This is a genomic window from uncultured Rothia sp. (genome assembly GCF_963555405.1).
Lineage (GTDB): Bacteria > Actinomycetota > Actinomycetes > Actinomycetales > Micrococcaceae > Rothia.
Window position 1 is genome coordinate 57,672 of record NZ_CAUVVO010000005.1, and the last position, 84,184, is coordinate 141,855.

The window sequence follows — 84,184 nt, forward strand, 5'->3', positions numbered from 1 at the left end:
GTTACCGTCATTGTCGAACTTCTTACGGAAGTCCGGGTGGCTTTCGTGAATGGGCGCCAGGCCAGCAGCCGCAACCTCTGCACAGTTCGCGAAGCGAGTGCTCTCAGCCGAAGCGGTCACCTGCTCGGTAGCGGAGGTAGAATCACCCAGCTGATCCTTCGCCTCGTTCGCAACGGATACGCTCTGCTCAGTAGTGGCCGAAGCGGAAGCCGATGCGGAAGCAGAAGCCGAAGCAGACGGAGTCGCAACCGCAGAAGCGGAAGCCGACGCGGTAGCCGAGGGGCTCACCGAGGTTGCCGGGCGGTCCTTAATCTCAGCATCCACGGAGGCAACAACCTCATCAGCGGCAGTAGCCGATGCCGAGGGAGTAGCGGAGGGCGCAACAGAAGCGGAGGGGGTAGCCACCACGGAAGCCGATGCGCTCGCGGTCGCCGAAGGGCTCACCGAAGCGGTAGCGGAGGGGGTGGACTCCTGAACGGAACGAGCCTCAATCTTCACGGTCGCAGCCTTGCCGCCGCGAGCGGTGTCATTGTCCTTCAGGGAGCCGGAGAGCAGGTAGACGTCCACGGAGATGCGGTTCTCCAGGTCGTCCTGCCAGGGAATGGAGACGGAGAAGTTGCCCTTCTCGTCAGCCTTAACTTCCAGGTAGTCCTTGCCGTCAATCTTGACGGTGCCCTTGTTCAGCTTAATGGCGATAACGGAGCCGGAGGTGCCGTCCTGAGTCAGGAAGCCTTCACCGGCAATCTTCAGGGTTTCACCCTTGTACCAGACCTCAGAAATGTGGGAAGTAGCCTTGTCGGAGTAGACGTGAGTGACGGACTCTTCACCGTTCTGAGCGAAAGTTGCGGGGATTGCGGTGACCACCAGGCCGCAGCCAATCAGGGCGGTGGCACCGAAGCGAGTGATAGTGTGTCGAATGTCCATCCCATCATTTTATCCCCGCGCTCTGGGTGTATCCGCCTGTCCAGGGGCTATTTGCAATGACTTGCAACACAAAATAGCACTTTCGTGCAGTTAACGACGGGCCAGCTACGGGTCAGTGCACACGCGACAAAATTCGCCGGGTGCCAGTGCTACCTAGTCGTGCCAGCGCTACCTAGTCGTCAATCTCGTCAAGCATGAGCTCAAGCGCCTCACCCACGCCGCTGCGCCACAGGTAGGTCGCCTTCGCATCCGCACGGCCCGGACCACCGTTAATGACGGCAACCGGTTTGCCGGCGCGCAGAGCCTCCAACACAATCTTGTAGCTGCTCATCACCGCCACCGAAGAGCCGACCACCAGCAGCGCCGAGCACTCGGCGAGCATGGCGTCCTTGCGCGCCTTACGCTCGGCGGGCACGGATTCGCCAAAGTACACCACGTCCGGCTTGAGGCGGGTCGAACCGCAATTCAAGCAGGGCACCATCTGAAAGTCGCGGATGTAGCGGTCGTCCAGTTCCACGTCACCGTCGGGGTTCACGCGCAGGTCACGGCCTTCCAAGCGGTCCAGGTAGCCGGGGTTCGCGGCATCCAGGCGCGCATCCAAGCTCTCGCGGCCCTCATCTCGCCCGCAGTCCAGGCAGACGATGCGCGATAGGTCGCCATGCAGGGCCAGCAGATTAGAACTCCCGGCGCGGGCGTGCAGGCCGTCCACGTTCTGCGTGATGACGCCACTGATAGCACCCAACTGCTCCAGCTCAGCGAGCGCATAGTGGGCGCGGTTCGGTTCGGCGCGGCGCATGCGGCGCCAACCTACGTAGGAGCGCGCCCAGTAGCGTTGGCGGGCGGCGTCATCGTAGCGGAATTCCTGGTATGTCATGGGTCGGTGATCGTGCAGGGATCCGCCGGGGCCACGGTAGTCGGGGATGCCGGATTCGGTGCTCACGCCGGCACCGGTGAGCACGAGAACCTTACCCGCCTTGAGCAGGCGCGCGATACCTTCGGCAGCGTACTCCTCATCGTGCGGGGTGGCGTTCTCGGAGACAACTCGCTGAATGGAGCGAATCGCGGCACGGTGCACGGAGGCGATTTCTTCGCGCTGTTCACCGGCTGCGGCGAAGTTCTGTTGATCAGTCCAGCGGTCCATTCTTCTCCTCAATGCTCTGTGCTCTCGTACGTTGTTCTCGTACGTTAAAGGGCTGTGGAGCACCCCCATTTCGAGGGTACCCCACAGCCTATTTCTTATGGTTTCGAACTGGCAAACTCAGCCACAGGCTAAGTCCGCCCAGCAAGCCGGTTTAGTCCTCAGCCTTCTGCTCACGCTCGGAGGTCACCGACAGGCCGTCGCTGGCAACGTCCGGGTTCACATCCACGGTCACGGTGTCGCCGTCGTGGATGGCACCGGAGAGGATGCCGCGAGCCAGGCGGTCGCCAATCTCGCGCTGAACCAGGCGGCGCAGCGGGCGGGCACCGAATGCCGGGTCGTAGCCGGTCTTGCCCAGCCACTCCAGGGCTGCCTCGGTGACGTTCAGGGTGAGGCGGCGGTCCTCCAGGCGCTTAGCCATGCTCTTGACCTGCAGGCCCACAATCTGGCCCAGGTTCTCAGCCGACAGGGGCTGGAACATGATGATGTCGTCCAGACGGTTGAGGAACTCGGGGCGGAATGCCTGGTGCACAACCTCCATAGCCTTCTCGGAGCGCTCCTCGAAGGGCAGGTCCTGGTTGACCAGGTACTGCGAGCCGAGGTTCGAGGTCAGAATCAGGATGACGTTGCGGAAGTCCACGGTGCGGCCCTGACCGTCGGTCAGGCGGCCGTCATCGAGCACCTGCAACAGGATGTCGAAGACCTCGGGGTGTGCCTTCTCGACCTCGTCGAGCAGGACCACCGAGTAGGGGCGACGGCGTACAGCCTCGGTCAGCTGACCGCCCTCTTCGTGGCCGACGTATCCGGGAGGAGCACCGACCAGGCGAGAAACGGTGTGCTTCTCGGAGTACTCGCTCATGTCGATACGCACCAGGGCGCGCTCGTCATCAAACTGGAACTCAGCCAGTGCCTTAGCCAGCTCGGTCTTACCAACACCGGTCGGGCCCAGGAACAGGAAGGAACCAATCGGGCGGTTCGGGTCGGAAATACCGGCGCGAGCACGGCGCACAGCGTCAGCGACAGCTACCACTGCGTCTTCCTGACCGATGAGGCGGGCACCGATGCGCTTCTCCATTTCGAGCAGCTTCTCAGACTCACCCTGCATCATGCGGCCTGCGGGAATGCCGGTCCAGGAGGAAATCACCTCGGCGATATCGTCCGCAGTGACCTCTTCGGAAACCATGGACTCGCTCTTAGCGGTGTCCTCGGCGCGCTGTGCTTCCTCCAGCTCAGCCTGCTTTGCCGGAATCTCACCGTACAGCAGGCGGGATGCCTCGGCGAGGTTACCCTCGCGCTGTGCAACCTCTGCGCGGGAACGCAGCTCATCAATCTGGGTCTTGATGTCACCCACGCGGTTCAGGCTAGCCTTCTCAGCCTCCCAACGGGCGTTGAGGGCGTCGAGCTCTTCCTTCTTGTCCGCCATATCCTTGCGCAAGGCCTCCAGACGCTCAACCGATGCGGGATCGGTCTCGTCGGCAAGAGCCAGCTCCTCCATGGTGAGGCGGTCCACGGCGCGGCGCAGCTGGTCAATTTCCTCCGGGGCGGAGTCAATTTCCATGCGCAGGCGGGATGCTGCCTCATCGATCAGGTCAATTGCCTTGTCCGGCAGCTGACGGGAAGGAATGTAGCGGTTGGACAGGGTTGCTGCGGCAACCAGTGCGGAGTCAGCAATCTGCACCTTGTGGTGTGCCTCGTAACGCTCCTTCAGGCCACGCAGAATACCGATGGTGTCCTCGACGCTGGGCTCGCCCACGTACACCTGCTGGAAGCGGCGCTCCAGGGCGGGATCCTTCTCGATGTTCTCGCGGTACTCATCCAGGGTGGTGGCACCAATCAGGCGCAACTCACCACGGGCAAGCATGGGCTTGAGCATGTTGCCAGCATCCATGGAACCCTCGGATGCACCAGCACCAACAACGGTGTGAATCTCGTCGATGAAGGTCACAATCTGACCCTCGGACTTCTTGATTTCTTCGAGGACTGCCTTCAGGCGCTCCTCGAACTCGCCGCGGTACTTAGCACCTGCGACCATGGAGCCCAGGTCCAGGCTAATCAGGGTCTTGCCGCGCAGGGATTCGGGCACGTCGCCGGAAACCATACGCTGTGCCAGGCCCTCAACCACGGCGGTCTTACCGACGCCGGGCTCACCAATCAGCACGGGGTTGTTCTTGGTGCGGCGGGAGAGCACCTGCACCACGCGGCGGATCTCGGAGTCACGGCCGATGACCGGGTCAAGCTTGCCCGCACGGGCAATGGCGGTCAGGTCGGTGCCGTACTTCTCGAGGGCCTGGAAGGTGCCTTCGGGGTCGGGGGTATCCACGGTGCGGTCTCCTCGGACGTTGGGGATGGTCTGTGCGATGAGGTCTGCGGTAGCACCGAGCTTGTGCATGGCGGTCGCAGTGCTATCGGTTCCGCTGGCGATGCCCAGCAGAATCATTTCGGTGGAGACGTAGGTGTCTCCGAAGCCCTGAGCGCGGGTCTGCGCAGCCTGCAGGGCGGAGAGTGCGGAACGGCTGAAAGAGGCGTTCTGCACGGAGGCGCCGGACGCCTTGGGCAGCTTCTTGATTTCTGCGGAAGCCGCCTCTGAGATGGCATCTACATCCAGGCCTGCGGCCTTGAGCACGGAGACTGCGATGCCTTCGCGCTGGTCCATGAGGGCCTTGAGGATGTGTGCGGTTTCAATAGTGGGGTTACCCGCCGTTTGCGCATTGGTGTTAGCGGCGGAGATAACTTCTTGACTCTTGGTCGTGAACTTAATATCCATGATGTCCTTTCGTATCGTGCTTTCAGGGGCCTATCCTACGTCCCCTCGCATTACATAACTTGAGTCTACTCCACTCAACTATGTTTCGCAAGGGGTTTTCAAAAAATTTTGTCCACTTTTTCGTTTTTCACCCCGCACTGCTCTGAGCCCTAGCCAAAACCCCACTTGAAAAAGCCTCAACCGAAAGCCCCCAGTCGAAACCGCATTGTTATACTGACCGAATTGGACGCTTGCATGCTCCCACAACAACTACAGCCCAAGTTGGGAGCTCACATGAAAATACTGGTTCTCGGCGCAACCGGCCGCACCGGTCACCTCTTCACCCAAAAAGCCCTAGATGAGGGGCACGTGGTCACCGCCTACGTGCGCAACCCCGATAAGGCGCGCATACTTTTGGGAACCCACCCGAACCTCACCATCACCCCCGGTACCTTGGACGATGCCGAGCAGCTCGCCGCAGCATCCTCCGGGCAGGACGTCATGGTCAGCATCCTGGGACAGAAAGCCTCGATTCGAGAGTTCCTTCACAGCACGTTCCTGCAGGAGCGCCTGCCGCTCATCATGCAGACGGTCACGGGCGCAGGCGTGAAGCACTGCATTCTGCTGAGCGCCTACGGCGTGGGTGATACGGTACGGACCGCGTCCCTGCCCATGCGACTGGTCTGCAAGGTCATCATGCGCGGCATTTTTACCGACAAGGTTAAGGCGGACGCCCTGGTCGCCGAATATCAGCCGTATATTTCGCGTGCTCATCCGGGCAGGCTGACCGATAAGCCCGGTAAGGGCGGGGTGAAGGTATTTGACATGGCGAGCGTCGAGCGAACTCCGGGCATCCCCACGATTGCCCGTGAAGACGTTGCCGATGCACTGCTCACTATCGCCAAGAACCCTCAGAATGCGGGCACAGATTTTTTGGTGACGACTGGGGACGTTGCCCTACACTCGCCCCAGAAATAAACCGGTAGGCTTAATGACATGACGACTACGAACACCTTCCCCGCCGCCATTCTCTTCGACCACGACGGAACCCTCGTCGATACTGAACCCGTATGGGCTGCCGCAAAGGTTGCTCTCACCGCAGAATTTGGCGGCACCTGGACCGAGCAGGACACCCTCGATTGCCTGGGCCTGTCCATGCAGTTCACCCTGGATCGTCTGCGCGAGCGCGGCGTGAACCTGCCGGACGAGGAGATTAACGATCGACTGGTGGCGAAGGTGCGCGAGGCCCTGGCGCAGCAGCCGGTCGAGTTCCTTCCCGGCATTGAGCGTTTCCTCTCGGAGGTTCACGATGCACAGATTCCGGCCGCCATCGTCACGAACGCCACCACCTCCGTGGCTCGCCGCACCGCGACCGCGGCACCCGAGGGCACGTTCTCGGTGGTTATTGGCAACGATGAGACCACTAACCCCAAGCCGGACCCGCAGCCCTATCTTTTGGCGGCGGAGCGTCTTGGTGTTGATCCGACTCAGTGCGTGGCTCTTGAGGATTCCCCTTCGGGCGTGCGCAGCGCAACCGCGGCGGGCATGCGTGTCATTGTTGTGCCGGGCGAGCTGGAGGTTCCGGCGGAGCTGGGCACCGTGCGCCTCAAACATGAGGAGCTGACTCTGGAGGCGGTTCGCGCGCTGGCGTAACCGCGTAGTTTGCGGATTGAAAGCTCTATAGAAAACTGAATACGCTTCACCAATAAAGGGTGGGATGCACGAGATGAGATACCGCGCATCCCACCCTTTGTGCATGCCTGGATAGGGAGCTATGCGGGCTTTTGGGCGCGGCGCGACACGCAGATGACAATTTATTAAGAATTACTCAGAATAACCTTGACACTGGTTCCTTAAAATGATTTACTCATAATAACGATTCGGTGGGGCACACAAACCCCACCGAACCAAAAACATCACAGCATCAAGAAGGAGACCATCATGGCATTCGCAAACTACACCGCACCCGGCCTGACCCTCGAAGAAGGCAAGGGCATTTCTGAGGTTCTCCAGGCACGTCTGCACGACCTGAACGACCTGCACCTGCTGCTGAAGCACGCTCACTGGAACGTGACCGGCCCCGGCTTCATCGCCGTTCACGAAATGATTGACCCCCAGGTCGACACCGTTCGCGAGTTCGTCGACGCTATCGCAGAGCGTATGGCAACCCTGGGTGCAACCCCCAACGGTCTGGCTGGCGCACTGGTCGCACAGCGCACCGTCGAGGACTACCCCGTCGGCCGCGCACGCGTTGCCGACCACCTGCAGGCTCTGAACGACGTGTACACCCGCGTGATCGAGGATCACCGCAAGGCTATTGCTTTTGCCGGTGAGTCCGACCCCATCACCGAGGATCTGCTGATTGGCCAGACCGCTGAGCTGGAGAAGTTCCAGTGGTTCATCCGCGCGTTCCTGGAGAACGGCGAAGGCAACATCTAAGCCGCAACTATCTAAGTCGTAGCATCTAAACTGCTGCCCACTCGGGCGGCAAGCCGTATAGACGCTAGATTTTAGAGTCACGAACCGGGCGGGTGCACTCTCCTTTACGGAGGGTGCACCCGCCCGGCTTTTTATGCGCCAAATCTACCTCTACCCACGCACCGCTCAATCTTTTACTCCTCGTCCGCTCGGCATCACAAAGTACGTTGAGGCGAACTTTAACACCGGGTTAGGCCGTCCTAGATTTTCTGTCCGGAGTGCTCTAGAGTGGTTCACTGGTCAACACAGAACACGCAGATCGAACGCATGATTGAGCGCCCGGGAGCTGCCCGGAGCGCCCCGCACCAGCGGAAAGAGAGATATGAGCACGCACGCACCCTACGAGCACAGCGAAGAGACCGAGATGCTCCAAGGCGAGCACCAGCCGACCCGCCACAGCGCGGTCACCGACCCTACACCCGCGCAGATTAAGCGTTGGCGCCGCTACCTGGCTGATGAAGAGTCGGAGGCGCGTATCTACCGCTACCTGGCGCGCCGCGCCGAGGGCACCGACCGCGAGATTCTGCTGCAGGTTGCGGAGGCGGAGAAGCGCCACCAGCAGCACTGGCGCGATATGCTCGGTGAGCATGCTGACGTGCACGTGCGACCCTCTCTGCAGTCCCTGCTTCTGCAGTTCTTGGCGAAGAACTTCGGTTCGGTGTTTATTCTGGCGATGGCACAGCGCGCGGAGTCCCGCTCCCCTTACGCTGAGGACCCCGACGCAACCGAGGAAATGGCGGCTGACGAGGCGATTCACGAGGAGATTATTCGCGCCCTGGCGACCAGCGGCCGCGAGAAGCTCTCGGGCAACTTCCGCGCGGCGGTCTTCGGCGCTAACGACGGCCTGGTCTCGAACCTGGCGCTGATTATGGGTATTACCGCCTCGGGCGCGTCCAGCTCGATGGTTCTGCTGTCGGGTATTGCGGGCCTGCTGGCTGGTGCGCTGTCGATGGCTGCGGGTGAGTTCGTGTCGGTGCGTTCTCAGCGTGAGCTGCTGGATGCGTCCCAGCCGACTCAGGTGACCCTGCGTGTTGCCCACGATTTGGATTTGGATTCGAACGAGCTGGAGCTCATTTACCGTGCCCGCGGCATGGATCCGGAGGCGGCGCATCACCGTGCGATGGAGCGTTTCGGCTACCTGGATTGTGACTGTGACCCGTCGCTATCGCATCGTGCGGATGAGGAGCGTGAGGAGAACGTGGCTTTGGGTACCGATATTGGTGCCGCGGCAGCGTCGTTTGCGTTCTTTGCTTCGGGTGCGCTGATTCCGATTCTGCCTTATATTTTTGGCTTCTCGGGTGTGTTCGCGATGGTGCTGTCCCTGCTGTTCGTGGGTGCGGCTCTGGGCTTCACCGGCGGTGTGGTGGGTCTGCTCTCGGGTGCGTCCCCGCTCAAGCGCGGTATCCGTCAGATTCTGATTGGCTTCGGTGCGGCGTTCGTGACCTACCTGCTGGGTCTGGCGTTCGGCACGACGGTCGGCTAGCCGTAACCCATAAATAAGCTTTAGACAAGCGTATATAGCCGCTTAGGTATGCCCCGCACTCCCCCTATGAGTGCCGTATCCCGAGCATACGGAAAACCCCGGCAGATGAGTTGAACTCATCCGCCGGGGGTTTCTGTATGCCTTTACTCGAAGCTCTTACGGGTTAGCCCGATTACGGGTTAATCTGCGCGGTGGTTGCCTGACCGCTGACGCTTTCCGAACCGCTTGCGCCGTTGCCCGAGTAGGTCAGGTTAGCAACCTGCACGGTCGAGGTCTGCTTGTACGAGACCCAGCCGTCATTTGCGGGGAAGCGCAGCTGCGCCGGCATGAAGTTGGTCTGGCTGTAGTACTTGGTGCCGGACTGCTTCATGGTGTACGCCTTGCTGGTGGTGTAGACGATACGACCCTTGAAGGTGTAGGTGCCGTCAGAGTTCTGGGTGATGGTCGGAACCTCTGCGGTCCAGGTGCCGGCGGTCTGTGCGACGGACAGGTACTTTGCCTGGCCTGCGGAGGCGACCAGTTCGGTGGTCTTACCGGTCAGCTTGCGACCGGAGGGGGCCCATGCCTGGCCGTTGATCTTACCGAGCTTAAGGAGCGACTGGGCGCTGGCGGAGACGGTGTACTCAACCTCGGTCACGAAGGTTGCGCCCGCCGCGAGGGTGACGCTGCTTCCGGGGATGTAGCCGGTGCCGGTTGCGGTGTCCTTGGTCGGCACGGACCACCAGAAGCCGCTGGAGGACATGTACGCGCCGTTTGCGCCGGTCTGGGAGTTGGTGACGGGGGTGAACTTACCTTCGCCGTTGACGTAGGTTGCGCTCTTGGGCTTGGAGGTTGCGTCGTCCCAGTTGATGTCGGAGTCCGGAACGGTGGAGGCGGTGAAGTGCGCCTCGGGGGTTGCCGGGTTGATGGTACCGGTGTTATTGGAGGAGGCGTAGCCGACGTAGCCGCCGTTGTTCTGCACGCTGACGTACACGCCGTACTGCACGCCGGGGGTTTCCTTGGATGCGGCGTAGGCGGGTACTGCTGCGGAGGCTGCAACGACGGGTGCGGACCAGACGCCTGCCTTGGCGACGGCGCGGCGAGAGATGGGCTGGGTCATGAGTGTGGTGATCTCCTGTGAGTGTTTGGTGTTTCTTGGAGCCGCTCAGAATGATTCTGACTAGGCTCAATGTCCTCCAGTATACAAAGGTTCTGGTCGTACTTACATCTTTTTGTGGCACTATGTGCACAATCTTACTTTCTAGTGCAATATTTGCGGGCGGTAGCGGGGCGTTAAAAGCACAGATGCCGGTAGTCTCAATGACTACCGGCATCTGCCGCGTTTTTATGCTGTTTACTTCGCTGCGAAGATTTCGCGCATCAGGTTTGCAGCCTCGGAGGGGGTCTTACCGACCTTCACGCCTGCTGCTTCCAGAGCTTCCTTCTTCGCCTGAGCGGTACCGGAAGAACCGGAGACAATAGCGCCTGCGTGGCCCATGGTCTTACCCTCAGGAGCGGTGAAGCCTGCAATGTAACCGACGACGGGCTTAGTCACGTTTGCCTTGATGTACTCAGCGGCACGCTCCTCAGCGTCACCACCAATCTCACCAATCATGACGATTGCCTCGGTCTCGGGGTCAGCCTCGAAGGCTTCCAGAGCGTCGATGTGGGTGGTGCCGATAATGGGGTCGCCACCAATACCAATAGCGGTGGTGAAACCAATGTCGGACAGTTCGTACATCAGCTGGTAGGTCAGGGTACCGGACTTGGAAACCAGACCGATCTTGCCCTTGCCGGTGATGTTCGCCGGGATAATGCCGACCAGGCACTCCTCGGGGGAGATAATGCCGGGGCAGTTGGGGCCGATGATGCGGGTGATCTGCTTGCCGTTCTCGTCCACGGATGCCTTAGCAGCTGCCCAGAACTCTGCGGAGTCCTGAACCGGAACGCCCTCGGTGATGACGACGACGAGGCCGATCTTAGCCTCGATAGCCTCGAGAACTGCTGCCTTGGTGAAGGCCGGGGGAACGAAGACGATGGAGACGTTCGCGCCGGTCTTCTCCATAGCCTCAGCTACGGAACCGTACACGTTCAGCTCGATGTCCGAGCCGTCCTTCGCCTTGTGGGTGACGGTGGTGCCAGCCTTGCGAGCGTTCACGCCGCCCACAATGTTGGTGCCTGCTGCGAGCATGCGTGCGGTGTGCTTGGTACCCTCGCCACCGGTGATGCCCTGAACGATGACCTTGGAGTCCTTGTTCACAAAGATAGACATATTACTTCCTTGAAATCCTTTGCTGGCGATTACGCCTTGTGAGCGAGCTCTGCTGCCTTGTCAGCGCCGGAGTCCATGGTCTCAGCCAGAACAACCAGCGGGTGGTTCGCCTCGGAGAGGATGCGGCGACCCTCAGCAACATTGTTGCCGTCCAGGCGCACAACCAGGGGCTTGGTTGCTGCGTCGCCCAGAATCTCCAGAGCCTTCACAATACCGTCTGCCACTGCGTCACATGCGGTGATGCCGCCGAAGACGTTCACGAAAACGCTCTTGACCTGCTCGTCGCCCAGAATGATTTCCAGGCCAGCAGCCATAACCTCAGCGGACGCGCCGCCACCAATATCAAGGAAGTTTGCGGGCTTGACGTTGCCGTGGTTCTCACCAGCGTATGCAACGACGTCCAGGGTGGACATAACCAGACCTGCACCGTTACCAACGATGCCGACCTCGCCGTCCAGCTTCACGTAGTTCAGGTCGAACTGCTTTGCCTTAGCTTCCAGCGGGTTCTCAGCGGACTTGTCCACGAGAGCCTCGTGCTCGGGCTGGCGGAATTCTGCATTGTCGTCCAGGGAGACCTTGCCGTCCAGGGCGAGGATGGTGCCCTCGGGGGTCAGAACGAGGGGGTTAACCTCAACCAGGGTTGCGTCTTCCTTGGTGTAGACTTCGCCCAGCTTGACGAGAACGGGAACAACCTTCTCCTGCAGTTCTGCGGAGAAACCTGCTGCCTTAGCAATTTCTTCAGCCTTAGCCTGGTCCAGGCCGACCAGCGGGTCAACCTCGATCTTTGCCAGTGCCTCGGGGCGCTCAGCAGCGAGCTGCTCAATTTCCATACCGCCTTCTACCGAGCACATTGCCAGGTAGGAGCGGTTTGCACGGTCCAGCAGGAGGGAGAAGTAGTATTCTTCGGCGATGTCTGCGCCGTCAGCGACCAGCACGCGGTGAACGGTGTGGCCCTTGATGTCCATGCCGAGAATTGCCTTAGCGTGCTCGTAAGCTTCTTCGGGGGACTTTGCGAGCTTAACGCCGCCAGCCTTACCGCGGCCGCCGGTCTTAACCTGAGCCTTGATGACGGTCAGGCCGCCAATTTCCTCAGCTGCTGCCTTTGCTTCTTCAGGGGTGGTCGCAACAATGCCCTTGAGCACGGGTACGCCGTGCTTTGCGAAGAGATCGCGCGCCTGGTATTCGAAAAGGTCCACAGGTGTCCTTCTTCTTCGAAGTGGTGCCGAGTACTGGTGCACTCGGCCTGGTCATTAGAGGAGGTTCCCCCATGCGGCCGGTACGGTGCGATAGGGGTCTCTCGCACCCGGCGCACACGCATCATTGACGCGGGGAATTTCTCTCGTCTCTACTCTATCGGATTCGGCGTGAGCTCGCACTCACAGAGCCCCAAATCTGAGATTTTAGCGACTCAGCTCACACATATTTTGGGTACGTTTTACCCAAAGGTTGCGTACCGGGTAACTAACCCGAGCACGCGGCGCCCCATCCGCCGCGAAATACCGGCGAAAATGCGGCGTTTACCGCCGTGCTCTGCAAAGCCCCGGCCACCTTCTCAGCAGGCGGACAACACGCCCGATACAGCACATAAAAGAGGGGCGGGTACCCTCAGGTACCCGCCCCTCCATCGGCGTTATTAGGTTCTCACGCCTGACGTGTTAGCTCACCTTCTCCAGCGGCGCGTAACGCAGCAGCAGACGCTTCTCTTCCGAACCGAAGCGAACCTTCGCCACGGTCTTATCGCCGCGACCCTCAACGGCGAGCACGCGACCCTCACCGAACTTGGTGTGGCGCACGGTATCGCCAACCGCCAGAGTCGGGATTTCCTTGCTCTGGTGCACGCGGGAACGGTTCGTCACCTTCGAGGTGGCCGCCGCCAGCCCGTAGCTTGCCGAGCCGTTAATATCCGCGGTGGACGGCTCGGAGCGGCGTGCGGGGCGAGACTCGTAGGGGTCGTATGAGCCGCGCGAGCCACCGGAACTGTACCCGCTCGAGCCATAACCACCCGAGCCATAGCCGCCCGAGTAGCCGCCGGAACCGTAGCCGGAACGAGAACCGCCCGAATAGCCGCCACCGTACGAGTTCCCGTATAAGCTGCCGCCATAGGAACTGCCGCGAGCGCCATACGCACCCATACCGGAGGCACCAAAGCCCGAAAAACCGGCGGTGCGCTTCCACTCGATGAGCTCCTCCGGAATCTCCTCCAGGAAGGGCGAGGGCGGGTTGAACTGGCTCTTACCCCACATGGTGCGGGTTTCCGAGCGGGTCAGGTACAGGCGCTCCATGGCGCGGGTCAGACCCACGTACGCCAGGCGGCGTTCCTCGCTCATTTCCTTCTCGTCGGTCAGGGCACGCTGATGCGGGAACAGGCCGTGCTCCATGCCGGTCAGGAACACCACGGGGAACTCCAGGCCCTTGGCGGTGTGCAGGGTCATGAGGGTGACCATGCCCTGCGCCTTCGCCTCGGCGGCTTCGGCGGCAATCTGTGCGGCGGAGGCGTTCTCACCCTCCGCACTGGCGGGGCGGTTCGGGATTGAGTCGGCATCAGCGACCAGAGCCACGTGTTCAAGGAACTGCTCCAGGTCGGCGCCGGGGTTCTCGGTCTCGAACTCGACCATGGCGTCAAGCAGCTCGGAGAGGTTCTCCACGCGCGATTCGTCCTGAATGTCCTTGGAGGCGCGCAGAGCCGCCAGGTACCCGGTCTGCTCCAGGACCGCTTCCAGGCAGGTTGCGGCGGGTTCGGTGCGGGCAATCTGCGCCAGGTCGTCCATGAGGCGCACGAACTCGGCGTACTTCTTGACCGCAGCGGCCCCCAGGCCGGGGATGTAGGCTGCCTGGCGTGCGGCGGCGTAGAAGGAGATGCGGTTCGCACTCGCGTACTCCGCCACCACGGACTCAGACTTGGCACCGATACCGCGCTTGGGTTCGTTGAGGATACGGCGCACGTTCACGTCGTCATCGGGGTTGCTCAGGGCGCGCAGGTACGCCAGGGCGTCCTTGATTTCCTTACGCTCGTAGAAGCGGGTACCGCCGACCACGCGGTAGGGCAGGCCGGCACGCATGAGCATGTCCTCGAGGGTTCGGGACTGCGCGTTGGTGCGGTAGAAGATTGCGACGTCACCGGGCTGCACGCCGTGCTCATCGGCAAGACGGTCAATTTCGCGGGTGATGTAGCGTGCCTCGGCGTGCTCGGATTCGGCGACGTAACCGATGATCTTCGCACCCGCACCGGAGGCGGTCCACAGCTTCTTGGGGCGACGGTCGGGGTTGCGTTCGATGACCGCGTTCGCCGCGGAGAGGATGTTCTGTGTGGAACGGTAGTTCTGCTCCAGCAGGATCGTGTGGGCGTTCGGGTAGTCCTTCTCAAAGTCTGTAATATTGCGGATATCCGCGCCGCGGAAGGCGTAGATGGACTGGTCGGAGTCACCCACCACGGTCAGCTCGGCGGGGGGCACGGCGTCCGGGTAGGGGCCGCGGTCCGCCGGTGCCTTCGTGTGGGCGCCGACCAGTTCACGCACCAGCTGGTACTGGGCGTGGTTGGTGTCCTGGTACTCGTCCACGAGGATGTGGCGGAACTTGCGGCGGTAGTAGTTGGCGATTTCGGGGAACTTCTTGAGCAAGAAGACGGTGCGGCCAATCAGGTCGTCAAAGTCGAGGGAGTTGGCGGCGCGCAGACGCTGCGTGTAGACGGTGTAAATCTGCGAGATGGTCTTCTCGTACGGGTTATCGCTCGCCACGCGGGATGCGTACGCTTCGGCGCTGACCAGTTCGTTCTTCAGCGCGGAGATACGGTTGCCCACGGCCTTGGCGGTGAACTTCTTGGTGTCCAGGTTGAGCTCTTTGATGATGAGGCTCAGCAGGCGCTGCGAGTCGGTCGAATCGTAGATGGTGAAGGTGGACTTCAGACCCAGGGCGGCGGCCTCACGGCGCAGCACGCGCACGCAGAAGCTGTGGAAGGTCGAGATCCACATGTGCTTGGCGCGCGGGCCAACCAGCGCCTCGATACGTTCACGCATTTCGGTGGCAGCCTTGTTGGTGAAGGTGATGGCGAGAATCTGGCCGGGGGTCGCGCGGTGGGTTGCGAGCAGGTAGGCGATGCGGTGGGTAAGCACGCGGGTCTTGCCGGAGCCGGCGCCCGCGACGATGAGCAGGGGCGAGCCGGAGTGCAGCACGGCTTCTTCCTGGCGTTCATTGAGCCCTGCGGTGAGGGAGGCGGGGTCTACGGTGCTCAGGCTGTAGGTGCGTTCGCCGTAGGGATCGGCGGGGTCGAAGTCCTCGCCGTAGCCGCCGACGCGGTAGGCGGGCGGCATAAAGTCGCCGAGCGGATCGGCGGCGGTGAAGGCTGCAGGTGCGTCGGGTTCAGAAACGGGTGCGCTGGCAGCAGGGGCGCCGTACGCGGGCATGCCGGTGGGCAGGGCGGCGGGTGTGCCCATCACGGGTGCGTCCATCACTGCGGCGTCCATGGGAGGGGCGTAGTAGTCGTCCTCGGCAGGGGGTACGTCGTAGTAGGGGTCGAAGGGTGGCTCGTCCACCGGAGCAGGGTCGATTAGCGCAGAGTCAATCAGCGCGGGGTCTACCGGTGCTGCGGGGGTGACGAGTTCGGCGGCGAACAGGCCGTCCTGTTCGGTGAAGGGCTGCTTCTGCTGTTCGGGCTTGTCGCTCATCATCTACCTCGCTGCCTAGAATACACGTTCGATATTCCATGCTACCGCATTTACTCCGCGGCTCCCACCCGTTCGGTCAATCAGCCTCACAACCTAAATCGGCAACGGCACACCGGTGGCGCAGAATAGTCATGCTAGGATGACCGCATGACCCAGACCTTACCTCCGAGCCTCTCAATAGCCCTATGGTGCAATGGCTCAGCCGATGAAGCCGCACGGTTCTATACCAGGGTTTTTCGCGATGCTTCCATCATTGAACAGGTGCCCGGATTCACGACGATTCTAAACATCCACGGTTTCCAGCTCTCGCTCATTAATGGTGATGACCGGTACGTCCCGAACCAGTCCATCAGTTGCATCCTAAACTTTGACCCGCTCCTCTTCGGTGGTGAGGCGCAAGCGCGAGCATACCTCGATGAACTCTACGAAGAGCTAAGTACCGGCGGTGTGCTGATGGAACTGGGTGAGTATCCTTTCTCCCCACGCTACGCCTGGGTGCGTGATCGTTTTGGTATGACCTGGCAGCTGATGCTTACCAATCCTGCAGGCGACCCGCGACCCTTCGTCGTGCCTTCTTTCATGTTTGGCGGCACGAATCACGGCAATGCAGAAGAAGCCACCAACGGCTGGATTTCCATGTTTGATGATGCCCGCCGCGGCACCCTGTACCACTATCCGGAAGGTAGCCCCTTTGAGGCAGATGCGGTCATGTTTACCGACTTCAACCTGCACGGCACCTGGATGGCGGCTGCTGATTCCGGCACTTTCCACGATTTCACATTCACGCCGGGGGTTTCGGTAGTTCTTTCGTGCCGTACTCAGGAGGAGGTTGATTACTATTGGGAGCAGCTCTCGGCTATACCTGAGGCGGAGCGTTGCGGCTGGTGTGTAGATCGCTGGGGTATTTCTTGGCAGGTTGTCCCGCATAATATTGCTGAGCTGATGACGGATAAGGCCGCTCGCGAGAAGATCCTGCTGATGGGCAAGATTGACCTGTCTCAGCTATAACGTATTTTCTTGAGTACTCGTTACGTGCAGAAACAGAGAAACCGCCCGCGCCTGCTACTGCAAGCGACGGGCGGTTTTCTCGTACCGGCGTAAATACCGGTTCTGTGTGCCCCCGAGACGATTCGAACGTCCGACACCTTCTTTAGGAGAGAAGTGCTCTATCCCCTGAGCTACGAGGGCGTACCTATCCAGTATAAAGCACCCCGCACCGCGAGTCCGCACAGCCCTTGTCCACCGCCCTGTGTTCACCGCCCGAAGACACCCGCACCCGGCGGCAGAACCGCTCCTACAATATACGAATGAGCATCTACATTGACCCACCCACCTGGCCCGCGCACGGCACCGTCTTCTCACACCTCATCTCCGATGTGTCCCTGGCGGAACTGCACGAGTTCGCCGCAGCGGCGGGCATCAGTGAGCGTGCCTTCGACCGCGACCACTATGATGTTCCGGCGCACCTCTACGATGAGCTGGTTCGGGCGGGCGCAAAGGAGCTCAGCGGTGCACAGCTGACTCGCACGCTCATTGCCAGCGGTCTACGGATTCCCCTGCAGGAACGCCCGGAAAAGATTCGCCCGCGTCTGCTTCGCGCCTGGGAGGCGGCGTTTGCGCCCCGCCTTAATACACCCCGCCTCAAGCATGTGGAGGCCCCTGCCGTGAACCAAGCTCAACTCACGGCGCAGGTGGCGGAACTGGGTGAGAACCTGCTGCAGGCGTGGGAGCATCCGCACCGCGCCTACCACCACAGCGGGCACCTTTCGCAGATGCTCACCGATTTGGACCGCCTCTACGCACACCGCACGCAGGGTTCTACTCCCCTGGCATTGGTTCTGGCGGCGTGGTTCCACGATGCGGTCTATGAGGGCGCGCCGGGTGAGGATGAGCGCCGTAGCGAGCAGCTGGCGAACACCTCCCTGGAGCCGCTGGTTACCGCAGGCCTACTCAGCGGTGACGAGCTGCAGATGGTGAGCCTTCTGGTGCGCGCCACGGCAACCCACGAGCTGCCCGAGCCTGCCGACCTACCGGCGGGCTATGAGCCGGCGGATATTCAGTTTTTCCTCGATGCCGATATGGCTATCCTGGCGGCTGATTCGGCACGCTATCGCCGCTACCTGCGCGGGGTGCGTAGCGAGTATTCCCATTTTGACGATGAGGCGTTCCGTGCCGGTCGTACGACCTTCCTGCGTTCAATCCTAGGGCGTAAGCGCATCTTCCTCTCCGAACAGGCTCTGCATCTCTGGGAGGAGCCCGCGCGGGCCAATCTGCAGGCAGAGCTCAGCGAGTGGGCGCAGGACCCGCAGGGGCTTCTGCAGGCTCTCGCATCCTAGCCGCATACACTTAAAACACATACCGCCGAGAATGCACCCGTACTAAGGCGCATTCTCGGCGGTATTTTCATAGAATCTCTCGGGTACGCAAAAGGCGCCTACCCCGTGCGGGGTGGGCGCCTTTTGAGAAGTATGTTGGGGCTAGACCCAGCTTCTATGCGCTAAGGCTTAGAGAGCGGTGTAGTAGCCGTCAACGGACATCCAGGAGGTGGGGTGCACCAGGGTACCGTTGGTGGGGTTCAGAGCGGAGATCATCTTGCCGTCGCCCAGGTAGATACCAACGTGGCTGTAGCCGTTCTGGAAGACGATGTCGCCGGGCTGGGGGTTAGAGGTCGGGCGCAGCTCGTTCTTCATTGCGTAGGTGAAAGCGGTCAGCTTGATGCCGTGCTGAGCGAAAACCCAAGAGGTGAAGCCGGAGCAGTCCCATGCACCGAAGGTCTTGCCGCCCCAAACGTATGCGCCACCCAGGCCGCTCATTGCGGTTGCAACGATTGCGTCGCGGGATGCGTTACCGGTGGAAGCTGCGGGAGCAGCGGGTGCCTGAGTTGCAACGGGTGCAACGTAAGCCTGCTGTGCCTCAGCCTGGGGTGCTACGTAGGAGGTCTCAACTGCGGGAGCAGCGGGTGCCTCGGTTGCTGCGGGAGCAACGTAGGTCTGCTGTGCCTGAGCCTGGGGTGCAACGTAGGTGGTTGCGGGGGTGTTGTAGCTGGTGTAGTCGAACTCGTAGTTGGTGTAGTCGTAGGACAGATCAGCAGCAGCGGGGATCTGTGCAAATGCGTTCGCGGGAACGGTCGAGCCGAGCAGAACTGCGCCTGCTGCGAGGGTTGCACCTGCGGTACGTACGATCTTGTTAGCCATTGGTAATTCCTCCATTGCCTGACGAGGTGAGCTGTCGGGCTCGAGCATGGATTCGCTCGGCCACCGAAGTGACTTAGCCCCGAGGCTTCTCGATTGAGAAGCCGTATCCCAGCTTGGGGATTGGGTCCCCCGCTTCTGCCATATTGGGTAGACGTACATCGAAGCGCTGGCAGAACTCAGCGGAACCGCTTCGACGGCGCCCTCTTACGATTAGGATTTGGGCACAGAAAAGAGAATACACAGAAAACTCCCAGTTGTCACCTCTTTCAGCCTTAAATTCCGGGCTTTCACCCCCGGCGGAACAGAGCGGATTGGGCTGACTAGACCCCCGTTTATTTGTGGGAGCTTAAGCAACTTAAGGCTCTTGACTAGGCATTTCACAAGGATGCACATTCGCTTTTAAGACACCACCACCCCTTAAGGACAGGGTTCAAAACTCTTAAAAATGAGCCTCGTCTCTTAAGTGTCCACTCTCAGAGATTGCTCAGATGCCGGCGTTTCCCTCAGTTTCAACCTCAGATTTAAGCGAAAAACACGAAAAATGCACTCGAGCGCAGTTGCTAAAACTTTGAGAGAGGAGTATATGCGCCCGCACACGCGACCAAACTCTGAAACGCCCCGCCCGCTAGGCACCTCAACCCGAATCCCAGCGTAAGACCATATAAACCGCCGCAGACACAAAAACGGTGGCACCGCCTCCACCAAGGGAGGCGATACCACCGTTTAAAGCGTGAGCTGGGTTAGCGGACTCTCAGAACTAGACCTTAGAGGTTGCCGCCGCGCTTGACCACAATCGCGTTTGCCACGTCCATATCCAGGGAGAGGGTGTCCTCTTCACCGTCGGCGTGAACAATCACGTCATCGTTCTGACCAGCAACCACGGACACCGAAGCGCCGTAGACAATGCCTGCGTCCGCCAGCAGCTTCAGCAGCTCAACATCAGTCTGAATGGACTCGGGGAAGCGAGAAATGGTGAAGCGGTCCTCGGGGCCGGAGTCGCGCGCAGCCAGGGACATGGGTACGGTGCGCTCGTCGTTCTTCTCGCTGGTGTGACCCAGATCTTCCAGGCCGGGGATTGCGTTGCCGTACGGGGAGAACTTGGGGTCCTTGAGCATCTCCAGGATGCGCTTCTCCACCTTGTCGCTCATGACGTGCTCCCAGCGGCATGCCTCTTCGTGCACGTACTCGAGTTCCAGACCGATAATGTCGGAGAGCAGGCGCTCAGCCAGGCGGTGCTTACGCATCACCTCAACCGCCTTGTGGCGGCCTTCCTCGGTCAGTTCGAGGTGGCGGTCCGGCTCAACAGTGAGCAGGCCGTGCTTCTCCATGCGTGCCACGGTCTGGGAGACGGTCGGGCCGGAGTGCTCGAGTCGTTCAGCGATGCGCGCACGCATGGGGACGATGCCCTCTTCCTCCAGTTCGAGGATGGTGCGCAAATACATCTCTGTGGTATCGATGAGGTCTGTCATGTATCTCTCCCAGCTATCACCGCAACAGTACTTAGATAGCACTGCCTAAGTCGTTACTTAATTCAATAATCTATTATGTACTTTTTTAGCGGCTTTTGCCACGGCTTAAGTCATTGAGTCGCCCAATGAAAACTCATTGGACGACTCAATAACACCTTATATATACGCTTTTGCTAGCCCGCCCCTTATTAAGAGGAGTAGGCGGCAGGCTTACTCTGCAGACTCAGCCTCGGCAGTTTCTTCTGCAGCAGATTCGTTCTCAGCGGACTCGACAGACTCACCAGACTCAGCAGATTCCTCTACCTCAGTATCCTCAGCAGAGTCTGCGTTCTCCTCCACGGCGTTCTCCTGCAGGTCCTCGGGGCGAACGCGGTCAGCCCACGGCACCCAATCCGGCGCAATCAGTGCGTCGTCACCGGGCAGCAGACCAACCTCGCAAATTGTTGCCACTCGGGAGCGAGGCGCACGCGAGAGGGTCGCAAACCAGAACCAGCCGCGGTAACCGGGCAGGGTGCACTCGAAGAGGTGAGTGCTCAGGCGTTCCTCCTCGGCGCGCACGTGGTGCACTAGGCCGATAGCGTGTGCCGGGGCGATCTCCTGAACGCCCTGCAGCGCCACGTCCTTGGCGGCGGCAAGAATCTCATCCACCTTGGAGGTGCGGCGCAACTTGTGCGGAACACCCAGGGAGGGGGCACCCACCTCTTCATCCAGCGGGGTGAAGGGGTCGGGGGTGGAGTCTTCGGTCTTCTCCGCGTTCTCTGCCGGCGCTTCTTCAGCGGCCGCAGGTTCCTCGGCGTTCACGGAGGGCTGAGTCTCAGCAGGTACAGCGCTACCCTCGTTAGTGCTCTCAGGCGCGGCAGAAGGCGCAACGGACTCTGCGGGCGCGTCAGTAGCGGGCGTAGTTTCGGGGAGCAGTTCAATAACCTGTTCAGACATACCCCTATTAAAGCATCTCGCGTGCACAAACAGTGCGGTCGCTCCCCTAAGCTTCACATACGCTGTGAATTTGGGTCTCAAACCGCTAAATCTGGGGCTTCGCCCACGAACAGCTGTGTGTGAGCTGATACCGTTAAATTCATGAGTAATGAACCCGTACAGGACACGCGCAGCACCGCAGACCAGGCGCCCGCGCCCCTTCCCTACGCCGGAGCCATCCGTTGGCTCGGCGCGGCAGGTGCGCTTCTCGCCCTGATTTGCCTGCTCACCGGAGTCGCTATGCTCGTGATGAAGTGGGTTGGGGCAGCGCCGCCCGCCCTCATGAGCCAGATTCCGCTGGTCCTCCTCCCCGTCGCCTTTATTGCCCTCATGGCCGCGCTCATTCTGTCGGTCATGCGCCGCAACAAGGCATAAAGATTTGAGCCGCAAGCTCACACACACATCATTCACTTATCAAGTACAGCCTGCCATTCAGAGAGAAAGATAGAGTATGTCTGCTGAAGCAAAACTCCTAGTCGTCGATGACGAGTTCAACATTCTTGAACTGCTCGCCACCTCCCTGCGTTTCGCCGGTTTTGAAGTAGTCACCGCCGGCAACGGCCGCGAAGCCCTCGAAAAGGCACACGCCGAAAACCCCGACCTCATCGTCCTGGACGTCATGATGCCCGGCATGGACGGCTTCGAGGTGACCCGCCGCCTGCGTGAAAACGGCACCACCACCCCCGTGCTCTTCCTGACCGCAAAGGACGCCACCGAAGACAAGGTCACCGGTCTGGGTGCCGGCGGCGACGACTACGTCACCAAGCCCTTCTCCCTCGACGAGGTGATCGCCCGCATCCGCGCTATTCTGCGCCGTAGCCGTAGCATCCAGGAAGAGGACGACGCCGTACTGCGCGTTGACGCCCTCACCCTGAACGTGGACACCCACGAAGTGTTCCTCGGTGATGAAGAGATCGATCTCTCCCCCACCGAGTTCAACCTGCTGCACTACCTGATGCTCAACGCGAACCGCGTGCTGTCCAAGGCGCAGATTCTCGACCACGTGTGGGAGTACGACTTCAACGGCGACTCCTCCATCGTTGAGTCCTACATTTCGTACCTGCGCCGCAAGATCGACAACAACCGCGAAAACCACGAGCCGCTCATCCACACCAAGCGCGGTGTGGGCTACATGATTCGCGGTTCTCGAGGCTAACGTGGCGCTCAAACCCCTCGACCGGATCCCCCAATCTCTCTCCCTTCGCACCCAGCTGGTGCTCATCACCTCCATGCTCATCGCCCTCTCCATTGCGGTGACGAGCCTGGTGGCGATTTCCGCTCTGCGCGCCCAGATGGTGCACCAGCTGGACGAAGAGATGAAGAGTAGTGCCCCCTCGCTCGTGCAGCTGGCGACCGTGCGCCCCTCCGGCAATCAGGAGCAGTCCCTGAGCACCTACCGCCTGTACCTGCTCGATAAGGACGGCAACGTACTGTACTCGCTCAAGTCCGAGGACAGTGAACAGTTCAGCGAGCCGGCGCTGCAAGGCTGGACCGAAGAGAAGGTTCGCAAGCAAAACGAGGAGGCGGTCACCGTCAATTCGGTGGGTAGTTCCTCCGATTGGCGTGTGCTCGCCGTGCCTATTGAGTCGAATGATTCCTCCGGGCTGACGGAGGCGTCTTCCCTGATTATTGCGATGCCGCTGAAACAAACGAACCAGGTGGTCGCCCTCGTGGGCGTGCTGACCTTCGCGTTTGGTTTGGCGACTCTTGCCTCCGCGATTGCGATGACCTGGGTGATTGTGACCCGCACCTTCGAGCCGCTGGCTCGCGTGGAGCAGACCGCCGCTAAGATTGCGGCTGGCGACCTCTCACAGCGTATCGAGGACTACAACCCCAGCAACGAGATTGGTAACCTTGCGGTCTCGCTGAACACGATGCTCGCCCAGATTGAGGTGCTCTTCAAAGCCCGCGAGAAGAGCGAAGCGAAAATGCGCCGCTTCGTGGGTGACGCTTCGCATGAGCTGCGTACCCCGCTGGTCAGTATTCGAGGCTACTCGGAGCTGTACCGTCAGGGTGCTCTGCCCACTGATGAGGCTGTCGCAACCGCGATGAGCCGCATCGAGTCAGAGTCCAAGCGTATGGGCCAGCTCGTGGAAGACCTGCTGACCCTGGCACGTATTGATGAGCGCCGCGAATCCAAACTGGCGCCCTTCGACCTGTTCAACCTCGCGGTGGACGCTAGTAACGACGCCTACGCCACGGCACCCGATCGTGAGGTGTCCCTGGTGGGTCTGAACGAAGAGGTCGCGCCGACCTCCGCAACCGTGCTCGGCGATGAATCGCGCCTGCGTCAGGTCGTGGCGAACCTGCTGACCAACGCCATGCGCTACACCCCCGACGGCTCTCCCCTAGAGATTGCGGTGGGCGTGCGCGAAGAGGTTCCCGGCTTCCCGCTCTCCGTGCTGGAGGTGCGCGATCACGGCCCCGGTATTCACGGTGAGGACCGCGAGCGCGTCTTCGAACGCTTCTACCGCACCGACACCTCGCGTTCGCGTGAGACCGGCGGTACGGGCCTGGGTCTGTCCATTGTGGCTGCGATTATTGAGCAACACGAGGGCAGGATTCACATTGAAGAGACCGACGGTGGCGGTGCTACCTTCGTGATTTCTTTGCCGTTCTACCCGCCGCCCGTCTCGGACGATCAGCTGATGAAGTAACGCTGCAACGCTGGATAACGCACAAGCCCCCGGGCTGTAGAACTTAAGTGTTCTGCGGTTCGGGGGCTTTGCTGTGCGCGTCATGGGTACGTCATTTTCGGGTGGGTTTTCGATTTTTTCGAGATGGTGGAGCCAATCTGGCGGGTTTATCCACAGATTTATCAATTCATCATTTTTCAGCTCATTTGATGCATTTTGAAAGATATAGTGATAACAAGCTTCCGGTCAGGAACTCACCCCTTCCAGAGATCCAAACCCCAAGCGCCACCCGGGGCAACCGCCCCACCCCACCTATCTCAAATATCTCAAAGGAGAAAAACCATGGCACAGTTCAATGTCGATTCCGAAGTCATCGCAGCCAAGAGCGCACAGGCACGATCCTACGTCGCATCCATCACCGCAGACGTCAACGGTATGACCGCATCCCTGCACGACCTGCAGAGCTCCTGGACCGGCTCCGCATCCGCGAACTTCCAGGGCGTGCTGGACCAGTGGCACGCAACCCAGCGCCAGGTCGAAGCATCCATCACCCAGATCAACGAGGCGCTCACCCGCGCTGGTGTGAACTACGCAGACACCGAGCAGGCTAACGCCTCCATGTTCGTCGGCTAAGGGGTCAGGGCAGCAAGCTCAGAACCCCACCCGCAGGCAGGCGGCAGACCGGGCGGTTTAAAGGTCCCGGCCGCACGGCATACCGCCCGCCAGATTCGCCAGAAGGCGGCGAACATCTATTGAGAAAACCCCGCCGCATCCTCGAGATTGAGGATGCGGCGGGGTTTTATTGCGCGGAAATTTTGAGAGCTCAGAAGCCCGTGCCCTAAGAGTCTGAACTTTAGGAGGCTGGGATTTAGGAGGCTGGGGTCTCCTGGCGGAAACGCAGACGCCACAGACCGCGCTCAGCGTCGTAATGCCAGATGCTCGAACGGCTCACGCGGCCACGCGCGGTCGCAACCGCCGCCATGACCAGCACGCTGGAAGAATCCAGCACCTGCACGCCCTGCTTGAGCGGGGCGCCCTGCTGGGTGAAGGCGCGTTCGCGGTACTGCAGCACCGAGGAGCGGGACACCGACTTGCCGGTAGCGGTCACCCACACCAGACGCTCGTGCAACATAGCCTCCAGCTGAGCCGCCTCCATGACGGAGCCGCGGCTTTCGAGCAGCTGCTCAGCGGCGGCGGCTTCCTCGGGGTTCAGGGAAGGTGCCGTGGGAGCAGACGGGGTAGCGGCTGCGGGTTCAGCGGGCTGAGTAGGTGCCGCAACGGGCTGAGCCGGGGCAGGCTGTGCGGGTGCAGAAGTAGTTGCGGGCGCTTCTTCTGCCTGCTCTTCTGCGTGTTCTTCCGTCTCGCCCAGCAGTTCAGCCGGGTCAACATCGTTCGGATCCAAGCCGGCGAACTCTTCAAGACCGGTCAGGTCATCCTCTTCCTCCGCCTGCGCGGCGCTAGATGCCTGCTGAGCGGCAGTTTCTTGCTGGCGCGCCAACACCTGCGCGTCACGCTCGGCGGCGCGTTCTGCCGCGAGCGCCAGCTGCTCCTTGCGGGTGCGGACCGCCTCCGGGTCGGGGGCGTTCACCGCGGAGGCGGGTCGCAACAGACCGGACAGTCGCAGGCTCTCAACGCCGCGCTGGGCATTCTCGATCTCGGCGGCGGTAAATTCCTGCACGGGCAGGTGGGCGTCCACGGAAGACTCGGAAAGCGCGGGTTCAGCCGCGGGAGCGTTCACAATAGATTCTTCAACAGCCGGAGCCTCAACAGTCTCAGCGCTAGCCTCAGCAGACGCACCGAAGCCGGGACCGTGCGCGGGCTCGCGGCCCTCCTGGTAGGCGCGCGCTGCACCATTCGCCAGGGAGTCAGCCTTCTCGTTGAGCTCGTGGCCCGCGTGGCCCTTCACCCAAATAAACTCGTAGTCACGGCCTGCCAAGGCGGCATCCAGCGCCTCCAGAAGGTCGCGGTTGAGCACAGGCTTGCCGTCGGACTTCTTCCAGCCCTTCTTCTTCCAGCCGGGCATCCACTTGGTCAGCGAGTTAATGACGTACTGGCTATCGCAGTACACGCGCAGCTTCGCCTCCGGACGGGATGCGGTCGCCTCGAACAGGTCCAGGACAGCCTTCAGCTCGCCCATGTTATTGGTGCCGTGCGCCCAGCCGCCGCTCGCCCAGTGATCGTCGTCGATATACCATGCCCAGCCCGCCGGTCCGGGGTTGCCCAGCGCCGAGCCGTCTGCGGCGGCAATAATCTCTTGCGTGCTGTTCACGGTACCTTCTTTCTGCGCCGCCGCCTCTAGCGGGCGGCAGTCCGTAATGATGTCTGTGATGACTTTACCGCACCGGCGGCGAGGGTGCGTAGCGCGCGGTCAGGAGTGTGGAAAACCTAAAGTAGCCTGACCTCGCATATTGCCGTAATGCCGGGCGGGTACACTAAACCTATGAGCTATTCTGCCCCCGAAACACCCAGCGCACAGCGCCCGGAGCACCCTACCGCCAGCCCGAGCGAGCGCGTGCAGATTTTCGCTCTTCCCACCCGCACCATGTACGGTTCCCTGCGTTTTAGCTGGCTCAGCTACCTGGGTCTTGCCGAGCAGCAGCATGCGGCGCAGTTGCCGACCTCCACGGCGGCGGTCAGCTACCTGAGCACTCAGGCGCTTATGCGCGCCATGGCGGCGGCTCGTCTGGATGTACCTTCCAGTGCCGCTTCTGAGATTGAGGTGGATCGCTCCTGCACCCTGTGCACCAGCGGCAAGAAGCACGGCAAGCCGCGTATTGCGGGCGTGAACTTCAATATGTCGCAAGTAAACCCGCTGGTCGTGGGCGCTTTTAGCCGTAATCCCTCGGCGGTGCTCGGCGTGGATGTTGAGACTCTGGACGCGCGTCTGTTCTCTGGTTTTGCGCGCCTGGCGCTCTCCAATGAAGAACGTACGTTCTACGAGCGGGTGGCGCAGGAACGCCCCGCACCCGTACTGCACCTGCTCTCGGTGGCGCTGTGGACCGCTAAGGAGGCGGTGCTCAAAGCGACCGGCCACGGCCTGAGCGTGGTGCCCTCCCTGGTTCGGGTGCAACTCACCGATGCCCTGCTGGACGCGCTTGAGCTTGCCATGAACGAGGAGATTCCGGGTGACCTTCTGGACAACAGCGCCCCCGAGTCTAGCACCCTGCGCGTACTGACTCAGGACAGCTTGACCACCAGCGCGACCTTTAGCGCACCCGTATCTCAGGGCGGCGAGAGCGTTGAACGTAGCTTTAGCCTGCAGTGGGTACCCGTGGCGCTACCCGACGCTGAGAACCCCGAGCAGGCGCAGAAGATGCTCATCGCCCTGGCTGTGGAGAACCCTGCCGAGGGTGAGCCCGCGCAGGTTGAGGCTCAGCTTCTGCCGGTGGCTACTCCCCTGGAACTCAAGCGCCTGCTCACCGATTAGCCACGCTCAATCCTCTAACAGCTCATACAACGACTGAACGCGCCCGCCATAACGGCGAGCGCGTTCAGTCGTTTTATTCTGCCTCGTCAAGGCGTTCGTGGCAGAGCCTAAGGGGTATCCTCGCCCAGGGTATCGACGCCCAGGGCACGGCCAAAGCTGCCGAGCTTCGTACCGGTCTCGGTGTGCTCCAGCTCGGGATCGGACTCAGCCACAATGCCCGCACCCGCGTACAGGACAGCCTCATCCGGGCTGACCTGGGCACAACGCAGAACCAGCGCCCACTCGCCGTTACCCTCAGCGTCCATGTAGCCGACCAGGCCGCCAAAGTAGCGGCGCTCAAAAGACTCCAGCTGACGAATCAGCTCCAGCGCCTTCTCGGTGGGTGCGCCGCAGATTGCGGGGGTCGGGTGAATCGCGCGGGCACCGTCCAGGCAGGTCAGCCCCTCCTTCAGCACGCCGTCGATGGGGGTCGCCAGGTGCCACAGTTGCGGGGTCTTCAGCAGCGAGGGCACCTGCGGCACGTTCAGCTCCTCGGCGATGGGTGCCAGACGCTCCGCAATATCATTGATGACGTAGGCGTGCTCGCCGCGATCCTTCGGCGAGGCAAACAGGCGGTCGCGAATCGCGTAGTCTTCGGCGCTACCGGGCTCAGCAATGCGCGGGGCGCTACCGGCAAGCGGGTGAGTCTTGAAGGCGCGGCCCTCGGTGCGGAACACCAGCTCCGGGGAGGCGCCCATCAGGTAGCTTCCGGTCATGCCGCGCTCGCCGTCGGGCAGGCGCACCGCAAAGTTGAATGCGGAACGCTGCTGGGCGCGCAGGTTGCTGTACAGCGCCTCCAGGTTGAGGGCGCCGGGTGCGTAGCGGGCGGTGAGCACGCGCGAGAGCACAATCTTGCTCAGCTCGCCCGCCTTCATACGTTCCACGGCGGTGGCCACGGCGGTGCGGAACGAGTCGTTCTGGCGGCCGGTCACCGATACCGGTTCGGCAAGTTCCACGGTCTGCTCGGGGACCGGCACCTGCTGCTCCTCCAGGCGTTCGGGCACGAAGAGGTAGGCGGGCATATCCGGGTCAAAAGGAATCAGACCCACGACGGCGCTACCGGCGCGTTTTGCCTCGTCCAGGGCGTTATCAAAGGTGACAGGGGTCATCGCACCGGCCGCGCGGAGCACGCGGGTGCCGGTGGCAAAGATAAAGTCAGGAAGGTTCGTCATCGTACTTCTATCAGTGGTGTGTAGGTTCGCGCCGGGTATTCACAGGCCGGGCGCGGGATGCCGTTAGAGGGTGGCGCCGCCGTCGGCGACAATCTCCTGCATGGTGATGTGGCGGGAAGCCTCAGAAATGAGGAAAGCATTCACTGCAGCAATGTCGGCGGGGTCAGCAATACGGCGCAGCGGAATGCCCAGGCGGAACGTTTCAGGGTTACCGGCAACCGGCAGGGCGGAGCGGTCCTCCCCCTCCCAGGCGTCAGTCACCATGGGGGTGCGGGTGGTGCCGGGGCAGACCGAATTCACGCGAATACCGTGCGCGGCAAGCTGCAGACCGAAGCTGGAACTCACGCGCGCCGCCGAAGCCTTGGACGCACCGTAAGCGCCGAACTCCGCGCGGGGCACACGCGCCGCGTTGGAGGCGACCGTCACCAGGGAGCGGCTGTTGGTCGGGTCGGACTCCTGCTGGTCAATCATGATGCGCGCGAATTCGCGCAGGCACAGGAACACGCCGTCGGAGTTGACCGCGTGCAGGCGCTTCCAGGTGTCGAAGCTGGTCTCCAGTAGCGGCTGGCTGTGGGCGATACCCGCGGCGAGCACCGCGCCGGTGATGGGTTCGTCGAGCGCTGCCACGGCGTTAGCGAGGGCGGTGACGGATTCTTCGCTGGTCACGTCCACGGAACGGTAGCGGAAGATAGCGTCCCCGTAGGTGCCGAAGGAGGCAATGGGCTGTTCCACCAGGTCAGCCGCAAATACCGAATAACCGTTCTTAATCAGCTGGTGAACCGTAGCCTCACCAATACCACCGTTCGCGCCGGTCACGATCACCCAGCTCATGCGCGCGCCTCCTCAGCAGCCTCAACCGTTTCAGCACCTTCTGCAGCATGCAGGTCTGCGAGCACATCGGCAGTGTTGAGCACGCGGGCGCAACGACCCGAAGCATACTCGCACGCCATACGGTGCTCCTCCTCCGAGAAGTCGGCGAGCGCATCCGCAACCATGAACGGCTGAATGTCACGCATGAACGCCTCCAGGGCGGTGGTCAGGCAGCCAATGTGCGCGTACACGCCGCCGATAATGAGCTGGTCGCGACCGGACTCCTTGAGCAGGTCCTCGAAGGGGCTGCGCACGAACGCGGAGTAACGCCACTTGGTCAGCACGGTGTCACGGTCGGTGGGTGCCAGTTCGTCGAGCACGCGGGCGGACTCGTCGTTCTGCAGGCCGTCGCCCCAGAAATCAATGAGCAGGCGGCGATCCTCGGGGTTCTGGCGCGGCGGCTGCGCGGTGTAGTAGACGGGGATTCCTGCGTCGTGGGCGGCGTCAATGAGGCGGCGCAGGTTCTTGATGGCGACGTTAATCTGGGCGTCCGGGTTACCGTTGCCCTCTCCCAGATTGGCGCCTTCGAAAGCCTGGACGAAGTGTACCTGCATGTCGTGAACGAGCAGTACGGCTCGGCTGGGGTCTACGGGCCAGCTCACGCGGTTGCTGTGCTCACGGTCAATGTAGGTGTAGGGCTTGATTTTGGGCAGTGCCATGATTCTCCCGGTTCGTGCCTATGATGTTCGGTTGTATGCGTGGCGCAGGTGGCGCACTGTGGTGGGCGCAGTGGTGAGTGAGGCTCTCCTCCGAGCCCCTCGCACTAACCACTCGGTCAGTGAGCTTGCGCTTATCTCATAACAATCTTAGGGCATGCTTAGCTATAGGGTATATCTGTGCCTTAACAAAAATGCTTCCCCACCCGCACCCCCGTTGACAGCACAACGGGCGGAACGGGCAGGGAAGCACTCAGACAAGCAGAAACGCTACATGCACCGCGAATCCGGACGCGATTCTAATTCAGCTAGTTCACGGGCACCGCGACGGCAAGAATCTCATTCAGACCCTCAGTAATCGAGGGGTGAGTGTAAATCTCATCGCGCAGCTGCGAAGCAGTAATGCCGTGGCGCATCGCCAGCGCCACCAGGTTAATAACCTCCATGGACTCGATTACCAGCAGCTGGGCACCCAGAATCTGGTCGGTCTGCGCATCGATCACGAACTTCATGATGCCGCGCGGGTTCTCCTGGGTCTTCGCGCGCGGCATAGCGGCAACCGCGGCAACCGGCTTCGAAGCGACCTTGACCTTGTGGCCAGCCTCGATTGCCTCACGCTCGGTCATACCAACCGAAGACAGCGGCGGGTTCATGTAGATGGTCGAAGCCACAGCCTTGCGGTCCTTGGTGGAGCGGGAACCGTCACCGACCAGCTGGGAAAGCACCACGCGGTAGTCATCCATGGAGATGTAGGTGAACTGCGGGCCGCCGTTCACGTCACCGAGCGCGAAAATGTTCGGCACGGTGGTGCGCAGGTGCTCGTCCACGACAATTGCGCCGCGGTCGTTGGTTTCGATGCTGGTGTTCTCCAGGCCCAGGCCCTCGGTGGCGGGCTTGCGGCCGGTCGCAACCATTACGTAGTCCACCTCCAGCTGCTGGGTAGCACCCTCAGAGTCAAGGTAGGTCACGGTCACCGAGTCAGCGCCGTCCTTGAAGGACTGCACGCGCACGCCGGTATGAGCGGTAATGTCCTGGTCGGCAATAATCTCGCGGGCAACCTGGGCAACGTCCTCGTCGTAGCGGCCGAAGAGGGCGGGTGCGCCGTCCAGAATGGTCACCTCGGTACCGTAGGAGGAGAAAATACCGGCAAACTCAACACCGATGGGGCCGCCACCGATAATGCCCAGGCGCTTGGGGCGCGGGGTGAGCTTCTGTAGCTCGGTGGAGGTGAGCACACGCTCAGATTCGCGGATGCCCTCAATCGGCGGGATGACCGACACGGCGCCGGTGTTGACGATGAAGTAGTCGGCGGTAACGCGCAGGGTGTCCTCGCCCGCGGTGACCTCAACCTCGGTATCGGAGATGAAGCGTGCGTGACCGTCAATGAGCTTAGCGGTCTCGTTGGACAGCAGGATTTCGCGGTTCTTGGCGCGCATCGCACCGGTCAGCTTGTCACGGAAAACCACGGCGGACTCGTAGGCGGCGTTTGCTTCTTCAAGGGTGCGCTCGCCGCTGGCGCGGAACTCGTCGGCGCGGTGAACCAGCGCCTTGGTGGGCACGCAACCGATGTTGATGCAGGTGCCGCCGTACATGCCGGTGGACTGTTCGATGAGGGCAACGTTCTTACCGGTCTTGGCGTATGCGCCGGCGAGGGTCTTGCCGCCCTTACCGAAACCGATGATGACCATGTCAAAGTGCAGCTGAGCGGGGGTGGTCATAATATCTCCTGTGGAATTTAGATGATGATGTCTTCGCAGAGTTCAACGGGAAGAAATGAGTATTATTCCCGAGCGCCACATTTTTTCTTTCAAACCGACTCTTTCAAACCGACTCTTTCAAACCGACTCTTTCAAACCGACTCTTTCAAGGCGACTCTTTCAAGGCGACTCTTTCAAGGCAGCGAACACTCGGGCGTAGACTGAAACTAACCGGCTCCCTGCGAGGAGCCAGCATCTTCAGGAGGATTCCATGAAAACCCACGACATTCTGCGCGACGCCGCCAGCCGCCCCGGCATCGAAGCCGCCGTGGCAGTCAAGGGGCTGTCAGCCGAGGCTTTGAACGCCCACCCGGGCGGGCACCCGAACTCTATCGCCTGGCTGCTCTGGCACGCCGGACGGCAGATGGATATGCAGCTTTCCGCCCTGAACGGTCAGCCGCAGGTCTGGGAGACTCAGGGCTTCAGGGAGCGTTTCAACCTGGGCGAGCTCGGCGACACCATGGGTTACGGCCACACCACCGAGCAGGCACACTCCATCATGGTTGAGGATTCGGCTCTTCTGGTGGAGTATCTAGTGGCGACCGGCGAGGCGCTCGCGGCCTACGCGGCGACGCTGAGTGAGGCTGATTTGAGTGAGATTATTGACCGTTCGTGGACTCCGGCGGTGACTCGCGGTGTGCGCCTGATCAGCATGATTGACGATGCGGCGCAGCACGTGGGTCAGGCGGCGTACGCGGCGGGTATTCTCGCGGCGCAGGGCTAGGAGCGGCGAGCTAAACCTCGCCCCAACACTAAACATGAAGGAGCGGTGGCGCCTCGGATGATTATTTCCGAGGCGCCACCGCTCTTTTTACGTAACCCCTCTAAAAGGCCAGGCTATATTTGAACGACTTTTCCACCTGAGGTCAGATATCTCGTTACTTTTCCTTTTGAAGAACCCTTACAAGAACCTTCTCGGTTCTTGACGAGTAAAGATACTTCCTAAGGGCATCGCTTCCACGCTTTAACGAGTACAACAGTTCAAGCTTTTTATATATGTCATTAGCCAAGATAGAGGACTCATGTTTACGCTCCTCTTCAAACATTTCTTTATTAATATCATGCGGCAATTCAGTCATCGCAGATATATAATCTTCAACTCCAGAACGCGTATAAAATAACCAATGAACTTTCTTGGAATCCTTTAGCGACAACAGGTTCCAATAGAGCTCCAACAGATTGTAATCCCTACGAGCAAGCATCCTAGAATATCTGCGCAATTTATCACTTAATAATTCATTGACAATTCGAGTAAAATCATCAGCCTCAGACAGCTCAATAAATTGAAAATTATTAATTTTATTCATTCCATAAATAGGGACATATACCAGTGAAAAGTAGTTAGGAACCCGTTTCTCCATCCTCATTGAGACAATTGAATTCTGAACCCCCACAACATAATCATAATTATTTGATATGTCGTACAAATTTTTATCAATCCACAGCATCAATTTTTCATACAACAATACTGATTCTTCTAGATGCTTATTTCTTTCTTTATCAATAATCTTTCGAACGTCGCGTTTCTGACTATAAAAATAGAAGAAGAAGACTGTTGGCGCCAAGGCTAGCAACGTAGCAACCAGCGGCAACTTCGAGACTAAATCCACGATGTCAACCCTAATGTTCAATAATTGAAGCATCAAGTCTTGAATCCTATCCACCGACAGATTAGAAAAACTAAAAATACGCAACGAGATACAAGAAAGAGCGAAAGAAACGACCACAGGGACACTAATTAGAAATTTAAATATTGCAAATATAGCGTGCGAGAATGGTGCCTTATTTAAACCTTTCCAAACCATATTTTCATTTGGATACCCGTATGTCACCTGCCCCAAATTTAGAAATCTGTAAACCCTGGTCACCAGGTAATTAAATCGCACCATAAGGAGGGCACGACCTATATTCTCATTGTATACCGAGCGCTCACCTATATCTTCCAACTTTAAAGAAGTAGATAACCACAATTTCCTCAGGATAATTTCATACAATAATAAGTATATAATTAATATTATTAGATAATAGATAGCGAATTCTAGAATGCTTGCCAAGTCCCCCTGAGCCTCTACCCCAGAGAAAAATTTCCTGACATCTTTGAGGGGCAAAATTATCGCAATAGCAACAAATGGAATCAGGGCAATTATTTGCCTAGCAATTTTAGAAAATAACATATATTTAAGTCACTCCCGAAACTCAGAATACCGATTCTTAAGATATTTAATATTCCACAGTAAAAAATCCTACTGCCTCTGCAGCAACACCATGACCTCATAGTGGTCCGTATGCGGGAACATATCCAGCACACGGCCCTGCACCGGCGCATACGACGGCATGCGCGCCAGGTCCTTCGCCAGAGTCACCGCGTTACAGCTCGAATACACCACGCGGTCAATACCCGAACCCTCAATCCACGCGCACAGGCTCTCACCAATACCGCGACGCGGCGGGTTCACCACCAGCATCTGCGGCACCGTGCCCGAAGACACCGCGAACTCCGGCGCGTCCTGTGCCGAAAAGTCCACGCCCTCCAGCCCGTACTCGGCCACCGTACGCTGCGCCGAAGCGACCGCCTCCGCACTGATCTCAATACCCGTTACCGAGCCGCCATCCATCACCGAGGCCGCATGCAGGGCAAAACCACCCACGCCGCAGTACAGGTCCCACAGCGAGCGCGGAGCCACCTCACGCACCCACTCGCGACCCTGCGCGTACATCGCCTCAGCAACCTTCGTGTTCGTCTGGAAGAAGCTCTGCGGGCGCAGGTGCAGGGTCAGGTCATTCACCTGCATCGGCAGGGTCTGACGCTTCGACAGGATAATCTCCTCGTCACCCTCAACACGTGCTACCGGCTCACGCAGCAGGTTCACCGACAGCACCGCCAGGTTCGGCAGCCGCTCATTCAGCCAGTCCATTTGGCGGCGAATCGGCACCAGAAGCTTCTTCGAACGCAACACAAAACGCACCATCAGCTCGCCCGCCGCCGAAGCGGTCACCAGAATATTCTTCAGCTCACCGCGACGATTCGGAATGTCATAGGGCGTCAAATCTGCGCGCTGAATCAGTTCACGCAGCACCGGAATAGCCGCCTGAATCGGCTCCATATAGAGCAGGCATTCTCCAAGATCAGTGGATGCGCCCGTACGGTAATCCACAATGCCGAGGGTTGGGTTCTTCGCCGAACCGCCCACCACAAGCTTCGCCTTGTTGCGGAAGCCCCCCTCCGCGCTGGTCACCGGGTCCAGCCACTGCAGCTGCGGGTACGCGGCAAGCAGGGCGCGGGCATGCTCCTGCTTCGCCTGCACCTGGGCGGTGTAGGCGGTTTCAATGCTGGGGCAGGAGGAGCAGAGGTCATCACGAAAATAGGCACATTCCATAGGGGCACCATTTTACCGCCTCCACGAGCCGGCACGCCGCCGGCCCGTCAAAGACGCAGGATGCGCGGGCGCCAAGAAACAGGCACACAAAAGCGGGGGCGGCCACCCATCGTGGGTAGCCGCCCCCGCCTCATACGGATGCGTGTGATTATGCCGGGTTAGCTTCCAGCGGCATCTCACCACCGAAGGTCACTTCGTGCCCTTCGGATTCCATAACTTTTTGCCCCATCAGGGACAAAAAGTTATTACATCATTCCAGCCATGCCGTCTGCACCGGGAGCAGCCGCACCAGCGGGCTCCGGCTTGTTCGCAACAACAGCCTCGGTGGTCAGGAACAGACCGGCAATCGACGCAGCGTTCTGCAGAGCCGAACGGGTCACCTTCACCGGGTCAGCAATACCGGCAGCCATCAGGTCCTCGTACTCACCGGTTGCGGCGTTCAGGCCGGTACCAGCAGGCAGGGAGCGAACACGGTCAACCACAACACCCGGCTCCAGGCCAGCGTTAGAAGCAATCTGCTTCAGCGGTGCGTCAATAGCCACGCGCACAATGTTCGCGCCGGTAGCCTCGTCACCGGTCAGCTCCAGCTTGTCGAAGACCTTCACGCCAGCCTGAATCAGAGCAACGCCACCACCGGGGACGATACCCTCCTCAACAGCAGCCTTAGCGTTACGCACAGCATCCTCAATGCGGTGCTTGCGTTCCTTCAGCTCAACCTCAGTTGCGGCGCCAGCCTTCAGCACAGCAACACCACCGGCGAGCTTAGCCAGGCGCTCCTGCAACTTCTCACGGTCGTAGTCGGAGTCGGAGTTAGCAATCTCTGCACGGATCTGAGCAACGCGACCCTCGATAGCTGCTGCGTCGCCCGCACCCTCGATGATGGTGGTCTCGTCCTTGGTCACAACGACCTTGCGAGCGGAACCGAGCATGTCCAGGGTTGCTGCGTCCAGGGACAGGCCAACCTCTTCGGTAATGACCTGGCCGCCGGTCAGGATAGCGATATCAGCCATCTGAGCCTTACGGCGGTCACCGAAGCCCGGAGCCTTCACAGCCACAGACTTGATGGAGCCGCGCATCTTGTTCAGCACCAGCAGAGCCAGAGCCTCACCCTCAACGTCCTCAGCAACGATCAGCAGCGGCTTGCCGGACTGCATGACCTTCTCCAGGACGGGAACGAGGTCCTTAACGTTCGAAATCTTCTGGTTCACAACCAGGATGTAGGGGTCCTCCAGGACTGCTTCCTGACGCTCCGGGTCGGTCACAAAGTAACCGGACAGGAAGCCCTTGTCGAAGCGCATACCCTCAGTCAGTTCAAGGTGCAGACCGAAAGTGTTGGAGTCCTCAACAGTGATGACGCCTTCCTTGCCGACCTTCTCCATTGCCTCAGCAATGAGCTTGCCGATCTCGGCGTCGCCAGCGGAAATCGAAGCGGTTGCGGCGATCTCTTCCTCGGTCTCAACTTCCTTAGCGGAGGAGAGCAGAGCCTCGGTCACAGCCTCAACAGCCTTCTCGATGCCGCGCTTGAGGCTCAGCGGGTCAGCGCCAGCAGCCACGTTGCGCAGGCCCTCGCGGACCAGTGCCTGAGCCAGAACGGTAGCGGTGGTGGTACCGTCACCAGCAATGTCGTCAGTCTTCTTGGCAACTTCCTTGACGAGCTCCGCACCAATCTTCTCGTACGGATCCTCCAGCTCGATTTCCTTCGCGATCGAGACACCGTCGTTGGTGATGGTGGGGGCGCCCCACGCCTTCTCCAGCACAACGTTGCGGCCGCGGGGGCCGAGGGTCACCTTCACTGCATCGGCGAGGGTGTTCAGACCGCGCTCCAGGCCGCGGCGTGCCTCTTCGTCAAAAGCAATGAGCTTTGCCATAAGTGTCCTCCTGAACGATAGGATGTTCTCCTGCATCCCGCTGGGATGCAGTACGTCTAAAATCGGGTCGCTATCCCTCCCCCGCGCACCCGTGACGACAACCGTGACAGAGGGTGCGGGCAGAGTAGGGCGCAGAACGCCCGAATGCTACATCAATTGTGGCACCCGCACCGGCGTGGAGCAAACGTTTAAGCCCAAGGTTGAAGGGTTAATCGCCCAGTGCTTAATCTGCGCTCATCAAGCCCACCAAAAGGGGCGTTAAAAGCATCAACCCCACCCGGTGCACGATTGGAATTGCACGGGTGGGGTTGAAAGAAAACTTGTAATTACAGAAGCGACGCGGGCTAGGTTTTAGCCGGTGTAATCCGACGCCAGAACCACAATCACCTCGTGGTTACCCATCTCAACGCTAGCGGTCGCCTGGCGTACCTGCGAAATATCCAGCTTCGAGGCGATGCTCTGCGCCTGCGACTGGTAGCCCTCAGCATAGTAGACCACGCTGGTTGCAGGTGCCGCGCCGGTGTAGTTCGCGGTCTCGCTGATGGTGTATCCGGTCAGCAGAGCCGCCGCACTGGAGGCGCTACCCGCCGGAGCAGAGGCATTGTAGACCGCCACCGAGATGGACTCAGCCAGGCCGGTCTTCGTGGGGCTCGCCGAAGCGGAGGCGGTAGCCGGCGCAGAAGACGCCGATGCGCTTGCGGGAGCAGAGCTGCTCTTCGCGGTGGACGCCGAGTACTGCGGGGATGCAGTGCGCGGCGCGTACACGTACATTGCGCCGCCAATCAGCAAGCCAACCACGCCGGCGGCGACCAGGGGGATAGCACCCTTGGGGCTTTTTGCCGGGTCGACGTTGACCGCGCGGTAGGTTCCGCGGCGGGCGGTGTTCTCGTCTACCTCGTCAAATTCGTCGCGGGGGTAGCTCATTTATCCTCATTTCACGGGTCTCTGTTTACCGGCGGGTACCGCGCCATCCTGCATGGTGCGCGGGCACGGCAGATAAAGGTGCGGTCTTGGTGTTCTAGTACCTAGAGTACCGTCTCAATTAGCGGGAACCAACGCGAACGCCCCGCAACCGGCCGTGAAAGAGACGGACACCGCACAGTGTTCAATCTCTGGTTGAACTTGAGGTGCACAGGGCTAAAAGCAGGAATTGGAGAGCTCGTACAGCTCCCCCGATTGGGTCCCTAGTCAGCGTCTCGTCGGGCGCGCAGAACGTCAATAATCTGCGGAGCGGCGGCACGCACCCGCTCATCATCCAGCATCACGTTCAGGCGCTGATAGTAGGCAATCGGGGTGAACCCTGTGGCAATAATTGCCTTCTCTTTGGAGCCCTGGTGCTTGAAGCGGCGGCGTTCCACTTCAAGGATGCGCCGCTCGACCGGGGTCAGACCGCCGGGTTGGGTCTCTGCCTCCGCATGAGCCCCTGCCTCTGCCTGAGCCTCCACCTCCGCTTGGGTTTCAGCGGTTTCAGCGCGTTCTTGTTCTAGCACGTTGCCTCCTCGTTCTGTCTGTAGCTCGCCTGCCGCGGCTGGCGTCTCCTAGCGTGCGTATTCGTCATCCCCTAGTCTAGAAGAGAACCTCAGTCTAGAAGAGAACTCCAGTCTAGAAGAGAAGTAACCGTAGCGTGCCCGGCACCGTAACCGCCGGAGCCGCATCAGCCCGAGGATATTCCCGAGGAGATTCATGAACCAGCCCCTCAGCAGCATTATGAGCGAGGATTGGGCGGCAGCCCTCGCCCCGGTCGAAGAGCAGATTCACGCCATGGGCGCTTTCCTGCGTGAGGAGCACGCGGCGGGTTACCGTACGTTCCCGCCTGCCGCCGATATTTTCAATGCGTTTCGCCGCCCGATGAGCCAGGTGAAGGTACTCATTATTGGTCAGGATCCTTACCCGACCCCCGGCAATGCGATGGGCCTGTCGTTCTCGGTGCACCGCGGCATGCCACTGCCTCGTTCGCTGAACAATATTTACAAGGAACTTGAGGACGATTTGGGTATCGCTCCGGCTGATCACGGCGATCTGTCCTGCTGGGCGGATGAGGGCGTCATGCTACTCAACAGGGTGCTGACCGTGCGCGAGTCGGATGCAGGCTCGCATCGCGGCAAGGGCTGGGAGGAAATCACTGAGTGCGCTATCCGTGCCCTGGTGGCGCGCAATCAGCCGCTGGTTGGTCTGCTGTGGGGTGCGGATGCGCGCAAGTGCGCACCCATGCTACAGCCGTACCCGAGCGTGGAGTCGGCGCATCCTTCGCCGCTGTCTGCGCATCGTGGTTTCTTTGGTTCGCGCCCGTTCTCGACCGTGAATTCTCTGCTGGTGCAGCAGGGTGCGGAGCCGGTGGACTGGACGGTGCGCTAGGCACAATACGAGAGCCTGCACAAGACCCAGCACAAGGGCATAGTGAAGGGGCGGTAGCCGCGAGTTGAACTCGTAAGCTACCGCCCCTTACCTGCATAAAATATATGCAATATTGGCTATATACCCTTGAAAAGAAGCCTAAGACTCCACCGGTTCCACATTCCGCGGAGTCGTAAAATGCTGCAGCGCATACTGCATCGTGTAATTACCCAACGCAACACCCGACGCCATCGCCACCACAATCGAAACCGCCGTAATCATATTCTGCATACCCAGAATCACGTCCGTCTCAACCGTCAGCAGATACATGCCGCGGAAGAACGACAGACCCGGCAGCAAGAACGTAATCGCAGGAATCGAGAAAATCGCCTGAGGCACATGCAGACGGTACGCAAAATACGTGCTCAACGCACCAATCACAACCGCCGCACACGCCGTCGGACCGCGGCCCGTACTCGGACCGGCAAGCAGCTCATAGCTGTAATACGCCGCCAGTCCGCAGCCCGTAATCAGCATCAGCCAGCCGACCTTCACCAGCTTCGTCTGCAGGGTAATCGCAAAGGTGGCAATCGCCACCAGGAAGAAGAACGACGCTACCAACGGGGTCGTCGGCTCAAAACGCAGCTGCTCAATATCCAGGGTCGGGCCGTTGAAAATATTAATCGCGCTCACCGCGGTCGCGATACCAACCACCAGGCCCAAGAAACTCATGCCCGTGGACACAAAACGACCGGCAGCCGTCACCGGGAAGCCATTAATCGCATCCTGCACGGCGCCCACCAGACGCGGGGTCGGCAAGAACATAATCATGCCCGCCGCCACCACCAGGGGCGCAGAAATCGCCTCCCCCTGACGCTGAAGAACCGACAGAATGGACCCTTCACCGCCCAGCCAAATCGCCAAGAAGGTCATCAGACCCGCACTAGCAGCCATGCGGAAGAACGCCGGAATACCAATCGAACTCAGCCACTGAATCAGCAGGTACACGGGAATAAAGATAATCGCCGCGCTCAACGCCGTCGCAAAGCTCGCACCCAGCGCCGCCGTCAGGGTTCCGGCACACACCAGGTTCGCCAGCCACACCACCAAAGGCGGGAACGGCTTGGGGCGGTGCGTAATCTGGTTCAGCTTCAGGTCAGCCATTTCCAGGGTCATGCCGCCGCGCGTGATCTTGTAGATTAGGCCGTACACCTCAGAGAGCGCCTCATAGTTTTCCGTGGAGGAACGCACCACACGCACCAGGGTGTGGGTGAAGCGCTCATCAGCGTTCGCGTTACGCTTGGCGATGCGGGACTCCATGTAAATATCGGGGTCCGAGGTGTAGTTGATGGTCACCGACTGGTTCGTAATATCGACTTCCACCGAATCCAGCCCGTACGCCGAAGACACCGCAATAATCGCCGAGTCCACGTCCATTGCGTCCGCGCCGTAGTGGAACATCGCCTCCGCCAGACGCAGGGTGAAGTTCAGCGTATCGCGGGCGTACTCCTTCTCACGGCGGAACGCCTCACGACGCTCATGCTCCTCAGAGCGAATAGTCGGCACGAACTGGCGCTGAGCAATGCGCTGGGCACCGCGCGGGGCGGCGGGTGCCGCCTCCTCAGTACGCACAAAAGAGCGGAGGCGACGCGAACCCCAGCGGCCGCCACTACCGCGCCCCGAGAGGCCTTGCGAGCCTCCACCGACCAGCGGCACGGAGGTGGTGGGCATCGAAACTGGCCCGGTCTTCGGTGTAGCAGTAGGATCCGCACCGTATCGTCGGGCTGCGTGAGAGTTGGGCACCTGCGGAATCATGCCGGTCATGGGCACCGGCTGGGAGGGGCGGGTCAACGCCGCCTCGGTCACCAGGTTGCTGGAGGTGACGGGGTTCGGTTCCTCGCGGTATGCGTCTAGGTCGTCGTCAGGTACGAGGGAGGGGTCAATGACGGTGCGCGCAGCGTGGCCGTTAGGGATCGGCTCGGGATCGCTGGCGGGATCTACCTCCTGCGCGGTGATGCCCATATCCGCTGCGGCTTCCTGCAGTACCTCGCTGACAGCTTCAGCGGCTACGGTACCTTCCGAGCTCTTCGTGGAGGCGGTCTGCTGCGCCAGTACGCGGCGTAGGTGCTCGTCGGTGACCTGGTCTAGCGAAACCAGGGGAAAACCGCGCTTACCGGCAATGTAGCCTGCGGTGGTATTCTGCTCGCTTCCTTCCGTTGCGGCAGTATTTGCCTCGCCTGCATGCGAAGCTTCCCGCGGTTTGGATTCCGCGGGGGTGTTCCTCGATTCTGCCAATGTCCCTCCCAGATAGACAGTGCCTATTTAGTCTAACAAGGGCACGATTCTGCGGTAGCACTGGGGCGCAGAAATATCACTTTTCTGCCGCGTGGTCTGCTGGGGGTTTTGTGAGCAAAAAGTACTCTACGGCACCTACGGCAGATAGCTTCATTGATATGAAGAGAAATTTGGGTCACTGCTGTACAGAAGATATTTTGGGAGATATTTTTAGAGCTATTTCCGAGGGAAAATAAAGGTTATATATACATTAAGATTTAGCGGGGAAATATTCCCCCGTGCCACACTTACAACTCAATAAAAAATGAATTATTCATAATAAAAAATATCCCGCCACCGAAGTGACGGGATATTCACGCTTTAAGGCTGTAGCCTTCACAGCATCTGAAGCGCACCGCTCGCGGTCACCTCAGAGGCGAAAGTCAATTACTCAGCGTCGTGGTCGGTCTCGAGGATCTTAACCAGCGAGTCCAGAGCCTCTTCAGCACCTTCGCCCTCAGCGCGCAGGACAACAACGTCGCCGTGCTTTGCACCCAGGGACATCAGGGACAGAATCGATGCAGCGTCCATAGCCTCATCTGCGGGCTCGCCCTTAGCTGCGATGGTGACCTCGACGGGGAGGTCGCCAGCTGCCTCAGCGAAGATAGCTGCCGGACGTGCGTGCAGGCCAACACGGCTTGCAATAGTGGCTTCGCGCTCTGCCATTATGTTTCTCCTTTGATCAAGGAACCGAAATATATCAGTACCTATTCTAAATGAACGGGGCGCTTCAGGACCCGCCCTTACTCTATAAATTGTACCGTTCAGCCATACGCTAACAAGTACAAAAAATGCCGGATGCAGAAATAAAACTCCGCACCCGGCATTTTTATGGACCCGAGCACCGCCTAGCGCCCCTGCTGAGGGGCGGCAGGCAGAACCCGGAATCGTTTTAAGGCTTAGAGGCCCAGCTCGTCCAGAATCGGCAGAGCCTTGCGTGCGCTCTCCTTCGCCTCAGCAGAAGAAATCTGCTGCAGGGCGATAGCCGCAATCTGCTGTGCCTTCTCCTTAGTCACGGACTTCAGAACCGCAGCCACAGCGGGGATAGCGCCAGCGTTCATGGACAGGGTGTCAACGCCCAGACCAATCAGAACAACAGCCAGAGCCGGATCAGCAGCAGCCTCACCACAGACGCTCACGTACTTCTTCTTACCCGCGGTGACCGATGCACGCTGAGCACCCTCAACGGTCATCTTGATCATCTTCAGCACTGCAGGCTGCCAGGGGTTGTTCAGGTGCGCCAGGTCGCCCAGCAGGCGGTCAGCCGCCATGGTGTACTGGGTCAGGTCGTTGGTGCCGATGGACACAAAGTCGACCTCACCCAGGATAGCCTCAGCGTTCATCACAGCTGCGGGGGTCTCAACCATCACACCGTGAACGGGCAGGCCAATCTCCTTGAGCATGTTCGCGAAGTTGCGAGCCTCGGAGGTGGTCGAAATCATCGGAGCCATAACCCAGATGTCAGCGTCGGAATCCTCAGACGCAAGCTTAATAGCCTCCAGCTGGCGGGTCAGAACGCCCGGAACGGTCCAGTCAGTACGGAAACCACGAACACCCAGTGCGGGGTTCTCTTCGGGGTTCACGTTCAGGAACGGCAGGGGCTTATCAGCGCCAGCGTCCAGGGTACGAACCACGATGTGCTTGCCGGGGAATGCGTCAAACACGGACTTGTAGGTCTTAGCCTGAGTCTCAATGGAAGGCTCAGCGTCGTGGCCCAGGAAGCCGAACTCGGTGCGGAGCAGGCCAACACCCTCAGCCTTCAGGCTTGCAGCCTTCTCAGCGGACTTGCCGTCACCAACGTTTGCGTACAGCTCAACGCGGGTGCCATCAGCCAGCACGCCCTTGCCGTCGAAGTCAGCGACAGGCTTGCGGTTTGCATACTTGATAGCCGCCTCGCGGTCAGCGTCGGTGGGCTCAGTGTCAACGATGCCCTCGTTGGAGTCAATGTACACGATGGTGCCGTCAGCAATGTCGGTCACGCCCTTAGCCGCCACAATAGCGGGCAGGCCCAGGCCGCGAGCCAGAATAGCGGTGTGTGCCTGGGGGCCACCGTCAGAGGTAATCAGGGCGATAACCTTCTCGGGGTCCAGGGTCGCGGTATCAGCCGGTGCCAGGTCAATAGCAGCCAGGATGAACGGCTCATCAGAGACCGGGATGCCGGGAGCCTGCTGGCCGGTCAGCTCAGCAACGATGCGGGCACGCACGTCGTGGATGTCGGTCACGCGCTCAGCCATGTAGCCACCCAGAGCAGCCATCTGGTCAGCGAAGGAGGTTGCAGCCTCCCAGATTGCGCGCTCAGGAGCCATCTCCTGAGTCTCAACCAGCTTGATAGCGCTCTTGATGAGTGCACGGTCAGTAGCCATCTGAGAGGTGGACTTCAGAACAGCCTTGCCATCACGGCTTGCATTCTCTGCGCGAGCAAGCAGGTCTTCCTTAACGCGGACCGAAGCGTCCTTGATGCGCTGTGCAGCTGCCTCAGCGGTCTCGCCGTTCAGACGCAGACCGTCCTTGGGTTCCTCGATGGGCTTAGGCATCTGAAGAACGGGGCCAATAACGCGGCCGGCGTATACGCCGACGCCCTTGTAGGTAGTCATAAATTCATGTCCTATCTGTGGTTTGTCTACAGTGTAACGTGTTTTTTCACGCTCACGCCTGCAAACAGACGATCAAATGAAGGTGAGGTTATACGGCCTTTAAGCGGATGCCTTAGAACGGGCACCCACAGACTTCAGCACCACGTACACGAGTGCCGAAACAACGGTACCGGCAACAACAGCCACCAGGAACATCAGCGGGTTCTGTGCCAGACCGATAATCCAAATACCACCGTGCGGAGCCGGGGAAGCAACGTGAGCGCTCATCGAAATAGCGCCAGCAAGAGCACCACCAACAATGGTCGAAGGAATCACGCGAGCCGGATCAGCCGAAGCGAAGGGAATAGCACCCTCAGAGATGAAGGATGCACCCAGCAGCCACGCAGCCTTACCGTTCTCACGCTCGTTCTCGTTGAACAGCTTGGGGCGCAGAGTGGTCGCCAGAGCCATAGCCAGCGGCGGAACCATACCGGAAATAATGACGGCAGCCATGATCTCCTGGTTCACGGTCGCACCCGAAGACAGGCCAGCGGTTGCGAAGAGGTAAGCAGCCTTGTTGATGGGACCACCCAGGTCAGAAGCCATCATGGCGCCCAGGATCAGACCCAGCACCAGGGCAGAACCGCCAGACATGGAGGTCAGCCAATCCTGCAGGGTGGTCATAACCCAAGCCAGGGGCGCACCGAGCAGCAGGTACATGAGCAGACCGGCAACCAGCGAAGTCACCAGCGGGGTAACGACCACGGGCATCATCGAGCCGAGCCAGCGGGGCAGCTTCAAGGTGCCCAGAGCGTAGGCAATCAGACCGGCGAGAATACCACCAACAATACCGCCGAGGAAGCCCGCGTTCACGGCAAGAGCCACCGAACCAGCGATGAAGCCCGGAGCAATACCGGGACGCTGAGCCAAACCGTACGCAATGTACGCGGCAAGAGCCGGAACCATCAGGCTCAGACCGAAACCACCAATGGTCTGCAGAACAGCACCCAGGTACAGGGTCCAGTGCACATCACCGAGGTTGAACAGGGTTGCCGATTCGAGAATCGCCTTGGTGTTCACATCGCCGAGGTTCGGCATGGTGATTGCCTCGAACACGAAGCCCAGGGCGACCAGAATACCGCCGGCAGCAACGAACGGAATCATGTAAGAGATACCGGTCATCACGGCCTTGTAGATGCGGGAGCCCCAAGTGCCTTCGGTAGCGCCTGCGCTGTCCTCACCGCTGGATGCAGCAGCGGCAACGCGCGCACCGTTGGGGTTCTCAGCCTCAGCCAGAGCCTCCGCAATCATTTCCTTCGGCTCGTCGATACCGCGCTTAACGGGGGACTCTACGAAGGGCTTGCCCGCGAAGCGGTTACGCTCACGCACGTTCACCGACACCGCGAAAATCACGGCGTCTGCGGCATCAATATCAGCCTGGGTCAGCTTCTCATTACCCGAGGAACCCTGGGTCTCAACCTTCAGGTCGTAGCCGAGCTCTTCAGCCGCGTACTTGAGGGCGTCCGCAGCCATATAGGTGTGAGCAATGCCGGTGGGGCATGCGGTCACAGCAACAAGCTTCTTCACCGGAGCAGAAGCGGCGGGGGCTTCCTTCTCAGCAGCAGGTGCGGCGGCGGGCGCAGCCTCGGCAGGCTTAGCCTCTGCCTTCTTCTCGCCCACGCCGAGCGCACCGTTGACCAGCTCAACAATCTCTTCAGCCGAGGAGGCATCGCGCAGGGACGCGGTGAAGCTCTTCTTCATCAGGGAGCGTGCCAGAGTGGACAGCAGCTTCAGGTGTGCCTGGTCAGCGCCATCGGGTGCAGCAATGAAGAAAATCAGGTCGGCGGGGCCGTCCTTAGCACCGAAGGAAACTGCCGGGTTAGGGCGTGCCATTGCCAGGGTCGGCTCGGTCACGGCGGCACTACGGCAGTGCGGAATCGCAATACCACCGGGGATGCCGGTGTCGGTCTTGGATTCGCGTGCCTCGGCAGCCGCGTAGAGCTGCTCGAAGTCGGTAGCGCGTCCGGCATTTACGACTGCCTGGGCGAGCTTGGCAATTACGTCGAATCGGGTCTCGCCGAGGTTCTCGTCCAGCAGGACGAGATCTGCGGTGATCAGATCAGACATATTCCCTCCTCGGGTATGTGTTGGGGCGGGGATTCGCTCAGCGGTGCCGAGCTTCTCCCCTATATGAGTTCAAAGTGTGTGCAACCTGTGTGTGTTGTGTTCGTATATGCGTGTGGGTGTTGAGGTAACACCCCTGCATACATTCCTTTTTGTGAATATATGCAGGTCAGTGCCACAAACCCAGCTTTAGAGCTGCAGCTGACGAACGGTGACCTTCTCAGGAGTGGTCTGCTCCAGCGAAGGCATACGGGTACCCGGCAGAGCAGCAGCAGCCGAACCGTGAGCTACCGCCTGAACCAGGCAACCGGGGGCACCCTCACCGCGAGTGTGAGCAATCAAGAAACCGGACAGCGACGAGTCACCGGCACCCACAGTGCTACGAACCTGAATCGGCTCGTGCACAGCATGCCAGATACCCTGCTCGGTCACGAGCACGGCGCCGCCGCCGCCGAGGGTTGCAAGCACGTACTCGATGCCGTCGCCGAGCAGCTTCTGGGCGGTGCGGGCGGTCAGCTCGGGGCTAGCCTCCAGCTCCTCCCAGTTGTCGCTACCGGTCAGCTGAGCCAGCTCTTCCGAATTGGGCTTAATCAGGGTGGGCTTGTGCTCACCGGCGACGGTCGCAATCAGCGGCGCCTCAGAAGTGTCAATCGCGATCTTGCCCTCGTAACCGGAGGTGCGCAGTGCCGCCACCAGCTCGGAGTAGTAGGTCGGCTCCAGACCCGGAGGCAGAGAGCCAGCCAAAACCACCCAGTCGGCACCCTTCGAGCGCTCAACCACCAGCTCGTCCAACTTCTGACGCAGCTCAGCATCAAAAACGGTGCCGGGGGCGTTCAACTTGGTGGTGGTGCCGTCCGGGTCAACCACGGTGATGTTCGAGCGGATCGGCTCGCCGGTGGGCAGGTTAGCGAACTCGACGTCCACAGCCTGCAGTGCGGTCAGCACCGGGTCGGTGGCTTCACCGGGCACAATGGCGAGGGTCGGCACGCCGGAGACCTGCAGTGCGCGGGAAATATTCACGCCCTTACCGCCGGGGTCCTGCACAGCGCCAACAGCACGCTGCACGGCGCCGTGTGCCAGGGGTGCACCGAGTTCAATGGTGCGGTCCAGGCTGGGGTTTGCGGTCAGAGTAATAATCATTAGGCAATCACAATCTCGACATTTGCGGCCTCGAGTGCCTGACGAAGGGCACCTTCGGGCTCGCGATCGGTAATGAGGGTGTCAATATCCTCAAATCCTGCGAAGCGGACCAGGGATTCCTGACCGAACTTCGCGGAGTCACAGAGCAAGACCACGCGGCGGGCTGCCTTGCAAATTGCGGTCTTGACAATGGCTTCGTTCATGCCGGGGGTGGAGATGCCGAAGTGGGCTTCAATGCCGTTGGCACCAATGAAAGCAATATCGGGACGCATGGTGCCGAAGTGCTCGGCAGCGCGGGCACCAACAGCAGCCCAGGTCATCTTGCGCAGCTGACCACCGACCAGCTCGAGGGTCACGCCCTCGGCTTCCGCGAGCTTGACTGCAATGTGCAGTGCGTGGGTGATGATGATGCGGTCGTTGCCGGTCTTGAGGCTGAAGTTCTCGGCGCCAATGTGGTCGGCGAGAATTTCGATGGTGGAGCCTGCGTCCAGGACGATGGAGCCCGCCTCGGAGTCACGCAGCATCTGGTACGCCTTGGTGGCGATGCGGCGCTTCTCGGGGGTGTTCATGCCCTGTCGGGAGGAGATGGAGGACTCCAGGGAGGTGGACTGCTCAATGGTGACAGCGCCACCGTGGACGCGGCGGAGCTTACCTGCTTCTTCCAGTGCGGCGAGGTCGCGGCGCACGGTCTCCATGGTCACATCGTAACGACGCGCAAGGTCAGCGCCGTTGACACGACGTGCGGAGGCAACAAGCTTTGCAATTTCGGCACGGCGTTCTTCTGCGAACATAAATCGGTGTTCCTTTGGGCTAGTGGGGAGGAAATCTGTGTGTTCTCGTCTGCATTCTGCGTGGCTAGAGAGCCGTGAAAGACATGGTTTCAGCGAACCGACAGAACGCTTTAGGGTAATACTTGATTTTATGTGGGTTTTTGTGGGCAAGTCAATATAAAACGCTGTATTTGCCGGAATATTACCCGAATGTTCCCTACAGAAACCACACCTATTTGCGAGCTGTTGCCTGTTTATGTCTGTTTGACCTAATGAACTGTTGGGTTTTGCTTCTCCCCGCCACCTACGGTGTTGATAGACCCCGCCAGCGCACTCGCAGCAGGGTAAAAACACAAGGCGCCGGCCCCGAGAAACCCTCGGAGCCGGCGCCTCCAACAGGCACAGATCCTTACTTACCCTTGCGTTCGCGACGCACGCGACGCCAACGATGCACACCCAGAGCACCCGCCGCGCCCAGCAGAGCACCCGAACCGTTCATCAGTACATCCACCGGGTCGCCCGTACGATCCGGCATGAAACTCTGGATTGTCTCAATGCAGGCGCTAACAAGGAACCCCGCGTACAGCACGTGCGGGCGAGCCTTCGGTTTGAGCAGCAGGGCGAAGAGAAAACCGCCCGGCATGAACATGATGACGTTCGAAAGCTGCTCAATACTCGAATAGGTGATGAAGGCGGGCAGCCAGCCCTCGGCGTGGCCGGTGTCCAGTAGCTGCGCAAGGCGGCCACCCATCTCGTTATCGTCCACGTGCACGGGCGCGAACACGATGCTCGCCACCACGGCACAGTACAGCGCCGTGACGGGCCAGAGAATCAGCCGCCACACGCGAGCGCCAGACTGACCGCTACCGGGTTGTCCTTTACCAAACAAGGCGGCCCGCCTCGTCAAACTGCTTGGTTGAGTCCCAGGCGAACAGGCCCGGCACGTCAATCGTGAGCGGTTCGGCGTTCGGCACGGTCACGGTCCATTCTTCACCGGCTGCGGCGGAGAGAGCGCGGCGGATAAAGCTGCCGTGGCTGACGGCGATAATCTTCTGGTCGCCCGAAGCTTCAGAGAGCTCACGCACGATATTGCGCAGGGTGCGCACCGCACGAATGTACACGTCACGCTCAGATTCCACGTTCGGGTAGTAGCGTTCCGGGGCGCGGCGCTCGGGGGCGGGAATGTCCAGGCCCTCACCGGCACCGTAGGCGCGCTCGACCAGCTCGGGGTAGGTCTTGTGTACCTGCAGGTCGAAGTGTTCACCGACCAGCTGCGCCGTCTCGTGGGCGCGGGAGAGCGGCGAAGACACCAGCACGGTGAATTCCAGGCCCATGTCGGCGAGCTTCTTGCCGGTGGTGCGTGCCTGTTCGCGGCCGGTGTCGTTGAGCGGAATGTCGGTGATGCCCTGCATCAGGTTCGCCTTGTTCCAGTCGGTCTGGCCGTGACGGATCAGGGTGAGGGTCGTGTTCTCGGCGCCCGCCGGGACCTCTTCGGGGCCCAGCTCGGGCTCGAGGTGCTGCACGACCAGGCGGTCGATCGCGTTGTCCAGGTACTGCAGGGGCACCTCGGTCAAGGAGGCGTTCACCGGGATCGGGTAGATGCCGTCCTCGTTGAGCAGTTCGGGGTGGCGCTCAGCGACCAGGGCGGTCATGCTCAGGGCAATCAGCATGCCGTGCGCGGCGACCACGACGGTCTGACCCTCGTATTCGCGGCGGACGCGGTTCAGCGCCGCGAGGGAGCGGGCGAGGAAGTCCTTCTTGGGTTCCACGTTGTATGCGTTGTTGGACTGGCGGGAGGCGAGAATCAGCTCGCGGGTCGCAATCTGCCCCTCCAGGTCGCCGAAGGAGCGTTCCTGGAAGCCGTCAAAGGCGCCGCGGTAGGGTACGCCCATGCCTTCGGCAATGATTTTGGCGCTTTCTACTGCGCGGGACAGGGGCGAGGAGACGATAGCGTCCACGGTGGTGCCGTCGGCTTCTGCCTGCTTCAGGGCGCCGATGGCGGTGCGTACCTGCTCGCGGCCGGTGTCGTTCAGCGGGATGTCGGTGCCGCCCTGGAATCGGTGGTCGATGTTCCAGTCGGTCTGGCCGTGGCGCAGGAAGATGATGCGGGTTCCTGCTTCGGGGTCGGGTACCGGAGTGATGATGGGGGTGTTCTGTGCGTCGGTCATCCTTCTAGTATGGCACTGCCCCCGCGCAGTTCAAGGGGGTGGGCGGCGTATTCTCGCGTGAGGCTCGCTCATACCGCGGTATGAGCTGCGGGACGATTGAGCACCCGGTGGGGCGAATTTTTTCAGGGTTTTCCCATATTTTTCAGCCCCCAGACGGAGGGTTGAGCCGTCGAGAAGCTGAGATGATAGAAGTGTACTTCCGTTAGTTCATACCCAATGAAGGTTGTCATGACGCAGAATCCTCAATCTCAGAACCCGCAGTTCCAGGCTCAGAACCCGTACTCAATGACCCCTCCGCAGGCGGCGCAGCCTGCCGGTCAGTATTCCGGTCAGCCTAACCAGCAGAGCCAGGCGGGCTACTATCAGGGTCAGCCGCAGGGCTACCCCGCGCAGGCACCTCAGCAAATGCAGCAGGCGCCCTTCGCACGCGGCGCGATTATTTCTGCCCGTAACCTGCACAAGTCGTACGGCAATAACCCGGTGTTGCGCAACGTGAGCCTGGATATTTTCCCCGGCGAGTCCGTGGCGATTATGGGTCCTTCCGGTTCGGGTAAGACCACCTTGTTGCACGCGCTCTCGGGCATTATCAAGCTCGATGCCGGTTCCGTGCTGTTCAATGGCCCCACCGGTCAGGTGGCGGTGGAGTCCCTCAGCGAGCGTGAGCGTACCTCCCTGCGCGCTAACTCGTTTGGTTTCGTGTTCCAGCAGGGTCTGCTGGTTCCCGAGCTGACCGCGGAGGAGAACGTTTCCCTCGCCGCGATGATTGCCGGTGTTCCCCGCCAGCAGGCGCGTTCCATTTCGGCTGATCTGCTGAACCGTCTGGGTTTGGGTCAGATGCTGGACCGCCGTATGGGTGAGATGTCCGGTGGTCAGGCTCAGCGTGTGGCGATTGCCCGCTCCCAGGTGAACGGTGCCCCCGTGACTTTCGCGGATGAGCCGACCGGCGCACTGGATTCGAAGACCGCGCGTGAGGTGATGGCTCTGTTGCTGACTATGATTCCGCAGCAGGGTAAGACTCTGCTGGTGGTTACTCACGACCCGAACGTGGCGGCGGCGTGCTCCCGCGTGGTGTACCTGCAGGACGGTCAGATTGTGAGCGATCAGCGCAATAACCAGGGCGGTGTTCCCGCTTCCCAGAACCACGCTCAGAGCTTCGGCGCTCAGTCTCAGGCAGGTGCATAATGCAAATCTATGCTCTACTCGCCAAGCGAACCCTATGGAGTTCGCAGGCGATTCTTCCCGTGCTGGCTTTTGCCGCCTCCTCGGCACTGTTTTTGACGGTTGCCGGTGGTGTTCAGGCGCTGAGCACCTGGCTTGACCACGCCACCAACGTTGACCACGAACTGGTGAACCTGATGGGCATTCAGAAGCTCTACATGGGTTTGGCGTGGGTTGCCGCTCTGGTGCTGGTTGTTCCGCTCTTTACCCTGGGCGCTTCGGCGGCTCGTTTGAGTGCCCGCCGCCGTGATGAGCGCCTGGCCTCCCTGCGTCTGATTGGTGCCTCCACGACCCTGATTGTGGGTCTGTCGGTGGCGGATGCGCTGGTGTACTCCCTCGTGGGTTTCATCATCGGTCTGCTGCTCTACCTGGTGCTGATTTTCCCGTTCGGTGCCATGCACTTCATGAACGTTCCGCTGGGTGCTGAGAATATGCTCCTGCCGGTGAGCATGATTTTCTACTGCTTCCTGGGCTGTATGGTCCTGGCGGCTCTGAGCTCCCTCTTCGGTCTGGCGAAGGTCAGCATCAGCCCGCTGGGTGTGCGTACCCGCGCGAAGGCTGGTTCTGCCGGTTACATTGCCCTGGGCCTCGGTATTGTTCTGATTATTGCCGTGATGATTCTGGCATCGACCTCCAAGGGCTTCAGCATGTTCTCACCCTTCCAGGACGGCGGTGCCGATAGCGCAATGAAGAACCTGGCGGTTTTCATTGCTCTGCCGGGTTTGCTGATGATGCTTGCCATCGACTGGATTGGCACCTTCCTGGTGTGGTCGTACGCAAAGATTCGTGTGCGTATGACCCAGAAGGCGTCGGTTCTGCTGGGTTACCGTGCGGTGCTGGAATCCCCGCGTGGGGCGTGGCGTCAGGTTTCGGGTGTGGCACTGTCGACCTTCTTGGTGACCTTCTTCGGCCCCATCCTGATTCTCGCGGGTGAGATGAGCAAAGACGCGAAGCAAGCCGGTCCCGCCGCCGGCCCCTTCATGACCATCATGCAGGACATGTTCCAAGGCATGCTGCTCATGCTGTTCTTCTCGTACCTGCTGGTCACTCTCTCCGCAGTGTTGAACCAGAGCGCCGCGATTTACGAGCGCGGTTCGCTGTATTCTTCGCTGAATATGATGGGTACCCCCACGAGGCTGCTGCAGGCTTCGCGTCTTACCGTGGTCTTTGGCCCGCTGGTGCTCATCAGCGTGATTTCTGCACTGCTGGGTCTGCCGCTGACGGCTTTGATTGCGGCTCAGGGTCTTCCCGGTGAGGTTCTGGCGAAGATGTTCGGTCTGACCTTCGGCGCTATTGCGCTGGGTCTGGTGCTGGTCTACGCGGGTCTGCTGGCGACCATTCCGTTTATGCGTCAGGTGACCCACAAGCCGGTATCTGCGCTCTAAGCTGTCGCGCTTTACCCTCCCGTTGCATTCTCTCAGGATGCAGCGGGAGGGTTTCTTTATGCCTACTTATGTGCCGCGTGCTTTTGTGCCCTCACCTGGCGTGTGCCCTGCATGTTTTCTCACCCACCGTGCCACCACTTCCATAGCCTCAAGCCCTGTGAGAGACTGACATTATGTTTGAACACACCGTACCCTCCGATTGGTTCCCCCGCTGCGCAATCTTCGACTGCGACGGCATCCTCCTCGACTCCGAAACCGTCTGGAACGATGTGCAGCGTGAGCTTTTCACCCGCTGGTCTGTTCCCTTCACCGAGGAGGTGGAGCACCGCCTCACCGGCCTGGCGGCAGCTGATGTCGCCGAGGAGCTTGCCCTGCTCTCCTACGAGGCGCAGAACGGTCAGAAGCCGGACACCGCCTCCGCAGAATACGCCGAGCACCACGAGCGCGTGATGAAGGACCTGCTCACCACCGAGCACGAGGTCATCAGCTCCGGCGTGAACCTGATTGAGGGTGCGCAGGAGTTCCTGGGCTTCCTGAGCGAGCACATGCCCGTTGCGGTGGCGTCGAACTCCACCGCGAAGATTCTGACCCTGAAGATGGAAAGCTACGGTTATGCCCCGCTGGTGCGCACCTGGGTCAGTAGCAACGACGTTCTCAACGGTAAGCCCGCCCCGGACATGTACTTGGAGGCGGCACGCCGCCTCGGCTTTGAAGGTCACGAGGCGCTGGCGTTCGAGGACTCCCCCGCCGGTGCGCAGGCGGCACGCGACGCCGGCACGAAGGTCATGATTTACACTCCCGCCGGTACCGACCTGCAGAAGGCACCTACCGGTTTTGGCCGCTTCGATTCGTTCAAGGACCCGCAGCTCTGGGAGGCGGCACGCACCTGGATCGCCAAGCTTGAGGCGGCGCAGCAGTCCGAAGCAGCGCAGGGCTAAGCAGCTAGCGTCCCCTCCCCTAGCGCAAAGGAACCAGACACAAAGAAAGACCCCCGGCCCGCTCCTCAGGAGCAGACCGGGGATCTTCTATGCTTTATCAGCTGTACCTATAGCGGCACGAGCCTATCGGCGCATAACCTTCTTCGCCAGGAAGTTACCGATGAACTGAACCAGCTGAACCAGGACGATAATAATCGCCACAACAGCCCAGGTGATCTCATCGTTGAAGCGCTGGTAGCCGTCCACAATCGCGATCTTACCCAGACCACCGGCACCCACGTAACCGGCCATAGCGGACATATCCACCACGCCGATAACGAGGAAGGTGTAACCCAGGATTAGCGGGCCAAGTGCCTCGGGAATCATCACGGTGAACAGGATGGTCAGCTTCGAAGCGCCCATCGCGCGGGCCGCCTCAATCACACCCGGGTCAATGGAGACCATGTTCTGCTCCACGATACGGGCAATTGCGAACGCAGCACCGAAGCTCATCGCGAAAACCGCAGCGTTCACGCCCAGGCGGGTACCCACCACGGCGCTCGTCAGCGGGCCCAGCGCCGCAATCAGGATAATGAACGGAATCGGGCGAATCACGTTCACCAGAATGTTCAGGATCGTGTACACGAAACGGTTCTGGAAAATATTACCTGCACGGGTGGTGTACAGCAGAGCACCCACAATCAGGCCAACCAGACCGGCACACAGCATGGTGATAGACACCATGTAGAAGGTGTCGCCGATAGCCGGGAGCAGCTTCTCGGGCAGGAACTCAGACCAGTCAGTCTTAGACGCAGCCAGCGGAAGAGTAGTAGCAAACATTTAGCGCACCTCCTGCACGCGAGCAACGGTCTTCAGTTCAGCAACAGCGGCATCAATGCTGGTGATTTCGCCGAGAAGTTCCAGGGTGAGGGTACCGTACGCCTTGCCCTGCAGGGTCTCAATACCGCCGCCCACAATGTTGAAGCGGACGTTACGGGCACCCAGGTAGGACAGCACCTTACCGAGCTCCTGGTTACCCTCCACGATTTCAACGTTGATGAGGTAACCCTTGTGGTTTGCGCGCAGCTCAGCCGCCTCCTTGCCGGTGGGGGCAAGCTTGACGGTGGTTGCCACGAACAGCTTCGCCACGTCGGTCTGCGGGTTGGAGAAGACGTCGTAGACGTTGCCCTGCTCGACCACGCGGCCGGACTCCATGACCGCCACACGGTCAGCGATGCTGGAGACCACGTCCATCTCGTGGGTAATCACCACGACGGTCACGCCCAGCTCGCGGTTCACGCGCTTGAGGAGGGCGAGCACTTCATGAGTGGTTTCCGGGTCCAGCGCGCTGGTGGACTCATCCGCCAGCAACAGGGCGGGGTTGGTCGCGAGCGCGCGGGCAATACCCACACGCTGCTTCTGACCGCCCGAAAGCTGGTTCGGGTAGTGGCCTGCACGGTCGGCAAGACCCACGAACTCGAGCATTTCCAGGGCGCGGGCGCGGCGTTCCTTCTTGGACCAGCCGGCAATCTTCAGGGGGAACTCGACGTTACCGAGCACGGTGCGGGAGTTCATCAGGTTGAACTGCTGGAAGATCATACCGATGTTGGTGCGTGCTTCGCGCAGTTCGGAGTCGCGCTTGCCGGAAATTTCGAAGCCGCCAACGGTCAGGGTGCCGCTGGTGGTGGTTTCCAGGCCGTTAATGAGGCGGACCAGGGTGGACTTACCGGCGCCGGAGTAGCCGATAATTGCAAAGATTTCACCACGGTTAATGGTGAGGGAGACGTTGTCGACAGCAACTACTGCCTTGGGGCCGTTGCCGAAGACCTTGGAGACTCCGTCCAGAACCACCATGGGCGAGGTGCTGTCGCCGAAGCTCTGTGCCAGTTCACTCATAAATATGTATCCGTAAATGTCGTGGTTGGGGCGCTAAAGGGCCTTAACGCCGTTACGCAAAGGACGGTAAGCCTGTCGTGACCCGCATCGGGTTCTTAGACTTACCGCCTTTGCGTATGCCTAGAGGAGGCGTGTATTTAGAAGATTACTTCTTGGCGCGCAGCTTGGCTTCTTCGTTAGCCAGGGACTGACGCAGCTCGTCGGTGCTCACGTTGACCTCAACAGCGGTGCCGCGGGTCTCTTCCTGAACGACGTCCATGACGGCCTTGGTGTGGAAGAGTTCAACAATCTTCTTGTAGGTCTCGTCGTCAGCCTTGTCCTTCTGAGCAACGAAGAGGTTCACGTACTTGATTGCCGAGGGGTCGGTCTTGGGGTCGTCCTGAGCCAGTGCGTCTGCGGGCTTCAGGCCTGCATCCTTGAGGAAGTCGTTGTTGACGACTGCGCCGTCAGCGGACTCCATGCCAACCACGGTCTGGGTTGCGTCGACGGGGGTGACCTTCACCTTGGAGTTAGCGGTGTCAACGTCGTCGATGGTGGGTGCGTCAACGTCAGCGTTCTTGAAGGTAACCAGACCGTTGGTCTTCAGCAGCTTCAGTGCGCGTGCTTCGTTCACGGTGTCGTTCGGGATAACGATCTCGCCGCCCTGGGGGATGTCAGCCAGCTTGGAGTGCTTCTTGGAGAACAGAGCCATCGGGTAGATGACGGTCGGGCCGACAATCTGCAGGTCCTTGTTAGCGCTCACGTTGTAGTTAGACAGGTACGCGATGTGCTGGAAGCGGTTCATGTCGATGTCACCGGCGTCCAGTGCGGGGTTCGGCTCGGTGTAAGCGCTGAACTCCTTGTACTCAATGTCGATACCCTGCTTCTTAGCTTCTTCCTTCAGGGTCTTGTTGAACTTCTCAGAGCCAACCACACCGATGGTGACCTTCTTGGAGCTGGAGGAAGAGGAGGAGGAGTTGGTGGAACCGCAGGCTGCCAGGCCAAAGACCATGGGGACAACTGCGAGTGCAGCAGCAAACTTCTTCACGGCTATGAATCTTTCTGTTGAATGATGATGCGTTCCGCCGGGTGCTGACGTTGGTATTAGCACGTCCGATGGGAATGATGATGGGACAATTACAGCACGCGCGGGGGCGGGTGTGGAAGTTAAGAGCTATTCATGAGACACAGAACGTCAAGGTCGTCATATTTTGTCATATTTCGTCATACGGTGATTATTTCCAGGTCACAAAGCGCCATTATCGGTGTATTCAGGCGCACACAAAACGCCGGCAAGGGTATGAAAACCCAAGCCGGCGTTTATAAAACGGGCAATCAGCGAGCCGCTAGCGCCTACTGATCGAACTCACCCGAAGCAATCAGCTGCTCACGCACCTTACGGCGCAGAACCTTACCCAGCATCGAACGGGGCAGGTCATCCACCACCACGATGCGGCGCGGAACCTTGTAGCGGGTCACCTTCGAATAGCAGTGCTCACGCAGGGTATGCTCCTGCACCACGCGGCCCGGGGCGGCAACCACGGCGGCAACGACCATCTCGCCACCGGCGGGCAGCGGAATACCGACCACCGCCGCATCCGCGACCATGTCGTGCTGCTTGAGGGCGACCTCAACCTCCGTCGGGGAGACGTTGAAACCGCCGGTAATAATGACCTCCTTGATGCGGTCAACAATCTGGATGAAGTAGTCCTCGTCCAGGCGCACAATATCGCCGGTACGCAGCCAACCGTCAGGGGTGATGGTCTTCGCGGTCTCGTCTTCACGCTTCCAGTAGCCAGCAAAACGCTGCGGGCCCTTCACCCACAGCTCGCCCTCTTCACCCTCGGGCACGTCCTCGCCGGTCTCCGGGTCCACCACGCGAATATCGGTGGAGGGGAACGGAACACCGATGAAACCTGCACGGCGAGTGTCATTCAGCGGGTTGCAGGACACCAGCGGCGCGCACTCGGTCAGGCCGTAGCCCTCCACCATAAAACCGCCGGAGGCTTCCTCCCACTCGGCGACCAGCTCGGGCGGCAGGTTCATCGCACCGGACACCGCGTAACGGATACCCTCCAGGGACACGCCACGCTTCTTCGCCTCATCCAGCAGGCGGCGATACACCGGCGGAACCGCAGGCAGAATGGTCGGGCGGGTCTTCTTCATCGCCTTCAAAATCAGGTCCATATCCACGGTCGGGAACAGCACCAGGCGGGCACGGCACAGCGACGCAATCGTCACACCCAAGGTCATGCCGTACGCGTGGAACAGCGGCAGAACCGAGTAAATCACCTCGTCATCGCCCGGGTTAATCCACGCCTCACCCATGCGGCCGTTAGACTCCAGGTTGCGGTGCGTGAGCATCACACCCTTCGGCAGACCGGTCGTGCCAGAGGTGTACTGCAGCAACGCAATATCGTGCGCGGTCGGGCGGCGATGCGCAGGATCAATACGGTCGCTCTTCAGCAGATGCGACCACGGCACCGTACCCGGAGCGGGACCCGTCAGCTTCTCACGCGAAGCACGCGCACTCTTCAACGGCAACTTCAGCGCGGTACGCATCAGCGCAGGCATCGCCGAAATCATGTTCACCGAATAAATATGGTTCGGGCGGATATCAGCCGGAAGACCCGTAATATGCGAAGCGATCTTATCCCACACAATCGCGACCTTCGCGCCGTGATCCTCAAACATATGGCGCAACTCCGCGCCCGTATACAGCGGGTTATGCTCCACCACAATCGCGCCCAAACGCAGAATCGCGTAAAACGCCGCAATATGCTGAGGACAGTTCGGCAGAATCAGCGCCACACGGTCACCCGCCTGCACACCCGCCACACGCAGGCCCTCCGCCGCACGCTCAATCTGGTCGCCCAGCTCAGCGTAGGTCGTGGTCGCGCCAAAGAACTCCAGCGCAACCTTATGGGGTACGGTACGAACCGCCTCGTCAATGAGGTGGCTCAGTGAGGTTTCAGGCAGCTCAATATCGCGGGCAGTCCACGGAGTATAGTTCTTCAACCAGGGGCGATGCGCCAACGGATGCGCACCAGCAGCTACACCAGCGGATGCGCCAGCGGGGGATACAGGAGCCGCCGCATCCTGCAGGTTCGTGTTCTTCTGAGCCTCAGTCATGCAATGATTGTGCCTTCCCGCCCCCGCAGGCTTCAACTCAGCACCGTTTCTTTCCACGCTGAAAATCACACGGCACACCCGCCCCAGATACCGCAATAAACACCGAAACACTAAGGCAGAACCCCGCAACTCTGGGATACTTAAAGCATGAGTAAACGACAGCAAGACATCACTGACGAACAGTTCAAGAAGCTCCTCCGCGAAATTTCCAAACGATTCGCCATCGCCGGAGGAGTCGTCATCCTGTTTGGAATGGCCATCATCGCACTTGCTTACCTTCTGGGAGGAGCCCACTAATGCACACCCCGCAGCGCCCCAACGGCGACATCTTCAACCGCATGGTCTCCGGCGCCGCCTACATGCCCGACGCCGAATGCGCCGCGCAGACTAAGCGCATCCACGCTGCAACCGTCCTCGCTGAAGAACACTACGCACGCGGCGAGCAGGCACAGGCAATGCACGTCTACCGTGAACACCTCGGCCACCTGGGCGAGCACTCGCACATCCGCCCCGGCGCACGCTTCGACTACGGCGTGAACACCTATATTGGTGACGGCTCCTTCTTCAACTTTGGCTGCGTTTTCCTGGACGTCTGCCCGATCCGTATCGGCTCCACCGTGCTCGTCGGCAACAACGTACAGTTCCTCACCCCCACCCATCCGCTCAACCCGGTCGACCGCGCCGCATACTGGGAAGGTGGCGAGCCCATCACCATTGAAGACAACGTCTGGATCGGTGGCGGCGCTATCATCCTGGGTGGTGTGACCATCGGCAAGAACTCCGTGATTGGCGCGGGCACCGTCGTCACCAAGGACGTCCCCGCTAACTCCCTCGTGGTCGGCAACCCCGGCCGCGTGGTCCGTACCCTGGACGAGAACGAACGCCCGGCATACCCGCACACCTACTCCGCAGAAGCCCTGGAAGAAGCACGCGCCTTCTACGCTGACCGCAACCGCTAAATTCAGCGCCAGGACTAGAATCCAAAGGATTTAATGAACGCACAGAACAATACCCCGCAGCAGCGTCCGGCCGCCGCCGCGTCCACTCCCACCGAAAGTGACCTGTGGGAGGCGGCATTCTCCTCCGACGACCCCACCGTGGTTCTGACCGATGAGGAGCTGAACGCCGCACGCCGCGCCCACGAAAAGGCGCGTGAGTCGGTCTCTTCGGCTCAGTCCTCTGCGCAGTCCTCGCAGGATGCGACCCTGCCTCTCTCTGTTACTGAGGCGGCTACCGCAACGCAGCCGATTCTCTCCCCCGGCACCACTTCTCAGGGTTCAGAATCCGGTGCTGACTTGGGCGAACCCGGCGCCAACAACCTCAGCTGGCTCGACAAGCCCGCAGCCCCCAGCGCAGACAACGTACGCGGCGGCGCAACTAGTGCACCCGCTACCGTACCAACTGCGGCGGCAAGCTACGAGGTGCCCGCACCCAGCAACGCCCATGCGGCACCCAGCGCCCCGCAAGCTAACCCCGCGGCAGATGACCACTTCGTTATCCCCACCCCCGCCGGTGATGCCGGTGCGGCTGGCGCGGAACCCATCCTCACCGCCGCAACCGCACTGTCCATGCAGAAGAGCCGCTACTCCCGCATGCACCTGCTGCCCGGCCTGCTCGGCTGGCTGATCACCATCTCCCTCATGGACGGTGGCCTGTGGGCTATCCAGTCGTGGCTGACCCTGACCGGTCAGAGCGAGTCCATCGAGTACGCCTCGGTGGTCTCCCGCCTCTTCAGCGGCACATCAAACGCAGTGCCGGTCGCGGTGGCGTTGAGTGTGCTCATCTTCTTTGCCTACCTGGTGGGCGGTTACGCGGCGGGCCGTATGGCACGATTCGCCGGCGCAAAGCAGGGCATCGCCGTGTGGCTCTGGCAGATTATGGCGCTCATCCTCGGATCCCTGGCGACCTTCCTGGCGCCTCAGCTGTTCCAGAACGGTGTTGCGTCCCTGTCCCTGCAGAAGCTGATTGCGGGTGACTTCGCGAACGGTCTGCTGGCGGTTCTGCTGGTTCTGGCGTTGAGCTTCCTCGGCGCTATCCTCGGCGGCCTGTGCGGACGCCTGTACCACCGCCGCGTAGACAAGTATCCGAACGACCAGGTGGCACGCGAGGACGCCTAGGCTTCTCAGCACCTGCGCCTCGTTGCGATAGGAATAAAACCATAGAGAAAACCTCCGGCACCTTGTGACAAGGTGCCGGAGGTTTTCTCTATCTAAATCTGTATCCTAAGCAGCTTCAGCTACCCAGCGATAAAACGCTGACCAGCCGAAACATGCCGCCTAGTGGTCCAGCAGCAGTGCAGGCTCTTCAAGAATCGCAGCCACATCAGCCATAAAACGAGCCGACAGGTCACCATCCACCACGCGGTGATCGAACGAGCCGCCCAGGGTCGTCACCCAGCGAGGAATAACCTCACCGTCAACCACCCACGGCTTCTGCTTAATCGTACCGAAGGCAACAATCGCAACCTCACCCGGGTTGATAATCGGGGTACCCGTATCAATACCCAGCGAACCGATGTTCGTAATGGTCAGGGTGCCGTTCGCCATCTCAGCAGGCTGAGTCTTACCCTCACGGGCGCGGGTGGTCAGGTTATTCAGCGCAACAGCCAGCTCACGCAGGGACAGCTCCTGAGCGTCCTTAATGTTCGGAACCATCAGGCCGCGCGGGGTCGCCGCAGCAATACCCAGGTTCATGAAGTGCTTAATCTGGATTTCGCTGTCGGTCCAGGTCGCATTGACCTGCGGGTTACGCTCAGCAGCCCAAATTACCGCGGCGGCAAGCACGAGCAGCGGGGTGACCTTCACGCCCTCAAAGTGGCGAGACTTCTTCAGGCGCTTCACGAACTCCATGGTGCGGGAGGCATCAACGTCCACGAAGATGGACACGTGCGGGGCGCTAAACGCCGAAGAAACCATCGCCTTCGCGGTTGCCTTACGCACACCACGCACCGGAATGCGCTCAATGCGGTCACCGGGGGTGACTGCGGGCTGCCAGAACGGCTGGCGGGCGCCGCTATGCTGCACATCGCTCAGGTGCGCCACATAGTTCATGAGGTCCTGCTTGGTCACCTGGCCACGCGCACCGGTAGCAGTCACGTTCGCCAGGTCAACACCCAGCTCCTTTGCGGCAAGGCGCACCGGAGGCGGCGCGAGGGTCGGGCGGTGCGGAACCTGCTCGGGCGGCAGGGTCGGCACCGGAGCAGCTGCCGCATGTTCGGGGGTCAGACGCTGCACCACCGAGTTCAGCGGGGTGTTCTCCACAAAGCGGGAGGCGCGCTCAGCCAGCTCGCTCAGCAGGCCCTGGTTGCGGTTCACCGGGTCGGCGGGGGTGTGCGCCACGGGTGCCTGAACAGCCGGCGTGACCGATGCCGCGGTAGCCTGTGCGGGCTGGGATGCGGAGGCGGGGCGCTTACGGGCGCGACGCTTCACAGCGTCCGCCTTAGGGCCGGAGCCGACCAGTGCAGTGCCGGACTCTGCCTCTGCTGCGGCGGGTGCCGCCGGGGTTGCGGGGGCGTTGTCGCCGCCGGAGATGCTGATAATCGGGGTGCCCACCTCAACGGTTTCACCTTCGGCAACGAGTAGCGCCTCGACGGTGCCTGCGAAGGGCGAGGGCAGTTCCACGACGCTCTTAGCGGTTTCAATTTCGACGAGGACATCGTTGATGGCGACCTCGGTACCGACGGCTACCTTCCAGCTGAGGATTTCTGCTTCGGTCAGGCCTTCACCCACGTCAGGGAGCGGGAAAATCTGGGACATTTTTACCTCTCACTAGGGCATATACCCTATACGGAATATTCTGTGCGGGCTTTCAACCCGCCATAGCGCAACACGCTGATACGTCAGATCAGGGTATGCCTAGTAGTCAAAAGCGCGGTCGACCGCCTCAAGAATACGGTCAATATCGGGCACGTACTCTTCTTCAACACGAGAAACCGGGTACGGCATGTAGTAGCCGCCCACGCGAATCACCGGCGCCTGCAGGCTGTAGAAGCAACGCTCTGTAATAGCCGCAGCCAGCTCGCCACCCATACCACCGAAGGTCGGCGCCTCGTGCGCAATAATCAGGCGGCCGGTCTTCGCCACCGAAGCGGCAACCGTCGGCACATCCAGCGGCGAAATCGAGCGCAAATCAATAACCTCAATCGAGCGGCCATCCTCCACGGCAGCCTCCGCGGCAGCCAGAGCGACCGGCACCAGCGGACCGTACGCAACGATGGTCGCGTCCGTACCCTCACGCACCACCTGCGCGCTGAACGGGTCAAAGGAAGTATCGCTAAAGTCCACTTCACCCTTGAGCCAGTAGCGGCGCTTCGGCTCAAAAATAATGACCGGGTCCGGGCACTCAATCGCCTTGCGGGTCATCCAGTACGCCTCGTGCGGAGTCGAGGGAGTCACAATACGCAGGCCCGCCGTGTGGGCGAACAGCGCCTCCGGGGATTCGGAGTGGTGCTCCACCGAACCAATCACACCACCGTACGGAATGCGGATAGTCACCGGCACCGTGTACTGCTTATCGGTGCGGTTGTGGATCTTCGCTAGCTGGCTCGTGATTTGGTTGTACGCGGGGAACACGAAGCCGTCGAACTGAATCTCCGGCACGGGGCGGTAGCCGCGCAGCGCCATACCGATCGAGGTACCGATAATGCCGGACTCGCCCAGGGGCGAATCCATGACGCGGCGGTTGCCAAAGCGCGCCTGCAGGCCCTCGGTGACGCGGTACACGCCGCCGAGCTTGCCGATATCCTCACCGAGCATGACGACGGTGCGGTCGGCTTCCATGGCGTCTTCCAGGCCTCGGGTGATGGCCTTGGCGAGGGTCAAACGTTCAATTTTCTCGCTCATGCTTACTCCTCCTCAAAGCCTGCAATGTAGGTGCGGTAGAACTCGCGGTCGTCTTCCACCTGCTGGTGTTCCTGCGCGTAGACGCGGTCGAAGAAGTGCTCAAAGTCGGCAACTTCGGAGTTCAGCACTGCCTCACGCACACCGTCTGCGACCTGCTGAGCCGATTCTGCGACCTCTTCGAAGAAGGCGTCGTCAGCGTAACCGTTATCGCGCAGGTGCTTCTCGAGGCGGATCATGGGGTCGCGGTGCAGCGGGCCTTCAAGGTCGGCGTCGGTGCGGTACTTGGTGGGGTCGTCCGCGGTAGTGTGCGGGCCGAGGCGGTAGGTCTCAGCCTCAATCAGCACGGGGCCTTCGCCAGCGCGAATCTTCTCCATGGCGTAGCGGGTTGCGGCAAGCACGGCGAGGACGTCGTTGCCGTCCACGCGAATACCTTCGAAGCCGTAGCCTGCGGCGCGGGTGGACACCGGCACGCGGGACTGCACCTCAAAGGGCACGGAGATAGCCCAGCGGTTATTCTGCACGAAGAAAAGCACCGGCGCGTTGTAAGAAGCAGCGAAGACCATGGACTCGTGCGCGTCACCCTCGGTGGAGGAGCCGTCACCGAAGTAGACCGCCACGGCGGGCTTCTGGGTGTCTTCGGCGGGGTCGGTTGCCTGACCCTGACCGGTGGGGCGGGTGCCGGTTTCAGCCTCGATGTCGGCATCAAAGTTCAGGCCCATGGCGTAGCCGACGGCGTGCAGGGTCTGGGCTGCAAGCACCTTGGTGTAGGTGTGGAAGTTGTGCGCCTTCATGTCCCAGCCGTGGGTGGTGGAGCCGCGGAAGATGGTAATCAGGTCGCGGAAGTCCACGCCGCGCGCCAGGGCGACGGCGTGCTCACGGTAGGAGGGGAAGATGTAGTCGTTGGGCGCGTAGGCGAGTGCGGAGCCAATCTGTGCGGCCTCCTGGCCTCGGCTGGGCACCCAGAGGGCGAGCTGACCCTGGCGCTGCAGGGCGGTTGCCTCGTCGTCGAATCGGCGGGTGGTGTACATGAGGCGGTATGCCTCGCGCAGAGTGTCTGCGTTGACGTCTTCGATGTACCGGCTGTAGGTGGGGTGTTCGTGTACGGTGCCGTTTTCATCCATGAGCTGGATGCGTTCGGGCACTCCCGGGTACTTGTCGTTCTCGTGCATCTAACCTCCACACGTGACGAGGGCTTGGCCCTCAGCGGCCCGGGGTTTAGTCTCAACGTTCACCTGATGGTGCAGGGTTTGAGGTGTTCCGGCAGGCCTGTGAGGGTCTGGGCATATATAGTTACCAGTCTACTCTTTCCGGCTTTATCTCGTGGCAGTTACGCTGATAACGCAGTGTATTATGCCCTGTCATTCACTATTTGAACATCATTAAACTAAACCTCCTATATATTCTTTTTCTAGAATATATAGGAGGTTTAGTTTAGCCATTAAGCGCTTTTTCGAGCCACCATTTTTCCCACGCGAGAACCAATTGAAAAGCCCAAACGAACCTCGACAAGGGAAAATAGTACATTGTTCAATTAGGGTCGGGTGGCCACCCACTCCCCTTCACAAGAGGCTCTAGAGCCCCTTCGCGAAGACCTCGCAGAGCGAGAGGAAACGGTCGTTCGCCTCCACCTCACCGATGCTCACGCGCACGCCCTCGGTACCGAACGCGCGCACCGACAGCGCATGCTCGGCCATCAGCTGCACAAACTCGCCCGTGCGCTCTCCCAAAGGCAGCCACACAAAGTTCGCATAGGTGTTCGGGAACTCGTAACCCAGCTCGCGCAGGCGGGCAGTCACGCGCTCACGCTCAGACACCAGGTGGCTCACGCGCTGCATGACAACGTCCTCATGCTCGATGGAGGCGATAGCCGCCGCCTCCGCCAGCGCCGTCACCGCAAACGGGGTCGCCGCCACACGCAGGTGCTGCGTAATCTGCGGGTGCGAAATCGAGTAGCCCACACGCAGACCCGCCAAGCCCTGCGCCTTGGAGAAGGTGCGCAGAATAATGACGTTCTCGTAGTCGTGGTAGATGCCCAAGCCGTTCAGCGGGGCTTCTTCACCTTCCGGCACGGTGGAGGCGGCGCAGAACTCGAAGTACGCCTCATCAATCACCACGGGGATGTGTGCGGGTACCTTCGCCAGGAACGCGCGAATCTGGCTTTCGGTGACGGCGGGGCCGGTCGGGTTGTTGGGGGTGCAGACCAGAATCAGGCGGGTGCGGTCGGTGATAGCTGCCGCCATGGCGTCCAGGTCGTGCGATCCGTCGGGCAGGTTCGGCACCTGCACGCTGCGAGCGCCCATAATACCGACCAGAATCGGGTACGCCTCGAAGGAACGCCAGGCGTAGATGACTTCGTCCTGCACGCCGTCGGCGTTTATTCCTGCGAAAGTTTTAAGGATCTGGTTGAGCGCACCGAGGCTTCCGGCACCAGTGACGATGTCGTCGGCATCCACGCCCAGCCGTGCCGAAAGCTTCTGTCGCAGGGCGGTAGAGAGCGGGTCGGGGTAGCGGTGTACGGCCGCAAATTCTGCGAGGACGCGCGCGACCTCGGGTACGGGGCCCAGCGGGTTCTCGTTGGAGGAGAGCTTGTACTGGGTGAGGCCTTCGACGGGTGCCGGGGGCTTGCCTGCCGCGTAGCTGGGCAGGGTGTTGAAGACGGGGCGGACCGGGATGTTGGCGTGTTCTGCTGACTGGCTCATGGTTCCAGTATGTGCCTGCGGGCGGCTCGGAGGCTAACGCTTCTCACCTGGAGAGCAGACAGCGGTTGAGTAGGCAGTGATTCGAGCAGCCAGTAGATTCCTGCGGCGAGCGCTGAGCACAAAGAAGGAGGGGCGCCGCCGGGGTTGTTCCCAGCGGCGCCCCTTTTTCTCTTCTCTACTCTACTCGTCCCCTCCACCCTCCACCGAGCCGTCAAGATTGGTTCTTGAGGCTAGGCTTTTAGACCATCAGGGGTTCACGCTCCTCGAGGGGAGTCAGGTCCTCGGGAGGGCCTGGTGCGCGGAACCCGGGGTCGATGTTCTCGGGCGGAGTCGGTGCGAGGAATCCCGGGTCAATGCTCTTGGGCGGGAGCATGGGTGCGGGCTTCAGCCCCGGCAGAGTGGGGATGAGCGACTCACCGCCGTCGTAGTCTCCGCCCTGTCCGGATCCGAAGATTGGAGGATTCTTGAGCACAGATCCTGCACTAGGGAGCTGCAGCTGGTCGATGATTGGCTGAGTAACAGCCTTTTCGACGTGCGTATGCAGATCTGCAGGTTTGGGCAGAATATCCGGCGGGATCAGACCTGCAGGGGGTAGCTGCCCCTCTGCCTCGATTCGAGCGGGCATCTTGATGGGGGCAGGCTCCGGACGACTCAGGTCCCCGGGCATCTTGATGGGCGCAGGCTCCGGGCGGCTCAGGTCGCTCGGCATATTGATGGCGGGCGGCAGATGCTGCGGGTTGTATCCCTGCAGGAGGGGCACCTTGGACATCTGCGGCACAGGGGTTTCGGGCCATGCAGTCGGCGGGTCCTGAGGCTTCTCCGACGGAGTCGGCTCGGGGTGAGGAATCGTCTTCTGGGCACCCTCGATGACCGCGGGGATTTGCTTAGCAACCGCCCAGGCGGCTTCTCCAGCTTCTCGCTGAAGACCCTCTGCCTTCTGCTTGACGATTTCCATGCCCTGCTGGACGTCTGAGACGGTGTCTTCGACATTCTGCCGAGTACTTTCGATACCGGTCTGCACTGCACGCTTTGCTTGATGCAACCGCGCCTCTGCCTTCTCATCAGCCAGCTCAGCTATACCCAAGACACCAGGCCTGGTTCCTGAATCCCAGGCAGCGCGACCGTAGATTCCGATACGTCCGGCTGTTATGCTGCTTCGTACAGCAGGAGGCAGACCGTCCGGCAGGCTTGAGGCTGAGGTTACCTTCTGTTCCCCCAGCACATATTCTTTACCGTCCATTGCGGTGCGCATGCCGCCAGGCACCTTGCTACTATGCCCTTCACGCTGTAGGGCTTCGTCGTAATTTTCACCATGATGTTCAGGGTTATTGACGGTGATTACCGTATCGCGTTCATCAGGCTGCCACGTTCCCCCGAAAATTTGGGCAAAAGGGTTCACTGCTGAGTCAGGAACTGGGTCTCCGTCTCCTTCCACGTAGTCCACTCCAAAGTCACGACGTTTAGCCGGCAGACCTCGTAGCGGGGCGGCTTGAGCGTAGACACCCACAATGTTGATTTCTTTGGCGACTTCAGTACTATTCGCCATATTGTGGGCAATCATGCCTCCCTGGCTGAAACCCTCCAGGTACACACGAGCACCCTGAGGTGCTCCGGCATCACGCAGGGCTTGCAAAACCATCTGATAGGCGGGGTTCTCCAGAGTATCTTTGCCTAATGTTTCGCGTCCGATACCAACGATATCTATGATAGATCCGCCCCAGGAATCAAAGTTAGTACCCGGAATACTCACGACGTATAGAGCATGGGCTGGGTCACCTTCGTGTCCCGCTTCGTACATGACGGTGACGAGCACGGCACTGCGTTCAGCGGTCGAGGGGTTCTGTCGGGAACGCTCAAATTCCTGATCCTGCGCCTTAGCAGCCGCAAGAAGACGGTCCGAGCTGGCCCCCACAGAAAGCTGGTTTTTCTCGCCACGATGCGTAGCAATACCGTATTCATTGGCAGAAGCGGTCCGAATATTATGAGCCTTAGTGCCAAGATAAGTATCGATTCCAGATTTAATGATGCCGAATAGGCCACCTCCCAGTGCCTTTCGAACGAGTCCTCGCGGAATGCCAAACATGTCTGCAACGCGGTCAAATGCTCGCTGACGCGCAATCTCGGGGTTCCATTTGGCATCCATGTAGGCGGTGAAGCCGAAGAGAATACCCGCTACGAGAGGCGAATACGGCAGCGTCCGAGATGCCGAGAAGTACCCAAGCTCGGGAATGGTGAGCTTCAAGAGGTAGTTAGCTTCGCCGGGTTCTCCGGCGATGAGCCCGCGGAGGTGGTCTCGGGTGCTGCGTCCATCGGGTAGCTTGCCGTCCTTTGCGATGCCCATAGATTCGAACCAGCCTGCGACAATATTTTCGGTCTGCAGGTAGGAGCTGTGGGCGGCGCGGACGGCTGCTGCGGTGGCGCCGAACTTTAGCGCGCTTCCGCCGAGGTCTGTAGCGAGGCCAGCGCAGAGCCCAGCAGCCTGCTGGGCACGCCCGTTGATGCCAAGGAAGAGCCGGGTTTCGGCGGCAATACCGAGAACGGGCATGGTGCGGTCTGCGCAATTGCGGCTGACGGCGTCGAGCCCATCGGCGATGCCGGGCATTTCTTCAAGGGCGACGCTGATGGTGCCTGCGGTGGGCCCTGCAGAGTCGCTGAGGTCACCGATGGGTGCAACGGTGGGTCCGGTAAGCATGGTGTCTCCTGAGGTTAGTGGGTTCGGATGAGCGAGCTCAGCCCGTCAGGCAGGTTCACGTGCATAAGTGAATCGAGCGTTGACTGGGCTTTTTGCACGCCTGAGCGGGCGATGATTTCGCCGGGGTCAAGCTTTTCGAGGGCGTCCGCGACGCCGTCGGCGATTTTGCCGAGCAGGTTATCTACCGCGGAGGCGGCGGCTTTGATGGCTTGCGCTTTGGCGGTGAGGTCGTTGGCGAGTTCTTCACCGGCGGCGGCGATCATGGCGGCGGCGTCTTCGGCTTGTTCGGCTTGGTTGCGGACTTTTTCGCGGTGTTCTTCGAGTTGTCGCCGGTAGGCGCGTCCTGCTTCTGAGGTCCAGTGGTCGCCGTTGAGTTCGGTGGCGCGTTGGTGTGCGGTGCGGATTTCTTGGGCTTCGGTGCGCATCCTGTGGGAGAGTTCTGCGCCTTTAGCGCGGGCAAGTTCGGCGGCTGCCATGAGTTGCCCGGCGAGGGCGTGTCCGGCGGTGGTGCCGATGCCCATGTGTCCTGCTGCGCGGAGAACATCTGTTGGGTCGATGCGGGGCAGCTGGGGTGCGGATGGTGGTGCGGAGTCGACGATGGTGGTCATAGTGTGTCCTTTCGCGGCGGGTTTGTTTTAGGCTAAATCTGCCGCGGCGACCGTGCAGGTGGAATACGCCAGCCTGTGGATAACTCCGGTGTGTTTCGAAAAATTCGCACGTTTTGGGCCCTTCGGACCCCGTTTTTGCCCCCTCGGTGGCTTCCCGCAATGTCATATTTCTGCAACTAACGGGGCCGCCCATCACGTCCATCTGTTCTGACCGCCTCATTTTTTCGGCGAATTCATGCAAAAATAGAGTTATGTCTCACACCAATAACACCTTCTTGCCTTCTGGCCGTATTGATCTGGGCACCGGCGAACTCGCGCTGGGCCCCCTGGACGGACGCTACGCTTCCGTGACCGCACCCCTGACGAACTACCTTTCTGAGGCGGCGCTGAACCGCGACCGCATCCACGTTGAGGTTGAGTGGTTCATTTACCTGTGCGAGCACGAGGTGCTGCCGGGTCTGTCCCCGCTGAGCGAGGAGCAGAAGAAGGGCCTGCGCGCCATCGTGACCGATTTCAACGCTGATTCTGTGGCGGAGCTGGCTGAGATTGAGGCTGTCACCGTTCACGATGTGAAGGCGGTTGAGTACTACATTGGTCGCCGTCTGGAGGGCCTGGGTCTGGGCCACCTGGTGCCGCTGGTTCACTTCGGCTGCACCTCCGAAGACATTAACAACCTCTCCTACGCCCTGGGCATCAAGGATGCCGTGCAGAACGTGTGGATTCCCGCCGCGGAGGAGCTGATTGAGGTTCTGCTGAACCTGGCCGAGGAGGGCCGCGAGGTTCCCATGCTTTCGCGCACCCACGGTCAGCCCGCAACCCCGACCACCCTGGGCAAGGAGATGGGCGTGCTCGCCTACCGTCTGAAGCGCCAGGTCAAGCACGTGAAGGCGACCGAGTTCCTCGGCAAGATTAATGGTGCGACCGGTACTTACGCCGCGCACTACGCCTCGGTGCCGAGCACTGATTGGCAGAAGATTTCTCGTGGTTTTGTGGAGCACCTGGGTCTGACTTGGAACCCGCTGACCACTCAGATTGAGTCGCATGACTGGCAGGCTGAGCTGTACTCGGATATCGCTCATTTCAACCGCGTGTTGCACAACCTCTGCACCGATGTGTGGAGCTACATTTCGATTGGTTTCTTCCGTCAGATTCCGGTGGCTGGTGCGACCGGTTCGTCGACTATGCCGCACAAGGTGAACCCGATTCGCTTTGAGAATGCGGAGGCTAACCTGGAGCTCTCTAACGCTCTGCTGGATTCGCTGGGTTCGACCCTGGTGACTTCTCGTTGGCAGCGTGACCTGACTGACTCCTCGGCGCAGCGCAATATTGGTGTGGCGTTTGGTCACTCGGTGCTGGCTATCTCCAATGTGGTGAAGGGCCTTGAGCGTCTGGATATTGCGACCGAGGTTATTTCCGCTGATCTGGATGCGAACTGGGAGGTTCTGGCTGAGGCGATCCAGATGGTGATGCGCGCTGAGGCTATCGCAGGTGTTCCCGGCATGGAGAACCCGTATGAGCGTCTGAAGGAGCTGACTCGCGGTCACCGCGTGGATGCTGCTCGTCTGAAGGAGTTTGTGGCTACTCTGGGCCTCTCCCCCAAGGCTGAGGCGCGTCTGTCGGCTCTGACTCCGCACACCTATAACGGTATTGCGGCTCAGCTGCTGGACCATGCGAAGAACGCTTAGTCCGTAGCAAAGATATAAACAAAAGACCCCGGGTCCCTGCATTCAGGGATTCGGGGTCTTTAGCGTGTTGGGTCTTCGCTATGTTCCGGTTTTATGACCGGCGAGGATTTTAGCGGCCGAGCATGCGGTGGTGACCGGTTTCGGTGTCGTTGCCCTTGTCGCGGGTGAAGACCTTGCCTACAGCCTTACCTGCGTCCTTGACGCCCTTGAGCAGGGAGCCAGCCACGCCGGAGGAGCCGTCCGAACCTTCGCCGCCCTGTACGCGCGGTGCACGCGGGGTAATCATGAGCTCTGCGGGGAAGTAGGCGGGCGCGTCGCCGAAGGCTCGGCGGGTGTTGCGCACGACGTCCTTGCCGAGGGTCAGGTTCGCGCCACCGCCAACGACTGCGCCCACGCCGAAGGGCAGGGCACGGCCGAGCAGTGCACCGGTCTGGCGGGTGAGGAAGCGGCGGATGAACATGTTTCGGATGGTACGTTCGACGCTGAACATCTTGCCGCTGGAGGAGTTGCCGAGCAGCATGCCCCACTTGTTGGAGACACCGCCTGCCTTGCCGGTCTGCAGCAGCACGGTGTTCATGAGCTGGGAGCCTTCTTCGCCGAGCATGATTGCCATGACCATGGAGCGGGCGGTTTCGGGGTCGTGTACGTGCACGCCGTGCAGTTCTGCGACTGCCTGGGCGTAGAGTGCGGTGCGTTCGAGGTAGCCGCCGACTGCGAGCGCGGACAGGCTCATGGAGGTGACGGTGCCGACGCCGGGCACGAATGCGGATGCGCCGGTGACGCCGCCGATGGCGGTGATGTCACGCAGGTAGGTGCGGTCGAGGCGCTTGTGGATTTGTTCGGGGGTTTCGTCGGGGTGTGCTTCACGCAGTTTTTTGACGATGGACAGCGCGAGCGGTCGTTGCATGCGCAGTACGTTGTCGAGGGTGGTGGTCAGTGCGGGACGGGGGTTGCCGTCTTCATCGAATAGAGACTTCTTCGGGTCAAGCATGCTCTCAGTAAATCACGGCTTGGTGAATTTTTCCTGAATATGGGGCCTGTGGTGGGGTTTGGGGGGTGAAATTTCACCGAGGGCGTGGAGGTTTTTGATCGCTTGTTAGGGTGTTTTGGTCTTTATTTGCGCCCAATTTTAAAGCGCGTAAAATTGTCGTAGATTACACACTATTCATTGTTTGCATAGTGCGTGACCTGCTTCACGGAGATTCGGGTTGCGCCTGATGACAGATAGCGGCTAATACCTCTTCTGAATCCTAAGGAATACTATGACTTCTTCCACCCATACGCCCAATGCTGCGCGTTCTCCCCTGGCGACTCAGGGGCTGGGTGTTGCGTACGCGACCGGCGCGATTATTTCGGCGCAGTTCGGTGCGGCTCTTGCCAAGCAGCTCATGGGCGATTTGGGCCCCTGGGGCGTGGTCGCTCTGCGCCTGCTGACATCTTCTATCCTGCTGTGGGTGTTCTTCCGCCCGCAGATTCGTTCGTGGACCCGTCAGCAGTGGATGGCGGTCATTGTCCTCGGTGTCGCCCTGACCGGTGCGAATGCCTTCTTCTATGTGGCTATTGAGCAGGTTCCGCTAGCAATTGCGGTGGCTATTGAGTTTATGGGTCCGCTGGTGCTGGCGACGGTTATGTCGCGCCGTAAGCTGGACCTGGTGTGGATTGCTCTGTCATTTACGGGCATGGCGATTCTGACTGCTGAGTCCCAGGCGAAGCCTGAAGATTTCGCGTTGATGGGTGTGGTTTTCGCAATCCTGACCGCTATTTCTCGTGCCGCCTATATTCTGGCGACTGAGAAGGTTGGCGCTCTGATTCCGGGTATGGGCGGCATGGTCGTGGGTAACGTTGTCTCTACCCTGCTGGTTCTGCCGTTCCCGTTCCTGATAAGCGGCAATAACCTGTTGAAGGTCACCCAGGATGTGCACCTGCTGGCTATTGGCTGCCTGATGGGTCTGCTGGCTTCTGCCCTGCCGGCGCTGGGTGAGGTTTCTTCGCTGCGTCTGCTGCCCGCGCACATTTATAGCGTGGTGCTGTCCCTGGAGCCTGCGATTGCGGCGGCTGTGGGTATTGTGATGCTTGGTGAAGCTACCGGCCTGGTTCGTTGGGTTGCTATTGCTCTGCTGGTGGCGGCGAGTATCGGTATTTCGATTTCTCACGCTCGTGCGCAGAAGAAGGCGCAGGAGGACGGCACGCTGGAGGATGCGGACCATTACCTGCCGGGTGCGGTGGATGCGCACGCGGTGGATATTGCGCAGATGGCGACTAACTCTATTACGATTCCGTCGGCTGCGCAGATTAAGGCTGACCGTGAGGCGAAGGGCCTCTAATCTGCTGAACGGTAGCCGTATCAACGGTTTCTAGCACCCCCGGGTGACGAGTAGGATAGTATCTCGTGTTGCCCGGGGGTGCGCTCTTTAACTGCCTTTAACTGCGCTGGTCAGGTTCTTGCTCCCGCCCGAATCGATACGTCACCTGTACACCGTGAGAGATGCACCGCCTCCTTGTGAGGCGCAGGAAGGAGAATCATGCCGCATACTTCATCTCAACGCCCCGCGCTGGGCATTATGTTTGTGCTGATATCCTGCTCGTCGTTGCAGTTCGGTGCCGCGTTCGCGGTGACGCTCTTCCCGCTGTTTGGTGCTCTAGCTATTAGCGTCAGCCGCCTGGCGATTGCTTCCATAGTGGTGGGTAGCGCCGTGTGGTTGGCGGCGCGTTGGCGTACCCGCCGCGGCGGCGAAATGCCGCCGGGTGCGCTGTCTTGGTCGAAGGAGCAGTGGCGTGCCGTCATCATTTTCGGTATGACTTTCGGTCTGATGAACGGCTTCTTCTATTGCGCGATTGACCACATCCCGATTGGTTTGGCGGTTGCGGTGGAGTTCTTGGGCCCGCTGGCGTTGGCGTCCATGCTGACGCGCAGGCTCCGCGACGCGGTATGGGTGCTTTGCGCCCTGGCGGGCATGCTGGTGCTCGGCTATGAGGCGGCGGTCGGCAAGGATACCGACTACCTGGGTCTGACGTTCGCGCTGATTGCTGGCGTGTTCTGGGCGCTGTATATTCGCTCCAGCGCGAAGGTGGGTGCGCTGGTTCCGGGTGCAAGCGGCCTGGCGGTTGCGATGCTGGTCGGTGCCGCGTTTATTGCCCCGGTGGCGGCGATTGTTCCGGCACCTCAGCCGCTGTGGAATGCGGCGCAGGATCCGGTGCTACTCCTCATGATTTTTGGTACCGCGATGTTCGCTTCGGTGATTCCCTACAGCGCGGAGCTGATGGCTCTGCGTAACCTGCCGCAGCAGGTGTTTAGCGTGTTGATGAGCATGGAGCCCGCCATTGCGGCGATTGCCGGTTGGGCGCTGCTGAACCAGGAGACGGGCCCGGTTCGTTGGCTGGCAATCTGCCTGCTGATGACCGCGAGTGTGGGTATCACGCTGACCACCACGCAGGGCGGTTCCCCCAAGCCGAAGGATGAGGGCGAGGAGCCCGTCCCCGTGCCGCTACCCGAATAAAACCAAGATTCTGCCGGCGCGCGGCATAGAGAAAACCCATATACAAAACCGTTGAGGCGAGTACCAACCAGGTACCCGCCTCAACGGTTTTATGTTTCAGTTTTAGCTCTCAGCCAGCTCGTCCAGCAGGTCGCGCAGCTCTTCGCTGGTGAGCACCTCCGCCGGATGCGGGCCCATCGCGTACAGCCGGTCCTGGGTGTCCTCGTCCAGCTCGCGGGAGGTACCAACCAGCACGAGGTTGCCTTCGTTCTGCCCGCTGAGCATCGAGCTCTCACACAGGCACCACACGTGGTCGAAGACTTCCAGCATGGCTGCCGCCTGCAGCTGGAAGAAGGGCAGACCCGCGTCATCGCCCACGTTGACCGCGACCATGCCGCGCTCGCTCAAGGCGTCCCTGAGCTCGCGGTAGAAGTCGCGATTCGCCAGGTGCGCGGGTGCGTCCATGCCGGTGAAGATGTCGAGGATGATCGCATCGAAGCCGGGCACGCCCAGCAGTTCGGGCAGGTTCGCCAGCTGTTCGCGGGCATCACCCACCACCAGCTGACAGTCGGTGCCAGCGGGTAGCGGCAGGCGGTCCGTCACGAAGCCCATGAGCTCGGGTTCAATATCCACGGCAACCTGGCGGGAGCCGGGGCGGGTCGCCTGAATATAGCGCACGAGGGTCAACGCACCGGCACCCAGGTGCGCAGCGGTGATGGGTTCACCGGCGGGCGCGAGCGCATCCACCGTGTTTGCGATGCGGCGCAGGTACTCGTAGAACACGTAGCCGGGGTCCGCAATATCCACGTGGGACTGCTCGGCACCCCCAATTTCGAGAACGTAGCCGTGGTCGCTGAACCCGTCGGGGTGGATTTCGGCGCGCTGGCCGCCGGAGAGCTGAATGTGCGCCACTACTTCACGCCAGCTTCACGCTTGAAGGTGCTGACCAAATCATCCACCGAGGAGGAGGAATCCAGACCCTCAACGACCTTGTCGTTCACGACGAAGGTGGGGGTGCCCTTCACGCCAATCTTCACGGCGTGATCGTAGTCGCGCTGGATGGGCTTGACGGTATCGGAGGCGAGCAAAACCTTGTCGAATTCTTCGGTGTTCAGGCCCAGTTCCTTGGCGTAGTCGTTGAAGAGGGTGCGCAGCTTGTCGCGTTCGCTGATGCCCTTCCAGTCGTTCTGGGTGGCGAAGAGCTTGTTCGCCATTTCGAGGTGCTTGCCCTGCGCCTCGGCGGCTTCCACGGCGAGTGCGGCGGGTACGGCGTTGACGTGCATGTTCAGCGGCATGTGGCGTACGGTCACGTTCAGCACGCCGTCGAGCTTCTTGGCGGCTTCTTCGAACTTGGGTTCTGCCTTGGCGCAGTAGGGGCACTGGTAGTCGGTGTACAGGGTTGCGGTACCTGCGCCGGGTACTTCACGGTTGAGGCGGAAGCCAACGTAGCCGTCATCGGCGGTCGCGGAAGCAGTAGCCGAGCCCGAGGGGTTAGCGGACGCCGAAGCACTTGCCGAGGGAGCGGCGGTGCTTGCCGAACCACTTGCCGAGGCGCTCGCAGATGCCGATGCGGTCGAAGATGACTGGGAGGAGCTGGAACCGCATGCGCTCAGTCCCAGGGCGGCGGCGGGTACTACGCCCAGCAGAAGGGTGCGGCGGTTGAGGGGTGAAGTCATGGTGGTTCCTCTCTCTATGGGTGGCGGGCTGGTCTGTGGTTGATACATCTGTGGTTGATGTGCCAGTGGTTGTTGGGCGCGGTGAGGCGCTGTCAGCCGCCATGGGTATAGGGTTTATTGTATGCCTCTGCCCTGAACATTCCCTATCTGCGGGCGGGTTTGCGGGGTGAATGCAGTGCACGCCATAGGGACCCAGCCACCTGCTTGAACCTGTGGTCGCGGTGCTGAAAGTAATTAGCCTCTCCCCCGCCTTTTTGGTACTATTGCGGGGTATGCACTGTTCGCCGGCTGCTTTCGGGCAGTTGGGAACGGCAGCATATGTGCCTCTATAGCTCAGGGGTAGAGCATTTCCCTCGTAAAGAAAAGGTCGTGGGTTCGAATCCCACTGGGGGCTCCACATCCGCCGTAACGCGTGCCGGTTTCCGGTGTGTTGCGGCGGTTTTTAGCATCTGCGAGATGTCATTGTCTTGAGAGATGTCACCGTCGATTTTTAGGAGATTCTCGTGTCTTCTCACTCCTCAAATACTCAGCGTTTGCAGAACCGCTCGCAGGCTGGTCGTGCCGCTGCGGGTTCTTCGCGTCCGATGAGCGCCACGATGCGTTTTGCGCTGGTGTACGTGCTGGCGTTGGTGATTTCCCTGGCGGTGTGGTTCTTCTACCGTTCCGTGTATGAGGATGACACCTCGTTCCTGGTGCCGATTGTGATTTCTTTGGTGACTTCGTATGTGTGTGCTCATGCGTTGACGGGCGGTAAGTCGCCCCGTAACTAGCAGCTAAGTTGTAGCGCGCCAGAGGTTTTAGAGCATATAAAAGCCGCGCATCCGGTTCCCCATTCGGGGTTCGGATGCGCGGCTTTTTACGCGTGTACTTTAGACCAGCGCTTTACTTGGATGCGCGCTGGAAGTCGCTGTCGGTCTTGCCCCACAGGCCGTAAACCTTGGCGAGTTCCTTGACCTTCTTTGCACGCAGGTAGCGCGGCAGGTAGGAGCCGTCGCGGGGGCCGTCGAGGGGCACGTCGAGCATCTGGTGTGCTTCTTCGATTTCAATCTCACTCGGGGAGAATGCCGCGTTGATGGTCTCGGTCTGGCGGATGTCGAGGGTGATCTTGCCGGTCATGCCGTGGTCGTTTGCGAAGCCGCATGCCTTGGAGAGGTCAGCGCCGTATGCGCCGAGGGTCGGGCCGTCGATGGGGCCGGGCAGACCACCGAGGGTGGAAGCGATGACCAGCTGCGAACGCACGTAGGCGAGCGCCATGGGGGTTGCGGAGGAGCCGGTGTCGCGGCGGTAGTCGCCTGCGCCGAATGCGAGGCGGAAGGTACCAATCGCGCGGGCAATTTCGACGGAGTGGTGCACGCCAAGTGCGGACTCAATCAGCGCGATGATGGGGGTACCGGCGGGCAGTTCGGCTGCGGTGCGGTCGATGTCGGTGGCGTGCTCTGCGGTGGCGAGCATGACGCCGCGCAGGCCCTTGACGTTCTTGAGAGCCTTGACGTCCTTCCACCAGTGTTCGGTGGTGATGGCGTTGATTCGCACCCATGCGACGACGCCGGAGTTGAGCATGCGGACGACCTGTTCGCGGGCTGCATCCTTCTCTTCGGGCGGGCAACCGTCTTCGAGGTCGATGATGATGGAGTCAGCTTCAGATTCGAAGGCCTCTTCAAAAACTTCTTCAGTGGAGTTGGCGCGCACGAGGAGCCAGGAACGAGAGAGGCTGGGGCGCAGCTGGCGTGCGCGCTCGTTGCGGTGGAATTCAAACATGGTGTGTGACTTCTTCCGTGAATTATTGTGCATTGGGTTGTGCCGTAGAGGGGCAGGAAAAAGCCTGCGGTTCTTCCGCGCGTACCATCGCATTGTGTCGTCACCTCCATTGTGACGGAACCGCATAAGAAGTGTCCTACACCTCTTCTTTAAGCGTATCGCCTGTTGGGGTGCACATCAAACTAACCCGCCTGTTGACCGGTATTTAGGCTCCTGTGTTATGCCTCAACCAGCTGGGTGCGGCCTACGGGGATTCCGTCGTCGAAGGTCAGCTCGCCGGCGGCTTCCTTCTGGGCGCGCTGGATGAGGCGTTCGGCTTCCTCAATGTGCTGGATGACGGTTTCCACGCGACGGTGCACGCTCACCTGGCGGTCGCATCCGGTGGCACAGTTGCCGAAGCAGCGTGCCATGGCGAGCGCTTCGGCGCAGAGTGCCACGGCGTTACCCGCTTTGGAGAGGGCACGGTTCAGGTCGGAGTAGGTGCCGAACGGGGAGGCGGGAATATCGCCGTCACTGGGGGCGAGGCGGTGTGCTTCCATGACGACCGCACGCACGCGCGGAATCAGGTCGGCGAGCGCGTTTGCGTCCGGCACGATGAGCTCAATCATGGAGGTGGACGAATCGGTTGCCGCTAGGCGTTCGAGGACCTGGTGGAAGCGGTCAATGCCGCGAATAAACCGGTCGTGGGATCGGCGCCAGATGCCTTTGCCGAGTTCGGCGTCGTCGCGGCGCGATTGCAGGTAGCTTTTAAGTCCCATATGCCCTCCTCTGCGTGGTGTGTGTGCCGTGTTTGTTGATCGGTGGAGGCTGCCGGTGATGGGCTCTGCGGCGACCCGCAAACCTCCCTATGCTTAGGTTACCCTAAATTTCTTTTAGTGACGAGATGTCAGCAGTCAGCTGTTTATTTCAAGCCCAGATTCTCATTACGCCGCTCACGCAACACTCCCCGCGGCGCCAGCCTAAAAAGGCACCGCGGGGGCACAGCGATTTCTAGACCATGCGCAGCACAATCTTGCCACGATGCTGACCCGAGTCGAAGTACTCGTGGGCGGCAGCCGCCTCCTCCATGTCGAAGATACGGTCCAGACCCACACCAATCCTGCCGGATTCGATGAGCGGCAGCACGTGTTCGCGTACACCGCGCAGAATCTCAGCCTTCTGCTGATCCGAACGGGTGCGCAGGCTCGTGGCGTGCACCGACAGGCGGCGGGAGAGCATATACCCCAGGTTCACTTCTGCTTTGGCGCCGCCCATGAGGCCGATAATGCACAGGTGCCCGCCGTCGGCGAGGGTGTGCAGGTTGTCGTCCAGGTACTTTCCGCCCACGACGTCGAGGATGTAGTCGGCGCCGCGTCCGCCAGTTTCAGCCAGCAGAACTTCACGGAACGAATGTTCGGTATAAATAATGGGTTCCGCACCTAGTGAGCGCACATATTCTGCTTTTTCCTCGGTTCCCACGGTTGCAAACACGCGGGTACCTACGGCGAGCGCCAGCTGGATGGCGTGCACACCGATACCGCCGGTACCGCCGTGAATGAGCACCACCGCGGGTTCGCCGTCTTCCTTGAGGTTTTCGGCGGGGTTCATGCTCATGCCGCAGGTGAGCACTAGGTTCGAGTAGACGGTTGCCGCGACTTCGGGAATACCGGCGGCTTCGGCGAAGCTCAGCTGTTCGGGTACGGGTAGCACGTGGTCGACCGGTACGGTCACGTAGTCGGCGTAGCCGCCTCCAGGCAGGAGCGCCATGACGGGGGTGCCGCGGTTCTCCACGGAGGCGCCTTCACCGACCGCTTCGATAACGCCGGCTACTTCGAGGCCGTAGATGGCGCTCGCGCCGGCGGGCGGCGGGTAGAATCCGCGGCGCTGCAGGGCGTCGGCGCGGTTGATTCCGGCAGCGTGAACACGGATGAGAACTTCGTGGGATCGGGGTACGGGGGCGGGGACTTCGCTGATTGTCAGAGCCTCAGGTCCACCGTGACTGTTCTCAATAATTGCTCTCATGAGTCCTCCTCATTGCCGGAAGCACCATCGTTGGTGCGCGATTTACAGAAAGCTTATCGCATGAGATAATCTCGTAGTGCCCTGCGGCACGGTATTGCCATAAAATGCCGGTCTCTGGTGCGTATGGATGGTTGTCCGAGCGGCCGAAGGAGCTGGTCTTGAAAACCAGTAGGCGGTAACCCCGTCTCAAGGGTTCAAATCCCTTACCATCCGCGTTTTAGCTTCTGCTCCACGTGTGGAGCGCAAAGAGCCCCGTTCCTCGTATTGAGGAACGGGGCTCTTCGCATATGCCGTTTCGAGTTACCGGGAGCATCGTTAGTGGATGTGTGACAAGGCGTTCAGAATCAATAAGATGAGGACGGTGATAGCAATGACAATGCCGATTCCTATCCCACTAAGGATTAGACCTCCGAAGGCGTGCTTGCCGTACCGGTGTGCCACGAACGCCTGCCAGATGCCTAAGATGCTCAGTAATGGGGCAACGATAGCCAGGACTATACCATTTTCAAGCTCCTTGGCAAACAACCAAATCCCCAGGAAGAGAAACAGCAGACCCAGGGCACCGAAAAGGAGGGACAAGTTCACCGCCTTTTTACCGGCTTGTGCCCTCCGCACGTCGGGAGGTAGCTCGCTTTCATGTAGCGACCAGTCGTCCGTATCGTCGACCTCGGGCTGCTCGCTGTCATCTTCCTGGTAGAGCTTGGTGTATTCGGGGTTGTCATCGAAATCTTCGTTGTTTTGGGGTAGCTGCGACATCGCATCCACAACCTTTCAATACCGGGTGTTACGTGTCTAGCGACTCGGGAGAGCATCTGAGCTCACCATCGAGCCAGCGTCATTAGTTGATGCCTGACAAGGCGTTCACAATCAGCATGATGAAGGCGGCGATACCAATGAAAATGCATAGCCCCAGCCCGTTGAGAATCAGGCCACCGCTGGCACGCGTACCGCGCCGCCTTGCTGTGAATCCCTGCCAGATACCCAGGATGTTCAGGATTGGGGCAAGGAGAGCTATCTGCAGAGCAGTTTCTTCAAGACCTTTGACAAGAGACCAGCACCCTAGAAAGAAAAACAGCGGGCTGAGGAAAGCAAACAGTAGGGAGAGGTTCGCTGCTCTTTTACCCGCCGTTTGATCTGAGAACTCACCCGGAGACTCATTTGCGGGTAGTAGCTGTTCATCAGAAGTATCCGGGCTAGACTGCTCGTTGCCCTCTTCCTGGTATAGCCTGGCGTATTCGGGGTTGTAATCGAAGGCTTCGTTGTTTTGGGGTAGCTGCGACATCGCATCCACAACCTTTCACATTCCACACGCGAGGGGTGTTAACTTCACCCTAGACCTTCCCCCGCCGGGGGAACAAGCATGTCGAGCCGAATCCACCAAACATACGGCATATACACAGCAAAGCCCCGATCCTTGCGTTGAGGAACGGGGCTTATGCGTACCCTCCAGTGAGGGTGAAAGTGTTTAGAAAAGTGCCAGTATCTGTACAGTCTCCACGAGCCTAGAATTTGCGGCAGAATCCGAAAGAGCCAGCATAATCGCCAGCAGCATACCGCCACCGAAAAGCACCAAGAACATGCCACCAATGGCTACGCCAATCCAGTTCATAATGCGACCAGCCGAAGCAGCCGCGCCATAGCGCTCCGCCTCATTCGCCTTGAAGATACCGATAACACCCAGAATCAGGGAGGGCAGACCAAACAGCCACCAGCTGAGAGTCAGAATACAAGCCAAGCTGATAATACCCAGCACCGTGGAAGTCTGAGCAGCCTTCTCACCGGCAAGCTGTTCGGGAGTCTTCTGAATGATACCCACGGGAATCATCATGGGCTGACCGTACTGGTACTGCTGCTGGTACTGCTGACCGTACGGGTCGTACTGATTCTGACCGTACGGGTCTTGCCCATACGAATTCTGACCGTACTGGTCGTAAGAATACTGATCATAAGAGCCCTGGCCGTACTGACCGTAAGACCCCTGGCCGTACTGTCCGTACTGGGTATTCTGCCCATACTGACCGTACTGCTCGTTCAGACGGTTGTAGTCCGGGTTGTAGTCGTAGGGGTCTGAGCCCCGAGGAGTCTGAGACACGGCATCTCACTTTCGTACGGCTGGTGTGTGTTAAACAGTATTCACCCTAACCTATCACCGAAACGGGTACAACTACATCTGTCATTCAAACCCGCACAACACGTTTCAAGAGGGTGGTGGAGTGCCAGCTGGTTATGCAAAAACCCCGCCCCTCAACGCGAGGAACGGGGCTTTTACGCACCCTCTGGGAGGGGCGGGAGCTCTTAGAAGAGTGCCAGGGTGCTGACCAGCTCAGCGAAGTGGCTGGAAGACGAGCTGCTTGCAGCACCCGCAATCAGTAGCATCAGCAGACCGCCGCCAAGGAAAAGCAGGTACAGGCCACCAATAACTGCGTTAATCCAGCTCATGATGCGACCAGCCGAAGCAGCCGCGCCGTAGCGCTCCGCCTCATTCGCCTTGAAGATACCGATAACACCCAGGATCAGGGAGGGCAGACCGAACAACCACCAGCTGACGAAGAAGTTGCAGACCAGGCCGATAATGCCCAGCACCATGGAGGTCTGAGCAGCCTTCTCACCCGCAAGCTGCTCGGGGGTCTTCTGAACGATACCGACGGGCACCATCATGGGCTGACCGTACTGGCCGGGCTGCTGGTACTGCTGCTGGCCATACTGACCGGGCTGGTTCTGGCCGTTCTGCTCGTTCAGGTTGCTGTACTCCGGGTTGTAGTCGTAGGAGTTAGAGTCCTGCGGGTTCTGAGACATGCGGTCCCTCTTTCATGTGAATGGTGTGCATTAAACATTACTCACCCTAACTCATCACTGAGGCGCATACAACTGAACTCGTCATTTGGATATATACGATGCACTCCGTTGTAGAGGAAGATCATTAAACGGGCGCGAAAAAGCCCGCGTGCGCACGGGCGCTCGCGGGCTTTCTCAAATCATGAGGCTACTGCAGGTAGCTTCAATCTTAGTACTTTACAAAAATCTTCAGAGCGACCAGCAAAATAATACTGACGACACCCAGAACAGTACCGGCAATAGCCATACCGCGGTTCTTCAGCTCGGGGTTATTCATAGCCAGGCGGCCGGTCACAATAGCTACAGCCCCAAGGATGAAACCGAGGACAAAGAAGCTCACAATACCGCTCACCAGAGAGACAATCGACAGGGTCTTTGCCTTCTTCGCCTGAGCCTGCTGCTCAGGGGTCTGAACGGGCACACCGTAAGGAGCCTGCTGACCATACTGGGGTGCCTGCTGGCTAAACTGGGGGTCCTGGTTGAACTGGGGCTGGGGGTTGTTGGGGTTTTCAGACATGATTTCTCATTTCGTTGAGTAAATAAGACAACTCTGGCAACGTTGCATGAAAAAATCACACGCCAGAGACGCCCTCTATTTATCGGTGGGACAGTAGCAGTCTATCGAAAATGCATATGAGCCTCAAAGCCTACAATCCATAGTCCACCCTATAGAGCAATACACACTCAGAGATATCCCCCGAAGCATGGGTCGAATTGACCAAGCGCAAAACAGCCTATATTCTTATAGGGATGCGCTCACGAGCGCACCGTGGAGACGTGCCAGAGCGGCCGAATGGACTTCACTGCTAATGAAGGGTCGGGGTT

At 60.2% G+C, this 84,184-nt stretch carries 72 protein-coding genes, 3 tRNA genes and 1 riboswitch (1 of these 76 running past the window's edge); of the genes, 25 read left to right on the top strand and 50 right to left on the bottom strand.

Annotated features, from left to right (window positions below; genetic code table 11):
- The 3 genes from RWL87_RS04920 to clpB all read right to left on the bottom strand — a co-directional run.
- On the bottom strand, window positions 1-924 hold the 5' portion of the coding sequence (locus tag RWL87_RS04920; protein ID WP_313969102.1) for an excalibur calcium-binding domain-containing protein. The gene continues 270 nt to the left of window position 1, outside the view; the window shows 924 of its 1,194 coding nt (coding positions 1-924); it begins with the start codon at window positions 922-924; the stop codon falls past the left edge of the window.
- Between the two features lie 172 nt (window positions 925-1,096).
- Window positions 1,097-2,065 (bottom strand): Sir2 family NAD-dependent protein deacetylase, encoded by a 969-nt coding sequence (locus RWL87_RS04925; RefSeq protein ID WP_313969103.1) that lies wholly within the window; start codon window positions 2,063-2,065, stop codon window positions 1,097-1,099.
- 151 nt (window positions 2,066-2,216) lie between these two features.
- Window positions 2,217-4,826 carry an ATP-dependent chaperone ClpB gene (clpB, locus tag RWL87_RS04930; protein ID WP_313969104.1) on the bottom strand — a complete coding sequence of 870 codons (2,610 nt, stop codon included), beginning with the start codon at window positions 4,824-4,826 and terminating at the stop codon, window positions 2,217-2,219.
- A gap of 273 nt (window positions 4,827-5,099) precedes the next feature.
- On the opposite strand from clpB, the gene RWL87_RS04935 reads away from it, so the two are divergent.
- The 4 genes from RWL87_RS04935 to RWL87_RS04950 all read left to right on the top strand — a co-directional run bounded on the left by RWL87_RS04935 (window position 5,100) and on the right by RWL87_RS04950 (window position 8,766).
- Window positions 5,100-5,783, top strand: coding sequence for an NAD(P)-binding oxidoreductase (locus RWL87_RS04935; RefSeq protein WP_313969105.1), 684 nt, complete (start codon window positions 5,100-5,102; stop codon window positions 5,781-5,783).
- A gap of 18 nt (window positions 5,784-5,801) precedes the next feature.
- Entirely contained in the window at window positions 5,802-6,458 is a 657-nt protein-coding gene (locus RWL87_RS04940) for an HAD family phosphatase (RefSeq protein WP_313969106.1), read from the top strand.
- Between the two features lie 288 nt (window positions 6,459-6,746).
- A complete protein-coding gene (gene dps / locus RWL87_RS04945; protein ID WP_313969107.1) occupies window positions 6,747-7,244 on the top strand; it encodes a DNA starvation/stationary phase protection protein Dps in 498 nt (165 codons plus the stop codon).
- A 361-nt stretch (window positions 7,245-7,605) separates the two neighbouring features.
- Window positions 7,606-8,766: a VIT1/CCC1 family protein gene (locus tag RWL87_RS04950; RefSeq protein WP_399534237.1), complete on the top strand. Its 1,161-nt coding sequence runs from the start codon at window positions 7,606-7,608 to the stop codon at window positions 8,764-8,766.
- Window positions 8,767-8,938: 172 nt separating this feature from the next.
- On the opposite strand, the gene RWL87_RS04955 is transcribed toward RWL87_RS04950, so the two are convergent.
- The 4 genes from RWL87_RS04955 to RWL87_RS04970 form a co-directional block, all read right to left on the bottom strand.
- Window positions 8,939-9,865 (bottom strand): amino acid oxidase, encoded by a 927-nt coding sequence (locus tag RWL87_RS04955; protein WP_313969108.1) that lies wholly within the window; start codon window positions 9,863-9,865, stop codon window positions 8,939-8,941.
- Between the two features lie 234 nt (window positions 9,866-10,099).
- Window positions 10,100-11,017 carry a succinate--CoA ligase subunit alpha gene (gene sucD / locus RWL87_RS04960; RefSeq protein ID WP_005508195.1) on the bottom strand — a complete coding sequence of 306 codons (918 nt, stop codon included), beginning with the start codon at window positions 11,015-11,017 and terminating at the stop codon, window positions 10,100-10,102.
- A gap of 29 nt (window positions 11,018-11,046) precedes the next feature.
- On the bottom strand, window positions 11,047-12,213 hold the full coding sequence (sucC, locus tag RWL87_RS04965) for an ADP-forming succinate--CoA ligase subunit beta (protein ID WP_105360621.1): 1,167 nt from the start codon (window positions 12,211-12,213) through the stop codon (window positions 11,047-11,049).
- 459 nt (window positions 12,214-12,672) lie between these two features.
- Window positions 12,673-15,681 (bottom strand): UvrD-helicase domain-containing protein, encoded by a 3,009-nt coding sequence (locus tag RWL87_RS04970; protein ID WP_313969109.1) that lies wholly within the window; start codon window positions 15,679-15,681, stop codon window positions 12,673-12,675.
- A 144-nt stretch (window positions 15,682-15,825) separates the two neighbouring features.
- Between RWL87_RS04970 and RWL87_RS04975 the strand changes: the two genes are divergently transcribed.
- Complete coding sequence (locus RWL87_RS04975; protein WP_070832065.1) at window positions 15,826-16,686, top strand: VOC family protein; 861 nt, start codon at window positions 15,826-15,828, stop codon at window positions 16,684-16,686.
- Between the two features lie 107 nt (window positions 16,687-16,793).
- On the opposite strand, the gene RWL87_RS04980 is transcribed toward RWL87_RS04975, so the two are convergent.
- A tRNA-Arg gene (locus RWL87_RS04980) sits at window positions 16,794-16,866 on the bottom strand.
- Between the two features lie 119 nt (window positions 16,867-16,985).
- Here RWL87_RS04980 and RWL87_RS04985 point away from each other — a divergent pair.
- Window positions 16,986-18,014, top strand: coding sequence for a DUF4031 domain-containing protein (locus RWL87_RS04985; RefSeq protein ID WP_070832068.1), 1,029 nt, complete (start codon window positions 16,986-16,988; stop codon window positions 18,012-18,014).
- A 168-nt stretch (window positions 18,015-18,182) separates the two neighbouring features.
- Here the strand turns inward: RWL87_RS04985 and RWL87_RS04990 are convergent, their stop codons facing one another.
- The 3 genes from RWL87_RS04990 to RWL87_RS05000 all read right to left on the bottom strand — a co-directional run bounded on the left by RWL87_RS04990 (window position 18,183) and on the right by RWL87_RS05000 (window position 21,277).
- Window positions 18,183-18,872, bottom strand: a complete 690-nt coding sequence (locus RWL87_RS04990; protein ID WP_303939522.1) for a C40 family peptidase — start codon at window positions 18,870-18,872, stop codon at window positions 18,183-18,185.
- A riboswitch (cyclic di-AMP (ydaO/yuaA leader) is annotated at window positions 18,873-19,032 on the bottom strand.
- Window positions 19,033-19,636: 604 nt separating this feature from the next.
- Window positions 19,637-20,341 (bottom strand): metal-dependent transcriptional regulator, encoded by a 705-nt coding sequence (locus RWL87_RS04995; protein WP_005504532.1) that lies wholly within the window; start codon window positions 20,339-20,341, stop codon window positions 19,637-19,639.
- A gap of 210 nt (window positions 20,342-20,551) precedes the next feature.
- Window positions 20,552-21,277, bottom strand: coding sequence for a DUF3027 domain-containing protein (locus tag RWL87_RS05000; RefSeq protein WP_313969110.1), 726 nt, complete (start codon window positions 21,275-21,277; stop codon window positions 20,552-20,554).
- A 141-nt stretch (window positions 21,278-21,418) separates the two neighbouring features.
- Here RWL87_RS05000 and RWL87_RS05005 point away from each other — a divergent pair, with 141 nt between their 5' ends.
- The 4 genes from RWL87_RS05005 to RWL87_RS05020 all read left to right on the top strand — a co-directional run bounded on the left by RWL87_RS05005 (window position 21,419) and on the right by RWL87_RS05020 (window position 24,585).
- Window positions 21,419-21,691, top strand: a complete 273-nt coding sequence (locus RWL87_RS05005) for a hypothetical protein (RefSeq protein WP_005504529.1) — start codon at window positions 21,419-21,421, stop codon at window positions 21,689-21,691.
- Between the two features lie 76 nt (window positions 21,692-21,767).
- The gene (locus RWL87_RS05010; protein ID WP_049326988.1) at window positions 21,768-22,472 is read left to right on the top strand and encodes a response regulator transcription factor; all 705 of its coding nucleotides are present in this window, start codon (window positions 21,768-21,770) and stop codon (window positions 22,470-22,472) included.
- A 1-nt stretch (window position 22,473) separates the two neighbouring features.
- Window positions 22,474-23,973: a HAMP domain-containing sensor histidine kinase gene (locus tag RWL87_RS05015; RefSeq protein WP_313969111.1), complete on the top strand. Its 1,500-nt coding sequence runs from the start codon at window positions 22,474-22,476 to the stop codon at window positions 23,971-23,973.
- A gap of 321 nt (window positions 23,974-24,294) precedes the next feature.
- Entirely contained in the window at window positions 24,295-24,585 is a 291-nt protein-coding gene (locus RWL87_RS05020; RefSeq protein ID WP_005504526.1) for a WXG100 family type VII secretion target, read from the top strand.
- Between the two features lie 235 nt (window positions 24,586-24,820).
- Here the strand turns inward: RWL87_RS05020 and RWL87_RS05025 are convergent, their stop codons facing one another.
- The gene (locus RWL87_RS05025; protein ID WP_313969112.1) at window positions 24,821-26,221 is read right to left on the bottom strand and encodes an RNase H family protein; all 1,401 of its coding nucleotides are present in this window, start codon (window positions 26,219-26,221) and stop codon (window positions 24,821-24,823) included.
- Between the two features lie 171 nt (window positions 26,222-26,392).
- Here RWL87_RS05025 and RWL87_RS05030 point away from each other — a divergent pair, with 171 nt between their 5' ends.
- Window positions 26,393-27,379, top strand: a complete 987-nt coding sequence (locus RWL87_RS05030; RefSeq protein WP_313969113.1) for a 4'-phosphopantetheinyl transferase superfamily protein — start codon at window positions 26,393-26,395, stop codon at window positions 27,377-27,379.
- 107 nt (window positions 27,380-27,486) lie between these two features.
- Here RWL87_RS05030 and RWL87_RS05035 read toward each other — a convergent pair whose 3' ends face one another.
- The 4 genes from RWL87_RS05035 to RWL87_RS05050 form a co-directional block, all read right to left on the bottom strand.
- Window positions 27,487-28,590 (bottom strand): isochorismate synthase, encoded by a 1,104-nt coding sequence (locus RWL87_RS05035; protein ID WP_313969114.1) that lies wholly within the window; start codon window positions 28,588-28,590, stop codon window positions 27,487-27,489.
- Window positions 28,591-28,653: 63 nt separating this feature from the next.
- Complete coding sequence (locus tag RWL87_RS05040; RefSeq protein ID WP_313969115.1) at window positions 28,654-29,421, bottom strand: SDR family oxidoreductase; 768 nt, start codon at window positions 29,419-29,421, stop codon at window positions 28,654-28,656.
- Window positions 29,418-30,119, bottom strand: a complete 702-nt coding sequence (locus RWL87_RS05045; RefSeq protein WP_313969116.1) for an isochorismatase family protein — start codon at window positions 30,117-30,119, stop codon at window positions 29,418-29,420. Before RWL87_RS05045 ends, RWL87_RS05040 begins: the two co-directional genes overlap by 4 nt.
- Window positions 30,120-30,424: 305 nt before the next feature.
- Window positions 30,425-31,834 (bottom strand): FAD-dependent oxidoreductase, encoded by a 1,410-nt coding sequence (locus tag RWL87_RS05050; protein WP_313969117.1) that lies wholly within the window; start codon window positions 31,832-31,834, stop codon window positions 30,425-30,427.
- 250 nt (window positions 31,835-32,084) lie between these two features.
- On the opposite strand from RWL87_RS05050, the gene RWL87_RS05055 reads away from it, so the two are divergent.
- The gene (locus tag RWL87_RS05055) at window positions 32,085-32,597 is read left to right on the top strand and encodes a mycothiol transferase (RefSeq protein ID WP_313969118.1); all 513 of its coding nucleotides are present in this window, start codon (window positions 32,085-32,087) and stop codon (window positions 32,595-32,597) included.
- 154 nt (window positions 32,598-32,751) lie between these two features.
- On the opposite strand, the gene RWL87_RS05060 is transcribed toward RWL87_RS05055, so the two are convergent.
- From RWL87_RS05060 to RWL87_RS05080, 5 genes are all read right to left on the bottom strand, one after another.
- Window positions 32,752-34,047, bottom strand: coding sequence for a hypothetical protein (locus RWL87_RS05060; RefSeq protein WP_313969119.1), 1,296 nt, complete (start codon window positions 34,045-34,047; stop codon window positions 32,752-32,754).
- A gap of 69 nt (window positions 34,048-34,116) precedes the next feature.
- Window positions 34,117-35,250, bottom strand: coding sequence for a 23S rRNA (uracil(747)-C(5))-methyltransferase RlmC (gene rlmC / locus RWL87_RS05065; RefSeq protein WP_313969120.1), 1,134 nt, complete (start codon window positions 35,248-35,250; stop codon window positions 34,117-34,119).
- A gap of 245 nt (window positions 35,251-35,495) precedes the next feature.
- Complete coding sequence (gene groL, locus RWL87_RS05070; protein WP_049326998.1) at window positions 35,496-37,118, bottom strand: chaperonin GroEL; 1,623 nt, start codon at window positions 37,116-37,118, stop codon at window positions 35,496-35,498.
- A gap of 351 nt (window positions 37,119-37,469) precedes the next feature.
- Window positions 37,470-38,042, bottom strand: coding sequence for a LytR C-terminal domain-containing protein (locus tag RWL87_RS05075; RefSeq protein ID WP_294628301.1), 573 nt, complete (start codon window positions 38,040-38,042; stop codon window positions 37,470-37,472).
- A gap of 260 nt (window positions 38,043-38,302) precedes the next feature.
- Window positions 38,303-38,608 (bottom strand): DUF3263 domain-containing protein, encoded by a 306-nt coding sequence (locus RWL87_RS05080; protein WP_313969121.1) that lies wholly within the window; start codon window positions 38,606-38,608, stop codon window positions 38,303-38,305.
- Window positions 38,609-38,801: 193 nt separating this feature from the next.
- On the opposite strand from RWL87_RS05080, the gene RWL87_RS05085 reads away from it, so the two are divergent.
- Complete coding sequence (locus RWL87_RS05085; protein ID WP_294628299.1) at window positions 38,802-39,473, top strand: uracil-DNA glycosylase; 672 nt, start codon at window positions 38,802-38,804, stop codon at window positions 39,471-39,473.
- Between the two features lie 138 nt (window positions 39,474-39,611).
- Here the strand turns inward: RWL87_RS05085 and RWL87_RS05090 are convergent, their stop codons facing one another.
- From RWL87_RS05090 to RWL87_RS05125, 8 genes are all read right to left on the bottom strand, one after another.
- Entirely contained in the window at window positions 39,612-41,747 is a 2,136-nt protein-coding gene (locus RWL87_RS05090; RefSeq protein ID WP_313969122.1) for a threonine/serine exporter family protein, read from the bottom strand.
- 426 nt (window positions 41,748-42,173) lie between these two features.
- Complete coding sequence (locus tag RWL87_RS05095; protein WP_005504506.1) at window positions 42,174-42,452, bottom strand: HPr family phosphocarrier protein; 279 nt, start codon at window positions 42,450-42,452, stop codon at window positions 42,174-42,176.
- 233 nt (window positions 42,453-42,685) lie between these two features.
- Window positions 42,686-44,380, bottom strand: a complete 1,695-nt coding sequence (gene ptsP / locus RWL87_RS05100) for a phosphoenolpyruvate--protein phosphotransferase (RefSeq protein ID WP_313969123.1) — start codon at window positions 44,378-44,380, stop codon at window positions 42,686-42,688.
- A gap of 99 nt (window positions 44,381-44,479) precedes the next feature.
- Window positions 44,480-46,486 (bottom strand): fructose-specific PTS transporter subunit EIIC, encoded by a 2,007-nt coding sequence (locus RWL87_RS05105; protein ID WP_313969124.1) that lies wholly within the window; start codon window positions 46,484-46,486, stop codon window positions 44,480-44,482.
- A gap of 186 nt (window positions 46,487-46,672) precedes the next feature.
- Complete coding sequence (locus RWL87_RS05110; RefSeq protein ID WP_313969125.1) at window positions 46,673-47,623, bottom strand: 1-phosphofructokinase family hexose kinase; 951 nt, start codon at window positions 47,621-47,623, stop codon at window positions 46,673-46,675.
- Window positions 47,623-48,414, bottom strand: a complete 792-nt coding sequence (locus tag RWL87_RS05115) for a DeoR/GlpR family DNA-binding transcription regulator (protein WP_049357323.1) — start codon at window positions 48,412-48,414, stop codon at window positions 47,623-47,625. The genes RWL87_RS05110 and RWL87_RS05115 overlap by 1 nt, the downstream gene beginning before the upstream one ends.
- Before the next feature lie 388 nt (window positions 48,415-48,802).
- Window positions 48,803-49,282 (bottom strand): VanZ family protein, encoded by a 480-nt coding sequence (locus tag RWL87_RS05120; RefSeq protein WP_313969126.1) that lies wholly within the window; start codon window positions 49,280-49,282, stop codon window positions 48,803-48,805.
- Entirely contained in the window at window positions 49,272-50,561 is a 1,290-nt protein-coding gene (locus tag RWL87_RS05125) for a histidine phosphatase family protein (RefSeq protein ID WP_313969127.1), read from the bottom strand. The genes RWL87_RS05120 and RWL87_RS05125 overlap by 11 nt, the downstream gene beginning before the upstream one ends.
- Window positions 50,562-50,789: 228 nt before the next feature.
- On the opposite strand from RWL87_RS05125, the gene RWL87_RS05130 reads away from it, so the two are divergent.
- From RWL87_RS05130 to RWL87_RS05140, 3 genes are all read left to right on the top strand, one after another.
- The gene (locus RWL87_RS05130; protein WP_313969128.1) at window positions 50,790-51,743 is read left to right on the top strand and encodes an ATP-binding cassette domain-containing protein; all 954 of its coding nucleotides are present in this window, start codon (window positions 50,790-50,792) and stop codon (window positions 51,741-51,743) included.
- Window positions 51,743-53,164, top strand: coding sequence for an ABC transporter permease (locus tag RWL87_RS05135; protein WP_313969129.1), 1,422 nt, complete (start codon window positions 51,743-51,745; stop codon window positions 53,162-53,164). The genes RWL87_RS05130 and RWL87_RS05135 overlap by 1 nt, the downstream gene beginning before the upstream one ends.
- A 173-nt stretch (window positions 53,165-53,337) precedes the next feature.
- The gene (locus RWL87_RS05140) at window positions 53,338-54,102 is read left to right on the top strand and encodes an HAD family phosphatase (RefSeq protein ID WP_313969130.1); all 765 of its coding nucleotides are present in this window, start codon (window positions 53,338-53,340) and stop codon (window positions 54,100-54,102) included.
- 123 nt (window positions 54,103-54,225) lie between these two features.
- Here the strand turns inward: RWL87_RS05140 and RWL87_RS05145 are convergent, their stop codons facing one another.
- The 4 genes from RWL87_RS05145 to RWL87_RS05160 all read right to left on the bottom strand — a co-directional run bounded on the left by RWL87_RS05145 (window position 54,226) and on the right by RWL87_RS05160 (window position 59,088).
- Window positions 54,226-54,921 carry a methionine ABC transporter permease gene (locus RWL87_RS05145; RefSeq protein ID WP_294627196.1) on the bottom strand — a complete coding sequence of 232 codons (696 nt, stop codon included), beginning with the start codon at window positions 54,919-54,921 and terminating at the stop codon, window positions 54,226-54,228.
- A complete protein-coding gene (locus RWL87_RS05150) occupies window positions 54,922-55,977 on the bottom strand; it encodes a methionine ABC transporter ATP-binding protein (protein WP_313969131.1) in 1,056 nt (351 codons plus the stop codon).
- A gap of 145 nt (window positions 55,978-56,122) precedes the next feature.
- A complete protein-coding gene (locus tag RWL87_RS05155) occupies window positions 56,123-57,004 on the bottom strand; it encodes a MetQ/NlpA family ABC transporter substrate-binding protein (RefSeq protein ID WP_313969132.1) in 882 nt (293 codons plus the stop codon).
- Between the two features lie 305 nt (window positions 57,005-57,309).
- A complete protein-coding gene (locus RWL87_RS05160; protein ID WP_313969133.1) occupies window positions 57,310-59,088 on the bottom strand; it encodes a long-chain-fatty-acid--CoA ligase in 1,779 nt (592 codons plus the stop codon).
- A gap of 147 nt (window positions 59,089-59,235) precedes the next feature.
- Between RWL87_RS05160 and RWL87_RS05165 the strand changes: the two genes are divergently transcribed.
- The 3 genes from RWL87_RS05165 to RWL87_RS05175 are packed head-to-tail and all read left to right on the top strand — an operon-like array spanning window position 59,236 to window position 61,205.
- Window positions 59,236-59,385 carry a hypothetical protein gene (locus tag RWL87_RS05165; protein WP_005504480.1) on the top strand — a complete coding sequence of 50 codons (150 nt, stop codon included), beginning with the start codon at window positions 59,236-59,238 and terminating at the stop codon, window positions 59,383-59,385.
- On the top strand, window positions 59,385-60,047 hold the full coding sequence (locus tag RWL87_RS05170; protein ID WP_313969134.1) for a sugar O-acetyltransferase: 663 nt from the start codon (window positions 59,385-59,387) through the stop codon (window positions 60,045-60,047). The genes RWL87_RS05165 and RWL87_RS05170 overlap by 1 nt, the downstream gene beginning before the upstream one ends.
- Window positions 60,048-60,080: 33 nt before the next feature.
- A complete protein-coding gene (locus RWL87_RS05175; RefSeq protein ID WP_313969135.1) occupies window positions 60,081-61,205 on the top strand; it encodes a hypothetical protein in 1,125 nt (374 codons plus the stop codon).
- Between the two features lie 159 nt (window positions 61,206-61,364).
- Here the strand turns inward: RWL87_RS05175 and RWL87_RS05180 are convergent, their stop codons facing one another.
- From RWL87_RS05180 to RWL87_RS05205, 6 genes are all read right to left on the bottom strand, one after another.
- Window positions 61,365-62,843 carry a 2-oxo acid dehydrogenase subunit E2 gene (locus RWL87_RS05180; RefSeq protein ID WP_313969136.1) on the bottom strand — a complete coding sequence of 493 codons (1,479 nt, stop codon included), beginning with the start codon at window positions 62,841-62,843 and terminating at the stop codon, window positions 61,365-61,367.
- Between the two features lie 99 nt (window positions 62,844-62,942).
- Window positions 62,943-63,929, bottom strand: a complete 987-nt coding sequence (locus RWL87_RS05185) for an alpha-ketoacid dehydrogenase subunit beta (protein ID WP_294627208.1) — start codon at window positions 63,927-63,929, stop codon at window positions 62,943-62,945.
- A 2-nt stretch (window positions 63,930-63,931) separates the two neighbouring features.
- The gene (locus tag RWL87_RS05190) at window positions 63,932-65,098 is read right to left on the bottom strand and encodes a thiamine pyrophosphate-dependent enzyme (protein ID WP_313969137.1); all 1,167 of its coding nucleotides are present in this window, start codon (window positions 65,096-65,098) and stop codon (window positions 63,932-63,934) included.
- A 402-nt stretch (window positions 65,099-65,500) separates the two neighbouring features.
- Window positions 65,501-66,628 (bottom strand): histidinol-phosphate transaminase, encoded by a 1,128-nt coding sequence (locus tag RWL87_RS05195; RefSeq protein WP_313969138.1) that lies wholly within the window; start codon window positions 66,626-66,628, stop codon window positions 65,501-65,503.
- A gap of 238 nt (window positions 66,629-66,866) precedes the next feature.
- Window positions 66,867-69,320, bottom strand: a complete 2,454-nt coding sequence (locus RWL87_RS05200; protein ID WP_313969139.1) for an extensin — start codon at window positions 69,318-69,320, stop codon at window positions 66,867-66,869.
- Window positions 69,321-69,334: 14 nt separating this feature from the next.
- Window positions 69,335-69,928, bottom strand: coding sequence for an ABC transporter substrate-binding protein (locus RWL87_RS05205; RefSeq protein ID WP_313969140.1), 594 nt, complete (start codon window positions 69,926-69,928; stop codon window positions 69,335-69,337).
- 251 nt (window positions 69,929-70,179) lie between these two features.
- Here RWL87_RS05205 and purB point away from each other — a divergent pair, with 251 nt between their 5' ends.
- The gene (purB, locus tag RWL87_RS05210; protein WP_313969141.1) at window positions 70,180-71,613 is read left to right on the top strand and encodes an adenylosuccinate lyase; all 1,434 of its coding nucleotides are present in this window, start codon (window positions 70,180-70,182) and stop codon (window positions 71,611-71,613) included.
- A gap of 109 nt (window positions 71,614-71,722) precedes the next feature.
- On the opposite strand, the gene RWL87_RS05215 is transcribed toward purB, so the two are convergent.
- A complete protein-coding gene (locus RWL87_RS05215) occupies window positions 71,723-72,604 on the bottom strand; it encodes a hypothetical protein (RefSeq protein ID WP_049346152.1) in 882 nt (293 codons plus the stop codon).
- 271 nt (window positions 72,605-72,875) lie between these two features.
- Between RWL87_RS05215 and RWL87_RS05220 the strand changes: the two genes are divergently transcribed.
- Entirely contained in the window at window positions 72,876-73,937 is a 1,062-nt protein-coding gene (locus tag RWL87_RS05220; protein WP_049353206.1) for a DMT family transporter, read from the top strand.
- Between the two features lie 198 nt (window positions 73,938-74,135).
- Entirely contained in the window at window positions 74,136-75,110 is a 975-nt protein-coding gene (locus tag RWL87_RS05225; RefSeq protein WP_313969142.1) for an EamA family transporter, read from the top strand.
- Window positions 75,111-75,212: 102 nt separating this feature from the next.
- On the opposite strand, the gene RWL87_RS05230 is transcribed toward RWL87_RS05225, so the two are convergent.
- Both RWL87_RS05230 and RWL87_RS05235 read right to left on the bottom strand, forming a co-directional pair.
- Window positions 75,213-76,001 carry a fused MFS/spermidine synthase gene (locus RWL87_RS05230; RefSeq protein WP_313969143.1) on the bottom strand — a complete coding sequence of 263 codons (789 nt, stop codon included), beginning with the start codon at window positions 75,999-76,001 and terminating at the stop codon, window positions 75,213-75,215.
- Window positions 76,001-76,765: a thioredoxin domain-containing protein gene (locus RWL87_RS05235; protein ID WP_313969144.1), complete on the bottom strand. Its 765-nt coding sequence runs from the start codon at window positions 76,763-76,765 to the stop codon at window positions 76,001-76,003. Before RWL87_RS05235 ends, RWL87_RS05230 begins: the two co-directional genes overlap by 1 nt.
- A 322-nt stretch (window positions 76,766-77,087) precedes the next feature.
- On the opposite strand from RWL87_RS05235, the gene RWL87_RS05240 reads away from it, so the two are divergent.
- Window positions 77,088-77,162 (top strand) — tRNA-Thr (locus RWL87_RS05240).
- A gap of 106 nt (window positions 77,163-77,268) precedes the next feature.
- Window positions 77,269-77,535, top strand: a complete 267-nt coding sequence (locus RWL87_RS05245; protein WP_313969145.1) for a hypothetical protein — start codon at window positions 77,269-77,271, stop codon at window positions 77,533-77,535.
- Between the two features lie 112 nt (window positions 77,536-77,647).
- On the opposite strand, the gene RWL87_RS05250 is transcribed toward RWL87_RS05245, so the two are convergent.
- The 3 genes from RWL87_RS05250 to RWL87_RS05260 form a co-directional block, all read right to left on the bottom strand.
- The gene (locus RWL87_RS05250) at window positions 77,648-78,523 is read right to left on the bottom strand and encodes a CoA ester lyase (protein ID WP_070832166.1); all 876 of its coding nucleotides are present in this window, start codon (window positions 78,521-78,523) and stop codon (window positions 77,648-77,650) included.
- Window positions 78,524-78,741: 218 nt separating this feature from the next.
- Entirely contained in the window at window positions 78,742-79,281 is a 540-nt protein-coding gene (locus RWL87_RS05255) for a dehydrogenase (protein WP_313969146.1), read from the bottom strand.
- A 232-nt stretch (window positions 79,282-79,513) separates the two neighbouring features.
- On the bottom strand, window positions 79,514-80,524 hold the full coding sequence (locus RWL87_RS05260) for an NAD(P)H-quinone oxidoreductase (protein ID WP_313969147.1): 1,011 nt from the start codon (window positions 80,522-80,524) through the stop codon (window positions 79,514-79,516).
- A gap of 125 nt (window positions 80,525-80,649) precedes the next feature.
- On the opposite strand from RWL87_RS05260, the gene RWL87_RS05265 reads away from it, so the two are divergent.
- Window positions 80,650-80,737 (top strand) — tRNA-Ser (locus RWL87_RS05265).
- A 102-nt stretch (window positions 80,738-80,839) separates the two neighbouring features.
- Here the strand turns inward: RWL87_RS05265 and RWL87_RS05270 are convergent.
- The 5 genes from RWL87_RS05270 to RWL87_RS05290 all read right to left on the bottom strand — a co-directional run bounded on the left by RWL87_RS05270 (window position 80,840) and on the right by RWL87_RS05290 (window position 83,876).
- Window positions 80,840-81,280: a hypothetical protein gene (locus RWL87_RS05270; RefSeq protein WP_313969148.1), complete on the bottom strand. Its 441-nt coding sequence runs from the start codon at window positions 81,278-81,280 to the stop codon at window positions 80,840-80,842.
- An 82-nt stretch (window positions 81,281-81,362) separates the two neighbouring features.
- Window positions 81,363-81,806 carry a hypothetical protein gene (locus RWL87_RS05275; protein ID WP_313969149.1) on the bottom strand — a complete coding sequence of 148 codons (444 nt, stop codon included), beginning with the start codon at window positions 81,804-81,806 and terminating at the stop codon, window positions 81,363-81,365.
- Window positions 81,807-81,989: 183 nt separating this feature from the next.
- On the bottom strand, window positions 81,990-82,616 hold the full coding sequence (locus tag RWL87_RS05280) for a DUF4190 domain-containing protein (RefSeq protein ID WP_313969150.1): 627 nt from the start codon (window positions 82,614-82,616) through the stop codon (window positions 81,990-81,992).
- A gap of 203 nt (window positions 82,617-82,819) precedes the next feature.
- On the bottom strand, window positions 82,820-83,320 hold the full coding sequence (locus tag RWL87_RS05285) for a DUF4190 domain-containing protein (protein ID WP_313969151.1): 501 nt from the start codon (window positions 83,318-83,320) through the stop codon (window positions 82,820-82,822).
- A 208-nt stretch (window positions 83,321-83,528) separates the two neighbouring features.
- Window positions 83,529-83,876: a DUF4190 domain-containing protein gene (locus RWL87_RS05290; protein WP_311449506.1), complete on the bottom strand. Its 348-nt coding sequence runs from the start codon at window positions 83,874-83,876 to the stop codon at window positions 83,529-83,531.
- Between the last annotated feature and the right edge of the window lie 308 nt (window positions 83,877-84,184).

Coding starts and splice junctions, on each gene's coding strand:
- RWL87_RS04925 (WP_313969103.1), bottom strand. CDS start 2,065: ATGGACCGCTGGACTGATCAACAGAACTTCGCCGCAGCCGGTGAACAG.
- clpB (WP_313969104.1), bottom strand. CDS start 4,826: ATGGATATTAAGTTCACGACCAAGAGTCAAGAAGTTATCTCCGCCGCT.
- RWL87_RS04935 (WP_313969105.1), top strand. CDS start 5,100: ATGAAAATACTGGTTCTCGGCGCAACCGGCCGCACCGGTCACCTCTTC.
- RWL87_RS04940 (WP_313969106.1), top strand. CDS start 5,802: ATGACGACTACGAACACCTTCCCCGCCGCCATTCTCTTCGACCACGAC.
- dps (WP_313969107.1), top strand. CDS start 6,747: ATGGCATTCGCAAACTACACCGCACCCGGCCTGACCCTCGAAGAAGGC.
- RWL87_RS04950 (WP_399534237.1), top strand. CDS start 7,606: ATGAGCACGCACGCACCCTACGAGCACAGCGAAGAGACCGAGATGCTC.
- RWL87_RS04955 (WP_313969108.1), bottom strand. CDS start 9,865: ATGACCCAGCCCATCTCTCGCCGCGCCGTCGCCAAGGCAGGCGTCTGG.
- sucD (WP_005508195.1), bottom strand. CDS start 11,017: ATGTCTATCTTTGTGAACAAGGACTCCAAGGTCATCGTTCAGGGCATC.
- RWL87_RS04970 (WP_313969109.1), bottom strand. CDS start 15,681: ATGATGAGCGACAAGCCCGAACAGCAGAAGCAGCCCTTCACCGAACAG.
- RWL87_RS04975 (WP_070832065.1), top strand. CDS start 15,826: ATGACCCAGACCTTACCTCCGAGCCTCTCAATAGCCCTATGGTGCAAT.
- RWL87_RS04985 (WP_070832068.1), top strand. CDS start 16,986: ATGAGCATCTACATTGACCCACCCACCTGGCCCGCGCACGGCACCGTC.
- RWL87_RS04990 (WP_303939522.1), bottom strand. CDS start 18,872: ATGGCTAACAAGATCGTACGTACCGCAGGTGCAACCCTCGCAGCAGGC.
- RWL87_RS04995 (WP_005504532.1), bottom strand. CDS start 20,341: ATGACAGACCTCATCGATACCACAGAGATGTATTTGCGCACCATCCTC.
- RWL87_RS05000 (WP_313969110.1), bottom strand. CDS start 21,277: ATGTCTGAACAGGTTATTGAACTGCTCCCCGAAACTACGCCCGCTACT.
- RWL87_RS05005 (WP_005504529.1), top strand. CDS start 21,419: ATGAGTAATGAACCCGTACAGGACACGCGCAGCACCGCAGACCAGGCG.
- RWL87_RS05010 (WP_049326988.1), top strand. CDS start 21,768: ATGTCTGCTGAAGCAAAACTCCTAGTCGTCGATGACGAGTTCAACATT.
- RWL87_RS05020 (WP_005504526.1), top strand. CDS start 24,295: ATGGCACAGTTCAATGTCGATTCCGAAGTCATCGCAGCCAAGAGCGCA.
- RWL87_RS05030 (WP_313969113.1), top strand. CDS start 26,393: ATGAGCTATTCTGCCCCCGAAACACCCAGCGCACAGCGCCCGGAGCAC.
- RWL87_RS05035 (WP_313969114.1), bottom strand. CDS start 28,590: ATGACGAACCTTCCTGACTTTATCTTTGCCACCGGCACCCGCGTGCTC.
- RWL87_RS05040 (WP_313969115.1), bottom strand. CDS start 29,421: ATGAGCTGGGTGATCGTGACCGGCGCGAACGGTGGTATTGGTGAGGCT.
- RWL87_RS05045 (WP_313969116.1), bottom strand. CDS start 30,119: ATGGCACTGCCCAAAATCAAGCCCTACACCTACATTGACCGTGAGCAC.
- RWL87_RS05050 (WP_313969117.1), bottom strand. CDS start 31,834: ATGACCACCCCCGCTCAGCTGCACTTTGACATGGTCATCATCGGTTTC.
- RWL87_RS05055 (WP_313969118.1), top strand. CDS start 32,085: ATGAAAACCCACGACATTCTGCGCGACGCCGCCAGCCGCCCCGGCATC.
- RWL87_RS05060 (WP_313969119.1), bottom strand. CDS start 34,047: ATGTTATTTTCTAAAATTGCTAGGCAAATAATTGCCCTGATTCCATTT.
- rlmC (WP_313969120.1), bottom strand. CDS start 35,250: ATGGAATGTGCCTATTTTCGTGATGACCTCTGCTCCTCCTGCCCCAGC.
- groL (WP_049326998.1), bottom strand. CDS start 37,118: ATGGCAAAGCTCATTGCTTTTGACGAAGAGGCACGCCGCGGCCTGGAG.
- RWL87_RS05075 (WP_294628301.1), bottom strand. CDS start 38,042: ATGAGCTACCCCCGCGACGAATTTGACGAGGTAGACGAGAACACCGCC.
- RWL87_RS05085 (WP_294628299.1), top strand. CDS start 38,802: ATGAACCAGCCCCTCAGCAGCATTATGAGCGAGGATTGGGCGGCAGCC.
- RWL87_RS05095 (WP_005504506.1), bottom strand. CDS start 42,452: ATGGCAGAGCGCGAAGCCACTATTGCAAGCCGTGTTGGCCTGCACGCA.
- ptsP (WP_313969123.1), bottom strand. CDS start 44,380: ATGACTACCTACAAGGGCGTCGGCGTATACGCCGGCCGCGTTATTGGC.
- RWL87_RS05105 (WP_313969124.1), bottom strand. CDS start 46,486: ATGTCTGATCTGATCACCGCAGATCTCGTCCTGCTGGACGAGAACCTC.
- RWL87_RS05110 (WP_313969125.1), bottom strand. CDS start 47,623: ATGATTATTACTCTGACCGCAAACCCCAGCCTGGACCGCACCATTGAA.
- RWL87_RS05115 (WP_049357323.1), bottom strand. CDS start 48,414: ATGTTCGCAGAAGAACGCCGTGCCGAAATTGCAAAGCTTGTTGCCTCC.
- RWL87_RS05125 (WP_313969127.1), bottom strand. CDS start 50,561: ATGACCGACGCACAGAACACCCCCATCATCACTCCGGTACCCGACCCC.
- RWL87_RS05130 (WP_313969128.1), top strand. CDS start 50,790: ATGACGCAGAATCCTCAATCTCAGAACCCGCAGTTCCAGGCTCAGAAC.
- RWL87_RS05135 (WP_313969129.1), top strand. CDS start 51,743: ATGCAAATCTATGCTCTACTCGCCAAGCGAACCCTATGGAGTTCGCAG.
- RWL87_RS05140 (WP_313969130.1), top strand. CDS start 53,338: ATGTTTGAACACACCGTACCCTCCGATTGGTTCCCCCGCTGCGCAATC.
- RWL87_RS05145 (WP_294627196.1), bottom strand. CDS start 54,921: ATGTTTGCTACTACTCTTCCGCTGGCTGCGTCTAAGACTGACTGGTCT.
- RWL87_RS05150 (WP_313969131.1), bottom strand. CDS start 55,977: ATGAGTGAACTGGCACAGAGCTTCGGCGACAGCACCTCGCCCATGGTG.
- RWL87_RS05160 (WP_313969133.1), bottom strand. CDS start 59,088: ATGACTGAGGCTCAGAAGAACACGAACCTGCAGGATGCGGCGGCTCCT.
- RWL87_RS05165 (WP_005504480.1), top strand. CDS start 59,236: ATGAGTAAACGACAGCAAGACATCACTGACGAACAGTTCAAGAAGCTC.
- RWL87_RS05170 (WP_313969134.1), top strand. CDS start 59,385: ATGCACACCCCGCAGCGCCCCAACGGCGACATCTTCAACCGCATGGTC.
- RWL87_RS05175 (WP_313969135.1), top strand. CDS start 60,081: ATGAACGCACAGAACAATACCCCGCAGCAGCGTCCGGCCGCCGCCGCG.
- RWL87_RS05180 (WP_313969136.1), bottom strand. CDS start 62,843: ATGTCCCAGATTTTCCCGCTCCCTGACGTGGGTGAAGGCCTGACCGAA.
- RWL87_RS05185 (WP_294627208.1), bottom strand. CDS start 63,929: ATGAGCGAGAAAATTGAACGTTTGACCCTCGCCAAGGCCATCACCCGA.
- RWL87_RS05190 (WP_313969137.1), bottom strand. CDS start 65,098: ATGCACGAGAACGACAAGTACCCGGGAGTGCCCGAACGCATCCAGCTC.
- RWL87_RS05195 (WP_313969138.1), bottom strand. CDS start 66,628: ATGAGCCAGTCAGCAGAACACGCCAACATCCCGGTCCGCCCCGTCTTC.
- RWL87_RS05200 (WP_313969139.1), bottom strand. CDS start 69,320: ATGCTTACCGGACCCACCGTTGCACCCATCGGTGACCTCAGCGACTCT.
- RWL87_RS05205 (WP_313969140.1), bottom strand. CDS start 69,928: ATGACCACCATCGTCGACTCCGCACCACCATCCGCACCCCAGCTGCCC.
- purB (WP_313969141.1), top strand. CDS start 70,180: ATGTCTCACACCAATAACACCTTCTTGCCTTCTGGCCGTATTGATCTG.
- RWL87_RS05215 (WP_049346152.1), bottom strand. CDS start 72,604: ATGCTTGACCCGAAGAAGTCTCTATTCGATGAAGACGGCAACCCCCGT.
- RWL87_RS05220 (WP_049353206.1), top strand. CDS start 72,876: ATGACTTCTTCCACCCATACGCCCAATGCTGCGCGTTCTCCCCTGGCG.
- RWL87_RS05225 (WP_313969142.1), top strand. CDS start 74,136: ATGCCGCATACTTCATCTCAACGCCCCGCGCTGGGCATTATGTTTGTG.
- RWL87_RS05235 (WP_313969144.1), bottom strand. CDS start 76,765: ATGACTTCACCCCTCAACCGCCGCACCCTTCTGCTGGGCGTAGTACCC.
- RWL87_RS05250 (WP_070832166.1), bottom strand. CDS start 78,523: ATGTTTGAATTCCACCGCAACGAGCGCGCACGCCAGCTGCGCCCCAGC.
- RWL87_RS05255 (WP_313969146.1), bottom strand. CDS start 79,281: ATGGGACTTAAAAGCTACCTGCAATCGCGCCGCGACGACGCCGAACTC.
- RWL87_RS05260 (WP_313969147.1), bottom strand. CDS start 80,524: ATGAGAGCAATTATTGAGAACAGTCACGGTGGACCTGAGGCTCTGACA.
- RWL87_RS05270 (WP_313969148.1), bottom strand. CDS start 81,280: ATGTCGCAGCTACCCCAAAACAACGAAGATTTCGATGACAACCCCGAA.
- RWL87_RS05275 (WP_313969149.1), bottom strand. CDS start 81,806: ATGTCGCAGCTACCCCAAAACAACGAAGCCTTCGATTACAACCCCGAA.
- RWL87_RS05285 (WP_313969151.1), bottom strand. CDS start 83,320: ATGTCTCAGAACCCGCAGGACTCTAACTCCTACGACTACAACCCGGAG.
- RWL87_RS05290 (WP_311449506.1), bottom strand. CDS start 83,876: ATGTCTGAAAACCCCAACAACCCCCAGCCCCAGTTCAACCAGGACCCC.